General features: G+C 25.2%; 48 protein-coding genes, 4 tRNA genes and 2 pseudogenes (1 of these 54 cut by a window edge). 30 read left to right on the top strand and 24 right to left on the bottom strand.

All coding sequences use genetic code 11. The features are described from left to right. Positions 1–1,118 precede the first annotated feature (1,118 nt). From K0T98_RS02590 to secA, 14 genes and pseudogenes are all read left to right on the top strand, one after another. Positions 1,119–1,640 carry a phospholipase D family nuclease gene (locus tag K0T98_RS02590; RefSeq protein WP_225639296.1) on the top strand — a complete coding sequence of 174 codons (522 nt, stop codon included), beginning with the start codon at positions 1,119–1,121 and terminating at the stop codon, positions 1,638–1,640. 3,041 nt (positions 1,641–4,681) lie between these two features. Next, positions 4,682–5,623: a 16S rRNA (cytosine(1402)-N(4))-methyltransferase RsmH gene (rsmH, locus tag K0T98_RS02585; RefSeq protein WP_225639684.1), complete on the top strand. Its 942-nt coding sequence runs from the start codon at positions 4,682–4,684 to the stop codon at positions 5,621–5,623. After that, complete coding sequence (gene ftsL, locus K0T98_RS02580) at positions 5,620–5,937, top strand: cell division protein FtsL (RefSeq protein WP_225639295.1); 318 nt, start codon at positions 5,620–5,622, stop codon at positions 5,935–5,937. Before rsmH ends, ftsL begins: the two co-directional genes overlap by 4 nt. 65 nt (positions 5,938–6,002) lie before the next feature. Continuing rightward, positions 6,003–7,730, top strand: a complete 1,728-nt coding sequence (gene ftsI, locus K0T98_RS02575; protein ID WP_225639294.1) for a peptidoglycan glycosyltransferase FtsI — start codon at positions 6,003–6,005, stop codon at positions 7,728–7,730. A gap of 1,401 nt (positions 7,731–9,131) precedes the next feature. Further along, positions 9,132–10,481, top strand: coding sequence for a UDP-N-acetylmuramoyl-tripeptide--D-alanyl-D-alanine ligase (murF, locus tag K0T98_RS02570; RefSeq protein WP_225639293.1), 1,350 nt, complete (start codon positions 9,132–9,134; stop codon positions 10,479–10,481). 20 nt (positions 10,482–10,501) lie between these two features. Beyond that, the gene (gene mraY / locus K0T98_RS02565; RefSeq protein WP_225639292.1) at positions 10,502–11,587 is read left to right on the top strand and encodes a phospho-N-acetylmuramoyl-pentapeptide-transferase; all 1,086 of its coding nucleotides are present in this window, start codon (positions 10,502–10,504) and stop codon (positions 11,585–11,587) included. Between the two features lie 1,047 nt (positions 11,588–12,634). Then, a pseudogene (gene ftsW / locus K0T98_RS02560) lies at positions 12,635–13,768 on the top strand (cell division protein FtsW); the annotation flags it as partial. After that, positions 13,765–14,847, top strand: coding sequence for an undecaprenyldiphospho-muramoylpentapeptide beta-N-acetylglucosaminyltransferase (murG, locus tag K0T98_RS02555; RefSeq protein WP_225639290.1), 1,083 nt, complete (start codon positions 13,765–13,767; stop codon positions 14,845–14,847). The pseudogene ftsW and the gene murG, both read left to right, overlap by 4 nt. Positions 14,848–16,789: 1,942 nt before the next feature. Beyond that, entirely contained in the window at positions 16,790–16,921 is a 132-nt protein-coding gene (locus tag K0T98_RS03070; protein ID WP_256442444.1) for a hypothetical protein, read from the top strand. Positions 16,922–17,304: 383 nt separating this feature from the next. Then, positions 17,305–18,147 (top strand): FtsQ-type POTRA domain-containing protein, encoded by an 843-nt coding sequence (locus K0T98_RS02550; RefSeq protein ID WP_225639289.1) that lies wholly within the window; start codon positions 17,305–17,307, stop codon positions 18,145–18,147. A 2-nt stretch (positions 18,148–18,149) separates the two neighbouring features. Further along, positions 18,150–19,406 carry a cell division protein FtsA gene (gene ftsA, locus K0T98_RS02545; protein ID WP_225639288.1) on the top strand — a complete coding sequence of 419 codons (1,257 nt, stop codon included), beginning with the start codon at positions 18,150–18,152 and terminating at the stop codon, positions 19,404–19,406. 63 nt (positions 19,407–19,469) lie between these two features. Beyond that, complete coding sequence (ftsZ, locus tag K0T98_RS02540) at positions 19,470–20,630, top strand: cell division protein FtsZ (RefSeq protein ID WP_225639287.1); 1,161 nt, start codon at positions 19,470–19,472, stop codon at positions 20,628–20,630. Positions 20,631–20,741: 111 nt separating this feature from the next. Then, positions 20,742–21,677 carry a UDP-3-O-acyl-N-acetylglucosamine deacetylase gene (gene lpxC, locus K0T98_RS02535; RefSeq protein WP_225639286.1) on the top strand — a complete coding sequence of 312 codons (936 nt, stop codon included), beginning with the start codon at positions 20,742–20,744 and terminating at the stop codon, positions 21,675–21,677. A gap of 887 nt (positions 21,678–22,564) precedes the next feature. Beyond that, positions 22,565–25,276: a preprotein translocase subunit SecA gene (secA, locus tag K0T98_RS02530; protein WP_225639285.1), complete on the top strand. Its 2,712-nt coding sequence runs from the start codon at positions 22,565–22,567 to the stop codon at positions 25,274–25,276. Positions 25,277–27,328: 2,052 nt separating this feature from the next. Here secA and coaE read toward each other — a convergent pair. Further along, positions 27,329–27,940, bottom strand: coding sequence for a dephospho-CoA kinase (gene coaE / locus K0T98_RS02525; RefSeq protein WP_225639284.1), 612 nt, complete (start codon positions 27,938–27,940; stop codon positions 27,329–27,331). Between the two features lie 458 nt (positions 27,941–28,398). Between coaE and K0T98_RS02520 the strand changes: the two genes are divergently transcribed. Next, complete coding sequence (locus K0T98_RS02520) at positions 28,399–28,722, top strand: DUF496 family protein (RefSeq protein ID WP_225639283.1); 324 nt, start codon at positions 28,399–28,401, stop codon at positions 28,720–28,722. A 544-nt stretch (positions 28,723–29,266) separates the two neighbouring features. Here K0T98_RS02520 and K0T98_RS02515 read toward each other — a convergent pair. Continuing rightward, a tRNA-Asn gene (locus tag K0T98_RS02515) sits at positions 29,267–29,342 on the bottom strand. Between the two features lie 1,610 nt (positions 29,343–30,952). Here K0T98_RS02515 and mfd point away from each other — a divergent pair. Beyond that, complete coding sequence (mfd, locus tag K0T98_RS02510; RefSeq protein WP_225639282.1) at positions 30,953–34,405, top strand: transcription-repair coupling factor; 3,453 nt, start codon at positions 30,953–30,955, stop codon at positions 34,403–34,405. 1,719 nt (positions 34,406–36,124) lie between these two features. On the opposite strand, the gene K0T98_RS02505 is transcribed toward mfd, so the two are convergent. The 7 genes from K0T98_RS02505 to clpP form a co-directional block, all read right to left on the bottom strand. Beyond that, positions 36,125–36,211: transfer RNA gene (locus tag K0T98_RS02505), tRNA-Leu, on the bottom strand. 13 nt (positions 36,212–36,224) lie between these two features. Then, positions 36,225–36,295 (bottom strand) — tRNA-Cys (locus tag K0T98_RS02500). 50 nt (positions 36,296–36,345) lie between these two features. Then, a tRNA-Gly gene (locus tag K0T98_RS02495) sits at positions 36,346–36,421 on the bottom strand. A 958-nt stretch (positions 36,422–37,379) separates the two neighbouring features. Then, the gene (locus K0T98_RS02490) at positions 37,380–37,517 is read right to left on the bottom strand and encodes a hypothetical protein (RefSeq protein WP_225639281.1); all 138 of its coding nucleotides are present in this window, start codon (positions 37,515–37,517) and stop codon (positions 37,380–37,382) included. 3,095 nt (positions 37,518–40,612) lie between these two features. Beyond that, positions 40,613–42,019 carry an NADP-dependent phosphogluconate dehydrogenase gene (gene gndA, locus K0T98_RS02485; RefSeq protein WP_225639280.1) on the bottom strand — a complete coding sequence of 469 codons (1,407 nt, stop codon included), beginning with the start codon at positions 42,017–42,019 and terminating at the stop codon, positions 40,613–40,615. Between the two features lie 1,237 nt (positions 42,020–43,256). Next, positions 43,257–44,510: an ATP-dependent protease ATP-binding subunit ClpX gene (gene clpX / locus K0T98_RS02480; protein WP_225639279.1), complete on the bottom strand. Its 1,254-nt coding sequence runs from the start codon at positions 44,508–44,510 to the stop codon at positions 43,257–43,259. 292 nt (positions 44,511–44,802) lie between these two features. Beyond that, positions 44,803–45,423 (bottom strand): ATP-dependent Clp endopeptidase proteolytic subunit ClpP, encoded by a 621-nt coding sequence (gene clpP / locus K0T98_RS02475; RefSeq protein ID WP_225639278.1) that lies wholly within the window; start codon positions 45,421–45,423, stop codon positions 44,803–44,805. A 5,281-nt stretch (positions 45,424–50,704) separates the two neighbouring features. Here clpP and zapA point away from each other — a divergent pair. Then, complete coding sequence (gene zapA, locus K0T98_RS02470) at positions 50,705–51,013, top strand: cell division protein ZapA (RefSeq protein WP_225639277.1); 309 nt, start codon at positions 50,705–50,707, stop codon at positions 51,011–51,013. A 333-nt stretch (positions 51,014–51,346) separates the two neighbouring features. On the opposite strand, the gene trkA is transcribed toward zapA, so the two are convergent. Further along, complete coding sequence (gene trkA, locus K0T98_RS02465; protein ID WP_225639276.1) at positions 51,347–52,726, bottom strand: Trk system potassium transporter TrkA; 1,380 nt, start codon at positions 52,724–52,726, stop codon at positions 51,347–51,349. Between the two features lie 2,843 nt (positions 52,727–55,569). Between trkA and K0T98_RS02460 the strand changes: the two genes are divergently transcribed. Together K0T98_RS02460 and K0T98_RS02455 are read left to right on the top strand one after the other, a co-directional pair. Then, positions 55,570–57,318 (top strand): SmdA family multidrug ABC transporter permease/ATP-binding protein, encoded by a 1,749-nt coding sequence (locus tag K0T98_RS02460; RefSeq protein ID WP_225639275.1) that lies wholly within the window; start codon positions 55,570–55,572, stop codon positions 57,316–57,318. A 16-nt stretch (positions 57,319–57,334) separates the two neighbouring features. After that, positions 57,335–59,062 (top strand): SmdB family multidrug efflux ABC transporter permease/ATP-binding protein, encoded by a 1,728-nt coding sequence (locus K0T98_RS02455; protein ID WP_225639274.1) that lies wholly within the window; start codon positions 57,335–57,337, stop codon positions 59,060–59,062. Between the two features lie 112 nt (positions 59,063–59,174). Here the strand turns inward: K0T98_RS02455 and ppiD are convergent, their stop codons facing one another. After that, entirely contained in the window at positions 59,175–61,052 is a 1,878-nt protein-coding gene (gene ppiD / locus K0T98_RS02450) for a peptidylprolyl isomerase (RefSeq protein WP_225639273.1), read from the bottom strand. A gap of 388 nt (positions 61,053–61,440) precedes the next feature. On the opposite strand from ppiD, the gene lon reads away from it, so the two are divergent. From lon to ycaO, 3 genes and pseudogenes are all read left to right on the top strand, one after another. Next, positions 61,441–63,795, top strand: coding sequence for an endopeptidase La (gene lon / locus K0T98_RS02445; protein ID WP_225639272.1), 2,355 nt, complete (start codon positions 61,441–61,443; stop codon positions 63,793–63,795). Between the two features lie 191 nt (positions 63,796–63,986). Continuing rightward, the gene (locus K0T98_RS02440) at positions 63,987–64,301 is read left to right on the top strand and encodes an HU family DNA-binding protein (protein WP_225639683.1); all 315 of its coding nucleotides are present in this window, start codon (positions 63,987–63,989) and stop codon (positions 64,299–64,301) included. A 932-nt stretch (positions 64,302–65,233) separates the two neighbouring features. After that, a pseudogene (gene ycaO / locus K0T98_RS02435) lies at positions 65,234–66,992 on the top strand (30S ribosomal protein S12 methylthiotransferase accessory factor YcaO). A gap of 2,056 nt (positions 66,993–69,048) precedes the next feature. On the opposite strand, the gene murJ reads toward ycaO, so the two are convergent. Continuing rightward, positions 69,049–70,590, bottom strand: coding sequence for a murein biosynthesis integral membrane protein MurJ (murJ, locus tag K0T98_RS02430; RefSeq protein ID WP_225639271.1), 1,542 nt, complete (start codon positions 70,588–70,590; stop codon positions 69,049–69,051). A 1,983-nt stretch (positions 70,591–72,573) separates the two neighbouring features. Here murJ and bacA point away from each other — a divergent pair. After that, the gene (bacA, locus tag K0T98_RS02425) at positions 72,574–73,389 is read left to right on the top strand and encodes an undecaprenyl-diphosphate phosphatase (protein ID WP_225639270.1); all 816 of its coding nucleotides are present in this window, start codon (positions 72,574–72,576) and stop codon (positions 73,387–73,389) included. Between the two features lie 681 nt (positions 73,390–74,070). Here bacA and K0T98_RS02420 read toward each other — a convergent pair. Both K0T98_RS02420 and pmbA read right to left on the bottom strand, forming a co-directional pair. Further along, positions 74,071–75,312, bottom strand: coding sequence for a multifunctional CCA addition/repair protein (locus K0T98_RS02420; RefSeq protein WP_225639269.1), 1,242 nt, complete (start codon positions 75,310–75,312; stop codon positions 74,071–74,073). Between the two features lie 1,394 nt (positions 75,313–76,706). Continuing rightward, on the bottom strand, positions 76,707–78,047 hold the full coding sequence (gene pmbA, locus K0T98_RS02415; RefSeq protein ID WP_225639268.1) for a metalloprotease PmbA: 1,341 nt from the start codon (positions 78,045–78,047) through the stop codon (positions 76,707–76,709). Between the two features lie 4,230 nt (positions 78,048–82,277). Here pmbA and bamC point away from each other — a divergent pair. Then, a complete protein-coding gene (bamC, locus tag K0T98_RS02410; protein WP_225639267.1) occupies positions 82,278–82,922 on the top strand; it encodes an outer membrane protein assembly factor BamC in 645 nt (214 codons plus the stop codon). A 1,551-nt stretch (positions 82,923–84,473) separates the two neighbouring features. Here the strand turns inward: bamC and kefB are convergent. From kefB to pepA, 7 genes are all read right to left on the bottom strand, one after another. Further along, on the bottom strand, positions 84,474–86,255 hold the full coding sequence (gene kefB, locus K0T98_RS02405) for a glutathione-regulated potassium-efflux system protein KefB (protein ID WP_225639682.1): 1,782 nt from the start codon (positions 86,253–86,255) through the stop codon (positions 84,474–84,476). A 3,759-nt stretch (positions 86,256–90,014) separates the two neighbouring features. After that, the gene (gene aroE / locus K0T98_RS02400; protein WP_225639266.1) at positions 90,015–90,827 is read right to left on the bottom strand and encodes a shikimate dehydrogenase; all 813 of its coding nucleotides are present in this window, start codon (positions 90,825–90,827) and stop codon (positions 90,015–90,017) included. A 6-nt stretch (positions 90,828–90,833) separates the two neighbouring features. Beyond that, a complete protein-coding gene (locus K0T98_RS02395; protein ID WP_225639681.1) occupies positions 90,834–91,406 on the bottom strand; it encodes a Sua5/YciO/YrdC/YwlC family protein in 573 nt (190 codons plus the stop codon). 372 nt (positions 91,407–91,778) lie between these two features. Next, on the bottom strand, positions 91,779–92,252 hold the full coding sequence (locus tag K0T98_RS02390) for a DUF494 family protein (RefSeq protein ID WP_225639265.1): 474 nt from the start codon (positions 92,250–92,252) through the stop codon (positions 91,779–91,781). A 315-nt stretch (positions 92,253–92,567) separates the two neighbouring features. After that, positions 92,568–95,423: a valine--tRNA ligase gene (locus tag K0T98_RS02385; protein WP_225639264.1), complete on the bottom strand. Its 2,856-nt coding sequence runs from the start codon at positions 95,421–95,423 to the stop codon at positions 92,568–92,570. 20 nt (positions 95,424–95,443) lie between these two features. Next, on the bottom strand, positions 95,444–95,902 hold the full coding sequence (locus tag K0T98_RS02380; protein ID WP_225639263.1) for a DNA polymerase III subunit chi: 459 nt from the start codon (positions 95,900–95,902) through the stop codon (positions 95,444–95,446). Between the two features lie 113 nt (positions 95,903–96,015). Next, a complete protein-coding gene (gene pepA / locus K0T98_RS02375) occupies positions 96,016–97,524 on the bottom strand; it encodes a leucyl aminopeptidase (RefSeq protein ID WP_225639262.1) in 1,509 nt (502 codons plus the stop codon). Positions 97,525–98,362: 838 nt separating this feature from the next. Between pepA and lptF the strand changes: the two genes are divergently transcribed. From lptF to cynS, 3 genes are all read left to right on the top strand, one after another. Then, complete coding sequence (lptF, locus tag K0T98_RS02370; protein ID WP_225639261.1) at positions 98,363–99,463, top strand: LPS export ABC transporter permease LptF; 1,101 nt, start codon at positions 98,363–98,365, stop codon at positions 99,461–99,463. Next, entirely contained in the window at positions 99,463–100,533 is a 1,071-nt protein-coding gene (gene lptG / locus K0T98_RS02365) for an LPS export ABC transporter permease LptG (protein WP_225639260.1), read from the top strand. The genes lptF and lptG overlap by 1 nt, the downstream gene beginning before the upstream one ends. A gap of 325 nt (positions 100,534–100,858) precedes the next feature. Further along, on the top strand, positions 100,859–101,329 hold the full coding sequence (gene cynS, locus K0T98_RS02360; RefSeq protein WP_225639259.1) for a cyanase: 471 nt from the start codon (positions 100,859–100,861) through the stop codon (positions 101,327–101,329). 982 nt (positions 101,330–102,311) lie between these two features. Here cynS and matP read toward each other — a convergent pair. From matP to mpl, 3 genes are all read right to left on the bottom strand, one after another. Beyond that, positions 102,312–102,770: a macrodomain Ter protein MatP gene (matP, locus tag K0T98_RS02355; RefSeq protein WP_225639258.1), complete on the bottom strand. Its 459-nt coding sequence runs from the start codon at positions 102,768–102,770 to the stop codon at positions 102,312–102,314. A gap of 2,829 nt (positions 102,771–105,599) precedes the next feature. Beyond that, positions 105,600–106,343 (bottom strand): outer membrane protein assembly factor BamD, encoded by a 744-nt coding sequence (bamD, locus tag K0T98_RS02350; RefSeq protein ID WP_225639257.1) that lies wholly within the window; start codon positions 106,341–106,343, stop codon positions 105,600–105,602. 336 nt (positions 106,344–106,679) lie between these two features. After that, complete coding sequence (gene mpl, locus K0T98_RS02345) at positions 106,680–108,080, bottom strand: UDP-N-acetylmuramate:L-alanyl-gamma-D-glutamyl-meso-diaminopimelate ligase (RefSeq protein ID WP_225639256.1); 1,401 nt, start codon at positions 108,078–108,080, stop codon at positions 106,680–106,682. A gap of 237 nt (positions 108,081–108,317) precedes the next feature. On the opposite strand from mpl, the gene recC reads away from it, so the two are divergent. From recC to recB, 3 genes are all read left to right on the top strand, one after another. After that, on the top strand, positions 108,318–111,692 hold the full coding sequence (gene recC, locus K0T98_RS02340) for an exodeoxyribonuclease V subunit gamma (RefSeq protein ID WP_225639255.1): 3,375 nt from the start codon (positions 108,318–108,320) through the stop codon (positions 111,690–111,692). Positions 111,693–111,826: 134 nt separating this feature from the next. Continuing rightward, positions 111,827–114,727: a pitrilysin gene (ptrA, locus tag K0T98_RS02335; protein WP_225639680.1), complete on the top strand. Its 2,901-nt coding sequence runs from the start codon at positions 111,827–111,829 to the stop codon at positions 114,725–114,727. A gap of 4 nt (positions 114,728–114,731) precedes the next feature. Further along, a protein-coding gene (recB, locus tag K0T98_RS02330; protein ID WP_225639254.1) for an exodeoxyribonuclease V subunit beta crosses the window boundary here: on the top strand, positions 114,732–115,343 show its 5' portion. Its footprint extends 2,949 nt past the window's final position; the window shows 612 of its 3,561 coding nt (coding positions 1–612); its start codon is at positions 114,732–114,734; its stop codon lies beyond the right edge, outside the window.

Raw genomic sequence — 115,343 nt, 5'->3', positions numbered from 1 at the left:
GAAATCAATAGAAAAATATTATTACTTAACTTATAGTTATAATCAGTAGTTTAATATACATAAAAATAGTATAATAATAAATTTATCAACATAGTATACAAGTTTTACAATAATCACTATTATTTTAATCTTTTAAGATTATCTTAGGTTAATTTTATTAGTGAATTTCTTTAGTAAGATAGTAAAAATCTCCTAATATTAATTATACTTTAATATATTTAATAAATTATAATAGTTAATAACACATAAATACTTTATCTTAAAATGTATCACTTAAAGTACAAATAAAATATAAAATACTACTTAATATTAGATAAGTTATTCTTGAATGATATAAATCATTATAAACTATTTTATTTTATGTTCTATAAAAGCATTGGTTAATTTTATTGTAACATCTATTTAGTATTATTTAATATTAGTTAATTATTGACCCAACTATTTATTTTTACGTTTATATTAATTATAAATAAGTTAGTATTACTTAAATATATTTAGCATATCCATAAAATAAGGTAGACAGTAAAAGTGTTTTAATTTTATATTTGATATAATTTTGCTTGTATTTAATTTGGTAAATTTAAAGTATAATTACAGCGCTTTACTAAATTTTATATTTATATATTCTTGGTTATTAAAGGATTGAATTATTTTACTTATGTTTATGTATATGTGCTTTGATCAGTTATAATATTATTATATTTTATATTACACGTAATATTTGACATAATATTAAAAATACAAAATTATATTATAATTATGTAACTGTAAATTATTTTTTGAGAAAAAATTAAACTTTAGCAAAGTTAACTTTGTTATTATTTTAAGTGTGTATCTTCTTTAGTTATTATATTACGAATTAAAATTATTGTAATTTTTTAAAATATATACTCTGATAAAGATGCTGTTAAATATATTATATTTAATAAATATAATATATTCGATAAGTATTTTAGTCTAATTTATTAATAGAGATTATATTTTAATATATTCTATTAATTTATTATCTTTAATAAGATTAAAGGTTAGTAGCTTCTAACTACGATAGATATTAGGAATATCTTGCGGTTTTCGTAATAAAGAGAATACAATAGTTTTATATTAAGGAGGTAATAACAATGATTAAATTATTAAAATTAACAATTGCATTTTTTTTACTTTTAATTACTTTTAAAATACCTTATGCAATTACTAGTAGACAAGATGTGGAAGTAGGTTTTTCACCAGGGAAAACAGCAAAACAGATAGTTATTATGGCAATTGAAGAAGCGAAAAATTCAATTGATATTTCAGCTTACTCTTTTACTAGTAAGCCTATTGCATTAGCTTTGGTAGACGCTAAAGAACGAGGCGTTAATGTAAGAGTAGTTGCTGATAAAAAATTAAATGGAGGAAAGTATACTGCTATAACTTACTTAGCTCATCATCACGTACCAGTAAAACTCAATGATAAATATGCTATTATGCACAATAAATTTATTATTATTGATAATAATTCCGTTGAAACTGGATCTTTTAACTATACGCAAAATGCAGTATCCCGTAATGCAGAAAATGTTATTTATTTACGCAATAGACCAGATATTGCTAAAAAATATTTACAAGAATTTAATCGTTTATGGAGAGAATCTACTTATTAAATTTATATATGGTAATATAATTTTAGAATATATATATTCATTATAGATAATTAATGAACTACTATAGAATAGTATATAGAATTTTTCAGTAATACTTTTAAATAAAATAGTGGATTAATTACACGGTATTAATATAGTTGGATTATGTTGTATATTTTATTAAAGTAATGAGTTTTAAAATATTAATTGATCTTTAATATAAGAACTTATCTAAAGAAAAATATTATTTGTATATTTACATATATTTTTTACCATTTTTAATGGCTTAATTAATTATTCTTTTATATAATTAAAATAAATATTATATTATTAATATAATTATTAATATTTATTAAAAATAAATTGTTTTAAATAAGAGTATAATAGTTTAATAGAATTAATAAAAGTCATAGTATATATTATAACCTATTGAAATAGTGTATTTTAAAAAATATTTTTACTTATAGTTATTTTAAATTTTTATATTTAATAAATATGAGTTAATAATTCAGTTGATTGATAAGTTTACGTTATATTTAAAAAATAATAATTATGTAAGTAAGGTATTATACTAAATAATTATATTAATAAATTTTATTATATTATTTATTAAATATTTATATTGAAATTTTATCTTGAATATAATGTACGAAGAGATATTTAATAAATATTCAAATCAATAACATCAATGTATTTCATGGTACATATCAAGCATTGTACGATATTAAGTTAAAATATCCTACAAAAGAAACGTTATTTTTATTAAATACCAGTGTTACGGATTAAACCTTATTATTACTTGGTTTTAAACCTATTAGATACTTATGTTCTGTTAAAATATTAATTTTTGATAATAAATTTTAGATAAACTTAGTAATAAAGACGTTCAGAAAGTATAACTTAATGTTGGAATAGTATTTTCAATACTATGATATAATCACATCTAATTATAATTAAAAATATAATTAAAACACTATGCAAAATTTTAAGCTTAAGTAAAGTACCGGATGTAAGGTGCACTAAAAAATTATTGTAGCTTCTGTCTTTATTTAATTAATTATATTCTCTATTTATTTTCCACAGCATATGTTTTTATTGGTAAGATATAGTGTATAGCTATAGCGTGTACTTTAATGATGGATCTAAATATTTTACCTATTTAACTAAACTACTACAACATTAGATCTGGAAATTATAGTATAGATTATTAGCATTATAGGATTAGCATGTAAAACAGCCAGTAAATTGCTTATATGAAAAAAACTGATTAAGTATAGTTATATTAATAAAATAATTTTTTACCACTAAACTAAAGTTGTTGCTAATTATCTACTCTATAAATTTAGAATATTTTATTATAATAATTTTTTAAAAATTATATTTTTACATGGATGACTTGTTATAAATATTATTGTTATATCAAATACTTATATTTTATCTTTAGATTTATACATATATTAATAACCAAATATTAATATTTAGTATATAATTAAATAATAAGCTTTTTTATATATAATATAAGTAACTTATTATAAGATTTTATTTTAAAAATAAAATTTATTATTTATATAATCACTCAAGCATTAGTAGATATAAGTTTTATATTATTTATAAACATAACTTTTATGCAAAGTATTCTACTTATATTATTTAATACCTATATATTTAATATTGTAAAATATTTGTATCTTTATTATAATTACTATTATAAATATTTTATTTTATAAAAATTTGGTAAATTATCATACATGATACATGTGTACTTTACTAAGTAATATCTAAAACAGAAGTATATTTTAGGAATAGATGATAAAGTTATTATATAAAGTATATTAATAAAAAAAATGTTGAAATACTTATTTAATTTAACTTTATTCCAAATAAAATCATATAGATTTAATCATTAAAATTGGTATCTTTAACTAGATATACTTATTATTTAATATTTTTATTAAATAAAATTGACAAACATAAAAAAATTATATGTATAACTTTTATATATTAGGTAATATCAATACATTTTGTTTCTTTGATAAGAATAAATATATTATTGAAATATAGGTTATCTTATATATTTTATTTTATTAAATATATACAATTATCACACATCAATATGTTATATAAAAAAATTGCTATTTTTATATAAAAGATTAGGTATTAATAAAATATATTTTTATAGAAACTATAATTTCTATTATAGTCTTATAAAATAATAAAATCTTTAAGGATCTACGTTTGCCAATATTTTTTTAAAAATAGTTTAAAAGCAAATTATTTTTTCAAAATAACCCCTCTAATAACAAAGATATAATTTATTATTTTATATAAATTCTATAAATAAAATAATGTAAATATAATTCTATTATAACTAGAACTATTTTTTTTAAAAAATATCTATACTAGTAAAAGTGCAATATAGTAATATTAAGTTATATACTTGATCAGTATACATTAATAGTATAATCAGTACACCTATATTATTAGTCTAATAATACTTAATTATTAATACATTAAGCAATGGAATTTTTAATGCTATATTTATAAATTTTATTTTTAATAAAAACCTAGATACTTAAAGTATAAATCTTTTAATTTATTAGATAACTTAATTAGTATATTTTGTAGGTTACAATATAGGTTGTTTGTTATAAATTACTTATTAAATTATTAATTTCTTAATATTCTATATAATTTAATTTAATAGTTTATGGTATTAATTTATTAATGCCTTACTTTTAGAAAGTAATTACATACAAGATTAATAATATAGTTAATAACAAAAAAATCTCTGTAATTATATTCAGAAAATGTTTTTAAGTTCTTTAGATTAGTATACTATGCAAATAGTAGTACTGACATTTGATGCCTAATAATAAGTGCTATATATTAGGTTAATAATATTTTCACTTATAATTTGATACTGTTGGCTAGTAAATGCAATAAGTTTAGATTATAGATAGAAACTTATATAAACCAATTGTAATTAGTATATTAAATTGTTTATAATATCGCAATTTGATATATTTGTATTCTTAGCTGTTAAAGGATAATTATCCATAATAATATTAAATAAAAAATATCAACACAAGACAGTGTTGCTGGAGGAGGCTGTAAGCTGCCTTAATATACGCAGTAACGGTATTTATATTGATGGCACTTTTGGTAGTGGAGGTCACTCACGTCTAATTTTATCCCTTTTAGGGATAAAAGGGCGTTTATTAGCTTTTGATCGTGATCCACAGGCTGTAATAGCAGCAGCAGATATTACAGATCCACGTTTTTCTATTATTTATAGTAGATTCTCTAGTATTGCTAGTTATATACAAAGACTAGGTTTAGAAGGTCAAATAAATGGTATTTTACTTGACCTTGGTGTTTCTTCACTACAACTTAATAATGCTAATCGTGGTTTTTCTTTTATGCATGATGGTCCACTAGATATGCGTATGGACCAGACTAGAGGATTATTTGCTGCCAAATGGCTTATGACATCTGAAGAAAAGATTTCCTGGGTGCTGAAGACTTTCGGTGAAGAAAGATTTGCTAAACGTATTTCTCGTGCGATAGTTGAACGCAACCGTATTAAACCTATAACTAGCACGCATCAACTAGCAACAGTGGTAACTAATGCAATGCCATTTCGTGAAAAACATAAACATCCTGCAACACGTAGTTTTCAGGCTATACGAATTTATATTAATAGAGAACTAGAAGAGATAAAAAAGGTTTTACATAGTTCCTTGCAAATACTAGCCCCTGAAGGGCGTCTTGTAGTAATCAGTTTTCATTCCCTAGAAGATCGTATCGTAAAAGATTTTATTCGTCATCATAGCGTTGGCCATCAATTACCAGTTGGTATTCCTCTAACTGCATTGCAGTTACATAACTACAGTAGTTATAAATTAAAAGCGCTTGGAAAAATAAAAGCTAGTAGTCTAGAGATAAGTTTAAATCCACAGGCAAGAAGCTCATTGCTTCGTTTTGCCAAAAGAATAGCCGAATGATTAGTAATTATCGTTATACTTTAATTACTATTATCAGTAGAGATATAATCCGTCAAGGAAAGATAGTATATTTTTTATTTATCAGTGTATTAATTTCAGCTGTATTCGTTGTGATAATAACGCACAATACTCGTTTATTAATAATACAACGTGAGCAATTATTTATTGCACGTATTGCATTAGATGTTGAGTGGCGTAATCTCCTTCTGGAAGAAAATGTATTAGGGGATCATATTAGAATAGAACAAATTGCAATAAAGAAATTACATATGCAGTATATAGATCCATGTAAAGAGAATATTTTAATTAAATAATTAAATTATTTGATACAATTATATTTTCATTATAACATCTTCAATGTTAATAACATGTATGATTCATGCAAGCAATACAACCATTAAATTTAAAGCTTCATAAAAATCAAGCAAGTTTTATAAACTGGCGTTTTTTATTATTATCCGGATGTATGTTAATTGCGCTAATAGTATTACTAGGACGTATTTCTTATTTACAGTTAGTTAATCCCGATCTTTTAGTGCGTGAAGGTGATGCACGTTCATTACGAATTCAGCATATTGATAATGCACGTGGAATTATTAGTGATCGAGCAGGAAGACCACTAGCAGTTAGTGTCCCTGTAAATGCTATTTGGGCCGATCCTAAATTAGTAAATGAACATGGAGGTATTACTAGAGATATTCGTTGGATGGCATTAGCTAATGCTTTAGATATATCCTTAGATGAAATATCAGCACGTATTAGATGTAATACAAAAGGACGTTTCGTATATTTATCTCGCCAGGTTAATCCAGTAATAGCTGGATATATAAATAAATTAAAACTACCTGGTGTTTACCAAACTCAAGAATCCCGTCGTTACTATCCTGCTGGTCAAGTTACTGCTCATATTATAGGTATTACTAATATTGATAGTGAAGGAATTGAGGGGGTTGAGAAAAGCTTTAATCAATGGCTGACAGGACATCCTGGTACACGTATAGTACGTAAAGATCTTTTAGGACATGTTATTGAGGATATTTCATCTAAAAATAATCATACATCTCATAATCTTTTTCTTAGTATCGATAAACGCTTACAGGCACTAGTTTATTATAAGTTAAATAATGCTGTTACTTTTAACAAAGCAGAATCAGGTACTGCAGTTCTTATTGATGTTAATAGTGGAGAAGTTTTAGCAATGGCTAATAGCCCTTCGTACAATCCTAATAATATAGCAAATACACCTAAAAATACTATGCGTAATCGCGCTATTACAGATATATTTGAGCCTGGATCTACAGTGAAACCAATGGTAGTTATGACTGCTCTTCAGCACAAAATAATTAAAGAAAATAGCATTATAAATACGCTTCCTTACTATATTAATGGTCATCAAATTAAAGATGTTACCTGTTATAAAAAACTTTCTATAGAAGGTATTCTACAAAAATCTAGTAACGTTGGTGTATCAAAACTAGCATTAGCTATGACCCCTGCTGCACTCACAGAGACCTACTCTCATTTTGGGTTAGGTAAGGCAACAAATTTAGGATTAGTTGGGGAAAATAGTGGTATATATCCCCAAAAAAAACAATGGTCTGATATAGATAGAGCCACTTTTTCTTTTGGATATGGGCTTATGGTCACGCCTTTACAATTAGCACGTGTCTATGCAACTCTTGGTAGTTTTGGAATATATCGTCCATTATCTATTACTATGGTTAATTCCCCTATTAAGGGAGAACGTGTATTTCCTGAAGAAATTACAAGAACAGTAGTGCATATGATGGAAAGTGTTGCATTGCCTGGTGGTGGTGGTACTAAAGCTGCAATCAAAAGTTACCGTGTTGCCATTAAAACTGGTACTGTTAAGAAAGTAGGGCCACATGGTAAGTATATTGATAAATATATTGCTTATACTGCTGGTATCGCACCTGCAAGTAATCCTAGATTTGCTCTAGTGATAGTAATTAATAATCCGCAAGCAGGAAAATATTACGGTGGTACTGTATCTGCTCCAATATTTAGTGATATCATGACCAGTACACTACGTATTATGAATGTTCAGCCTGATGCATTACTTACAAGTGATAAAGTAAATAAATAAATAATAAAACATAATTTTATTTATAAAAATTAATTTTGAATATATCTAATTCCCTTATCATGTAAATATTTAAAACTGTTTTATAAAAAATAATATAAGAGAGTTATATTGTAGCAGCTAGCTAGATAGATTTTTTTAACGATACTAAGTGATAAGCTTTATAATTATAACTACCTACATGTAAAGAGATAGTAATAATATTTAGTCACAGTATATATCTGAAGATATATAAAGGAAAAGTAAATAATGTTATTAGTGGTTAAAATATCATTTTATAGTATATTAGTTTAATAAATAAAATATATGCCTAAGGCAAAAATAGAGATTATAATTATTCTCTAATAATAAATAATTCGCACTTGAATAAGTGTTATAAATAACGAATATTAAAAATATTCATTGCATAATTATTAATCTAGTAATCTTAATTTATTAGAATAAAACAGTACATTTTAGGAGAGGTAAAGGTAATGTACTGTAAAAGTCTATTCACATAAAAATATTACTCTCTCAGTATACTGTGCTTATTAATCTAAGTAGTTATTTTTTTAATATTAAACTCATCTCTATTATTTCAGATCAATAATGTGTTTACTATTTTTATATTTATAACATTAAAGAAAAAAAATATTTATCCTACTTATGTAGGCAGATAGTGTAAATTATCTTAGTTAAAAAATCAAATAGTTTTAACTATTTAATATCTCTTCCTAATCATTAGGAAAGAGTTTATATATTTGGTGAATAAAATTCAGTATAACTAGTTCTTCAAGTAAAGGATATCGAATTTTATTTATTAGTAATACTGATCTATAAGGTAGTTCACTAGGATATTTGACGTAAAATACATTCACTAATTCATATGATGAATATATTAATATTCAGTTACTTATTAATATACTTTGCAATATATTAATTTAATTATAATTGTTATTCTTTATTATAGAAATTTTATAAATTACAAAAAGTAATGTTTTAGTAAATAAAATTCGTATATTAAATGTATTCAAGAAAGTCTTTATAAGTTTTATGTTTGCACTATAAAGAAAATTATTTTGTTTTTTGTTGTTCATATTATACTAAATATAGATTTTTATTGATAAGAGTATTGTCGAGTAATATTCTAAGTGTATTGTATAGTAACAATTTAAAATCCTCGTAAAATAGTTAAGAATGCCATTATAGCTGTATATTATTAGTTATTTATTATAAATATTTTAATTATATTTAAGATCTTTTTAATCGTATTGGAGTTATGATTAATTCTTTTATAAAAATAATAGTATTTATATAGTCACCGTAATTAATAAAAGGATAGGAGATATTATGAATTTAATTAATAATTAATGTTCTATACTATTTATATCTTATAAAGATTGCAGTTTATTTGGAGTATAGTATATGATTTCTGTTTTCTTACAAGTTATATCACAGGTTGTAAATGGCCGATTAATAGGTATGGATATTCAAGTTTGTAACATTGCTATAGATACAAGAAAGATCACTAATCAATGCATGTTTATAGCTTTAAAAGGTAAAAAAATTGATGCCCATAACTTTGCTATAGATGCCTTAGAAAGTGGTGCAGTAGCATTACTTGTAAGTCAATATTTACCAATTAATATACCACAGGTTGTAGTGTCTGATACGCGTATTGCTCTAGGTTTATTAGGTGCATGGGTACGTCAGCAAATTTCAGCACGCATTATTGCTTTAACAGGATCTTCAGGTAAAACTTCTGTTAAAGAGATTAGCGCCACAATTCTGAAGAATTGTGGCAATGTTCTTTATACTGAAGGTAATTATAATAACGATATTGGCGTACCGTTAACTTTATCATTACTCCAACACAAGCATGAATTTGCTGTTATAGAGCTAGGAGCTAGCCATATAGGAGATATTGCTTATACATCTAATTTAGTAAAACCAGATAGTGTTTTAATTAATAATTTAGCAGCCGCTCATCTTGATGGATTGGGTTCTTTATTAGGAGTTTCTAGAGCTAAGGGTGAAATATTTAATAACTTATCATCAGATAGTACTATAATTATTAATGCTGATAGTAATGACTGGTTACATTGGTGTAAAAAAGTTACTTATCAACGAGTATGGCGATTTTCCTTGCAGGAAAATACATCTGCTGATTTCTTTGCTGATGATATACATATAACGCAACAGGGTACTCAATTTAAATTACATACCCCATTTGGCAATATAACAATAGTACTGTCATTACCAGGTTACCATAATATAGCTAATGTATTAGCGGCAGCAGCTCTTACTATGTCTGTGGGTGCTAAATTAGAGAACGTATATCAAGGATTATGCTTATTAAAAGCAATTCCGGGTCGTTTATTTCCAATTCTTTTAAATAAACATCAGCTTATCATAGATGATACATATAATGCAAATGTAGGTTCTATGATTGCCGCTATACAGGTTCTCAGTACTAAGCGTGGTTACCGAATAATGGTCGTTGGCGAAATGGAGGAGCTGGGTATTGCAGGAGCAGCATATCATTGTCAGGTAGGAATGTTTGCACGTAAAGCAGGAATTGATAAAGTGTTCAGTGTTGGGGGGTTAAGCTATCTTATTAGTAAGGAGAGTGGCTGTGGTGAACACTTTCAGAATAAAGCATCTCTTATTGAACGATTAAAAAAACTTTTACGTGAGTATATAGAAATTACTATTTTAGTAAAAGGTTCACGCAATACTGCTATGGAGCAAGTGGTAAGAGATTTATCTACATAAAAATACAGGGAAATATATCCATGTTAGTTAACATTATTACTGAATACCTAGTTAAATATTATCCTAGCTTTAATATTATTTTTTATATAACATTCCGTTCAGTTGCGAGTTTACTAACTGCGTTATTTCTCTCTTTGTCAATTGGTCCTTATATGATTACTTTTTTAAAAAAAATATCATTTGTTCAAGTAGTGAATCATAATGGTCCTGAATCTCATAATATAAAACAAGGTACGCCAACTATGGGGGGGTTGATGATGCTTATATCTATCATAATTTCAGTGTTGTTGTGGGCTTATTTATATAACCCGTATATCTGGTGTGTAATTTTTGTATTTCTTAGTTATGGTATTGTAGGTTTTATAGATGATTATAGGAAGGTTATACTTAAAAAGAATAATGGTTTAAGCGCACGCTGGAAGTATTTTTGGCAGTCAGTAATTGCGTTGATTATTTCTATTATCATGTATGTTATAGGTAAAGATACTTCAGCGACTGGACTTGTGATTTTATTTTTTAAAGAATGTATACCTAAATTGGGTTTATTATATATCATACTGAGTTATTTTGTTATAGTAGGTACTAGCAACGCAGTTAATCTAACGGATGGTCTAGACGGATTAGCTGTAATTCCTACGGTATGTATTGCTATTGGTATGGGGTTATTAGCCCTAGCTACTGGTAATATAACATTTGCTACATACCTTCATATTCCTTATTTACGTTATGCTAGTGAATTAATGATTGTTTGTACTTCAATAATTGGATCGGGACTTGGTTTTTTGTGGTTCAATACTTATCCAGCACAGTTATTTATGGGAGATGTAGGTTCTCTTGCTCTTGGTGGAGCTTTGGGTACTATTGCAGTATTATTACGTCAGGAATGCTTGCTTGTAATTATGGGGGGGGTATTAGTGATAGAAACATTATCTGTTATTTTACAGGTAATAAGTTTTAGATTGTGCGGGCAACGTATTTTTCTTATGGCACCAATACATCACCATTATGAATTAAAAGGATGGCCAGAACCCCGTGTAACTGTGCGCTTCTGGATTATCTCTTTTATACTATTATTAATAAGTTTAGTGATATTAAATATCAGTTAAATAATACAATATTCTAGTCAAAAAAATTATGATAATTTACTTAATCTTACTAGTATTTTTATTAATTTTATAGCGTTAGGTATCACTCGATAATCTATTAATCCATGATATATTAAGAGTATAAACAATTATTAGTGATTTAATTAAGGACTTATAACTTTAAATTTTTCAGTATTACTTTAGATAATTTTTCTATCACCTTAGTTTCTTATAAATATATAAATAGTAAATAATATAAAAATATCTTAATTTAAAGTATATATACTAATAATTACTTATTATTAAGTAATTAGCGTAAAGCAATACAATAATATTGTTTTATTATAATGGTAAATATACAATTTTATTATGTTTGTATCGTTTATAATACAGGTTTTTCTATTTTAATGTTACTATAGTAAAATTATTAATTTATACAATAAAATTATTAAATTTTATTTAAAAATAATAGTTAAATTTTATATTACTTTAACTTACATTGTTAAAAATACTAAATTTTATATAAATTATTATCTATTTAAATTGTATTAGTATTGTAGTTGAAAATCGATAGTTAATAGGATAAAAGATATTTTTATGCATAGATTTTAATATTAAGACAAACTCACTATAAAACATAGTTTTTATAGCGTATTAGATGTATTGTTAATAGGATATTATATCGATATTACATATACTTATAGCTTACAAGTATAAACTATTTTATATTTAGTTTATTATTTCTAATTTTATCTTAATTACTAAGAAGTTATGGTAAATTAGTTAATATATATATTTTTAGCTAAGATACTTACGTAGATAATTTTTTATACTCTTTTGAAAGAAAGATAAACATTTTTATAGTATTATTTTTAGAAGTAATCAAATAAGTTTAAGTTATAAAAATTAACTACATATATGATCTCTATAGAATATAAAATAATAAAAATTTTTTGAGATTATTCTAGTTAAGGTGTTAACAAGTTAGAGTTATTTAACTAAAGAGTTGTACTAATATTTATGAAATTTTTATATAGTAAATGGTTCATAAAAGTAAATCAAAATTATACAGGCATTATAATACTTTATGATCGCACGTTACTCTGGCTAATATTTGTATTATCTGCTATTGGTTTTATAATGGTAACATCAGCATCAATACCGATTGGGCAGAGTTTAGCAGAGGATCCACTCCTATTTGCAAAACGTCATGCATTCCATCTATTCTTATCTTTAATTTTAGCTACAGTAACTTTACGTATACCCATGGATTTTTGGCATAGATATAGCAATATATTGCTACTAATATCTATTGCAATGCTTTTTATGGTTTTAGTATTAGGAAGTTCGGTAAATGGTGCTTTACGTTGGATTGATTGCGGTTTAATATGTATTCAACCTGCTGAAATATCCAAATTATCTTTATTTTGTTATATATCTAGTTACCTAGCACGTAAGGTTAAAGAAGTGCGTTCTAATTTTTGGGGTTTCTGTAAACCTATGTGTGTTATGATTATATTATCTTTACTATTATTAGCTCAACCTGACTTGGGAACTGTAGTTGTTCTTTTTATAACCACTCTAGGATTACTATTTTTAGCTGGTGCACAAATATGGCAGTTTATAGCAATTATTAGTTCTGGTGTTTTTTCTGTAATTATGCTTATTATTACTGCACCTTATCGTATGCGCCGAATCGTATCTTTTTGGAATCCATGGGATGATCCATTTGGTAGCGGGTATCAGTTAACACAATCGCTGATGGCTTTTGGTCGTGGTCACTTTTGGGGTCAAGGTTTAGGTAATTCTATTCAGAAATTAGAATATCTTCCTGAAGCGCATACCGATTTTATTTTCTCTATTTTAGCCGAAGAACTTGGTTATATAGGTGTTGTAATAGTTTTGTTGATCATATTTTTCATAGCTTTTCGTGCTATGTCAATAGGATACCGTGCATTAGAAATAGGTCAATGGTTTTCTGGGTTTTTATCGTGTGCTATAGGTATTTGGTTTAGTTTACAAACAGTGATTAACGTTGGTGCTACTGTAGGTATGTTACCTACAAAAGGGTTAACTCTACCGCTTATTAGTTACGGTGGATCTAGTTTATTAATTATATCAACCTCTTTAGTATTATTATTGCGTATTGATTATGAAATTATTTGGAAAACTACTCAAGCAGTAGTGAAGGCTTCCCGATGAGTAGTGGTGATACTAATTTTCAAAAAAGTAAGCGATTAATGATTGTAGCCGGTGGCACAGGTGGACATATTTTTCCTGGCTTAACTGTAGCTCGTTATTTACAAGTTCAAGGATGGCATGTCCGCTGGTTAGGTGCCGACGATCGTATGGAATCTTATTTAGTTCCAAAATATAATATAGCAATAGATTTTATTCGAATTTTAGGTTTTTGTGGTAAAAGTGTAAAATATAAGTTAGCAGCTTTAATGTTTATTTTAAGAGCAGTGTTACAAGCTAAAACAATTATACAGATATATCAGCCTGATGTTGTTTTAGGAATGGGAGGATATGTTTCTGGTCCTGGTATTTTAGCAGCTTGGATATGTGGAATACCAGTTGTATTGCATGAACAAAATAGCACTGCCGGTTTAACTAACCGTTTATTAGCAAAGATTGCTACACGTACATTACAGGCTTTTTCAGGTGCATTATCTAATGATCCTGGTATCGGTAATCCAGTGCGTGCAGATGTAATATCTCTCCCTCATCCTCAGCAACGTTTAGCAGGTCGTATCGGTCCTATACGTATTCTAGTTCTAGGTGGTAGTCAGGGTGCAGATATTCTTAATTATATTATGCCTAAAGTAGCTAGAAATTTAGGTAATAAAGTTTCCTTATGGCATCAAGTAGGAAAAGGCTCTTTACCAGCAGTATTAGCTGATTACAATAAAGTAGGTCAAACACAGCATAGATTAATTGAGTTTATTGATGATATATCTTCTGCTTATTATTGGGCTGATGTTGTAGTATGTCGTTCAGGAGCACTTACAGTGAGCGAAATATCTGCTGCTGGTCTTCCGGCGTTATTTATACCTTTCATGCATAAAGATCGACAGCAGTATTGGAATGCACTGCCTCTAGAGAAGGCAGGTGCTGCAAAAATTATTGAACAACCACGACTTACGGTAGAGTTAATAACAGATACATTAGTATTATGGGATCGTCAAACTCTATTAGAAATGGCAAAGAAAGCTCGTTCTTTCGCTATAATAAATGCTACTGAATGTATAGCTTCCGTAATTTGTGAAGTAGTTAAATAATACAATACATATTGTAGAAGTGTATTGGATTATATAAATAAAAATAATAGAACAAAAGTAGTGTTGGGAATATAATTATTTAATAGTTACGTAAATCGTATACTATTGTAATTATTTTAGTATTAAAAAATTTATTTTATTAGATTGGAAATAGTGCAATGATATACTAATTAATTATTGACTAGATAGTATAAAATACTAAGTTATAATTTTAGTTTTTAACTTGCTTTTATACAGTATATAACCTAGGTATGTATCAGGATTAATGGGTATTACAGTATTATAAATACTAATAAATATATTATTCGTAGTAAAATTAAATAGCAATTTTTCTTATAATGTAGAAATATTATAGGGCTTTGGAGTGACTTATTTTCGTAAAAAGATGCGATTAAATATTTATATAGTTAATATATTTTACTATTAGATTTAAATCTAAAAATTTACAGATTAAAACAGTACGGATATTTTTATAATTCTAGTATTTATAATTAAGTAATTTTAAATTATATATTGATTAATATTAGGTATGATGTATGAATTAGGTACCTTCTTGTATTTAAATTTTAATCCATTATCTGTTTAATAAACAGATAAAATATAATGTATCTTTATTACAATTTTAGTTTATGTTATTTTTTATAATAAATATTTAATTGTATTATATACATTATTATAACGATAACTATAAAACATTAAAAATAAGTATGTATTAATTTTTATATAATATTATTTATACCATTTGTATGGTGATTTATTTAGATCATCTTATTGTACGTCAGTTACAATTATTTATAAAAAGTCATATTATCACTTATTTTTTAATAAAATATATAGATGATTGATTGTTAATGCGTATTATTAATATAATAATTAATATATGGTTATTTATTTTACGTCATAATAAATATAGATCATGTATGATATTAAAATATATTCTTATAAAGAATAATACTCTTAACACAGAGATAATTTATGATTTTAAGATATATAATATGATTATTATAGGATAAGAATAATGTACGTTTTTTGATGTTTTTGGAACTAGATATCTCCTTGATACATTTAGTAATGTGTACCTTAAATATTTTATATTGCAAATAAGGTAAAGAGATGGATTATTAATAACTGTATTCATAAGTATAACTAAAATTATATACGATTAATTAAGATTATATATGCTGTTTTGCCAAAATAAATAAATTATTACTCATATTATATAATAATAATTATATTATTTATTTTTTATTATATATATTGTCTATTTTATAGATTTACTCTGTTATCTAAATAGTAATCATTAGAGCAGAGAGTAATTTATTTATTTATGTACTATCAGTTATTAAGTTCAATTAAATTAAATATTAATACTTAATATTACATTTTAATAATTATACTAAATTAGTTTTTTAAAAAAATAAAATATATTTTTATTCAAAATATAGAATTATGTTGGTAAATTAACTTCTATTTTTTTTAACAGGTATTTTAGTTTTATTAACGTTAAAATAATAAGTATGGATAAAACAATGTATAGCGAAAAAGTTGCTATATTATTAGTAATAATTCAACAGAATATGAGGGAGTCTTTATATTCAGGTTAATCGATATTAAATAGTTTGATAGAAGCCAATATTAATACATATCTGGTTAATACTAAATACTACTCTATGACATAATTAAAGGATATAGATTATGATAAGATTTTTATTATCCTTCATGAAAGATACAACAAAGACGATATTCTACAAAAAATCTTGTTTTTTAAAATTACCTTACACCGGTAGTGATATTATATTCTCAACATGAGCTATGGATAAATTATATACCAAGCTTATTTGGCAGTCATTATATTTAACTGTATATCCTTTTATAACGATTAGCCGTGCATAATTTGATATAGTATTAAAGTAAGATAAATAAATTAATATATAAGCTAATTTTGCCACTAGTTATTATGCTAAATGGTCAAAGTTATGGTGTTAATATTAGTAAAATTACCTATTCGAAAATTTTTAATGATGCGTTGATAGAAGATTTCCGTTATGATAACACTATCTTAGTGGAAAAGTAGTTAATTATTATAAAGTATACTATTGTATTTTTGGGTGAAGACATTGTACCGTCTATTCATATAAAATTATTTATTGTATTTAATAATTACAAAGTGAAAATATTTATCTAATCATACAAAATATTTTTGTCCTAGCGGTTTAATAAACAAAGAACATGAATATAAACTAACTGAATTAACTAGTAAATCTTATAACTCATTAAACTATAATGGCTGAGATTAAGTTTATGTAATGATGAATACGTATAGTATATTTTATCTATTAGAGGTAAATATAATACCTCCTATTACTATTCATAAGCTTATTACCAATACCAGCTCTTATTATGATTGGATAAAGCTCTTTGAGTTAGTTATGTATATATTAAAGATGGCTAACTGATATGTCACAAACATTTTTTAATAGTAGCAGCAATGAATTTCATAGTATAGTAGATTTACGTCGTAATCATCATATCTGTTTGTTTAGTATTGTTTTTTTATTTATTGTACTTATTGTAATAACAATAAGTAGTTGGATGTTAGTTAGTTGGATAAAAGAATCTAGTCGTATGCTGATTTCTACTGTAATGATAACTGGAATATGTAATTTTACTCATTATGATGATATAAGACATGCAATTCTACTATTAGATTCTACAAGTAATTTTATAACACAAGATATTCATATGATACAGCAAGAAATTAAGCGTTTACCCTGGATTAAGCAGGTTAATGTACGCAAACAATGGCCTAATATACTTAAAATTCAACTGGTTGAGTATGTTCCTATTGCTTATTGGAATGATCTATTCTTGATTGATGCTAAAAGTAAGAAATTTCATATACCGGTAGGACGTATGATACAACAGAAAATACCCCTTTTATATGGTCCTAAAGGTACCGAGAATCAGGTAATAGCACAGTATTTTTTAATAAGTAAAGAACTAGATAAGCATCATTTAAAGTTAAAAATAGTATCAATGAATACTCGTAATGCATGGCAAGTATGTCTAGAGAATGATATTTTTCTAAAACTAGGGCGTACTAATCCAGTTGATCGTCTAGCTAGTTTTGAAAAAATTTACCCTATTTTACAACAGAAGGCAAAAGAGACGGATCAGCGTATCATGTATATCGATTTACGATACAATGCTGGCGCCGCTGTGGCAATGGTCCCAGCGTTGATTACCCAGCATACATCTCAAACACTACTCAGCAATAGAAGTAGACATAGGTTACAATAATAATGATCAAGTCGACGGATAGAAAACTGGTAGTAGGACTGGAGATTGGAACCGCAAAAGTAGTAGCTATGGTAGGGCAAGTTTTACCAGAAGGTGTAGTGAATATTATAGGTGTGGGTAGTTGTTTATCACGAGGAATGGATAAAGGCGGTGTTAACGATTTAGAATCCGTTGTAAGGTGTGTCCAATGTGCTATTGATCAAGCTGAATTAATGGCGGATTGTCAAATTTCTTCAGTTTATTTAGCGCTATCCGGTAAACATATTAGCTGCCAAAATGAAATTGGTATGGTTCCCATTTCTGAAGAAGAAGTAACCTTAGAAGATGTGGAAAATGTTGTCCATACTGCCAAATCTGTGCGCGTACGTGATGAGCATCGTGTTTTACATGTAATTCCGCAAGAATATGCAATTGATTACCAAGAAGGTATTAAAAATCCAGTTGGTTTATCTGGTGTGCGCATTCATGCCAAGGTTCATCTTATTACTTGCCATAATGATATGGCTAAGAATATTGTCAAAGCAGTTGAGCGCTGTAACCTTAAAGTTGATCAACTTATTTTCACCGGTTTAGCAGCTAGTTACGCTGTATTAACTGAAGATGAGCGTGAACTTGGTGTATGTGTCGTAGATATCGGTGGTGGAACAATGGATATAGCTGTTTATACTGGTGGAGCATTACGCCATACCAAGGTTATTCCTTATGCTGGTAACGTTGTTACTAGTGATATTGCTTATGCATTTGGTACCCCTCCAACTGATGCAGAATCAATCAAGGTTCGTTATGGATGCGCTATGGGTATATTAGTAGATAAAGACGAAAGCGTTGAGGTACCAAGTGTAGGTGGTCGCCCACCTCGTAGTTTACAGCGACAAACTTTAGCTGAAGTGATTGAGCCTCGTTATACTGAATTATTAAATTTAATTAATGATGAAATATTGCAGTTACAAGAACAATTGCGCCAACAGAGTATAAAACATCATTTAGCAGCGGGGATTGTTTTAACGGGGGGGGCTGCACAAATTGATGGTTTAGCAGTATGTGCGGAAAAAGTATTTCAAAATCAAGTTAGGATTGGAAGACCCATCAATATAACTGGATTAATAGATTACGCACAAGAACCTTATTATTCAACCGCTGTGGGTTTACTTCATTATGGAAAAGAATCACACCTTAGAGGTGGAGATGTAATAGAAAAAAAATCTTCAGTAGGTAATTTATTAAAAAAAATTAATGTTTGGCTGAGAAAAGAGTTTTAATTTTAAAATATTATTTAAATATACTAATAATCTCGTAGTAATAGGCACAAACGGAGAAAAGCTATGTTTGAACCAATAGAATTAACCAATGATGCCGTGATTAAAGTTATGGGTGTTGGCGGAGGTGGGGGAAATGCCGTAGAACATATGGTGCGCGAGCGTATTGAAGGTGTTGAATTTTTCGCTGTAAATACTGATGCACAAGCTTTGTGTAAAACTGCTGTTGGTCAAACTATTCAGATTGGTAGTGGAATTACTAAGGGTCTTGGGGCAGGTGCAAATCCAGAAGTAGGTCGTTACTCTGCAGAAGAAGATCGCGAAGTTCTTCATGCTACACTAGAGGGGGCTGATATGGTATTTATCGCAGCTGGTATGGGGGGTGGTACTGGTACTGGTGCTGCGCCAGTTGTTGCAGAAATTGCTAAAGATTTAGGTATTTTAACTGTTGCAGTTGTTACTAAACCTTTTAATTTTGAAGGTAAAAAACGCATGGTTTTTGCAGAACAAGGTATAGCTGAACTCTCTAAACACGTAGATTCACTTATTACTATTCCTAATGATAAGTTATTAAAAGTTCTAGGTCGTGGTATTTCTCTTTTAGATGCATTTGGTGCGGCTAATGATGTTTTGAAAAACGCAGTACAAGGTATTGCAGAATTAATTACGCGCCCTGGTCTTATGAATGTAGATTTTGCTGATGTACGTACTGTCATGTCTGAAATGGGATATGCTATGATGGGGTCAGGCATAGCTTGTGGTGAAGATCGTGCTGAAGAAGCAGCAGAAATGGCGATTTCATCCCCACTTTTGGAAGATATTGATTTATCTGGTACACGTGGTGTTTTAGTTAATATTACTGCTGGCTTTGATTTACGTTTAGATGAATTTGAAACTGTAGGTAATACAATTCGTGCATTTGCTTCTGACAATGCAACCGTAGTGATTGGTACCTCTCTTGATCCAGATATGAAAGATGAACTGCGTGTTACAGTAGTTGCTACTGGTATTGGTATGGATAAACGTCCTGATATGACTCTAGTTACTAGTAAACAAACTACACAATCTGTAATAGAGCAGCGTTATAAGCAGCATGGATTATCTCCATTACCTCAAGATGGTAAAAAACCTATAGTTACTAAAGTTATTAATGAGCATATTGCACAAGGTAATAAAGAACCTGATTATCTAGATATTCCTGCCTTTTTGCGCAAACAAGCTGATTAATTTACTGAGATATTTATCATACTCGTTTGTTATTCTACACCGCATAGTTCTCCTAGCATAGTAATTTTATGCTAGGATTCTTTAGATAGATACACTCTCCAGGATAAAACGATGATCAAGCAAAGGACATTAAAGCGTATTATTCAGGCAACTGGCGTTGGTCTTCATAACGGTAAAAAAGTTAACTTAACTATGCGCCCAGCTGCGGCTAATACTGGGGTTATTTATCGTCGTACTGATTTAAGTCCTCTACCAATAGATTTTTTAGCTAATGCTAAATCAGTTAGAAATACTATGTTATGTACTTGTTTAGTTAATGAGCAGGGTATATGTATTTCTACAGTAGAACACTTAAATGCCGCATTAGCTGGTTTAGGTATAGATAATTTAATTATTGAAGTTGATGCCCCAGAAATACCTATCATGGATGGTAGTGCTAGTCCTTTTGTATATCTTATATTAGAGGCTGGAATTAAAGAATTAAACTGTGCAAAAAAATTTCTTCGTCTTAAGCAGACTGTACGTTTTGCAGATGGTGATAAATGGGCTGAATTATCCCCATATAATGGTTTTAGCTTAGACTTTACTATAGATTTTAATCATCCAGTTATTGATATTAGTGCACAACGTTATCGCATAGATTGCTCGGCTGAATCTTTTGTACGCCAAATTAGCCGTGCGCGAACTTTTGGATTTATGCGTGATATAGAATATTTGAAATCTTGTGGGTTATGTTTAGGTGGTAGCTTGGATTGTGCTATAGTAGTTGATGATTATCGTGTATTAAACACAGATGGTTTGCGTTTCTCAGATGAATTTGTTCGCCATAAAATGTTAGATGCTATTGGTGACTTGTTTATGTGTGGACATAATATTATTGGTGCTTTTACTGCATACAAATCTGGTCATACATTAAATAATAAATTATTACAAGCAGTATTAGCTAAGAAGGATGCCTGGGAATATGTAACGTATACAAATAATACTGCAATACCAATAGTATTTACGTGTACCAATAGTATTTATCTTAAAGATCATTACTTCTAATTACAATTTATAGAAAAGAAATTCTATTTAGCTCATTAAAATAATAGCTAAGTTTTTAATTTTAATTTTTTTATTTACCTCCCTTTATCTCCTGCGTTTCTATTTTTATTTTAAACTAAACAAGATTTCAATAAAACTAAGTATAGTTTCTAATGAAAATAATTTATATCTTATGTAGATAAGATAGGTAAGCATACTAAGATATGTATCCCTTTATATATAAAAAATATGGCATTATAATATAATTTTTTATTTTAAATAATTAATAATAATTTATTAGATGTTTTTATTTATCGTGGTATACATATGACCCCAAATAGTAGTAATTTTATTAAGCCAGGATGTACTAATTGATGTATTATTAATTATACTAAACTAAAGTTATTACGCCCTATATATTATATTTATATTTTATATACTCTGTTTATATTTAAGGTTAATCTTAGTTAAGTATGATTTAAATAATAGGTATATCTTATATCCTTTAGGTTGTTTTTATTATTAGTACGCATTATATGAGATTAATATTTATTCTGAAGATATTGTATAAGAACAGTGTTTCTAAATAGATATATAAAATTTGTAAATAATATCTACTTTGATAAGTGTATAACAAAAAGATATTGTTATGCAATATTTAAAAATATTACTATTACTTTTAAATATTAGCTACACACTGATTATGTATAAGTTTTAATAACTTTTGAGCTACATGTAACTTTTTATATATAGTGTAGTAATTTATTCAGTTAATAAATAGATATATATAAATAGTCATACAGGATAAAAATCCCGTATATCTGAGCACTATTTACAATAAATACTTCCTTATTATTATAAATTTGGGGTGATTTTAAATTATTATCCCTTAAGAGATATAAAAAATTATGTTAATAAAATTATTGAATAAATTTTTTGGTAGTCGTAACGAGCGTAAGTTAAGAGAAATACGTAAAGTAGTAGCTTTAATTAATAAATTAGAGTCAAAGATAAAAAATCTTTCTAATAAAGAGTTACAATTAAAAACTCATGAATTTCGTGAAAGATTACAAAAAGGCATAACATTAGACAGTTTATTACCAGAAGCATTCGCTACTATACGTGAAGCTAGTAAACGTGTATTTGGTATGCGTCATTTTGATGTACAACTGTTAGGTGGTATAGTTTTAAATAATCGTTGTATTGCAGAAATGCGTACAGGTGAAGGAAAAACTCTTACTGCAACCTTACCAGCTTATTTAAACGCTCTTAGCGGAAAAGGTGTACATATTGTTACTGTAAATGATTATTTAGCACATCGTGATGCTGAAAATAATCGCCCACTTTTTGAATTTCTAGGTCTTTCTGTCGTAATAAATCTACCGGGTATGACTATATCAGAAAAACGTGCGGCGTACGCTGCGGATATAACTTATGGCACTAATAATGAATACGGTTTTGACTATCTACGTGATAATATGATATTTAGTTCAGAAGAACGTGTCCAAAGAACATTACACTATGCGTTAATAGATGAGGTTGATTCAATCCTAATAGATGAAGCGCGTACACCATTAATAATCTCTGGGCCTGCAGAAGACAGTGCAGATATATATATTCGTATTAACCAATTAATTCCTAAATTAATACGCCAGGAAAAAGAAGATTCTGAAATATTTAAAGGTAAAGGACACTTTTCTGTAGATGAAAAAAGCCGACAAGTTAATTTAACAGAACGTGGTTTAATCTTAATTGAAGAAATGTTAATTCAAAATAGTATGATTAAAGATGGAGAATCTTTATATTCTCCTGCTAATATTATGCTTATGCATTATATAACTGCTGGATTACGTGCACATGTATTATTTACCCGTGACGTTGATTATATTATTAAAGATGGAAGGGTGATTATCGTAGATGAACACACTGGTCGTATTATGCATAGCCGTCGTTGGTCTGATGGCTTACATCAGGCTATAGAAGCTAAAGAAGGTGTTAAAATTAAAAATGAAAATCAAACTTTAGCTTCTATTACTTTTCAGAATTATTTCCGTCTTTATGAAAAACTTGCTGGTATGACTGGTACTGCAGATACCGAAGCTTTTGAATTTAGCTCTATTTATAATTTAGATACAATTGTTATTCCTACTAATCGTCCAATGATACGTAATGATATGTCAGATGTAGTGTATATAACCGAAGCAGAAAAAATTAAAGCAATTATTAAAGACATTCATAAATATAATAAGCGCGGACAACCAGTTTTAGTTGGTACTATTTCTATTGAAAAATCAGAAGATCTGTCTCAAGAATTAATAAAATCAGATATAAAACATAATGTTTTAAATGCTAAATTTCATGCTAAAGAAGCTGAAATCATTGCTAATGCTGGTTTACCTGGTGCGGTTACTATTGCAACTAATATGGCTGGGAGAGGTACTGATATTATGTTAGGAGGTAGCTGGAAAAATGAAATTTCTAATTTACTTATACCAACAGAGAAAAGTATTAAAGAAATTAAAAATGCATGGAAAGTTCGTCATAATATAGTGCTTTCTTTAGGTGGATTGCATATTATTGGTACTGAGCGTCATGAGTCACGTCGTATCGATAATCAACTTCGTGGACGTGCTGGCCGTCAAGGTGATGCTGGTTCTTCTCGTTTCTATCTATCTATGGAAGATTCTTTAATACGTATTTTTTCTTCTGATCGTGTTATTAGTATTATACGTACACTTAGTATAAATCCTGGTGAATCTATTGAGCATCCTTGGGTAACTAAAGCTATTGCTAATGCACAACGTAAGGTAGAAAGTCGTAACTTTGACATACGTAAACAGCTGTTAGAATACGATGATATAGCGAATGAACAGAGGCTTGCTATTTATGCTCAGCGTAATGAATTATTAGATGCTGATGATTTAGGTAATATTATTACTAGTATTCGTGATGATGTGTTAAAAAATGTCATAAGTAATTATATTGTACCGCAGTCATTAAAAGAGACCTGGAAAATTATCAACCTCCAAGAACACCTAAAAAAAGATTTTGATTTAGATGTCCCAATTAAATATTGGTTAGAAAAAGAATGTAGCTTACATGAAAAGATATTACGCGCGCGTATATTACAGTATTCAGTTATGGTATATCATAGCAAAGAAAAGGTTTTGGGTTTAGAAATGATGCGGAAATTTGAAAAAGGTATAATGCTAAAAACTTTAGATTTACTTTGGAAAGAACATTTAACTGCAATGGATTACCTACGTCAGGGTATTCATTTGCGTGGTTATGCACAGAAAGATCCTAAACAAGAATATAGACGTGAAGCTTTTATTATGTTTGAAAATATGCTTGCATCACTAAAATATGAAGTAGTTAGTGTTCTTAGTAAATTGCAGGTTTATATGCCAGAAACAGTTAGAAATACAAGTCATACACTTAATAAACAAACAGAGGTTTTGGTTCCTATACAACAGAAAATTAAACCATCTACTTATAAAAAATCCGCAGTTAATACCCTATCACTAAACACTAACGAATACAAAGTAAGTCGCAATGATTTATGTCCATGTGGTTCTATGCAAAAATATAAACAATGCCATGGCCGTCTTCAAGAATGATATTTAAAGGGATGTTTTTCTAAAACAATCATAAAATATATATTAATAAAAATTATATTCTTAATTATCGATTGATTTAATATCAGCATTACTATTCAGTAAGATTTCTATAATTTTTAAATTTTTAATAATTAAGTTAAATTAATCTTAACTATTTATTTATATTTTTATACAATCTAATCCTTATTATATTATGGAGATAACGTATAAAAATATTGTTCTGTTAGATATGTAATTATTATAAATTAAATGGACTTTAATGATAATAAATAATATTTCATTATAAACTTTAATATTGTTTAATTTTTTTTAATTTTCTACTTTTAAAGTAATTCTATATTAATAAGAATTATTAGTCTATACAAAATATCTTTAATTGTTAAGTAATCACAAGTACTTATATAAGTAATTAATCTAACAAATAGTGTTTATAGAATAATATTCTATAGTTAGTTTTTTTAATATATGATATATAATAAAGATTTAATTATATACTCTAACTAGAGATAGATGAGTACAAAAATATAGATGCGTTAATATATTTTTTACTAAATATATTTAATAGTATGTTGTATTAGTATTAAAGTTTTTTAGATCTAGATTTATTTCTTAATTTGCTAAAAATAAAATTTCGTGCTTTTAATTTTTAATTTACCTCTTATCTAATAGAATTTAGATGCTAGTTAATTAATAGAATATTTCTATTAAAAGGCAGTCAAATATATTGATATCATAATTTAAATATAAATTAATTGATAATTTATTTTAGGTTTTTTTTGTATAAGATACAAGAAATAGAACATTACTTTTTGAAAGATACTAAATACTTATTTATTAAAATATTTAAAATAATAATAGAAACTTTACTGTAGGCATAGTATAGTGAAATTATAGAGTAGTTTTTAGTTTTTAGTTTTTAGTTTATATATCTATTTCTATATAAAAGAGTGTAGTTTAAGTGTTATATTATAAATTAATTTATTAAATAAATGCATATTTAGTAAATTTATACTATATATAAATCATAACTTTTATTTAGTTAAGTGATAAACATTATTTCTTATGAGTACAGGATCATAATTGATACTACTATATATTATATTATAATATATCATATTTAATAATCATCATCATTTTTAAGTTGTATTAATAATTTTACCTGTGATTATAATAATTTAAATTTTATTTTTAAATACTAGAATATTTAATTATATTAATACTTATGAATATATATTTATTACCTATATTTATACTCTTATATAATTTTAATGTACAAAAAATTTATATTGTTATTTAAAGTAACTTTTTAGTTATTATTTTATTAGTAGCATCTATGTTATTATTTTTATATATATTATAAATAAACTAAAAATTCTTGGTTATTTTTATATATAACATATAAAATGTATTAAACATAATTTTAGTGAAAATATCATTGATAATAATTATTGTGTATTTGATGAAAATCAAGTATGCATTTAAACATAATATAAAATACTCATTATCTTTGGTATAAAATAATATCTAATATAAGAAATTTTTAAAAAATAAAAAATACTATTAATAATATTCAAAGAAAGATATATAATTCAATAGTATTGATATAAATCAAGAATATTACCTTGTAAATAAAATAAAAAAATTTATCATACATCACTATAATATTATATATTATTATGTATTTTTTATAAATATTCTCGACTACATAAATTATTGATATAAATTGTAATATATGATTATCTAATTAAACTAGTACCTGATATAACAGGTTTATTATTTTAATAAAAAATTTACACACTTATTTCTATTATAAATTACAGTTCTACTAGAACTGTAATTCTGTATTATTTTTTCTTTATTTAAAATAGTTGTAAAATTTTTATTAATACAACAATTTAATTTATAAATAATATTTAAGTATATAGTATTTCTATATTTCTATATTTCTATATTATGCTGAAGCGTAACTCTTCTCTTTTGAATTAATTATAATATAATTAGTTTAAAACACATATAAAATTATATCGTATTATTGTTACTAACAAATACTGCTTATTTACTAATAAGATTAGCTGATATATTCAAATAACAAGTATGCAATGAGATAACATGCGATGAGATAATTTCAGTCTGACCATTATTTTCAATTATATCATCAGCATAAGATAGTCGCTGCACGCGTGTAGCCTGTGCTGCTAGTATACTTTCTGCTTCAGCTCTAGAAATACCGTCTCGCATTATTATACGCTGTAATTGTACTTCAGGATTAACATCAACAACCAATATACGTTGTGCTTGCTTAAATAATCTATTTTCAATTAATAAGGGAGATATCCAAAGAACATAGGGAGCAACAACCGTCGCCAATCTATATTGAGTTTCCTTATAGATTAAAGGATGTAGAAGGTTATTTAGCCATAACTTTTCATGATGATTACCAAAGATAATTCTTCTTAGTTCAGTCCGATTTAACACTCCATTGTTATTTAAAATTTTAGGGCCAAAGTGTTCTTTAATTTTTTTTAGAGCCGGGGTATTTATAGCTACAATTTCTCTAGCAATAATATCCGCATCTATTAAAGGTACTCCTAAAGGAATAAATTCTTTTGCAATAGTACTCTTACCACTGCAAATTCCTCCCGTTAATGCTACTATATAAGTCATAATGCCACTCATTATATACTGTCTTTTAAACTATAAACACTTTTTATAGATAAGTTTGAGTAATAAATTATATTATATTTATAATAAGTAGTAATAGGTATAATTAAAATTTTATATGAAACATTAGTTTCATTTAGAATATTTGATATACAAATGATATTATCATAAAGTGAATTAATAATTCTTATAATTTCATAATAAATAAAGTATATAAAATTAATTTATTTGTTATAATTATTTTGCATATATTTTAAAGAATATTTTCAGGTAAGGTATAAAAGTTTATCTCCTTTATATTCTTTTTTTTTAAAAAAAATATAAAATATTTAATAATATAATTAAATAATTTTTATAAATAGAACTTTAAATAAAATATTATTTTTTAAATATATTTGATATATTAAAAGTGAAGTAACTATATTTTTATATAACAGTTTTATTTACACAAAGGTATTAAAATGGAAAATATTAATAAGATGACATTTCAAAATGTTCTTGAATTTGTGCGTTTATTTCGCCGTAAAAATAAATTGCAACGTGAAATATTAGATAATGAGAATAAAATTCGTGATAACAAAAAAAGAGTACTTCTTCTAGATAATATAAGCGAATATATTAAGCCAGATATGCATTTTGAAGAGATTAAAGCAATAATCTCTGATATGCGAGTAAACTATGAAGATCGCGTTGATGACTATATCATTAAGAATGCTGATCTATATAAAGAACGTCGTGATCTTTCTAAGAAGCTACTTTTATTAGGCAAAAGAGACGTTAAGTAAATTTTTTAAAAGTTTATCACTTAAAATAATTTTATGTTTTAAAATTATTTTAATAAAACAGACTCTATCTATTAGATAGATATTATAAGTTTTTATTCAGCATAAAGAATATTATTTATCTCTTTTCAATTAGAATAAATTATAGTATCTTTGATCATTTTTAATCTTTAGTTAAGATTAAAAAATAAGTATGTACAATATCTTAAAAAGATTGTAAAAGATAATAAAATAACTTAAAGATATTATCTTATCTAAAATTTAGGACATATTATATATAATAACTTCTTATAAATATTTTAAAAGTATACAACGATTTTTACTCTATATTTAATATAAGGAGTATTAGTAGTGTTATAGTTTATAAAATTATTTTTCTAAATATTCCAGATATATTTTACTATTTATTTTAAATAAAAATTTTTAGAAAAGATATTTAATTATTTTTTATATGTGAGTTAATATAAATTATTATTAATTTAATATTATATGTTAATTCTATTACAAATATGATGTATTATTAATATTTTATATTGGGTTTTTAAAATGGCTCCTCCGACTGGATTCGAACCAGTGACATACGGATTAACAGTCCGCCGTTCTACCAACTGAACTACAGAGGAACGTTTATAAATAATATATATTTATACTAACTTAATTTATTATATACTTTAAAGTAAAAAATAATACCTTTATATAATGTAATAAGAAATAAAATTTCTTAAAATAATACACTTAATAAGTTTGCAGTGAATGTCAAAAAGTTTAATATTAATTATTAATATTTTTAGAATAAAGTATTATGGTTTTATTTCTACTAAAATTTAGTAATTTATTGTTTAATATAACAGAAACTTTTAGTGAATTCAATGCAATAATAATATTTATATGTCATGATGGTAGTGTAAGTGATTTAGAATAGAAAATCACCTACAATTATAATTTGTATGTATTTTCTACTCATACTAAATATCATTAGTACTATCATAATATCTATAGTGTATTTAAATTTTTATATAGAATGCTATTAATTTTTATTAATCTATATTCTAGATAAGAGTAATTATTTTATTTTTCTTGGCTTATTCAGTGTGTACATTATACCCATTAAATATACTCTCTCTTAAAGAAATCATACTTTATATCATGTATTAGATTAAACCACAAAGACTTATTTAAAAGAAATTAAACTTTCTTATATAATTACCTATAAAATATAGTAATGGTATATTATACTAATCAAAATATTTAGTCTTAATAAAAAATAATATTTATTAAAAATAGTAAAATACTAAAAATAGTATTTTATATAAGGATTATATTAGTAAAATTAATTTGCTAATTATTATTAATCACTTAAGGTTGCTTTTCATTATATATTTTTGTTTATTAGCATACCTAATACATTAATAATCATACTAATATAATAAAAACAAGATTAGTACTTTACTAAAAGTATATAATTTTATAGTCTTATAACACATTATTTTTATATTAAAATGCTTCTTATTTTAGAGAAAGGATATACATGCTTAATAAGCATTATAACAGACTTGCTTTAGTTATATAATATGTTGAATGAAATATATTAAAAAATTTTCTCAGTATAAATGATACTAATATAGAGATCATATCTCGTATATAATCATTCCCCATAATGATATCTATTATAATATGATTACACCAATTAATAGTCATAAAATATCAATTTATGCTGTTTTTTATAAAAGTTATTTCATCTAGATTTTAAGATATGATTAATTATAGATAATTAATAAATTAATCTAACATAATATATATAGTAAGTTTTTTGATACAGTTACATACTTATATCTTAAGTGTACTATTTAAATATTCATATATTTAATTATAATCAATAATAAAGAAAAAAGTTTTTATATAGATTAAAATCTAGTAATCATGCATGCATTATTTTTCTTTCTATAATCAATTAAATAAACAAGGATAGTTAATATATCATGAGAATATAACTACCATATTTAGATGATTTTATCATAGTATCAATAATTAATTTATTATTTGTTTTTAAATATATAAAATTTAGTAATTATAAATATAATGTATCATTAATCATTAATCATTATAAGAATTTTCTTACTATAATAATATTTTTGCTATTATTAAAAAATAATAAGGATACTAAGTATTACGTGCTTTATATCCCTGAGAATAAGGATATCTACTAAAGTACGAAAGATACTAACTAATGTTTATGCCTAAACAATATAAATTCAGTTTACCTCAGCGTTATATTGTACCAAAAAGATTTGGTGATGTACGTTTTTTAGGTCAGATGACAGAATCTGCTTATGCTTTAGAATGTGCGCATATTGCAGAAAAACATTCTGGTCTAGTAATTATTATCACTTCTAATATACAGTCAGCATTACGTATGCGACACGAAATCCAACATTTTACATTGCAAATGGTAATAACTTTATATGATTGGGAAACCCTTCCATATGATAATTTTTCACCAAATAAGAATATTATTTCTGCACGTATCTCTGTACTTTATAAACTTCCTACCATACAGCATGGTGTATTGATCTTACCAGTAAGCAGTTTAATGCAAAGAGTATGTCCTCGTGAATTTTTGCATGGATATACATTAATGATACAAAAAGGTGAAAGATTATGTCGTAAGACATTATTAAGCTATCTTGAACAAGCTGGTTATCGTATTGTAGACCAGGTTCTTGAGCACGGCGAGTTTTCATTACGCGGAGAATTACTGGAAATATATTTAATGGGCAATGATACACCTTATCGTATCAATTTTTTTGATGATAAAATTGATAGCATCCATATATTTGATATTAATTCACAGCGTATACTTAATGAAATTGAATATATTCATTTACTACCATCCCATGAATTTCCAACTGATAAAAATGCAATTAAGTTATTCCGTATTCAATGGCGAGAACATCTTGAAGTATGCCGTGATCCAGAACATATATATCAGCAGGTTAGTAAAGGTATATGGCCATCAGGTATTGAGTATTGGCAACCTTTATTTTTTCATCAAGAACTTCCACCACTATTAAGTTATTTCCCATTAAATACTTTACTAATAAATACTAGTGATCTTAAGAATGCAGCTGATAATTTTTGGTCAGATGTAAATCAGCGTTATGAGAATAGACGTACTAATCCAATGCGCCCGTTATTAACTCCAGATAAATTATGGTTACGCGTTGACGAATTATTTATTGGACTAAAAAAATGGCCTCGTATTCAACTACATACTAATATACTAAATAAAAAATATGCTAATACTAATCTCAACTATTATGACCTACCTGAGTTAAAGATTCAGGCGCAAAATAAAATACCGTTAGATAACTTATCACGATTTCTTAAAATAACTCAAGATACCATTATTTTTTTAGTGGAAAGCGAAGGACGTCGTGAAATTATGTTAGATTTATTATCTTGTATTAATATATCCCCTGAACTTATAATTCGTATTGAAGATGCCGAAATAGGTAAAATACATATAATGCAGGGTTCTTGTGAACATGGATTTATTAATACAACACTTAAATTGATATTAATTTGTGAAAATGATTTACTTGGTACAAAAATAAGTCGTATCCAACAAAATAATTATAATCAAGCTAAGATTAATCATTTAATCCAGCATTTTGCTGAACTCAGCATTGGCGACCCTGTAGTACATTTAGAACACGGGATAGGTCGTTACGGAGGAGTTATTATTTTAGAAATCGGTGGAATAAAAAACGAGTATTTTATTTTAAACTATGCAGATGATGCAAGACTTTATGTACCAGTGTCCTCCCTGAATTTACTTAATCGTTATTTAGGCGGTGCTAATGAGAGTATTCCTTTACACAAACTAGGAAGTGATGCGTGGGCTAGATTGAGGCAAAAAGCAGCTGAAAAAGCTAGTGATGTAGCTGCTCAGCTATTAGATATTCATTCTATGCGCTTAGCAAAGATCGGTTTTGCTTTTAAACAAAATGATGAATCTTATAAACTGTTTTGTCAGAGCTTTCCTTTTAAAACTACAATAGACCAAAATATAGCTATTAATGATGTCCTTAACGATATGTGTAAACCATTACCAATGGATCGTTTAGTATGTGGTGATGTAGGTTTTGGTAAAACTGAGGTTGCTATGAGAGCCGCATTTCTAGCTGTAAATAACAATAAGCAAGTAGCAGTATTAGTTCCTACTACTTTACTAGCTCAGCAACATTACGATAATTTCCGGAACCGTTTTGCTAACTGGCCTGTACGTATTGAGATGATTTCACGTTTTCGCAGTGCTAAAGAACAGAATTATATATTACAAGATACTGCTAATGGTAAAATAGATATTCTGATCGGTACACATAAGATACTTCAAAATGATATACATTGGAGGGATTTAGCTCTTCTTATAATTGATGAAGAACATCGCTTTGGAGTACGTCAAAAAGAAAAAATTAAAGCTATTCGTTCTGTTGTTGATCTTTTAACGTTAACTGCTACTCCTATACCACGAACACTAAATATGGCAATGGGGGGTATACGTGATTTGTCCATTATTGCTACTCCACCAGAACGTCGCCTTCCAGTAAAAACTTTTGTTAGAGATTACAATCATATTGTTATACGCGAAGCCATCCTCCGCGAAATTATGCGTGGTGGTCAAGTCTATTATTTATGTAATAATATTAAGAATATAGAAAAAGTTGCCCAACATTTATCTACACTTGTACCTGAAGCACGTATAAAAATTGGCCATGGACAAATGCAAGAACGTGCATTAGAGCTTGTTATGAATGATTTTTATCATCAGCGTTTTAACGTTTTAGTATGTACAACTATTATTGAAACTGGAATTGATATTCCAAGTGCTAATACTGTGGTTATTGAGCGTGCAGATCTTTTTGGTGTAGCACAGTTACATCAGTTACGTGGTAGAGTTGGTCGTTCATTTCATCAGGCATATGCCTATTTATTAATACCACCTTTAAAAGTTATTTCTAAAGATGCACAAAAACGTTTAGAAGCTATAAGTTCTTTAGAAGATTTAGGAGCAGGATTAACTTTAGCTACACATGATTTAGAAATTAGAGGCGCAGGTGAAATATTAGGTAGTAGTCAAAGTGGTCAGATAACTAGTGTAGGATTGTCTTTATATATGGAATTATTAGAAAGAGCAGTTGATGCACTAAAAGTAGGACGAGAGCCTGCATTGGAGGATATTACTAGGAATCAAGTAGATATAGAGCTTCGTATACCTACTTTATTACCGGATGATTATATTCCTAATGTAAATACCCGTTTGTCATTCTATAAGCGTATAGCTAGTGCTCAAAGCAATGATGATTTAGAAAATTTAAAGGTTGAACTGATTGATCGATTTGGTATTTTACCGCATTCTGCTTGTAATTTAATACAAATAGCTCAATTGCGTTTAGACTGTATGGTTATAGGTATTAATCGTATTAATAGCGACCAGAAAGGTGGTTTTTTAAAATTTAGTGATAAAAATAATATTGAACCAATTATATTAGTTAAGTTATTGCAAAACAAATCCCATATATTTAGTATAAAAAATAACAACCAGTTAGCTTTTGTTATTGATCTGAGTGAGTATAAGGTACGTATAAAATTTATTGCCGATTTGTTAGTTTTTTTAAAAACATAAAGATAGATAAGTAATTAATAATATTAATAGTAAAAAAATGCAAGAATTTATGATAGATGTTTATATATTAATTATTGATTTTTATTACATAAAAAACTTTTAAATCAATTCAGTTTAAATATATAACAAGTTATAGAGGTATTTTATTAAATATAGTACTTGAGAGATTAATTTCTATATAAAATTTTAATTTTTATATATTATTTTATTTTTATTATCATTCATTGTAATAATTAAATTTTATATATAGCTAATATTTTATCTTTATTTGGATGTATAAAATATTTTCTTACTACAATCCTTACTAATATTACTTAATATATATCTTAAGTAATATTAGTCGCTATAATGATCAATCTTTAATATAAGATTAGATAAAAATATTATTAATAGTCTTATTAAGATAAGATCTTAATAGATAATTATTTTAAATAAATATACTAAATTAAATATAAATTATTTAATTTTTATTAAAATTCTTAGTTATAAAAAATAAAATAAGAAGAATATCCATATTACCCCCATTTAATATTTTATATGTTATATGTAAAAAATGAGTAGAATTAATAATTACTATAATTTCAATTATAATAAAATATAGATACTCAAATAATTATTTGATTTGTAGAACACTTATATAAATAAATAGTTATTATAGTATGTATTTTTAATACATACTAAGCAATTATAGATAAGATCTATATCTAAACTTAGATTGTATATCTAAATAAATAGAATACTAATAATTCTATTATGTATATACTCAAGAGTATCATTAGAGAATTTTTATTCTTATTTATCATGAGTTCAAAATAGATTGACGCTTTCTTTTAGATGGTCTACATCTCTAAAAGAGAGATATAATAAAACATATATATATTTTTATAACTATAATTGTATAATTTAATAGATAGTTAAATGGATTACTTCTATATTAATTTATTAAATAATAATAAATTATAGAATATATTTCTTTCTCTTTTAGAGTCACCTTAATTTTATTAATAGTTTTTACTTTTATACCTTCTGAATTGCTCTAATAAAAGTATTAATATTTAGTAGAGACATGGTATATATTTTTTTAATAAAATACGATAAATATTATTATATGTTTAGTATATATTGTTATTTAGTAAAATCTTACTAAGATATTTACGACTAATAATTAATATTTCAAGGGTAGTAATATAGCAGTTGTTATTTATAATAAATAGGTAATTTACTATAAATTTATGTACATTTTATTTGTACAAATAAAATTAATTGATTTCTTTCTAATAAATTAACTAAACTAGTATAGTTAATTTAGACTATATAGAGGTTTATATTTTAAAATAAATATTTATGACTTATAATCAGTAATATTATTTAATACAATCAGTATTACTCGTAGTATGTTAGTAATAATTAATAAAATAATACTTATTCTATACCTAGCTAAAAAATATAAGCAATAATTTATACATTAAAAAATAATTTTTGATACTGTATTGCTAGAATTTTATTCTATAATTTTTATTATTATAAGGTCTAGTTAATCACTATACCATTAAATGATAACAGGAATATATATTAAATTTTTAATCTGATATATTTAATACATAAAAGTCATTAGTATAAAATTTATGTATTAAATATAACTTTTAATTTATAACATATAAAGTATCTTTTATAAAGTTTAATAGTATATACCTAATTTAGGTTTTTTGATTATCTATATGGTACCCGGGGCGGGACTTGAACCCGCACAGCAATAAAGCTAAGGGATTTTAAGTCCCTTGTGTCTACCTATTCCACCACCCAGGTTAAATATATTTATAGGCGCGTTCCGGAGTCGAACCGGACTAAACGGATTTGCAATCCGCTACATAACCGCTTTGTTAACGCGCCAAAATATTTTTATCTAAAATATATATAAAGTTTAATTAGAGTTTCTAATATGGAGCGGGAAACGAGACTCGAACTCGCGACCCCGACCTTGGCAAGGTCGTACTCTACCAACTGAGCTATTCCCGCTGAGCTAAATACAAAAGTTAATTGATATTTTTATTATACCTAATGTTTATCTTTAAATACTTTATTTGTAAGTGTAATATAGTAGTATATTTACATTTTTTAGAAAATGCGTCAAGATGATTTTTATATAAAAAGATAATATCTTTATATTAAGATATGACTTTATTAAATTTTTAGTAAAACATTACGTTCAAAATTAAAATGTTTAAACATTAATTAGAATATTAAAATTGTTAAGATACAAAAAAGCCATGACTCTTGTTTTTATAATATAACTATTAGAATACGACAGAACAGCTATCAACAATAACATTTATACTAACTTTTAATTTTTCCTTAGCCATGAGACAGATATATTACTGTATTTATTAATTTTATTATCTATTTTAATTCTAACTATAGTAATATATATAAATAAGCACCAGGTTTATAAAACGATACTTTTATTTGTAATAGGATCAAGAAAAGCACTAAAATAAGTCATTTTTATCTGCAAAATATAAATTCAATGAATAGAAGATAAAAGGTTATTATAAATAATAAGATTTAAGTTATGTGAAATAAAATAAATACAGTAGGTATATTAAGTAGTATATATTTAAAATGGAATAATATTTCCATAAATAACTATATATTTTATATATTAATATAATACCATTAGTTTTAAATATATTACAAATATTTTCTACTAAAAATTATACAATACTGGATATTTTATAATTTTTGTTACACTAATATTTATTAACAATTATATATCCCTTTATACTATTTAATGATTACTGCGTAATGTCTTGTAGATCTACTTCCTATGTGAATTTTAGTTTATTATTATTGTGATAATTTTTGTAAGTTTTTTACGTTACTTGGTAAATAGCGTAGTTATAAATATTATTTAATATATTATGTAAGATACAATATAGGAGAACAAAGGAAGTAGGAAAACTTATCTTTTTAGGATTTAATAAAATTTCCCTAACCCTGCTTTACGAATTGTATTTGTTGTAATATCTAAAAAATTAGTTGATATTTGTTCTATAACATATCTGTTGTAGAAATTTTTTTCTTCTGCTAATAGTCCCTTATTACGATTGCTCAAATTATAACAGGTATTTTATTTTTATATTTTTTTTACTATCGACGAAGAAGAATATTTGATATATAACTATATAGTTATATCTGTATTTAATGTCGTTAATATTATTAAGTAAGTTATCTACTAATTTATCCATTTTAATTAACAACTATAAATAATATTATTATTTATTTACTCATTATACAACCTGTATCTCCATATTTTATATGGAATATATGAATAACATATCTAATAATATCTTTAATTTTTGCTACCATTTATTCATCATTGATGTGTGAGATACATTATTTAATGGAGATGTTTTTGTATATTATTGTTATATAATTTTAAGTAAAAGATGTAATTCTACGTAGATATATTTAAATACTAATCCTATGACTAGCTAATTTAAAAATAGAATTAAATATTATATCTTTCTCTTTTAACTTAAAATCAAGCAATATTTTATCATGTAGTTGGAAACTATGAATATTTTCTAAATATCATTTCTTAATAAGAATATATAATACTTTATTAAGTATAGTACCTCTATGTGCTTAAGGAAAATTACTATTACTCTCAATAATATTTCCCTGTCGAAATAATAGTACACATGTATACAGATGAATTTAGAATAAAATACAATATTAAGAATATCTATATTTTTATTATTTCTAGTAATGACCTGTTTTTGTGGTAACTATATGTACTTCTTATATCTAATTTTTAATATGTGCTACCAATTCAAAATTTAGTGTTTTACTTACTTCTTTCATTCATATATTTAGTAAATTTAATATTTGTTTATACTTGCTAGTAAGAAATAAACAAATATAATTTACTTGTTGTGTATATTTTCATTAGCAGTAACAATCTTGGTATTGTATATAAGGACTTGATCAATTGTGACAAATACTATTGTTAAATTGTCAAATAAAAAGTTGTTATATTTTCTATTGTTTATCGCGTAGTATACAAGTCAGTAAATAATCTAAAATACTCCCAATGTCTTATATTGAGCACTGTGATAAATAAATAAACTATAATAATATATACTGATATAAATAAAAGATATATTTTATCATCACGTAATAAAGATTACAGCTTAGCAATATTTTATTATTACTTATATATTATAGTTGTCTATATTGTGACTAAAATAACTAGATAGAAGTTTTTAAGATCTTTAACTTTATCAATATAAATCATTGCACCATTTGAATTATATATGTAATATATAATTAGAATCATTAGTTATTGTTTTTTTTAAAATCCTATATGTTGAAAATTTTTAATTACTTTAATATATCTCTATTAAATAATACGATTATAAATCGTTAATTAATAATTTTTATTCATATAATGTCATGTATAATATTTAGTTTGCTTTTATATAAGTCTAACTATTATTTCTTAGTATGATTTTAATAAATAAGTCTATAAATATTATTCCCTGTATAATTTGATATATAAAAAATAATTTTACTAATAGATATATCTCTTAAAATTTTGTGATAGTTACTTTGAATACTATACTCATTAAGTAAATATTAAATTTAACTTATAAAATAATATAATTAATAAATTTAAATATAAAATATTATAATTTTTAATATTTATACATTGTGATGACATTTTTAATTTCAAATATATTATATCCTTTTTATATTTTTTTTATCGTCATTGTTTTTATAATATATGATAACTATAATTAAAAATGATAGACCTACAATGTTATGAAAAATCTTTTATAGAGTTTTATGTATAATTTTAAATATAAGAATTGCAAGATTAAAATATCGACACATTATTTTATGAATATTGCTAATTTTATATGTTATATAAATAACTTTTAATTCCTTTCATATTTTTAGTAATATATTTAATAATTGTTATTATAAGTTATTAATAATAAATAAAAGAATACAAATAAAAAAACATCTTAATATAAATACATTATAATATTTTTATAATTTTACAGAATAATATAGATTTTACATATCTTTTATAATTATATTGAATTAACCTAAAAATATAAATTGTATATAACATATACTATATATTATAAAAACTAAAATTAATCATTTAGATTAATATTATAATATAGAAAATATCTAAATGATAAAAATCATAAATAAATTAATAATTCACTAAAATTAAAGAAAATATGTATATTTTACCTAATGTGTTTAGGTAAAACGCATTATTATAAATCTTAGTAAATAAAATAATTATGCTAACGACTTAGGTATATTGTTTTTTATAAAATATTAAATTTTAATTTAAAAGGTATTATAAGAGCAAATTAGTCTTTATGTTAATGTAATTTATCTTATATTTTAACTTGCAAATCTTGTTTAAATCATTATTTATTACCGAAATTATTTTACTTTAATTATTTAAAGTTTTTATCTATAAAATCTATTTTTCATATTATCAGATTGACTAATTCTTTAACGTATGATCTGTATAAGTATAAATATAGATAATATTATAAATATTAGATTATACTAAAATTTTTTAGATAATTTTGGATATATTCTAATCTAGAATATTTATAAATAATATATTTAAACGATATACAAGGATAAGTGATTGTATACGTATTATATTTTTATTAGTTATAGTTTATTTTATTTATCTATAATATTAAACAATATATAATAATTATTAAATTTATATTGTGTTTTACTAATTTTTTTTATTTTCATATTTATATAATACTTAAATTTAAGTATAAATAATTTAATTAATAACCTCAGTTAATTCACTACTTCTACTTACATTTATAATATATTTAAGTATTACAGTTATACTTATATATTTCAGTATGTAATATTCTATTTTAGAAATCTAAGATATAGCTAAAAATATACTTTTATCATAGTATATGATAAAAGTATAAAATCTTAATATTAAGTGTATTAATTAAAATAAATATAGCAAAAGATTCTTAACAATTTGATATTTTTAATAAAAACAACAGTTAGTAGTATCCTACTAACGATGTAATATTTTAAATATAACTGATATCTATATTTTATACAAAATTTAAGTAGAAGTCCAGGAAAGTCCGGACTTCTTAGGTTCACTTAAACTACACTTTTATATAATAATACTTAAAACCATTTAGTATGGAATACACCTTTTCTATCAATACGCTTATAAGTATGTGCACCAAAATAGTCTCGTTGTGCCTGAATTAAATTAGAAGGTAGTAAGGCTGAGCGATAGCTATCATAATAAGAAAGTGCCGCAGAAAGGGTTGGAATTGGAATACCGTTTTGTACTGCATAAGATACTACATCACGCAAATCTTGCTGGTATTTATTAGATATTTGTTTACAATACGGAGCTAGTAATATATTAGTAATTATAGCATCGTATGTATACGTAACAATAATTTTCTGTAGTAATTGAGCGCGTATAATGCAACCTGCACGAAAAATCTGTGCTATTTCATTGTAGTGTAGATTCCAATTATACCGCTTCGATGCAGCTCTTAATTGAGAGAATCCTTGAGCATAAGCAATTATTTTTCCTAGATACAGTGCTCGCCTGACTTTTTCAATAAATATAGTTTTATTACCATTAAAAACCTGAACTTTCGGACCAAAGAGTATTTGAGAAAATTTCATGCGTTGTTCTTTTAATGAAGAGATATAACGAGCGAAGACAGATGATGTTATCATAGATAAGGGTTCTCCTAGTTCTAAAGCGCTTTGGCTAGTCCATTGACCAGTACCTTTATTGGCAGCTTCATCTAGAATTACATCAATTAAATACTTTCCTTCTTCATCTTTTTTTATAAAAATATCTTTAGTAATATCTATTAAATAGCTATTTAACTCACCTTTATTCCATTCAGTAAAAATAGTTGATAGATCTTTGTTAGATAAATTAAGACCATACTTTAGTAAGGAATAAGCTTCAGCAATTAGCTGCATATCACTATATTCTATACCGTTATGAACCATTTTTACATAATGACCAGAGCCATCAGGACCAATATAGTTTACGCAGACTTCACCATCTTCAGTTACAGCAGCAATCTTTTTAAAAATTGGAGATATTAGATCATATACATATTTTTTTCCTCCAGGCATAATAGATGGTCCCCTTAAGGCACCCTCTTCACCTCCAGATATGCCTGTACCAATTAAATGAAAACCTTCATATGATAATTCATGATGACGACGTATAGTATCTTTAAAAAAAGTATTACCACCATCTATAAGGATGTCTCCTTTTGTAAGATAAGGTTTTAGAGATTGTATAATTTGGTCGGTAACTATACCAGCTTGAACCATAAGGAGGATGCAACGAGGTTTTTCAAGTGACTTAACAAAGTCCTGTAAAGTATAAAAAGGTACTAATTTTTTACTCGGATGATCATAAATTACTGTGTCGGTTCTATTCTTAGAACGGTTAAAGATTGATACGCTATAACCATGGCTTTCGAGATTAAGTGCTAGGTTACGTCCCATAACTGCCATACCGATAACACCAATTTGTTGTTTAGACATTTAAACCTCTTATAATAGGAGATTATACCTACAGATAATTTATCTTATAGCATATATCTTGCGGATATTTCACTTAACTTATTTCTATATTAGAATAGCAGTTGATGTAATCAATTTTTGATACTTATCAGTTTTATATATAAAAACTATACTGTAAATTTAAAATATTAAAATATTTGATCTAATAACTACCGATATATTATATATAGGCAGATCTTTAATCGATTTTATTAAAATTATAAAACAATATAAAATTTGTTATTATAATTGAGCACAGTAGGATTATTTTATTATATAGTAGATTGATTATCTTATAATAACTTATATAAAATTGCTAATGTTATTATGGTTAGTATTTTATTGAATCAATAATATATTTATTAGCATATTCTTATTTGTGATTGTGGTCATAACATAATGTATAATTATTTTAATAATCCTATTTTTATTAGAATTTTAATTTATTAATACAAAAAGCATTACACTTACTTTAAGTGGTAGACTTAAAGTAATTACCTAGTAATTTTTTTAATGGAGAAGTGATTATTTAAGTAAATCAAGTGAAGTAAAAATCTTCTTTCTTAGTTGTATTATTTTAGTATAGAGACTACTGTTTTTATATATTTAATACATACTTATTTGTAGTTATAGATAGTTCATATATCAAAGATAAAGTAGTCAATAACTTTATTAATTTATAAAATTTTGATATAAGCAATATAGTAACATGTGTATTAATTTTTAATTAAAATATTTATTACAGTCCTTGTGAAATTAACAATAAAAAATTGTTTTACTGTTTATTATTTTTAGCAACTTTGACAGCGTCAAAGTATTATATTTTGTATTAAGTACGTATACTGAATGTTTATATCATCATACTATTATAGTCATTTAATTGATATAAAAAATTCTTGCTTAATTTTATTGTTATAAAAATAATTATTTCCATTTGTTTTAATAAAGTCTTACTAAATATAAGAAATCTACCATAATTTTTATTAGATTAGCAATGTATTAAATTTTAATTATTTAGAATAATTTAATTCAAGTTGTTATATTATAATATTATTAGTAATAAACTAAAATAGTTATTTAGTAGAATGTTGAATAAGATAAAATGTCTTGTATCTATATTGATTAAATAATTAATCAAATTATTTCTATTATTTATATGATCTTATTAAGTTATCTTAAATATCTTATTTGTTTTTATTTATTTATTAATAACTTATGTTTACGGGTTATTCGATAGTAATATAGGTTCTTCTTGACCTTCAATAACATTTTTATCAATAACAACTTTTTTAGCGTTTGTTATTGAAGGTAAGTTATACATTGTTTCTAGTAATGCTGCTTCAATAATAGAACGTAAGCCACGAGCACCTGTTTTTCGTGCCATGGCTTTTTTAGCTATTGCAATAAGGGCTTCATCGAGGAATTCTAAATTTACACCTTCCATTTTAAATAATACTTGATACTGCTTAGTTAATGCATTTTTTGGTTGTTTAAGAATTTTAATTAAAGTATTTTCATTAAGCTCATTAAGTGTAGCTACAACTGGTAATCGACCAATAAATTCAGGAATTAAACCAAATTTAATTAAATCTTCTGGCTCTGTTTGAGTTAACAGATTACTTTCAGTAGTTTGTTCGTATACTTCTTTCTTAACTGTTGCACCAAAACCTATACTAGTGCCAGTATAGACACGTTTACTAATAACTTTATCTAAACCAGCAAAAGCACCTCCACATATAAAAAGAATTTTAGAGGTATCTACCTGTAAAAATTCTTGTTGTGGATGCTTACGACCTCCTTGTGGTGGAACTGCAGCAATAGTACCCTCAATTAACTTTAATAAAGCTTGCTGTACCCCTTCTCCTGATACATCACGGGTGATTGAAGGATTATCAGACTTACGAGAAATCTTATCAATTTCATCAATATATACTATACCACGTTGTGCTTCTTGTACTTCGTAATCACATTTTTGTAGTAGTTTTTGGATAATATTTTCAACATCTTCACCCACATAACCTGCTTCAGTAAGCGTAGTTGCATCCGCCATAGTAAATGGTACATCAAGAAAACGAGCTAATGTTTCAGCTAATAAGGTTTTACCGCTACCAGTTGGCCCAATTAGTAAAATATTACTTTTTCCTAACTCGACATCATTATTTATATCTTCATTGCGTAAACGTTTGTAATGGTTATATACGGCTACAGCTAAAACTTTTTTTGTCTGTTCTTGTCCTATAACATAATCATCTAAATGTTTACAAATTTGGTGTGGTGTTGGTAGAATATTAGGTTTATTATGTTGCATGACTTCTTTAATTTCTTCGTGAATAATCTTATTACACAGATCAACACATTCGCTGCAGATATATACTGATGGCCCGGATATTAACTTATGAACCTCATGTTGGCTTTTGCCGCAAAAAGAACAGCACATTAATGTATCTGGACCGTCTTTGTGTTTATCTATCATCAGTCAACCTCTTTCATTAATTCATTTACTCTGTAAATATTAATTATTTATGAAGAATACATATCAATGGCAATAAACTAATTTGCGCAAAGGGGGGTAAATCAACATAATCTTATAGGATTTATTAATAAAATATAAAGCAATCATACAATGCTTTATATTGAATATAATAGTAAGTTATAGTCAATTGTGATCTGATTTTAATTATTATATTATACACGATATACAATAAATCATACATAGGTAGAACTAGGACTAAATAGAGTTTATACTATATTTGAATTTAATCATGTTAATTACGGTGAGACATTACCGAATCAATTAAACCATATTCTACAGCTTCATTAGCCGATAAGAAGCGATCACGCTCAGTATCGCACTCTATTTCCTCTAGTGTTTTACCTGTGTGTTGCGCCATCAGTTCGTTCATACGCTGCTTAACTTTTAGTATTTCTTTGGCGTGAATTTCTATATCCGTTGCCTGACCATGGAAACCACCTAGAGGTTGATGAATCATTACTCGTGAATTCGGTAAGCAGAAACGTTTACCTTTAGCCCCTGCGCTCAATAAAAATGCGCCCATGGAACATGCATGTCCTACACAAACAGTATTTACATCAAGTTTAATAAACTGCATGGTATCATAGATAGACATACCTGCAGTGATTACACCACCAGGTGAGTTAATATATAGATGAATATCTTTTTCTGGGTTTTCAGCTTCAAGAAATAACAACTGAGCTACTATAAGATTAGCCATATGATCTTCAATATTACCAGTAAGAAAAATAATTCTCTCTTTTAACAAACGAGAAAAAATGTCATATGAACGTTCGCCACGAGGAGTCTGATCAATAACCATCGGTACTAAAGTCATATGCGGTACCAAATAATGCTCATTACTGTATAACATTAACCTCTCCTACAGAAATTACTGGGGGTATTATTCACTCTATTTTATTGGAGATTGACTTCATTAAATATGAATAATTATATGTTTTAAATATTAGTAAAATATTTATATAAAAATAAATGATCTATAAAGAAGTATAAATAAAACAAATATAGTTATATTGAATATAATATATTAGTTATTTTTTTTTAAGTGATATCAAAGTCTTATAGATAATTTTACTAGCATTTTAATATAATTTAGCTTTATAGTAAATAAGACTAATATAATATTCAGTATAAGATTTTATTTTTTATAGCAACTTCACTGAATTATAGTAAAGTAAAATTTAAAGTTTTGAAATGTATCTTTTAATTACATATCTGTATTTTGCTTATTCCAGTAGATTTATTGTTTTAAAAGTGATTAAGCAATACTTATTATTATAAGTATCTAGTTATCTTGATTTTTAAGTTAATATTTATAATAAAACATAACAGCAGGAATCATTTCCTTGATATTTTAAGTATTTTTATACTTACTTACTAAGTAACTAGATTCATTATCAAATAACCTATTATTACTTAAAAGAATAAATATTATTGTATGTTATATAGTCTATTAATATAATTAAAGAATTAATTGAAAATACTAGGTGCATCTTATAATTATTGGGTTACAATAATTGTTATTTAATAATTTATGTAGCTATCAGATCATAAATAAATACATATTAAACTTTATTAAAAGTAATTTTCTAAAAAAGCATGACAGATATTAAATTTTTATAATTTAAAAAACTACATAATCTAATTAAGTTTTTTTATACTTGATCAAGAGAATATCTTGAATGTTATTAGAGTAATAATAGTTAATATTAATAACTATCCTGCAAATATTTTTTAATGGTAATCATAATCGCATGATAAATATTATTTTTATAATGTTAGTAAAAATAAGTATATTTACTTAACCATGATCGTGATCATATATCATCTATACTAATTATATCCCTTTAATATTTTATTTATGATTTTAAAAATATATACTTAATTTATCTTATAAAAAATTATTGGGATTATAGGTTTTGATAATGATATTTAATTGTTTATACCCTTGATTATATAAATTATTATTTAATTACGCAGTTTTTTTAATGATTAATCATAGGTGATAATACTCATATTTTAGGATTTAACAACATATGGTCAGAGCTAATAATATTGTCTTATCATATTTAATACTCTTAGTTAATAAAAGAGGTAATCACGCGTATAGCAAATAACATCATTCTGATCTCTAATATAGAGAGATAGTAGTTTATAGGTAGTATTTTATAAAAAAATATAAAGTTTTTTCCTAAATTATTGGAATTTATTATAAATAACTATCATTCAACTATAATAATATTAAAATTATTATTTTAAGAGAATTTGTTATTATTATGAACTAATTATAACACCAGAAATAATAATATAAAAATATGGATTATTTTCTTTCTATTGTAATACACTTTGATATATTAAACTAGTTTAGAATATAACTCTAGTTCTTTACTCACAGCATGATATCCTATATATAATTGTATTTATATAAAGCATAATGTATATGGGGAATAATGTGTACTAGTTTTATGATAGTTACTAACTAATAACTTATATATTTTATAGTTTCTGTATGAATGATATATTATTAATTATTAATTTAGCTATTAATATATAACAAACATAATAAGCATATTTTTATGTATTGTTTTATATAATGCTTTTATGAATTTTGTAATCGCAGAGATTTTTATAATATTTTATATGACAAAAATCAACGTTGCAATTTGCGTAGTGAAAGATGATCTCTCGCGTAAAATGTTAGTATTATTATTTTGGTAAAATACCAATAATATCTTATCTATATATAAATTTTATAATTTTATTTAGTAGAGTGCTATACTACATTATATGTGATTATACTAGCATATTAAATAAGTTTAAATATATTAAAATATATCTTCACCTAATTAATTATATTAAAAAGTATTTGATATTTTGTATCTTCAGTATAATAAAATTGATATTTTTTATTTATTTGTTTAAATTATTTTTTGATCTGTATTAAAAAATATTTGATTCTTGTTATAAGACAACATTTCTTAATTGTTGTTATATATACTTGCTATTTTAGTAATACTTAGATAGAATGTATAGTTATTCTTTAATCTAAAAAGATAATCTCTAGTATTTCTGTGATAATTATTTAAAGATTGAAGTATAAACTATAAATATTACTCTTGCCTTGATATTATCATATATGATAATTTTTAAATTTTTTATCTTTTTACTATTTGGATTATTTTTCTTATGTTATTTTAGTTAAAATATAGAAAGAATAACTTACTGCTTTAGTAGTTACATGAAATGAATTTTGTAGTGATACATTATTCTGTCTTATAAGATTAGTAAAACTACATATATTTTAAGAACATTTAAAATCTAAATTAATTTTTTATCTTTTTTGAGTTGTATATATAAGAATATTATATCTTTAATATTTCTATTTAGTATAACGCTTATCAGCGGTATACTATTTTATAGTGGTATATAAATATCAAGGAATATCATTCAATTAATGATTGATATCTTATAATATAAAGAATTTTTTATTTTAAAGATCTAAATTAAAAAAATTTTATCCTAAAATGTAAAACAAATAATAGGTAAAGTTTAGATATCTCATTTATATAATGTAAAATATCTATTTAAAATAGTATATGATATGTAATCATTCTATTAGTTGTATTAATAAGTACTTTTACTGAAATAATTAGTGATTAGAGTTTATTACTTTGCTGTTTTATTTTTATTACTAATTTATTTATTTAGTATCACTGCTATTGATATAATTTACTATAACTTCAAGATATTATAGTCTATGTTTTGATTGGATTGTATTATGTAAATAATGTTTATTATTACATATGAAATTGTTTTTATTTACTACCACTCTATTATGTATTTTCTAGAAATATTATAGGTTATACAAATATAGAATGTAATTAGTACTGTATTTATTAAAGTTTTGATATAATTTTATGTAATATTATATACCTAACGTAGAATACTTAAGATAAACTAAAAGTTATCAAATCATGAGTGATGTAATAGTTATGGTATGTATTATATGAATATCTTATAATATATATATTAATCAAATAATAATAAATATAAATAATTTATCTTATCGAGTGGTTAAAGTTGTTTAAATTTTATTTTTACATAATCTTATATAATTATATTAATATATAGATATTGTTAACAAATATTACTAATATTTGTTGGGATATTAAAAATTATTGCGTTATTTTAAAATAATCAATAATATTTAGTTAGAAAAATAAATACTGTAGTAACAATGAACCTATAGTCTCATATAGGGTATATTAAAACTAATATTTATAATAAATTTACGCACTTTATTGATTCTAATAATTATATTATTAAATAATATTTTATATATTTTGATTGTCTTATTGACATATGATTTAATCATAATAGATAAAATGAAATAACACGTTATACTTTTAGTAAAATATAATTTATATATTTTATTGATATTATAAAATAATCATATGATTAAAAATCATTAGGTATAATAAATAACTTTTAACAGTAAATAGATCTATTACAACTTTTATTATATACATATTAATAGAAAAATTATAAAAATAACTATGGTTTACATTATCTTCTATCCTAAATATAATACTCTATATCAATGTTATTAGAATACTTCCAGTAGGATAGAAATTTTGTTTTAGAAATAAAGTTTAAATAATATTAATTATATATAAATTATTTCTCTTTGGTATTAATGTATGACAGGGATAATTATAAATTATATATTTAGTAATATGTATCTTTTAGATTATCTAATCTTTTAGATTATGACAATTATCTAATAATATCTAGTTAAAATAAAATCAAAAAAATAGTTCTGTTATAATTTATTTCTTTAAATATTAGAATTTTGACTGGTATATTTTTATGTATTAAATTTTAATTTATAGACTAAAATCTTTATATATAAATTGATGAAAATAGTCTTATTTCATATAACTAAAATAATGAATTATTGGTATATTAAGTAATAAAAATGTTTCTTTACTTAGTTTGTATAGTACTACCTGTTTTTTATAAACTTTTCTAAATATGAGATTGTTTTAAATGTATTATCTATAACTGATGTAAGTTAGCAATAGGAATTACTATATTCTTATACATACTATGAAATAGTAATATATAGTAATTAATACTATTGAATACATTTATGAAATGAAATTAAAATAAGTATTTAATTAATATCTTAAATCATTAAGGATAAATTAAGGTTATTTATAAATATAATAAAATAGAAAGTAAAGTTTAAAATAATATATTTTAGGTTAGTAAGGTACAGTATATGATCGATTAAATTATAATGGGAAATATTTAATTATACTAATAAAATTAATCTTATTATATTATTGAATTATATCAAAAGTATCTCACTAGTTGTTTTAAATTATTTAATAAGATTATATTTGTTTTTTTAATTACTGATTCATGATAAGTATAATTACATTAAATATTTTAAGATATTTTACTATTGCTATTTATTTTATAGGGTTTTTATTAAAATTTATTTACTGCATATTATAATTTTATTAGTATTAGAGTAAATTTTTAATTAAGTGAACTATTAATTTTTATATGTATTAAAATTTTAAATATTTACCATAATTTTCAGTAAGTTACTTACAATACTATAATTATTTTTTCTTATAAGAAAAAATAAATGCTGTTATTACTTGAATAGATATTATTATATTTAATATATTGTATTTTTAGCGCAGACAGTAATTAGATAATTAGGTATATCTTGCATATTAATTTTACTACTATTATATAGGTATTAATGATTTTACCTTAAAAAAGCATGTATTACTTTATCAATAATTTAATGTCTTATATTTATTGTAATATTTTTTAAGATAAAAGATATAATATCTTTAAATAATACTTTTACTTCATAAGTCTTAGCTATAAACTTACTGGTTAATTAAATTTATTTAATAATGTATTCATTATTAATGTTATAATAATGTTGTAATTATTCAATTAACATTTTATACTGATAAAAGATATTTTACTATAATTGAATAATTATGAGTTGTAATTTATTGTAAATGTTTAGATAAAAGTTTATATAGTTAGTGCTATATTAGTTATTATGTTATTTTAAAATTAAAGTCATCCTAGACAGGAACAATATGTCTGCAAAACCAGTAGATATTCAAATTTTTGGCCGTTCGTTAAAAGTCAATTGTCCGCTAGAACAACAAGAGGAACTTTATCGAGCTGCAGAAGATCTTAATAATAGATTGCAAGATCTAAAAGTCCGTACTAAAGTAACAAATACAGAACAATTAGCTTTTATTGCAGCATTAAATGTATGTCATGAATTAGCTCAAGAACGTTTAAGAATTAAAGATTATCATTTTAGTATTGAGCAAAAAATTTGTATTTTATATAAAATAATAGAACAGGCCCTATTAAAACAAGATACTGCAGAAGAATAAATATACAATTATTCTTTTACAGAATATTATATTTCAATAAAAAGATTAATTTAATTATTAATAAAATCAGGTAATACTTATCCTATCTAATGAATAAATATTATAAAATAATAAATCATATTAATTTTGATAATAGAGATAAAGTAATTATTTAACTATATTTTTTGAGTATGATATTTTTATAATGATATTTATTAAATATAGGGTAATCTTTATAATTAGATATCTTCTTTATGAAGAATTGTTAATCAACATATATACATGATAAGGAAATTATTTTTCTTTAAAAATTTATTCATATTTTCTTATTATATAATAACTTAATTTTATAATTTATATTAAACAAGTAGTGGATTGAAATAGACGCTCCACTTCCGTAATAAATTTCTTATCTATAAGGAATAAAATAACATGATCCCCTTGTTTAATTTTAGACTGGCTATTGGTAATAATAACTTGATCACCACGAACAATAGCGCTAATAGTTGTACCGGGTGGTAATTTTATTTCTTTTATTCTACGACCAATTACTTTTGAATTTTGTATATTGCCATCAGCTATAGTCTCAATAGCTTCAGTCATACCGCGGCGTAAAGATGATACTTTAATAACATGTGCTTTTCTTATATGCCCAAGTAGTGCAGATATCGTTACTTGTTGAGGTGAAATAGCAATATCTATAACGCTACCATCCTGTACTAAATCTACATACGCGTTTCTTTGAATGAGCACCATAGCCTTCTTTGCACCCAAGCGTTTGGCTAACATTGCTGACATAATGTTGGTTTCGTCATTATTAGTTAAAGCAATAAATAAGTCTACTTGATCAATATGCTCTTCAGTAAGTAATTCTTGATCAGAAGCATCACCATAAAATACAACAGTATTGTGTAACATTTCAGCTAGTTCATTAGCACGTTGTTGATTTTTTTCAATAAGTTTAATACTATATTCTTGTTCTAAGCGGCATGCTAGACCAGCACCCACGTTACCTCCTCCAACAATCATAATGCGTTTATATATTTTTTCTAAGTGCTGTAACTCACTAATGATCTCGCGAATATGTCGTGATTCAGCTACAAAAAATACCTCGTCACCAGCCTCAATAATTGTAGAAGAGCGTGGACTGATTGGGCGATCATGACGAAAAACAGCGGCTATACGTGTATTAATATGGGGTATATGATTTTTAAGAGCAGTTAACGCGTTACCAACTAGTGGGCCACCATAATATGCTTTTACTACCGCAAGACTTACTTTTCCTTTTGCAAAACTTACAACTTGCAGTGTACCAGGATATTCTATTAGTTGATATATATAGTTTGTAACTAGCTGTTCTGGAGAAATTATATGATCTATAGGTAAGGCAGCTGCATTAAAAAGAAATTTATTTTCACGTATATACTCAATTGAACGGATGCGTGCTATCCTATTTGGTGTATTAAATAACGAATAAGATACCTGACAAGCTACCATATTAGTTTCATCTGAACTAGTTACTGCTATAAGCATATCTGCATTATCAGCACCAGCCTCACTTAAAATTCTAGGATAAGAACTATAGCCCTGCACTACCCTTAGATCAAATTTATCTTGTAGTTGGCGTAGACGATTACTATTAGTATCAACAATTGTTATATCGTTATTTTCGCTAACTAGGGTTTCTGCTAGATTGCTACCTACTTGTCCAGCGCCAAGAATAATAATCTTCATGATATTCTCTGAATTTGCCAGTGATAATCTTGTGCAAATCTAATAAATAGATATAAAATGGAATAGAGACTAATTAACTGATTATAAATATAATTATATATTTATAATTTTTTATATAATTATATAGTTTAATAGATATATTATTTCTAATCATTATTTTAATATATTTTTCTATATTAAATATTCTGACTTTATATAATATATGCAAAAACAATAAATAATTTTTTATATTTTATCTCTACCTTTTAGATATTTATTTGCTTTTTTATTATTTTTATTAGTATTGTAGTATTATACTATAGATAAGTTTCTAATTTTATTTTGTATAATTTTTTATAAAAAAATTTATATAATAGAATATTTTTCTGTAGTAATCGCTTAAAATTTTTCATTAAGCTATTAAGCTATTAAGCTATTAAGCTATGAAGCTTATTAAGAATTTTACTAACAATTCACTATTTAATTGTGGTATTATTAAATGATTAAAAGTTAGATGTAAAATTTATTTTGAGGTAATATATAATTAGATGTGATTGATATAATCAAATATAAAATAAAATTATATTACTTAATTTTTCCTGATACTTTTAGAGTATATTTTCAGTTTTATTACTATAAAAGTGTTTTCTTATATTATATTTATGTTTTAATATTATATTAATCAAAGAGTAAGCAAGTAAGGACATAATAAATACAGAAAAATATTATACCAATTTAGATATATTTTATATTCTTTTGCATTATAAGCTATTAGTAATTAAATATGCTATTAATATTATTATATTTAATATTAATATAGTAAATTGTATATTACAAATATTTATTATATTTTCTTTGTATATTATGCTACCTTTTAATTAAAAACAACGGATCAGTATCTTTATACAATTAAAATTATCAGATAATATTTTAAGTTAAATATTAAATTTTTTTAATTTATTTATATATTACTTTTTTGATAAAAAATATTATCGCTCTAATAAATATATTATTGTAATATTTATGAATAAAACAATAATTGTCCCATTTAATTTTGTATAAAGATCTAAGCAATATTGTAATAATTTTAACTTAAAATAAATTTATTATGCATCTTTTATAAAAATCTACTTATATGCTTGTTTTAATCTAGAGTTATTAGCTACTTTCTAAGAAAAGTAATAAATATACTTTATATTTTTTATATATATTTAGGGAAAGATAAATAATGGGTACATATTATAGTTATATATTAAATATTTTAATATTTAATTAAGGATGGATTAGTTAGTGTTATAATATAGGGTATACACCTCTATTAGCATAGAGTTTTATGTTAAATTATCCAGGATGTTACTATTCTTTATTGTACTACTTTTAATAATTATAATTCCTTTCGTAATTGTAATAATTAGTATAATTATATAGCAAATATATAATTTTTAAATATTTTATATAAGTTTAGTTTATTTTTTAATTAATTATTTATAAGGTTAAACAATAAATTATTATTGCTATAACTTAAGAAGTTTTGATTTATTATTAAAAACTTTTAATTACAATTATCATGCTAATTATTTTAATTTATTTTGTATTATATCTACAACTTAAATATTTATTAAATAAATTAAATTTTAGAGGAATTAATATCTAAAATTCTTAGAGATATATTTAAATATTATTATTTATGAATAATAAAAATATATTTTTAAAGAGAAGTATTATTAAAGATCATATATAATATATACAATATTTTAGTTGCTGAGCTTATAGAGAACTAATTTTATATTAATATATAAATTGGTAGTATATCTCAATATTATAGTTTTTAAGTTTATATAAAATATATTTCTTACTATTTCTTTTAATACTTGTAATATAGATAATTGTTATTATCTTTCTTCTTGAAAGATATAAGAATTATTTTATGATATAAAATATAGTATACAATTTACTTAAATTAAAATTATACATTAGATCAGTAGTTAACAATACATATGAGGATAAAAATTTATATTTAGAGTATTAATTAATTTAATTATTAGTAATACTATTTTAAAGTTTTAAGATATATAGTTAAATTACATTATATAAAATAGAAAAAACATAAAGAATTATTTAATACTGCATTACGTAGTTTTATAATAAAATATATTAGAATTAAAGTTCGCTATATTGACTATTAAAAATATCTCTGATATTGAAATATTGAGTTGTATTAAAGCAATAGAAAATTTAAGTAGTAATTTTACTAGTAATTTGATATCTTTGTTGCTTCATTTTATTTTTTGTATTGTATATCCTTATAATTACCTAACAATGATGAGTGATTCATAATAATTTAGGTAAATTCTTAGATTACTCACCACAACTTAGTAAGTAAATACAATTTTATAGTAATTATAAAATTTATTTAATTAGTATTATAATCATAGATTAATGATTTTAGATAAATAATCTTACTACATTATCTAATGTAGGTATTTATTTTTTATATTTTATGAGTTTAAGTTAACTAATACACAAATATATAAAAATTGTAGTAGAAATTAAAATGGTTAATATTTTGCTAGAAATACCCTAAAGTATTATGATACTTATCATATCACCATATTATATCAATAACTATTATTGTTTGACCTTATTTATAAAATAAATAAATTACGACATATAGATTATATTACTAGTCTATCTTGGTAATAAGATTATTCAGTATATTTATCAAGACAACTACTTATCTAATCAGGTGGTAGTAAAACACCTGATTTATTTGTGATATTACATATTTTATTAGTATGACTGTTATAGTTCTTCAAGAACTATTGTATAAATAATAATATGTATAAGGTTATGGAATAAAAAACTTGAGATTATTGAATCAATTAAGATGGTATTTTCTTCGTGAATGGCAGAGATATTTAGGGTCTGTAATTTTATTAATAATAATTTCCATTCTTCAAGTTATACCGCCTCATATTGTAGGTATTGTAATTGATGGGGTATTGAATCAATGTATGCCTAAGAAGGTTATTATATTCTGGATTTCTATTTTATTAGCAATTGCGGTTATAGTATATTTACTTCGTTATGTTGGGCGTATTCTTTTATTTAGTGCTTCTTATCTACTTGCTGTTGATTTACGTAAAAAATACTATACTCAGCTGAGTTATCAGTCTCAGGATTTTTATCAGCGTCATCATACAGGAGATTTGATTGCTAGAGCTACTAATGACGTTGATTATGTAGTATTTGCAGCAGGAGAGGGGATATTAACTCTTATAGATTCGCTAGTGATTGGATTGTCAGTATTCTTAATTATGAGCACACAGATTAGTTGGGGTCTTACTATTTTATCTCTGCTACCAATGCCAATTATGGAAATTCTCATTAAGCATCAGGGAAACCAATTATATACAAGATTTAAGTCCTCTCAGGATGCTTTCTCTATATTATATTCTCAAACTCAAGAAATCTTAACTAGTATTTGCATGATTAAATCTTTTGGTCTTGAAAACCATCAATCTAACAGATTTAAAAAATTTGCGGTAAAAGCAAGTATGCGTAATATGCATGTAGCAAAAATTGATGCATGTTTTAATCCAATTATTTATATAACTATTAGTTGTTCACATTTATTAGCAATTGGCGGGGGCAGTATAATGCTAATGCATGATCAATTAACTTTAGGTCAATTAACTAGTTTTATAATGTATTTAGGATTAATGATTTGGCCAATGTTAGCACTAGCCTGGATGTTTAATATTCTTGAGCGTGGTAGTGCCTCTTACAGTCGTATTAGTAGTATTCTTTCAGAACAGTCAGCTATTATAGACGGAGTAAAAACATTACCAGAAGGACGAGGTAAACTAAGTATGCATGTAAAGCTTTTTTCTTATAGGAAAGATAGTTGCCCAGTTCTTTATAATGTTGATTTTAACTTGTCTCCAGGACAAATACTAGGAATATGCGGTCCTACAGGATCAGGTAAAAGCACCCTTCTCTCCCTAATTCAGCGTCAGTTTGATCCCAGTAAAGGAGAAATTTATTTTCATGGAATTTCTTTACGTAAATTACGTTTAGAAGAATGGCGCTCTAGACTAGCGGTAGTCAGCCAAATGCCATTTCTTTTTTCTGATTCTATTTCGATGAACATTGCGCTAGGTAAACCAGAAGCAACTCAGGGTGATATTATACGTGTAGCTAAGATAGCTAATATACATGAAGATATATTATCCCTACCAAAAGGATATCAAACTGAAGTAGGTGAGCGTGGTATAATGCTTTCTGGCGGGCAAAAGCAACGTATTGCTATCGCCCGCGCGTTGTTATTGAACTCTGAAATTCTACTTTTAGATGATTCATTATCTGCAGTAGATTATCAGACAGAGTATAATATTTTGCATAATTTGCGTGAATGGGGTTATGACAAAACGCTTATTATAAGCGCACACCGTCTTTCTGCTCTTACAAAAGCAAATGAAATTATTGTTTTAAAAGAGGGAGTAGTAATTCAACGTAATCAACATAGTAAACTTAGTAAACAAGATGGATGGTATAAAGATATGTATCATTTCCAGCAAATAGAAGCTAGGCTTAATGAACCGTGTTCTTAATACAAGAAGTTAGATAATGTACACAAAAAAATATTTACATCCTACTTTAAAACGTTTATTTAAATATAGTATCCCTTATAAAAAAACATTATCTATAGCTGTCTTAATGCTTTGGATAGCAATATCCGCAGAAGTATTCTGTCCTATTATTATTAGTTATTTTATTGATTATGTTATTTTTCAGGATGAACAAAAATTAACATTAATAGTTTTATTAGCTTTTTTATATTTATTTCTTGGTTTTATTGCAGCTAGTTTACAGTATAATCAATCACTGTTATTTAATAAAGCCGCCATTGGAATGGTACAAAAGTTAAGAATAGATTTAATAGATGCTGCTTTATGTCAACCTATTTCAATATTTAATAATCAATCAGTTGGGCAACTTATTTCTCGAATAACTAATGATACTGAAGTTATTAAAGATCTATATGTTACTGTAATAGCCACTACACTAAAAAGTACAACGCTAATTTTAATAATTCTTGTGGCTATGTTTATGTTAAATTGGCATATAACTTTAATGTCTATTTGTATATTTCCGGCAGTAATTATAGTGATTATAGTTTACAGACATTATAGTCTACCTTTTGTGCGCCGTACACGAAGTTATATTGCAGATATTAATAATGGTTTTCATGAAATTATTAATGGTATGGAAGTGATTCAACAATTTTGCCAGCAGAATCGTTTTAGTCAAAAAATTAAGTATGTCAACCTTTTACATTATCACGCCCGTATGCAAATTCTGCGTTTAGAAGGATTTTTATTGAGACCATTATTAAATCTTTTTTCTGCCATGATTTTGTGTGGTTTATTAATTATGTTTAGTTTTAATCCTATAGATTATGTTAGCGTAGGTGTCCTGTACGCGTTTATTAATTATTTAAGTCGCTTAAATGAGCCTTTAATTGAACTTACTAGTCAGCAGTCCATTATACAGCAAGCAGTTGTAGCTGGAGAGCGTATTTTTGAATTTATGGATAATGTGCAACAGCACTATGGGGATGATATAACACCATTACAAAGCGGTTGTATAGATATAAAAAATATGACTTTTGCATACCAAGACGGAGTACCTGTATTACAGGATATTAACTTGCATATTGCTTCGTGTGGATTTGTTGCTCTAGTAGGTCATACTGGTAGTGGTAAAACTACATTAGCTAATTTACTTATGGGATACTATCCTGTCAATAGTGGTGAGGTATATATTGATAAACGCCTTATTTCAACTCTAAGTCATAAAGTATTATGTGAGGGTATAGCTATAGTACAACAGGAACCTAATATACTAACTGAATCAGTAATGTATAATATTACTTTAGGTAGAAATATTAATACAGGTCAAATTTGGAAAGCCCTAGAAGATACTCAGTTAGCAGCTCTAATTAGAAGTTGGCCACAAGGTATAAAAACGCATCTAGGAGAGAGGGGTGTTAAGCTGTCTGTGGGTCAAAAGCAATTACTAGCAATGGCACGGGTATTAGTAAAAGTGCCAAAGATTTTAATCTTAGATGAAGCGACGGCTTATATAGATTCTGGTACCGAACAGGCAATTCAAAAAGCACTATATATGATTGGTAACCAAACAACATTAATTATTATTGCGCACCGACTTTCAACTATTATAGATGCAGATTCTATTTTAGTATTAAATCATGGTCAAGTGGTAGAGCAAGGTTCACATAAAGAACTATTAACTAAAAAGGGATTTTATTATCAAATGCATAAACTACAATGAATTCAAAAAATATTAGATGTAATCCTTTTGCTTAAAAATAATATATTTTGTATATATAGTAAAATTTACTGTATTAATAGTCCATATATAGCTAATATGTATTTTTCTTTTATTAACATATAGCGGGATTTAACTTAATTACAGCATTAGCACGTAGATTATTTATTAAAGAGTCAAATATAATACTACTTTTATTTTTTAGTATCTGATAAGAAAGGTCTTTTATTTGTTTATCTACTAAATGTTGATCCTGAACTTTATCTAGCTGCATCAGTACTATGTTATCTTTTATATCTTTCATTAATCCATAAACAGGTTTATTTTTTTGTGGATGAGGTAAAGAAAATATAGCATCAGTTAACTGATGATCTTTAGAATTTCGAGTAACAGTCTGCATTTCACTAAACTTAATACCTTTTTCTTTTTCTATTACTTTATAGTCTTTACCGGTTTGTAAGATAGTGAGTATTTTATTACCCTCGTTATATGCTTTTTGTATAGCTTTTTGATGTTTTATTATTTTAATAATTTGATCTTTTACTTTAGTTATTTCTTTTATAGTTTTTGGTTTATAACCAGAAATACAAATAATAAATGCACGATCATCTTCAACGTTTATAATATCAAAATTGCTAATATGTGAGTTATTTTTAAACAATATAGTATCCTTGAATATCGCTTTTTTAACTGGTGTGAAGTTAAGAGCATCCGGAATGTGATTGTGTATAAACCAATTAGTCTCTACAGCTTTTACGCCAATTGATGACGCAGCTACTGCAAGAGAATTACCATGCATTCTAGCCGATTCTTGTACTTTTTGCTGCAAAGCAGAAAAAGCATCTCTTATTTTTTGTTTTTTAATTTTAATCTTAATTTCAGTATATACTTTAGTTAAAGGTTTTGTCTGTGCTGGTTTGATATTATTTAAAAGAAAAATAAAATAGTGGTTTTTTGATTTTATAATTTTAGATATTTGACCTTTTTTCATTAATTTTGCTGTTATAATTTCATCTGGTGTTTCGCTTATTTCTAGCCAACCTAGATTACCGTTATTCTTTCTCGAAATAATTTCAATTGATTTTTCTGCTGCTATTTTAGCAAAATTTGCGCCATTATTTAATTCATTTATTATATTTCTTGCATCTTCTACAGTTTTTACCTCAATAAGGCTATATTTTTTACGCTCTGGTTGGATGTAGTTAGATTGATGATGTCGATAGTAAGATTTAATTTCATCGTCAGAAACTGTGACTTTATCTTGAACCATTGTAATATCAATTTTTATATAGCTAACTTTCACTGCTTCAGGTGTAATAAAGTTATATTTATTTTGTTCGTAATAATTTTGAACATCTTCATTAGTAACTTTTTGTTCTTTTTCGAATAAATTACTATTAATTTTTGCTACATGTATATCGCGTTTTTGCATGATTATAGCAGCGATATCTTTAATTTCTGTTGGTAATGTAAAATCTGTGTCAGTATAGGATTTAATTAATGTTTGTCGAACTAATTGTTGGCGAATAAGATGTGCATATTTATCTGGAGTTAATCCCATACTATCAATTATTCTTAAATATTTTGTATTATTAAAGTTATTATTTTTCTGAAACATAGGTATAGCCCATATAAATTTTTGTACTTGTTTATCGTTAATTATAAAACCTATTTTTTTGGCATATTGATCAAGTAATACATTATCAATTAATTGATTAAGAATTTGATTACGTAAATTTTTAATATAATCTTCATCCCTTACTAACATGACAAACTTATCTCCTAGTTGTTTTTTTAAATTATCAGAGACATTTTTAACGGCTTGTTCAAGTTGTATAGGGCTAATTTCTTGACCATTAATTATAGCTACATACTCCTTTGAGTATCTAATAAAATAACTTCCTATCCCTGTAAAAATAAATGAGATAATGATGAGGACAAGGAGTATTCTAATCATAACTTGATTAGATACCGTGCGTAAATTTTTTATCATAATATATAGGATACCTTACTATCTTTAATAGTATTATATAAAATTCTAACTAAGATGATATCATTTGTTGCAAATATTTATGAATATAATACTATATTGGTTATAAAGTTAAAACTATTTGAGTTATTAATGTTACTAATATAGTAATTAACTATTCCATAAAATTAGATGTACCTATATTAAACTGAGGTATTAAATATTTTTTTTAAATTTCTAAAGATACTTAAAAGTATATTTTAATATTAAAATATTTTCTATGCTATATCTATATTTTGCGTTGAATATATTATAAACACCCCCCATGTTATCAGATATAAAATGCAGTTTAAAATATAAAACGGTTATAAACTATCATAACTTAGCGGAAGCTAAAATAAGAGAGAGCTCTATGAATCTTGAGCATTCCGAACAAATAGAAATTCCTGTATTACCCTTGCGAGATGTAGTAGTTTATCCGCATATGGTAATTCCATTATTTGTAGGACGGGAAAAATCTATCAAGTGTCTTGAAGCAGCAATGGATCATGATAAGAAGATCTTGCTGATTGCACAAAAGGAAGCTTCAATGGATCAAATAGGGATAAATGATCTTTTCTCTGTAGGTACCGTTGCTTCTATCTTACAGATGTTAAAATTACCTGATGGTACCGTAAAAGTTCTTGTGGAAGGACTTCAACGCGCTCAGATCATTACTCTATTAGATAGGGGGGAGTATTTTTCTGCACAAGCTAAATATTTCACAATTACAGAAATAGATGAACATGAGCAAGAAGCATTGGTGCGTACCGTTATTAATCAGTTTGAAAGTTATATTAAACTAAATAAAAAAATACCACCAGAAGTATTAACATCGCTTAATAGTATTGTAGATGCAGCTAAGTTGGCAGATACTATTGCAGCTCATATGCCTTTAAAATTAAAAGATAAACAAGTTGTTCTTGAAATATCAGATATTACCAAGCGTTTAGACTACCTAATGACATTAATGGAATCTGAAATAGATTTATTGCAAATTGAAAGACGTATTCGTAATCGTGTTAAAAAACAGATGGAAAAAAGTCAACGAGAATATTATCTTAATGAACAAATGAAGGCTATACAGAAAGAGCTGGAGGAAATGGATGATACTCCAGATGAATTTGAAGCTCTTAAGCGTAAAATAAAAGTAGCTAGAATGCCAAAAGATGCTCGTGAAAAAACTGAAGCAGAGCTAAAAAAATTAAAAATGATGTCTCCTATGTCTGCTGAGGCAACCGTAGTACGTAGTTATATCGACTGGATGATTCAGGTTCCTTGGAATGCGCGCAATAAAGTTAAAAAAGATTTAAACAAGGCTCAGGAAATTTTAGATATAGATCATTATGGTTTAGAACGCGTTAAGGATCGTATTCTTGAATATCTAGCTGTACAAAGTCGTGTCAGTAAAATAAAAGGTCCAATATTATGTCTTGTAGGACCTCCTGGTGTAGGTAAAACTTCTCTGGGTCAGTCAATAGCTCGTGCAACTGGTCGTCAATATGTCCGAATGGCTTTAGGAGGTGTACGTGATGAAGCAGAGATACGTGGTCATCGTAGGACTTATATTGGTTCAATGCCGGGTAAACTTATTCAGAAAATGGCAAAAGTAGGGGTAAAAAACCCACTGTTTTTGCTGGATGAGATTGAAAAGATATCATCTGATATGCGTGGAGATCCTGCTGCAGCGTTACTTGAAGTTTTAGATCCTGAACAAAATATTGCATTTAATGATCATTATTTAGAAGTTGATTATGACTTATCTGATGTAATGTTTGTTGCAACTTCTAATTCTATGAATATTCCAGCGCCATTGCTTAATCGTATGGAAGTCATTCGTCTATCCGGTTATACAGAAGATGAGAAACTTAATATTGCTAAGCAGCATTTATTACCTAAACAGTTAGAACGTAACGCTCTAAAAGCTGGTGAGTTAACAATTGATGACAGCGCCATTAATGGTATAATTCGTTATTATACTCGTGAAGCAGGAGTACGTAGTCTTGAGCGTGAAATTTCTAAACTATGCCGTAAAGCAGTAAAAAATTTACTCATGGATAAATCTATTAAATATATAAAAATTAATGGTAATAATTTAAAAAATTTCTTAGGAGTACAGCGTTATGATTATGGACATGCCGATAGTGAAAATAGAGTAGGTCAAGTAACCGGACTGGCTTGGACTGAAGTAGGAGGAGATTTACTTACTATTGAAACGGCTTGTGTGCCTGGAAAAGGTAAACTGACCTATACTGGTTCTCTAGGGGAAGTTATGCAAGAGTCTATTCAAGCAGCACTTACCGTAGTACGTGCTCGTGCAGAAAGATTGGGTATTAATCCTGATTTTTACGAGAAATGTGATATACATGTTCATGTACCTGAAGGTGCTACCCCTAAAGATGGTCCAAGTGCTGGTATTGCTATGTGTACTGCCTTAGTTTCTTGTTTGACTGGTAACCCAGTTCGCGCTGATGTTGCTATGACTGGTGAGATTACATTGCGTGGTTTAGTGCTACCAATTGGTGGTTTAAAGGAAAAACTATTAGCCGCGCATCGCGGTGGTATTAAAATAGTGCTAATTCCAGATGAAAACAGGCGTGATTTAGAAGAAATTCAAGTAAACGTATTAGCTGATCTGGATATTTATCCAGTAAAAAGAATTGATGAAGTGTTATCTTTATCTTTACAGAATTCACCTTTTGGTATGGCGGTATTAACTACTAAATAGTCATATTTTATAAAAATTATTAACATAATTAGACTGGATATTCTATACAGTTTTTTAGAACTTTTCTCCAACTAATTTAGAGAATTATTGTTAATTTTTCAATAATAGTATAATAGTGTTAATCATTAATTAATGTTATTAGCATAGCTAATGCTCAGCTATACTCATGTGAAGGAGTATTTGATTACGTTATAACTTTAAAAGAGGTTAAAAGAGTGAATAAATCACAATTAGTAAATAAGATTTCCGAAGGAGCGGGTATTTCTAAAGCGGCTGCTGGTCGTGTATTGGATACTATAATTAAGTCTGTTAGTAATTCTTTACAGAGTGGGGATTCTGTTTCTTTAGTAGGTTTTGGTACTTTTGAAGTGCGTAAACGTTCTGCACGTACTGGTCGTAATCCTCAAACCGGTAAGAAAATTATCATTCCTGCTGCTAATTTTCCTGGATTTCGTGCTGGAAAGGCTCTTAAAGAAGCAGTTAATTTACCGTATATAAAAGATTAGTTTAATAGTAACATTTAATTACTATACTTAGTATAGTAATTAAATGTTACTATTAAGAAAATATTATTAGATTCTATCTATAGATATATAAAATATTCTATTTTATTATTATTAATTTAAGATATATTTTGCCTCTATATTTATTTATTTATAAATAGAAAGATAGTAAGATTAAATTAGGTAATAAAATTCTTAATCATATTTTTAAAATAAAAATACTATTATTAATATTGGATTACTTTAATCGTTATGTTTTTTGGCATAATATAGAAGTATTTACTAACTATTGTATTTTAAAGTATATTAAAAAGCTTAATATAAAATTTTATGATATCATACTTATTTAATAATAGATATTACATAATAATGTATTAGTTATTTTGCTTTTTTAGTAACTCAGTTATTAGATATATTTTATATTATATCTAATAATACGAACTATTATTAATTCTTTATCTTTATGTTAATTTATAAATATTGATGTTAATATTGTCTCCTCATTTTCATTACTATATTAATTAATAATAGTTAATAATATATAGATTATAAAATCTATCTTTATCAATTTAAAAAAGTTATTTTTTAGATCTTCTTAGTTATATATAGTATATTTATATAAATAAACTTACTCAATCATATATATTATTTTTAAGTGTGTATATATTAATAATTTTAATTATAATATTATAGTAGTAAGTATAAATTAATAGTTGAGAGAAATTATTTTATAAAATAAATTACTTAATAATTTTATTTTTGTGTTATTAGAAAATTTATATTATAAAAATATAATAGTGTTTTTATTATTTATATACAAAAAATTGGATAAAAATTGACATTTTTAATATATAAATTATTACACATCAATATGTCAATGACCTAAGAATAGCATAAAATTTTTTATTATTTTTGTAACTAAATAAATGATTTTAATGACACATACTTATACTTTTAGTAAAGACGCTTCTTTAGAATACTCTATAGCATATTATCAATACCAATTAACTCGGCCTAGGTTATAATATTGAAGAAATTTCTTGGTTACATCCTGTTCCTTATGTATGGTCTGTTAATATCCGTGATAGAGATTGTGTAACTTTGTTCTGCCAATGGCAAAGGATCTTAGTCAAAAATCTGCATTATCTTCTGCTTTGGGTGAGTTTTTGAAAGATTATCTACTAATTATTTTTTGCGGATTTTGATCCTGGTTGTAAAATATCTAAAAGTAAATTCGTCCATTCTCCTTATGAAAAATGGTTTAATATTACTAATAATAATATTCTGCCGGAAGGCATGCTAGACACATATCTTCATAATGTTTATAATCCTCAAGGATATTTAAGGTCACAGTCTTTAATAGATCTTCAATTTGGTAATATTAAACGCGGTATTTGTACATTACTATTTACACGTCAGTCTGATAAACAAGTTATTTATACTCCTATAAACATTATTGATAATATATATGCATCTAATGGTATGTCTGCAGGTAATACACGCAATGAAGCACTTGTTCAGGATATATAAGAAATTTTTGAACGTTATGTTAAAAATATTATATTATCAAAATATATTTATTTACTAGAAATACCGAATAAAGTTGTACAACGCTATCCAACAATAGTTAAATCTATATTAGCATTAAAACATGGAGGTCTTTCAGTATCAGTTTACGATGCTTCACTAGAGGGAAAGTATCCCGTAACTTGTACTATCTTATTTAATCCAGTAAATAGTCATTGCTATGCTGCTTTTAGAGCACACCCTAATTTTGGCGTAGCATTAGAACGTACTATTACTGAGATGTTTCAGGGTCGTAGTTTGCAATCCATGGATGTATTTTTTGAACCAACATTTAATAAAGAAGAAGTTAGTAATCATGATAACTTAGAAACACATTTTATTGATTCAAGTGTCTTAATTTCTTGGAATATGTTGAAGAAAAATTTAGACTATAAATTTGTTGAGTGGTCCTTTAAAGGTACTACTAAAGAAGAATGTAGTATGTTACTAAACATACTTACAAAGCAAAATAAAGAAGTTTATAGAGCAGATTATAATGCACTCAATATTTATATTCGTCGTATAATTGCGCCAAAAATGTCTGAGATTTATCCTGTAGAAGATTTATTATTAGCAATAATAATATGGGTGCACATCTACGTACACAGATATTTCAGCTACTAGCATCAAATTTAAGTCAAAAAGAGTACTTAAAAATCATTAGACAGCTTGATTATGAATGTTTAGACGACTGTACTCACATTATAGAACTATTAAATATTACAACAGGTCAAAATAATATTTGGTATACTCTTCGCATCGGTGAATTAAAGGCGATGCTAGCTTTAGCCGGTGGAGATCTTAATCAAGCGTTAATTTGGACTGAATAGACACAGGAATTTAATTCTTCTGTATTTAGCCTAGAGCGAAAGAACTTTTATAGTTGTTTAAAAACTTTATTACTTCTTAGTAGAGAAGAAGATCGAGATCCAGAAGATTACTATCCTGTATTCCGTCGCATATATGGTGCTGATATATTAAAAAAATTTAGCTATTTTTTTTGGTAAAGAACGTTTTTATGGTCTCACATTAATAGATGATAATTTTAAATCGTTACCTAAACATCAGTCGTTATTATATGCTTATCAAAAAATACAATTTGCTAAATGTCTAAAACAGACTATATAATATATTTTATCATGTATAAACAATATTTTCTTTAATGTTAATAAAAAGTCATTATAGTTCTAATGATAGAAATAATTTTCTAAAAAAATTTACTTTATATAATTATATTTATATAAGAATCAACATATTAAATTGTACTAATATTCTTATTTTATTTTTATTGTATCTGAGTATTTTAATATCTAAATTATATTAAAATATATATATATTATTGATATTCACTTTTAGTGAAATTTTTAATTTTTCTTAGATTATTAGTGAATAAACTCACTTTATTTATGTTATATATATTAAGTATATCTACATAAAAGATAAATATGATATTTATCAACAAAAAAAACTTAATATATGATTTAATTCCACAGGATCTAAGTCTTAATTATGTAATAACATGAGCGTATTTTTTATAAGTAAATAAATATTTCTGTTTTTTAATAAAAGGATTATGAAATGTCAAAGTTTTTACAATATATTTAAGCTCTTCTTTATAATTAAAAATTAAAATAGTAATACAGATTCTATAGGATATCACCAATTAAATATTTAAAATATATCAATACATAATAACAATCGAAAGAATTTCTAATATATTACTATGAATAAGATAAGATAATGATTGCTACTGATCATTTACTCAAAAGTATCAGTAATTTAACTACAATAACTTGTTTAAGATAAATATTAAACTATATAATAAAATATTTATCTTCGTTTATAATATGTCTGTTGATATAAGAGGAGTTAAAGATAAAAATCGATATAATCGGATAAAATCTTGATGTTTTTATATTGCTATATTTTATAATAATTACTAGTAATAAATTTTTTGTTAAAATTACTATATCATGAAATACTTAATAAGTATTTTTAAAATATATAAAAAAAAATTATTTAAATATCGTATTTAATTAATTATATTTCTGTAAATTAAATAAAAACTTATTTTTCTCTTTATTATCATTAACGTTGATTTATATTTTTAGTCTTATCTATATTTAGAATATTGGCACTGTAAAATTTTTTTCTTTCCTAGCTAAATCTAGTGATTATTTTAAACATATTTAAAATTTTATCTTGCTTAGATATCATTTACTCTAATTACAAAAAATATTTTTAATTATTAAAACTAATTCATAGTATTATAGATACTATATTTTACTTGTAATATTCTGTTTGCGATAAATATAGATATTTTTATCTAAGATGTCTCAGTGATTTGTTTATCGTCATTTTATTAATCAATATTTTAATAAAGATTTATTAAAAATATATAATCACATTAGTGATTTTGACTAATTATATTAAAATTATAGTATATTAAGTGCTATCTCTTCCTGAAGGTTATATTGCTAAAGTTACCCGATCTTTTTATAACTAGGGCATAAGTAGTATTTTGACTTAGGTTAATCATTCTATATTAGTGTTGTAAGTTACTTATATTGTTATATAATATAACATAATTAATATTTATTTACTGATAGTTTTTTATAATAAAGAGATATTATTTATAACTTTATAGTATTTTATACTAATATTTTCTTATATATTTAGCAGTTAAGCAATAAAGTAAAAATACATTATATCATATTAGTTATCTATTAAATTCAATATAATAAATAAAAAGATATTATTATTACCAGATATTAAGTAAATTAGATAATAATAAAATATTATATTTAATACACAGTTATTTATTATGTATAATTTAGTTTTATTATTTTTATTATTTATTATAAATAAATTATTAATAAGGTATTACCAATTTAAGTAAATTAGTTAAACATGTTTAACATCAAATATAAAAATTAATTATGTCATATTAGTTATTTATTTTATGTTTAGCATTACCTTTAAGTTTTAGATAATTAAAAATAAAAGATCAAATTAATATATATAATTATATAGATCACTAGATGATTAAAATTACCCTGTAAGCTAAAATACTATTTTATATTTTGTCAATTTATTTTTATTTTAAGGTTATATAATATATAATGCTTTTATTGATATAATTATTACTAGAATTTATTTACTTGATTAAAACTATTAATCATAGTTATATATCGAAAAATTTATGTGTAAAACTATTTATTCGGAATCCTAAAAAAGCTAAAGTTCCTAAATAAGAACTGGCTCCTGCTAGTATTATACCTATTAAGCGTAGTACGCGTATTAGTATCACTCCTGAATCCCATTCAGGCATCAACCACATTAATCCAGTAATAGCTACTGTCATAATCATGACAGCAACTACTATTTTAATTATAAATATCGACCAACCTGGTTGCGGAATGTACATTTTTTGTTTACGTAGTTGCCAGTATAACAAAATTGCGTTAAAGTATGCTGCTAATCCTATAGAAAGTGCAAGACCAGCATGTTTAAAAGGACATATAAATACTAGATTCATGAACTGAGTAAGGATTAGTGTTAATATTGCAATTTTAACAGGAGTTTTAATATTCTGATAAGAATAAAAAGCTGGTGCTAATACTTTTACTAAAATTAATCCCATCAAACCAATAGCATAAGCAATTAATGCGTTCTGAGTCATTTTGGTATCAAAAGATGTAAATTGTCTATATTGAAATAATACCGTAATTAAAGGTTTTGATAATAACCCCAGCGCAATAGAGCTGGGTAATGCTAGTATAAAACATAAACGTAGTCCCCAATCTATTAAATAAGAAGATTCTTTAAAATAACCTACAGAGATAGTTTTTGATAATGATGATAATAAAATAGTCCCCAAAGATACCCCTAATACACCAGATGGAAACTCCATTAAACGATCTGCGTAATATATCCATGAAACTGATCCAGACACTAAAAATGAAGCAAAAATAGTATTAATCATTAAAGATATTTGACTGATAGATACTCCAATAATTGCTGGTCCCATTACCCTTATTACCCGACATACTCCAGCATTGCTTATGTTAAAACGAGGTAAAACGAGCATATCTATCTTTTTTAAAGATGGTAGCTGATACACTAATTGTAGTACCCCTCCTAAGGTAACTGCCCAGGCAAGAGCAATAATGGGTGGATTGAAATAAGATGTAAAAAATAATGTAAAAAAAATTATACTAATATTCAAAAAAGCAGGTGTTAAGGATGGTACTGAGAAGTAATTCCAAGTAGTAAGAATAGCACTAACTAAAGCAGATAAAGAAATTAGTAAAATATAAGGAAATGTTATTCGTAACATAGAACAAGTAAGCTTAAATTTATCTGTGTAATTTAAAAAACCAGGAGCTGTTATATAAACCACCCATGGAGAGGTTAATATTCCTAATATAATAATAATTGTTAATATTAGTATTAACATACCGCTTACATAAGAAATAAAATTATGTATATCTTTTTTACTATGTTGTTTTTTATATTCTGCTAAAATAGGCACAAAAGCTTGAGAAAATGCTCCTTCAGCAAAAATACGTCTAAGTAAATTAGGTAGTTTAAAGGCTACAAAAAAGGCATCAGTTGTCATTCCAGCACCAAAATAGCGTGCTATAAGCATATCTCTTATAAATCCTAATATACGAGAGAATATAGTCATTATACTTATTGTCGCAAGTGCTTTAAATAAATTCATACTGTATTTTCAAAAGTTAAGTATTCTACTAAATAATAGTAAAAATAGTAGAGTAATGATAGTACTTATATATTTTTAGTAAATTATAGGATAGACATATTAAAAATTAATATGGAGATATAATAAAGTAATTAGCCTTACGTACAGATAATTAATATATAATCATAATTATAGATACTATATTATATAGTATCTTTAATTAAATTTAATTAAATTGTATGCAAAATATCATTTTACTATGCCTACTGATATATGTGCAATTAGTATGCAGTAGTAATCATTATTGTAGAATATTATATTTTTTGACTTTAATCATTAATAATATTTAATAGATCTATAACCTTAGTATTGATATTTACTAATTAATATAAATAAATATATAAACTAATATTTTACAATAAAAGTAAGTATTTTTACTTTATATGCAATATATAATGCATTGAATCTTTCTTGTTCTTAACGAAGATCTATTTAGATACACAAACAATCTAAGTAATATATATTATTTTAAAATTTATTATATTTTATTTTAGTAAGTTATCTATAATCTAAAATATATGTGCATTTGTACTGATTGTATTTAAAAATATAGAAATATTATTAATATAATATTATGCTATAAAACATAATCAAAAAGCATATTATAACATTTTATTATATATTACTATAAGTAATTATAAAAATTATTAGAATAAGTTTGTATTATATATTCTTATATTTTATAAATATATTGATTAATTTAAAAATCATGCATAATAAATAAATTTAGTTATAATCTCAATTTATTTATTATAACCTAAATTATTATAATATCTCTTTATAGTACACTAAATTTTTAGTGCTTTTATTTAAAAACAATTTTTAATTAAATATATCTTTCTAAGATTTATGCTTTTTGAAAAAATTTATATATATTTTTTTATATATAAAATATATATAGTATTTTAAACTATATAAATATATATTCGTTTATAAACTGCTTATTAAGAAATTCTAGTTACAAAAATATGCAATTTAAAAAGAGTTATAATGTGTTTTAAACATGTCAGAGTAAATAATCAATATTTACTTATTTCTTCAAAAGAAATAATTTAATTTTTTAAATTAATTATCAAAAATTAATTAATAATTTTATTAATAAAGATTGAAAGTATTATATTATAAGTAAAATATTAGAGTTAATGTTATATATATATCTTCAAACTATTCATGTTTTTAAATTTCTTTATACACTAACTTAGTGTATTTAAGAACTTTATTATTTTTTACTATAATTTTGTAATATAGATGATATAATTTAAAAAATATTTTATTATAAATTATTATATTAATTATAGTAGTATATAAGTGCTATGTCATTTAGTAGATCAATTATCAATGGTTGTTTTGTAATTATTTTATAGTGTATTATGATATAAAGAGTATAAACTTTTTAAAAACTTATTTAAGTATTTATATAGATTATTTATTATAGTTATATAAAATTTCTAATAAATTTTCATACATATTTTAAAGTATTGGTTATTTAAAATTTTATAAAATTATTAAAAATTATTTTTTCAAGTATTTTTTTAAAAAAAGATACTGCAGTATAAAATATGTATTCTTGTATATTTTAATGAAATTTATTTCATAATACTATATAAGATTAAAATATTTTATAAAAATAAAGATTAAATAATTAACTGAAATTATCATTTCAAAATTAAATATATAAAAAATTTAATAGTTAATTATATTTTTAATTATAAATTTGGTGAAATCCTATATATTCAATAAGTTTTTAGTTATTGTAGGTATTAAAATTTAATAATATATAGGTTATTGTATCATTTCTAAGACAAATTTTATTTATTTATTTTTAATAATTTATATATTTTAGTATCGTTAATTCCCCTAACTAGTCCTTGTTATAGTTATACTTAATAAAAGACAATACCTCTTTATATATTTTGTTTAATATTGTTATCAAGGTATTACCTTATGGATTCGTGTTTATTAATAAATGCATTTATTCTTGGTCTTGTAGAAGGTATGACCGAATTTCTTCCAGTGTCTTCAACAGGACATATGATTATTGTTGGACATTTGTTGGGTTTTGAAGGCGATAATGTTCGGACCTTTGATATTATCATTCAGTTAGGATCAATTTTAGCTGTTGTAGTTCTTTTCTGGCGTCGTTTATGTAGCTTAATTGGTATTCATTTTGGTTACACTTCATTTCATGATAGAAACTCTCAGGGTTATTTAACATTGATACATATCATTTTAGCAATCATGCCTACTGTATTAATAGGATTAGTATTTCAAGATAAGATAAAGACGCTTTTTGTGCCATATACTGTAGTGTTTACGTTAATTTTAGGGGGATTAATGTTACTTGTAACAGAATGGTTTAGTCTAAAACATCCTTGCTCAGTAGGTATAGATGATATTACCTATAAACAGGCCTTTATAGTTGGTTGCTTTCAATGTCTAGCACTTTGTCCAGGATTTTCTCGCTCAGGTGCTACTATATCTGGATGTATATTAATTGGTATTAGCCGTTTTTCAGCTGTAGAGTTCTCTTTTATTTTATCTGTACCTATAATTATAGGTGCAGCAGTATTAGAGTTATACAATAGATTACCTTTCTTATCTATGGTTGATTTACCGATATTTATGGTTGGTTTTATAACAGCATTCATAGTAGCACTCATTTCTATTAATACTTTTCTTAGAATTATTAGAAAGATTTGTTTTATACCATTTGTAATTTATCGTTTTATTGTTGCAGCAGTAGTATATACTATGTGTTAATAAAGTATACAAATTAATACAAGGTTTATTATATAGAAATTTATGTAAAAATTATTACAATGAAGTTTTTTTCCCGCTAAATTTATTGAAAGTAAAACAATAAGTATATGTTATATACAAAAATATAATAATAGTTTAAGTATATAATATACTATAACAAAAAGATTTTATATATAAAAATATATTTACATATTATACTTAATATTAGGAATGATTAAAGATTAAGAATTAAAAAGTTTTAAGTTATGCTTTTATGGTGAATAATACTAATTTTATTTATTTAATTTTTATAAAACAATATTCCTTTTGATAGTTAACTAAAGCATATAATCTTGAATATACATCAATCAAGAAAACTATTTTAATAAATAGAAAATTTTTAAAATAATTCTAGGCTCTAAACTAAATTAATTTAATTAATCAATTAAATTAATAAAAATACATTTTAGATGACTAGTAAGTTATAGAAATTATAAGTAGATGTAATTATTTCAAGTTATAAAGGTATATTACCAAGGATACGTTAATATAATCTTTATGAGTTATAATAGAAGTATTGCTTTAGCAATATACACTATATGTTAATATAACATATATCTATTTTATTATTTATTTCATCCTTACTTAGTATTTATTAAATAGTAGTATTAAATTAAATTTAATATTCTTCAATAGATATTATTAATATATATTTTTACTAGAAATGTCGTGTTTCCATTGACTTAGTGCACTTAAATGGCGTCTTCTTAGTTCTTTGCTTATTTGTTGTCCTTTAAATCCCTCATCGATGACTGCGCGTACTGATATATTTTGAATAATTTTATAAGCTGATCTTAGATAAGACCCTTGTGAATATATTTTATCTTTAGTATTGGTATATCCGAAAATACAAGCTTTGTGAATCATAATTATTTGTTCTAAGCGTTTTGGTTTACGCCAAACATCAATAGAATTAAATAATATAAGGAGCATCTCAGGTTCTAATATCTCTATATTATTGAGCAGATTATTATATTTAGATACTATTTTTGCTAATTCTCGAATAGAGTTAGGTATTCGTATGCGATGGCAAAGCATTTCAATTAAGCTTACCTCACTATATTTATTTTTATGGTGTGGTAAACAGTATTGATAGTGAGGCAAACTGTTACTTAAATTACATGTTAATGTTGCAAAACGAACATCAATTTCTTCGGTTATTTTAGCTACTATTTCTAATGAAATTAATGCATGAATACCCATGTCAATTGTTGGATACAACTTTTTACACATAGATATACCAAATAAATTATCTATTTCTGGGAGTAAAATAGCAAGTGCGCCACAGTCACGTAGTAATTGAAAATAAATCTGAGGATTTTGTGTTTTTAATGCTTTTTTTGTCTCACACCATATACGCTCTGGTGTAAGATGATTAATCTCATTATCAGTTATCATTTGCTTCATTAATTCCATAGTTTCTGGTGCAATATGGAATCCTAAATGAGCAAATCTTGCAGCAAAACGAGCAGCACGTAAAACACGTAAAGGGTCTTCACGGAAGGCTTCTGATACATGACGTAAAACTTTATTATTGAGGTCTTGTAGACCTCCATAAGGATCAATAAGGGTTCCATTAGGGCTTTCTGCCATAGCGTTAATAGTAAGATCACGACGTATTAAATCTTGTTCTATAGTCACATCAGGTGAGAAGTAAGTAATAAAACCGGTGTATCCATGGCCTAATTTATGTTCAGTACGAGCTAATGCATATTCTTCGTGAGATTCATTATGTAAAAAAACTGGAAAATCTTTACCAACTTGCTGAAATCCTTTAGTAATGAGTTCCTCTGGAGTTGCACCTTCAATAACCCAGTCGCGATCATAAATAGGTAAATTTAATTTTTTATCACGTATAGCTCCGCCTACTAGAAAAACTTTCAAACTCACTCCATTATTAATTAATTTTTAAAATTATTTTAGCATTCATTTTCTTCCCTTAATAATATAAGAATTATTAAATATTTTATTAGGATGATAAAATTTATTATGTTTATTAGTTTTATATTAAGTTTTATAAAATTATATTTTTTAATAAAAATAAAAACTACAATATTTTTTATTTATAAAAATAAGAAGTTTAGATAATTAATAATCTATATAGTCACAACTATCTATGTAGATATTAAATTGAATTTTAGATAACATCTTATAATCTTTATCTATAGTTTATAAAAAGCACTATACTTATATAAGTTTTATTATCAAAAAAATTTTCTAATATTAGAATATATATTTATATTTTATTAAAATTACAATGTAGTTTAAATATTAAAATATTTACTTCTAGTATAGAAGTACTAGGTAATTTCTAAGAACTTAGAAGAGATATATCTAGTTATACTTATTAGATTATTTAGCAATTAATATATTTTATAATAAAAATATTATTACTCTATGTTTCTATAATTTATAATAATTATTATATATAGCGTTTTAACATGGTTTAATTTAGTAAAAGATACCAAAGATGCTTAATAGCCTTCACTTATCTTAGATAGTTATTATATTTCTAAAAAATTAGTAATTTACTAGTTTATTTTAGTATTAATAATTAATAATAATATATATTAATTTACTATTATATTATAAAGTTAAAAATAGTATTATAATTTGATTGTATAAAAAACAATTTTTACATATTATTATCTGTATTAAGTAAGTAATATATATCTAATATGTTACTATATAAAAATATATTTTAAAATAATGTTATCAAGTAATTTTTTTATTATTGTATAAAAATTCTAGTACGTTCTAGTACTAATAGTATATTTTATACTATATGTTTTAATATAAAATATTTTTTAAAAATTTTAAATTTTAATATTATAAAAGACTCAAGTTATTGTATTTTATTAAGTTGATTTATATTGAATAAGCTCATTATCTTAATTTTTAATTTAATTAAGGTATATATCCGGATATGCTACTTCTAGTGGCACAATTACTTTCAAAGATTATTCTATTTTTTATTGTAAACATCTATAAAATTCATTTTTTAGCGAATATATAAATGAAATATATTTAAAAAATCTTCTTCTAAAAAAGAAGAAGATTTTTTATCGAATTTATATATCGTTAGTATTACTAGTTTCTTAAAAATTTTATTATATACATTGAGTTTTTATTTTAAAGCATTTAAAATTATAAGATATTTTTTTAAAACATATAATTGATGTTAATAATTATTTAATTAAGTGTAAATTTTTCATATAAAAATTATTTCACTATAAATACCCCACGTCCAATCAAATTGTATTTTCTATGTTTATTATCTATTTCCCAGCAATCTTCATTTTTTCTATTAGAATAGATCCACATTGGATATTACTACGTAGTTCAGTGTCATCGCTAATAGCGACTTGATTTAACCACATATCTTGTAAGTTACCTGCAATAGTTACCTGGCTTACTGGATATTGAATTTTACCATTACTAACCCAAAAACCTGTAGCTCCATGTGAATAGTCACCAGTTACGTTATTTACACCTTGTCCCATTAGTTCAGTAACTAAAAAACCAGTATCCATTTTTGTTAAAATATCTTTAAAAGATAAACTTTGCCCTACTATATGCCAATTATAAATACCACCAGCATGACCAGTATTTTTCATGCCTAGCTTGCGCGCTGAATAGCTATTCATGAGCCAAGTTTGTAGTATGCCATTTTTTACGATATTGCGTGTTACTGTTTGTACTCCTTCACTATCAAAAGGAGCTGAGGCTATACCTTTAAGTATATGTGGTTGTTCTTCAATTGTTAACCATTCAGGAAATATTTTTTTACCTAATTTATTCAATAAAAAAGTAGACTTACGATATACAGAGCTACCGCTGATAGCCATTATTAAATGCCCTATAAGGCTTATTGCAACTTCTGCTGCAAATATTACTGGTGATTCCATAGTAGACAATCGATTTGGTGATAAACGTGATATAACACGACGTGCGCTCTCTTCACCTACCCATTCTGGGCTTTTGAGTTCCTTTATTTCACGTGATACGGTATAAGCATAGTCACGCTCCATATTACCCTCATGCTCAGCAATCACACAACTAGATAGTGAGTAGCGGCTAGAGTTATAACTTTGCAGCATACCATAGCTATTACCAAAAACTTTAATATCATAGTGACTATTAAAGTTTCCTCCTTCGGACTTAGTAATGCGCTTGTCAAAATTAAATGCATTTTGCTCAGCACGTGCAGCTAATTCAATGCCATTTTCTATGTCCAATTCGGATGGATGAAAAAGATCTAGATCTATTGTATCTAGTGCTAAAAGTTCTTTATCAGCTACTCCTGAGTATGGATCTGGCGAAGTATAACGTGCAATATCTATAGCAGCATTTACAGTATTAGATATTGCTTTTAGGCTAAGATCTGTTGACGAAGCAGTACCTTTTCTTTTTTGATAAAATACAGTAATAACTAAAGCACCATCATTGTTAAATTCAATATTTTCAACTTTACCAAAACGAGTACTAATACTAGTACCAATTGTTTTAGTAATACTTACTTCTACTTCATCTGTGCCTGTTTTAGCTAGCTCTAATGCTTGTGCAACAGAGTTTTCTAGAATATTCCGTTGTTCTGCAATTTGAGTAATTATTTTCATAAAATTTGCCACCATGATAGAAGTGGATTAAATTAATAACATACTAATTATAGTAGTTTATCATACTATATTTTTTTAAAGAAATATTTTAAAAACTAAGTTAACTACTATTATATAATAATATTGATATAAATATAGTATAATATAAAATATTTTAAATTTTTACTCTTATAGAGGTTTTTAATAAAAAAATTATGTTTATTTTAAAACTAAAAGATTAAAACTTATTTTATTTCTATTTTTTGCAGAAAGATAACTGTGGTATAGTATACTACTATATAAATTACAAGATTTTTACTGTATTAATTTTTAATTATATTTAAGATTATTAAATATATATTTTTGTAATCCTAATAAAAGTAATTTAAGAATAAAATACTCTTATGGTTCGTATTATTAATATATAACACTAATAATTTATTATGATACATTGAATATATTGGAAATATACTTTTAATAAAGTTTTCTTATCATAACTAATAAATAATTTATAAAAAAATAAAAAGATGATAATGATAGTATATTTTTACAATTGAAGCATGTATAAAAGATTATGTTTGAATAAAACTATCTTTGGTTAAATTGTTATTTATTTTATAAGAATATGATATGTATACTAGTTTAATTTACTGAATAATTTAAGAAGAATTTAAGTAAATTAAATATTATTAACGGTTATGTTACTAACTAATATTGCTATTTAATGCTTTTGATATTTATAGACTATATATTATAACAAATATTAAATGTTTACTATATCTTAACACCTAAAGATGTATAAATTAACATAGTTTATTTCACTTATTATTTAGTTAATATTTAAATATATAACATCAAAAATATCACTATAATAGATTAAGATCTTATCACTAATTTTAGTAGATATAAGTTTTATTTAGTAAATATTAAATTAATTAATTAAATGAATTATTTATAATTTACTTAAATATTTTAAGTAATACTAATATATATTATACATAAACTTAGAAAAAGTTAGTATTCACTAATAAGTGAATATGCCTAATTATTCAGATGATAGGCTTAAAATCCTGTAATATAGATTATGATAGATAACATAAAATAATGTAAACTTTATTAAAGAGAAAATATTTCAATATTTATATTATTTATTTAAAAAAAATAACTTTTATTGTAGTTATTTTTTTTAAATAAATCACAAAATAGTGATTATATTCTGTAGTATTATAAAAATATTAAATATATCATTAAATAATATTTATATTCTTATATAGTGTTATTATTGTAGACATGTAATAAGTATTACATGTATGTATTTAGATACATATCAAAATATTCTTTATATTATTTAAGTTGATTGACTTAATAAAATTTTAATTATTTTAATAATTAATAATACTATGGAATATAAGAATTGTTAATGATTAGGAATTAAAAAATATTTTTTTAATTAGTACTATCACGCTACTATATAAAAGTTCTTATATTTGTGTGTGTAATGATTTTATATGCTTTTGTAGATATATACTGCTATATTATAGCAAATAGGTTATATGTTGAATAACTCATAATGGCTATTTACATGGAATCACTATCCTATATACTGATATTAAGTACTATTCTTTTATTGTAGTGGGTAGGTAGTATTAAATGTTTTATTATGTGAGATAGAGTGTATCAATTTAATACTTTACCAATCTTAAATATTAAGCTATATTTTATTTTTTATAAGAAATCATTTTCATTACATTTAATTAAATTTTCTTAAAATAATATTCATTATTATCGTTTAATTTAAATATAAGTGGTTATATAATGAAAAATAGTTTGTTAATTTTTTAAAATTAATAAATAAATAGCCCTTAAAATATTCCTAAATAATATTTATATAATATATATAAGCATGAATATTAATTGTTATATTTATAATATTATTAATTTTTCTAGTTTATAAAATAACTTACTCAATCAATAATATATTTTGTTATATGCTTATTATTTATACTAGATTTTCTATAACCACTTTGTAGTAATATTACAGTAATAATGTTAATATTATTAGCTAGAACATTTATGAATTTTGTATAGACTTCTTTAGGTCCAACTTATAGTTCTATGTAATTATATAAATATAATAATATTCTTTATGTAGGATATCATATATAAGTAATTTTATTAATTTTTATATAATTAATAAAATAATATATATATTATAACTATACTTTTGTAAAAGCATTATTATGTTGTTGATAATTTTTATTGATAATATCAAATATATGTAATATTGCATATTAGCAGTAATACACTTTTATACTTCCTAATATATTATTTTTATATAAAAATAAATTTTATTATATTAAAGATAAGTAGTTAAGTTATATTTAAAGATATTTCATAATGAGTACATGTATTTCTAAGGATAAGAAAATACAATGTTTATTATGTTATAATGAAGAAATATATATTTTTATAAGAATAGATACATTCAGGTTATTAATTAGATAATTTTATAATTTAAATATAATTGTTAGCAGTTATTAAAATTATAAATTTAGTATATTACACTATCTTAATCTAAGATGCTATCTTAATAGATTAGGAAAATAATTTTTTTGTTTTTATATAAGATTTATTTGTAGTAGATTAATGAAGGATAAGAAATTAGTTAGATTTAATTAATATTTACAATATAATAATTGATTTACATTAAATACTAATACTAATACTAATACTAATAGATTAACTAGTATTTTTAATGATATTATTTTATGATATATTTATGTTGGCATTTAGATTGCTTTTATATTTTTATATTTTTATATGCTTAGTAAGCAACTATTTGCTGTGCTATGGTATAGTATTAATTTTAATGGGATATTACATAGAAAGAATTTTTATATTTTAAACACACACAAATACATAAGATGTAACTACTATCAGTAGGAGGTTATTAGATATTTTTATTATACATAATTATCTTTATGTAATTTAAATACTATTACTTACTGGATCAAGTTGTTAAAAACTAGTATGACTATACTTTATATTTTAATATAAATATTCATTTTATAGCTATAAAGATGTGTAATATTTATTATAAAAATTTAAATTATTTTTAATAATAAAGTATTAATTCTTAATTAAATAAGATTTTTAATACTTTAAAATAAAAATTATATTTTTATATTAATTCTAAATAATTATTTTAGATTTATTGAATTAGTATTAGAAATATATCATATCGATAGATAATTTATTTTTATTTTATAAGTTATCTATTATAAAAGATTTTATTTTTATAAAAATTTCTTTTAATATTATTATTAAAGTAATACTTTAGTAAGTATTTATTTATATATAATCTATGTAAGATACTGTATCTAAACTATAAAAGTTATTTCATAAATACTACTCTAAACGCATTATATTAACTGTAAGTAACTTATTAGTTATAATTTTAACATATACAATAAATATGAAATATTTTTTAACTTTATAATGTAGATATACAATTTGTTACATGACATGAAGATAAAAATATTAATAATATTTTATAAAATTAAGGGTACAATAAAGCTCCTAATTTTAACATGACTATTCTTTATGTATATAAGTTGATATTAATACAAAAATATTACGTTAGCTAAATTATAGATAATTTAAAATATATTTATTATAATAAAATATTATGTAAATCAATAATTCTATACGTATATTTAAAGACTAATTTCAGAGAAATTATATTTAAATATATCTTTTAGATATTTTACTAAATGTATTACCAGTCTATTAGACTTATAAATATAATTGTTCATAAATATCTGATTAAGATATAATTTTTGTTATATAATTCTAAATATTAGCTATATTAATACTTTATTATAATAAGTAAGATATTGTATTAATAATTTTATATTTTGTTTTTTTATGGTTAAATATAACTATTGTATTAATATTAAGCAGATATTACAAGACTAAATATCAATAATTTATTAAGTTGGTTAAAAAGATATTTTACAAAATTATAATTTTAATAAATATTTAAGAGTTGTTATATGAATTATGTAATTATTTATAAGTAAATTATATAACCTTGTATATAAGTTTTTATATACTATAAAAATTAGTTTTATATGAAACAATTTACATAACTAAATATTTATTTACTACATTAATGTCGATATGGATGACATCTTCATATTATTTATTAATAATAAGTATTTTTTTCTTGCTTTTATTTAGAGATATTACATGTCTTATTTAGCACAAAATTTAATATCGTCAAGTATATTAGAATTTTTTGTAATAACACTATTATCTGCATGTTCGATAAATCAGAATTATAAGTATCAAGTAAACGGATCAGATAAGTATCTTCATGCAGTAATGCATCCACAATTAAAAGCTCCATCTGGAATAATTATGCCGTTACGAAATGATACTTATGATATTTACTTACCTTTAATTAATGGTAAAGTAGGTAAGAAATTAGATATTAGACCACCAACACAGATTTTTGCTTTATTAAAAAATTCACATGGTCAATTTATTAATAATACAGCTATGATATTTTTTCAGAGTAACTTAAGTGTAAATACTTTATGGTATCAGGTTATACAAATAATTAAAAAGTTAGACTATTCAATTTCTAGTTATAATTATACATTATGTAAACTAACAACTGATTGGATTAATTTTTATCGTGATGATGAAAATTTACAATATCAAGGTAGATATCAGATTTCTGTACAATCAGAAAAAAATAATCAAAAAATAATTATTGTGAAATCTTTAAGTTTAAAGATGGGTACTACCCCTATAAATGAGCAGTTACAAATTCAGCGTTATGCAGCTTATATATTAAATAATCTAGTGGACGTTTTAAGTAGATACTAATAACTTATTAAGAAATATTAGTTTAAGTTTTTTATATAGATATATACAAACGAATAATATATTTATATAAGAAAAATTTACTTTTAAATTTTATTATTAAATATAATTAGCCAATCTTTTATTATTTAATAAATGAATTAAATAGATAGTACATAAAATTTATTAAGCTTACTGAGTAAGGAATAAGAGGTTTATATAAAATGCTTATTGTATTATTAAGTTATATAATTAAACTTATATAATTTTTTACAGTTTTTATATATTAAATTTGTTTTAGTACATTAGATGTATTATATCATGTAAGTAATGCAATAAAAGAAGTTGTTGATGACATAATCATCATATAAATATATAAATAGTTAATGCTTTTTTAATGTAAAATATTACATAAAAAACCTTATAATTTAAATATACTTTATTTTTTAACACTATAATTAAAACATTATTTTATTTATTTATTTATTTATTTATGATAAGTATATTATTTTTTATATTTCTCTTGTATTAAGATTAATATATTCCGATATTGCATACAAGCAATAAGTATAAATCATTACATATGTTAAGACATTAGTTATATTAGTTTTTTATTAAATACTAAATTATATTTTAATAAAACCACCTTTATTTTACATACAACAGAATTATACTTGCTATTAAATTAATATTTAATGTAAGGTTTTATTACTACTATATTATAAAATGATTTTTTAATTATCATATAATTAATGCAATCTTACATAAGTAATTATATTATGATAGTTCATCATTTTATATCTTTATATTTTTATATTTTAATTGATCTCAATTAGTAATTTATTGCATGTTATACTAGCAATAGTTTTGTTTTTAACATAAATGTCACTAACTATAATAATAGTTATCTCCAATTAATTATAAGAGTTTAATATAATTTTATATGTTTTATTATCTATTTCTAAGTAATTTTACTCGCTATATGTTAAGGATTACTACAGATTTTATTGTTACTATAATGTTTGTAGTTATTAATATTATATTCTATTTAAAATATAAAAGAATATTCTTATAAAGAAAGAAATATTATGGAGATATTTTTATTATGTAATATTTGTAGTATAATTATATAATAATTTATTATATTTAAATAGACAAATTTTTATATAATATATATGATTACTTAATCAAATTGATTTGTAGTTAACTAAGTTTCTTGTAATAAATGAACATAACAAGATATTCTAAAGTCACTAATATGACATTATTAAATAATATTTTTTTAAATTAAGAATTTCACTAGTCTAATATAAAAAATATATTGCTATTATTTTTAAATAAATATTATTATATTAATAATTTATATATAAAACATTAATTTGTTAAATGTTTTTATTTTTATTTAATTTTTTAGATCTTAAAGCTTCTCTTATAGAGTTCTATAATAAATAGAATGTACTATATCTTTTTATAATAAAAATTATATAATTAATTTTAATCTTGATTTTTATTTTTGTTTTATATCTTAACTATAAGAGTGACATTAAAGTCTTTCTTCGTACTATTTGTATATACCTACCATTTTTTATAATGTATTTCTTGTTGAAAAATATCTTCTAGTGCTTTTCGTGCTTCTTTCATGCGCGAAATCTGTGTAATATCACCATTATGACTAGGCATTATTTCTCGTAGCATACGTATATCCATACATCGAAATTGTTGTTCAGCCTTATATGCTTGATGTGAATGCATACCTAGCGTTATTAACGCTTTGCGACCTAACTCTAGCGCACTAGAGAATGTTTCGCGACTGAATTGATTCACACCGGCTATAAGTAATTCGTGGGCTTCAACTCTACTTCGTGCTCGTGCTAATATTTTTAAGTGCGGAAAATGCTGTTGACATAGATATACTATCGCCAAAGTATCTTCAGGTTTATTGCAAGTAATAACTATAACTGTAGCTTTTTGGGCATTAGCAGTACGTAGTAATTCTAATTCTGTAGCATCCCCATAATAAACTTTATAACCGTAATGACGAATCATACTAACTGTGCTTACATCACGTTCTAAAATTGCAATACGTATTTTATTAATTACTAATAATCGTCCTATAACTTGACCAAAACGCCCAAATCCTACTATAATGACGTTAGCGTATTTTTGCTCTATATGATGAGTATTTTTATTTTTCTTGGATTGGTTGTAAAGTTTTTCTAATATGTGATCGATAATCTGCATTATTATAGGTGTTGTTATCATAGATAAAGTAACAATTACTAGTAATAATGCCATTAAATCTTCTTGAAGTATTTTTTGGATATTAGCAGCAGAGAAAAGTATAAATGCAAATTCACCGCCTTGGCTTAGTACTGTTGCAAAATGCATACGTACAGAGCTATGAATACCAACAATATATGCTAGTATTAATAATACACCGCCTTTTACTGTCACTAAAATAACCAATCCTATTAATACTTCCGGTAAGTGAATATATAAAACACTAACATTTAATGCCATACCTACAGATATAAAAAATAGCCCAAGTAGTAAACCCTTAAAAGGTTCAATAGCAATTTCTAATTCTTTCTGAAATTCACTTTCAGCTAATAAAACACCGGCTATAAAAGTTCCCATAGCCATTGAAATACCTAGCATATCCATAAATATAGCAGATCCTAACACAACTAATAACGCTGCAGCTGTAAATATTTCGCGTACACCAGTTGCAGTAATATAATGAAAAATAGGACGTAGTAAATAACGTCCGCCAATTAGCATACCTAAAAGTACTCCTACTTTGATAGTAATTACATGCCAGTCAATATCTTTAATATTAGAACGTGCTAGTAAAGGAATTAATGCTAGTGCAGGAATAACAGATATATCTTGGAATAATAGTACTGAAAAACCCAGCTTACCGCTTTCACTGCGATCCATTCCTTTTTCTCTCATTATTTGTAAAGCCATAGATGTTGATGACATTGCTAATCCAATACCTACTATCATAGCTACTTGCCACGAAAAATTCATCAATAATAATAATCCACCAATAATGATAGCAGTCAGTAAGACTTGTCCCGCACCAATGCCAAAAATAGAGCTCCTTAGTTCCCATAGTCTGTGTGGATTAAGTTCTAAACCAATAAGAAATAATAAAAATACCACTCCTAGTTCTGAAAAATGTAAAATCTCTTCTACATCTCGAATTAATCCTAATCCCCAAGGTCCTATAGCAATCCCTGAAATTAAAAAACTTAATACCGTACCAATACCAATTCTTCGAGCTATTGGTACTATAGCTACTGCTGTAAATAAAAATAGTATTATAGTTGGTAAAAGTGATATTTCTTCAATCATAAATTAACTACCTACAGTCAAAGGTGATTACAAAGATTGTCTATAGTTTTTTAAATAATGTCTAAGATATTAGGTTTATTTTTAAGCTTAATATAAAGCTATTATTTTAATGTTATTAAATACATACAAGAATACATATTAGTATCTCTTAACAAGAGATAAAAGAATCTAATTTATTCTATTTAATAAATTATTACAGGTTTATTGATAGTGATTACAATATGACTTATAATTCTTTAATATTTTAATGTAAATATGGTAAAGAAAAAAATATTATCGTTAAGATATTTTATGTTTTTCTCTATCTTGAGAAAAGTAGTTGTAGCTTATTTTATAGAAAATAGTTAAAATAATATAATGTATTACTATAAGTAATTCCTATAAAAATAGGATAGTGTAAATATAAATAATGTAAGATAATAGTATGTAAGATCCCTACTAGATGCAGTAAAACTATATTTATAGAATTCAGTGTTATATTTTGATTTAAATAAAACAGTACTATTATTTTATTACTATAAGATTTAAGTGTTATACAAGGTATTCACTTATAATTATTTATATATATTCATATGAATAATGATATAAAATTAATGGTATATATTTAATATTAATTATTGTTTGTATTTCAAAAAAAATAATAATTTAATACTTTTTAAGTATAAAGTAAATTTACTATATATGTGATGATTACTAGAGATTATATCTATTAGATATAAATTATATTAATAATATTATTTCCTATTTTAAATATCATATAGAAGATTTTAGTTGCCATAAAATAACTATAAATAATTAATATTTTCTATTATAATTAAAAGTTAAATAAAATTTTCTAATATATATAAAGCTTAAATTACTCAATAAAGATGTTAGAGATTGATGTTAATTAACTAGAAAATATTTTTTTATATTAAATACTATTAGTATTATTTAGATAATACCCTAAATTTTATGTAATGTAAATTAGATAGTTTATAAGTAAATATCAGAGATATTAGTAATTATGCTTTTATATAGTTAACTAAAATCATTATATAGGTAATTTATTCTTATTTTTCTCTTTTATATTTAAATAACTATAAATTAATTTATATTTTAATTTAATTATCTTAAATAACTAATAAAAATTAATTTTATGAAGTTGTATTATAAAATATCTAACTTTTATATATTTATCTTTAGCTTATATTATTATTCATATTAACTGGATAATGAATTAAATAAAAATATAACGATCCAACCTAAATGTCTACTTAAAGATATATTTATATTTTTATATTATCAGTAAGAATTTATATAATAAATAAATTATAACTATTTATAGTATACTACTGTAACTTACAGACAGTATGACTATACTGTAAGATTAAATTTTCGTAAATAACTATAATGACCCTTTAAAGATCATCATAATTAAAAATAATTTAATAAAAAAGTTATAAAATATTAAGAATAATTATGGTACTTATTAAGTACAAACATAAAAAATCTAAAATATTTTTAGATATCAAAAAAATACTCGTTTTATTACAGTAACTACAATAAATAAACTATATTTATTATAGTTACTGTAATTGTATTCTAAATGATATTTATTTATCTACTAAATATAAATATTTATAATACTATAAAGTATTAGTCGATTATTACCTATCCTTCTTAATAGAAAAACAGATAATAATATTAATCGCAAAAATAATTTATAAAAATTTAAGATATTTTAAGTAAGAATTTTAAAATTACATTAATTTTATATTTAGCCATATCAAATATTTAGGTTATTAAAAGTAATTTATACTAATTATTATCACATTAATACAATATAGTAAATATAAGATAATTTAATATTATTGCTTTTATTACTAGTATCTATTGTAAGTTTATTAGATATACTGATATCATCAATAATGATAGAGAATATTTAATTTATTACTATATTTTTATGTAAAAATAATTAATATTAATTAATAAAATTACTCATTTATATGTAATTTTTATTTAAATATTTTAAATAAACCCTTATAAGTGTTTTAATCTACTTTAATTATACTTATTATTACCTTGAATAATTTTATTTATTATAATTTTTTACCTAAATGTATATAAGTTATTATAATTCAGTAGAAATATTTCTTCTATATAGTAAATAATTAAAAATAAAGAATGAGATTAAATTTTAGTGTAAATATTAAGATTGAGATAGGATTAAGATTGATAGATTATATTATATAATGTTTCCCAGAGTTTTTCTAAAATATATGGATTTTGTTATCTAATATAACTATTAAGCTAAGTTGATTAATATTTACTTATAAAGATAAAAGAATACACATACAAAGTATTAATACTTAAAATAGTGTGCTCATTTGTAGAATACTTTATAGTACAAATACTAGATGATGTATGACTTTTAGTAAGTCACAAGTAATAAAAAATATCTAGTATATTGAAGGATATGCAAAATATCTACGGTATTAGATTATAATCTATAAAGTTAATCAGTATTATATACAAAGATATATTTTATATATAATGATAGGATCATCATAATACAACTAGTATATTTATGAATATTATTTAATAAAAATATGATATTTAAAATAAAAAAATATAAACAGGCTGATAGATAAAAAAATTATAATAATTCTTCCATATGTAATTCAACTATATCTAAATTTTAATAAATTTAAAAAATAAAATTATTCGGGTTAACAGAGAATTATAAATTTATTTGATTGGGGTACTATTATTGTTTCTTTGATTACCCTTTCACTAGAAGTATATAGAAGTTGTAGTTTCTAAAAATAGTTAAGTATCTCAGTAAATTGTATTTATAATTTATACAAAATTACATAGAATAATATTCTTATTCTCTATTTAATACTAAGAATCACCTCTATAATTAAAAAAAATTTTAAAAATAAGTAAAAATAAAAATATACCTTATCAAGGTATAGGTTATAATAGTATATTACATAGCTGTATGCTAAAAATTAGAGTAGTTAATCATACACTAATTATTAACCCTAAAAATGAATGATAATAACTGAATTTTATTAATTCATGTGGTAAAAATATTATTTAGTTTATTAATAACTTTAATAATTATAATTATTTTTTCTTAAATAGAATTATTACATATGTAAATTATATTCATTAACTATTATAATAATCAATATAATAATATATGTTTTAACATATTTTCATATTAATAAAGTTAATTTTAGCAAAAATGCTTTAATAAAAAAATATTAGCTAATTTGAATAGTAGAATTTTTCTGTACAATATTTTAAGGTTAATTAGTTTTTATTTTCTTACTTTCTTTATTATAGTTTAATAATTTTTAAAATAAATTTATTCAAAATCTTTATATTGATTAATATATAAAAATATATAATTTTAAATAAATTATTACTGGTTAATTTATTATATGATTAAATAATATATAAAAATAAGAACTTCAGTAAGAATAAAAATTATTATGAATATTAATATAATATGTATTTTAAATAAAATTATAGTGCTCTCTCTTTTATATAGAGATTACTATTCATATAGTATCGTATGTTAGTTATTAATTAAATAATTTTAATTATTATAAGGAAGTTATTATTACATATTTTCTTTGAAAGAATCAGTTTAAGATACAATTATAAAAATATTATTATTTTAATAATAATATTCTTATATTAAAGATAAGTTTGTTTTAAAAGTCTTATTTACTTAATACATTAGTAGGTTCTATATTTTTATTATTCGTCATGCATTATCTTAATTATTGATGATATATTAGGCATTACCCCATGCCATAACAAAAAAGAATAAGCTGCTTGCGCTACTAACATACCAAAACCATCAGCAATATGTCTTGCTCCTTGAGCTTGAGCCCAAGATAAGAAGGGTGTAAGTGTTTTCTGATAAAAAAGATCATAGCAAGCGGTATTATTATCAATAATTTTAGGAGAAATATTAGGGATCTCTCCATTAATACCAGAAGATGTAGCATTAATAATTATATCAAATTTTTTGTCTGATAGCAGACTGAAATGAGTAGAAGAAATTTTTCCTAAATAACTGAACATGCTGACTAATTCTTGTGCACGATTATAAGTCCTATTAGCTATAGTTAAACTACACCCTAATGATAATATAGGTTGAATAATACCACGAGCAGCACCACCAGCTCCTAGTAAAAGTATCTTTGATTCAGGAACTATAGCTATACCAATACGCTTAATATCATTTATTAAACCAATACCATCAGTATTATCACCGAGTAATTTACCATTATCTAATAATTTTAGCGTATTAACAGCTTTAGCTAATAAAGCTCTTTCAGTTAATTGATCTGCAATGTTATAAGCCTGTTCTTTAAAAGGAGTAGTAATATTTGCCCCCATTGCCCCATTAATAAAAAAAGATTTAATATTTTTTTGGAAGTAATTAACGGGTGTCAGATTAGCTTCATAATGAAGAGGAATTCCTGTCTGTTGACTAAATAACTGATGTATGCGCGGAGATTTACTATGTTTAATAGGATTACCAAACACTGCAAAATATTTCATTTTATATTATCCCTGCCTAAATAATTTACCAGTAAGTGCATCACGTATTTCAGATGGATTCAAACTGGTGCCAACTAACTCATGAATTATAGGAACATTTTTACCAAACTGTAAATAAACTTCATACGATGTACGGCAAGGTTTTAAACCGCTAATATTAGCGCTTGTAGACACTATTGGTTTACCAAAATGTGAACATAGCGTATGAACTAATGGGTGCTGGCTAACTCGCACTGCAATAGTAGAAAATTGCCCTGTAAGCCATTGAGGGGTAATTATTTTAGCCGGCATAATCCAAGTTACTGGGTTATGCCGGGAAGAGAGTATATCTTTAGCTGTTTTACCTAATAATTTTTCATCATCAATATATGGTAGAAGTTGTTTATAGTTTGCAGCAATCAGGATTAATCCTTTTTTCCATGATCTTTTCTTGAGATCTAAGAGTTTATTTACGGCTATTTCACTGTCAGGATTGCAACCTAAACCAAAAATAGCTTCAGTAGGATAAGCCACAACTTGTTCATTATGTAGCTCGTAAAGCAGTTTTAAAAGAGATGAGCGTTGTTTTTTATTTTTTATCGTTTTATTCTCTTATTGTATCTACTATATAAATGGTAAAATAAAATTTATTAATGATTTTTAGGTTGTTTTTAAGCTAATCAAAGTTTTTAGTACACAAAATATATTCTTTATCAAAATTTTTTATATCTTATATTATTATTAATAATATATCTCAAATGTTAATATCTGTTATATACATTAGATTAATTATTTCTATAAAGAAATATATAAAGATTTAAATATAATTTAATAACATATTAATCCGTATATTATTCTCAATGAATATCTAATATACACTATATGTTAAATTTATACTATTTAGTACTCACTATTATAAATGATTTATTCCCGCACTTTTACTTATATCTCTTAGATTACTTAAATTATATCTTAATGTAAATAACCATCATGAAATTTGAATAATAACTCTTCCATTTGTTTATAAGCATACTCATGTCCAGGTACATTAAAAAGCACCATAAGTACCACCCACTCTAAATAATCAATATCTAAATGATCTGTATCTAATGCCATCACACGATCAATTACCATTTCTCTAGTTTCAGGAGTTAATACCTGTATTTGCTCAAGAAAAAGTATAAAACCTCGGCATGTACTATCAAGACGTATCATTTCATCAGTGGTATAAATACGCATTAGATATGGATTTGCAAATGATGTGTATGACATTGCGTTAGTTTCTTGCATGATAGCAAGTTTTTCTAACCAACCAAAAGCACTGTATATATCTTCGCGTTCAAAGCCTGCACGTGTTAAATCATCGGTTAATTTATCTTGGTCGACCTGTATGCCCAATGCAGTGTGTATGTAGGTTTCAAACAGGTACATTAATACATCGAACATGGCCATCCCTCTTCACAAGTTGGATATAGCCGCCGGATATAATGATAATCCAATATGCTTCTTTTAGGATAAAAGAATATCACAACAACTTCTACGTTAATTAATATCTAGCAAAGTTATTATTTCATATGATCTTTTTAAAGTAAATATTTTTAGTTTAATTTCTATAATTTAGATAAATATTTTATTACTGCTATTATAATATATAATTAATACTATAATAGCAGTAATAGAATATTTTTTCTAAATAATATTAGAGTTATATAAGAAAATAGCTATAATATGAAGTATCTTAGTTATATATTCAATATTTTTTTATATTGCAGTAATAATATCTTTCTGTTCTATCAGTTTTATCCTTGTTTCAGTATAATAATTCAACTTCTCTAGTTCTTTGGTAATAATATTCTGAGGCATACGATTAATCAGAGCTTTTTGATATAACCTTGTTTTTACCCGGTTAATCTCGTTTTCTACTTTAGCTATTTCTTTTCTTAGACGATTCAACTCAGCATATTTATCAAATAAGTCAGACATTGGAAAAAGTAATTCCGCACCTTCAACTAATTTAGTTATTGATAATGGTCCTTTTTCTTTATTAGAAAGTATAGTAATGCTTTTTAAGTTAGCTAATGTTTTAATAAAATCAATATTTTCTTGTACCTGTTTTTGAACTGTATCTCTACATACACGTAGCAAAAGGTCTAGTAACTTATTTGGAGTAATATTAAGTTCAGAACGAGTATTACGTACAGCTATAGCTATTTGTTTTATCCACTCTAGATCAATTAAGGATTTTTCGTCAATTTGAGCAGAATTATATTCGGGGAATTTTTGCAACATAATTGTATCAGCATTAATACCTTTTAGGTTTTTAATGATCTGCCATATAGTTTCTGTAATATATGGAATGATAGGATGAGCAATACGAAGTAAAACTTCTAGTGTAGTTATTAATGTATAACGAGTACCACGCATTTCAGCTTCAGAACTATTTTTCATAATTGGCTTAGTAAATTCTAAATACCAATTACAGAACTGATTCCAAGTAAACTCATATAAAATATTAGCAGCTAAATCAAAACGGTAATTATCTAGCGCTGTTCGGTATACCTGTATTGTCTGATTAAGTTTAGATAAAATCCAGCGATCAGCTAAAGACATTACCATTGATCTATTGTTTAAACCACAGTCTTTATCTTTTGTATTCATAATTATAAAGCGACTAGCGTTCCATAATTTATTACAGAAATTACGATAACCTTTTAAGCGCTTCATATCCCAGTTGATGTCACGACTAGTAGAGGATAGTGCTGCTAAAGTAAAGCGCAGAGCGTCAGTACCGTGTGCCTTAATTCCTTCAGGAAATTGTTTTTTAGTACATTGAATAATTTTGTCTGCTATTTGGGGCTGCATCATATTATTCGTACGCTTCTCTATTAACTTTTGTAAAGATATACCATCGATCATATCTAACGGGTCTAATATATTTCCTTTGGACTTTGACATTTTCCTACCTTCATCGTCACGTATTAGACCAGTTAAATACACAGTTTTAAACGGAATTTGCGGTTTTCCATATTTATCTTTTACTAAGTACATTGTTAACATTATCATACGTGCAATCCAGAAGAATATTATATCAAATCCACTTATCAATACATTGGTTGGGTGAAAGATTTTTAGATCTTCTGTTTTTGCAGGCCATCCTAATGTGGAAAAACTCCATAAACTAGAGGAAAACCACGTATCTAAAACATTATCGTCTTGTTTTAACTCTATATTAGTACCCAGATTATTCTTATAACGTGCTTCTTCTTCATTACGTCCTAAGAATATATTGCCTTCTTTATTATACCAAACTGGAATTCGATGCCCCCACCATAGTTGACGAGAAATACACCAATCTTGAATATCACCCATCCAAGAGTAGTACATATTTTCATATTGTTGAGGTACAAACTTTATTTTACGCTGTTTAACTGCTTCTATCGCTCTTTGTGCTAGTGGTGCAGCCCGAACGAACCACTGATAAGTTAACATTGGTTCAATCACTACCCCGCTACGGTCTCCGTAAGGTACGGTAAAATAGTGAGTTTTTATTTTTATAAGTAGACCACAATCTTTACAAGATTTTATTACAGCACGGCGAAATACAAACCGCTCCATACCATGAAACTGTTCAGGAATATCTTTATTATAAATATTAGTTTCTTTACCATAAGTATCCAATATTTCTGCTTCATTGCGAATATTACCATTTAAAGTTAGTATATTAATCATTGGTAATAAATGACGGCGAGCTACTTTGTAGTCGTTAAAATCGTGTGCTGGTGTAATCTTAACGCATCCTGTACCTTTATTTATTTCGGCATATTCATCAATTATAATAGGAATTCGTCGCCCAATTAATGGTATTAATACAAATTTACCACGTAAGTTTTTATAACGTATATCTGTTGGATTCACAGCTACTCCAGTATCACCGAACATAGTTTCAGGGCGAGTAGTGGCAATAACTATATAATCTTTTCCATCTGTGGTTTTCTCTCCGTCAGCTAAAAGATAACGGATATACCACATATAACCTTTTATCTCGCGATGCTGAACTTCCAAATCTGAAATTGCAGTACATAATTTTGGATCCCAATTAACTAAACGTTTACCTCGGTAAATTAAATTTTCTTCATAAAGACGCATGAAGACCTCTGTTACTGAGTTAGAAAAACCATCATCCATAGTAAAACGTTCTCTATCCCAATCTACGGAATTTCCTAGACGACGCATTTGACATGTAATATTGCTTCCAGATATTTTTTTCCATTGCCAAATTTTATCTATAAAAGAATTACGTCCATAGTCATGTCGTGTTTTTCCTTCTTCAGCAGCTATTTTGCGTTCAACAATCATTTGGGTAGCAATACCAGCGTGGTCAGTACCTACCTGCCACAGAGTATTTTTACCTTGCATACGTTGATAGCGAATTAGTATATCCATTATAGTCTGCTGAAAAGCATGCCCCATATGTAAACTTCCGGTAACATTTGGTGGGGGGATTATAATACAAAAGCTTTCTTTACTAGTATCTCCATGTGGTTTAAAATATCCTTTTTTCTCCCACCTTTGGTATAAAGTTTGCTCAATATTTTGCGGGTTGTATATTTTTTCCATAGTTAATCTGTCTTTTGATTTTAAACAACATATTTATTGGATAATTCAAGCGTAATAACTTGAAAACCTATTTTGCGATAGATTTTATAGCGTTCTCTTGCTAACTGTTTTAAATTATTTTCATAAGGAACAAAGTCTATTACTTCATTGAAATTAGTAATAAAATCTACACACTCATGCTGTAAGCAGATCATTAGTTCTTTTGGTATATTATTATTGTTTCCTGGCCACGATAATACTATTGGAGCTCCGTAATATGGACCCTCACCAATAAGATTATGTGGTAAAAATTGATATGGCTTACGATCCCATAGTGCGTTATCTAGTTTTACTGCTTGATCTTTGTTTTTACAGGCAATAAAAATGCTTTTTCCTAAACGCCATTGTTCAGCCGCAAGATCACAAGATAACTCTTCCATAATATCGAGAGCACCATTAATTTGATTAGATTCTAGAATATGAAAGGTTGCCTGTTTCATGATATGATTTATCCATCAACTCTCATACTGCACTTGTAATTTATTAAAATGAATGCAACATGGGGATCTTTCGTACAAAAAAGTATTGTAAAGTATACTAAATTAAATATTTTTTAATGATCGCTCTTTATACCTGCACGGTTAAGTAAAAACTGAGATAACATAGCAACTGGACGGCCTGTTGCTCCTTTAGATTCACCAGTACTCCAGGCAGTCCCTGCTATATCCAGATGTGCCCAGACATATTTTTGAGTAAATTTAGAGAGAAAGCATGCAGCAGTAATAGCTCCTCCGGGTTTCTTACTAATATTTGCTATATCAGCAAAGTTAGAATCTAACTGATCCTGAAATTCAACTGTCATTGGTAATATCCAGGCACGGTCATTTGATTGTTCTGATGCATAAATCAGTTCTGAAGCTAGTAAATTGTTATTTGACATCAATCCAGTAAAATGATGACCGAGAGCGACTACACAAGCTCCAGTTAATGTTGCAATATCAATCACTAATTCTGGTTCGAAGCGTTCAACGTAGGTTAAAACATCACAAATAACTAATCTACCTTCAGCATCAGTATTAAGCACTTCAACAGTTTGGCCATTCATTGTAGTTAATATATCCCCCGGACGATAAGAGTTTTCATTAATCATATTTTCACAGCCAGCTAATATACCAATAATATTTAGTGGAAGTTTTAATTTAGCGGCAATAAGCATAACACCGTAAACTGAAGCAGCACCACACATGTCATATTTCATTTCATCCATATTTTCAGGAGTTTTAATCGAAATACCTCCGGAATCAAAGGTTAACCCCTTTCCTATTAATACTATTGGTTTAGCGGTGCCCCCTTCCCCTTTATAATGAATAACTGACATCAGTGATTCATTTTGTGAACCATTTCCTACAGCCAGATAAGCACTCATGCCAAGTTCTTTCATTTCTTTTTCGCCGATTAAAAAAGTGCTAATCTTAGGTTTGAAGCTATCGGCTAATTGTTTAGCGTGTAATGATAGATATTTTGCATTACAAATATTTGGTGGCATATTACTAAGATCTTTAGTAGCTGTTATACCAGAAGAAATAGCTAAACCATGTTTAATAGCTAATGCAGCATCATTTAATTCGTGATTAGTTAAAACATTGAATACTATTTCATGTAGTACACATATTAATTTAGATTTTTTACTCTTTAATTGCTCAAAAGCATAAAGCGTCTCTTTTATTGTTTCTACTGCAATTCTCACTTTCCAGTAAGTATTGCGTTTTTTTAAATGTAGTTCAGTAAGAAAGTAAAATGTTTTCGTTGAACCTATATATTTTAGTGTATTAATAGTTTTTTTAATTATTTGTTTATATAGACGCTCGTCTAATTCTGCTTCTTTTCCACAGCCAATTAGCAATACCTGTTCTGGTATAACGTTAGGTATCTTATATAGTAATAAGGTTTGACCTACATTCCCTTCTAGTGCGCCACGTAGTAATATAGAGCTAATATATCCATTACTAATTTTATCTAACTTTTTTGCTATGGGAGATAGTTTTCTTGATGCGAATATACCTATTATCATGCAATCTCTTGACTGATATTCCAGACTATTTATTTCTGCACTAAACTTCATGTGCTCTCCTATTGTAAAATAGTGTCTTTAGGACAAAGCCAATATAATACCTTACAATATATCAACTATACTGATAACTATTATTTCTAGCTAAAGTAATATATATAAATTTACATAATACAATATGTTATATACTTACTAGTATTACTTGTATTTTTTAAATGCATGTCATATTAAAGCGGTATTCAAACTTATTTAAACAATTCATATACATATTGTTTTATTAGGTTTTTCTTAAACTATTTAATATAGCATGTTTTTGATATTAGGACTATAAGAATGCACTACTGATTAAATTGTGATATACAATGATGTAAACTATGCTGTTATAATAGCTTGTTATAAAGTATTAGTAGAATTTTTCTTTTAAAGTATTTATAAAATAAGGTTAATAATTTAAAGTACTATCTAGCGTTTAAGATTGGGTATATATAAATAAAATACATAATATTAAATAAAGATGAATAATGTAATTGATTATTATTTAGGATTTTACAGTACAATATCTGCGTATTATTTTACATTTCTATTCTTAGTTTTTTCTATCTTTAATCAAAAAATAAAAAATTAAAAAATATAGATAATAATTAATATGGTATAGAATATTTTTCTTTCTTATAAATAATAACTTTAGGAAAAATAGTCATTGTCTTTAATTATATTAATCTTATAAACATTATTTGCTTTAGATGCGTGTTTTATATATGAATATAGTAATGCATATAAAAAATTTTATATCATTTTAGTTATATTGCTTTCATTAATTATATAACCATTATCTATTATAATAGATATTATCTAAATTTCTATTATAAAACAAGTTTGATAGGCATAAAATGTGATTATTACTAGATATCTAGTACGTGAAATATTGAAGAGTCAGGTTTCTATTTTATTAATTCTATTACTGATATTTTTTTGTCAAAAGATAATAAGAATACTCGGGGCGGTAGTTGATGGAGAAATTCCTATAAATTTAGTATTATCCATGCTCATATTGGGGGTACCTGAATTAGCTCAGCTTATTTTACCTTTAAGCCTTTTTCTTGGGTTACTAATGACATTAGGTAAACTATATCATGAAAGTGAAATTGTAGTAATGTATGCTTGCGGTTTAGGAAAAGGTGTTATAATTAAAACCGCAATGTTGCTTGCCTTAATAACTGGAATATTTGCATCAATTAATGCATTTTGGATTAGCCCATTGTCATCATCTTATTTATATATTGTTATGGCTGAAGCCAAAGCTAATCCTGGTTTAGCATCTATGGTTGAGGGACAATTCCAATCATCAAAAAATGGTAACTATGTACTTTTTATAGGAGATGTTAAGGGTAAAAAATTTAAAAATATATTTTTAGTTCAGTTTCATTCTAAAAACATACAATGTTCATCTATTATAGTGGCGGATACTGGACATATAGAAAGAAGCTTGGATGGTTTTCAACAAGTATTACTAGATACCGGTACTAGATATGAAGTAACGATGTTATTACAAGATTTTCGTATTACTCATTTTATGAACTATAAGGCAATTATTGGACATCAAGATGTATCATTAAACTTAAATAACGCTGAACAAGCTACAATGAGAGCACTATGGCACTCTAAAGAAAATAACTTTCGTGCCGAACTACACTGGCGTATTACTTTAGTGTTCTCTGTTTTTGTTATGGCATTAATCATAATTACATTAAGTGGAGTAAACCCCCGAGAAGGACTTGGTATTACTCCACTACCTGCAATTTTACTTTATCTTATTTTCTTTCTATTACAAAGCTCGCAGCGTTCTAACGCTTCTAAAGGTAAGATTGATCCATTTATTGGGGTATGGGTTATAAATATGTTATACCTATTACTAGCAATTATACTAAATATTTGGGATACTTTGCTTATACGTAAGTTACGTGCAAGAATTACTGGGAAAAGAGTAATCTGATGCTAAGAGTATTGGATCGTTATATTGGTCGTAACATTTTTAATACCATAATGATAACTCTTTTTATGATCGTTTCATTATCAAGCATTATAAAGTTTATTGATCAACTGCGTAAGGTTGGACAAGGTCACTATTCTGCATTGGATGCTGGTTTTTATACTTTATTAAGTGTACCAAAAGATATTGAAGTTTTTTTTCCAATGTCTGCTTTACTTGGGACCTTATTAAGTTTAGGTATTTTAGCGCGATATAGTGAGTTAGTAGTTATGCAATCTTCAGGTTATACCCGCTTACAAATTTCTTTTTCAGTTATGAAAACTACAATACCTTTAGTGATATTAACTATGATTATTGGAGAATGGGTTGCTCCTGCGGGTGAACAGGCTGCACGTAACTATCGCGCTCAGTGTATATACGGGGGTTCCTTACTTTCTACTCAAAACGGGCTATGGGTTAAAGACGGTAATGACTTTATTTTTATACAGCATATTACAGGTGAGAACTGTATTCAGGGTATTAGTATTTATAGTTTTAATGATCAACATTATTTAAAAAAAATAGTACATGCCAACTCAGCAATGTTTGAAGGACATTATTGGAAGCTATCACAAGTTAATGAGTTTAATTTTACTAATATTACAAAAATCACTAATTTAAAAAATATCAGTGGTATCTGGCAAACTAATTTAATTCCTGATAAACTGTGTGTAGTTGCAATGAATCCCGATTCTCTCTCTATTAGCGGTCTTTATAACTATGTCAAGTATCTTAAAAAAAGTAGACAAGAATTTGCACGTTATCAGTTAAAGATGTGGAATAAAATATTTACTCCGTTATCTGTTGCCATTATGATGCTTATAGTTCTCTCCTGTATTTTTGGTCCTTTGCATAATGCTTTGATAAGTGTAATAGTATTAACCGGTACTAGTTTTGGTTTTTTGTTTTATATATTAGATAATATTTTAGGATCATTATGTTTAGTGTATGGTATTTCACCAGTGATTGGTGCATTGTTACCAAGTTTATTATTTTTTTTAATCAGTATTTATATGTTATTTAGGAAATGTTAAAATCATGTTATAAAAATTATAAATTATTAATGAAATATTTTACGATATAGTGTAAGATAAAACATAATCTTTATAATTATATAAGTATACATTAACTTTTTTGCTACAAATAATTTTAGATCTAAAAATATTACAGATAAGATATTTAATTATATTTGATTAAGTAAATATCATTTATTATCTAATGTTTCTTATTTAATTAATGCTTATTATTGATGGATTTAAATTAAATCAGAATTAGAATAAAAAATGAGATAAGTTAATGTATTTATGTATTTTTTTAAAATTATTATAACAACTTAAAATTATTTTTTATCAGAAAATTATGATACATGCACTAGTTACTCAAGATTCTCGCATAGCATTAACTGAAAGTATTATTAAAGCAAAAATAATTAAAAAACTATCATGGCAAGATATTGCTGATGGTACTAATATGCATGTGATGTTTGTCACTGCAGCTTTGCTAGGACAGCATTCTTTACCAGAATTAACTTCAAAAAATATTATACAAAAATTAGATTTACCATTAGCAGCGGCATCTTTACTTCAGGCTGTTCCTATTCGTGGTTCTATACCACAAGGTATTCCAACTGACCCTACTATCTATCGATTTTACGAAATATTACAAGTTTACGGTACTGCGCTAAAAGCGTTAATACATGAGCAGTTTGGTGATGGTATTATGAGTGCAATTAACTTTAAAATAGATATTAAAAAAATAGAAGATCAGGATGGTGGTGCTCGTGCTGTTATTATCTTTGATGGCAAATTTTTACCAATAAAACCATTCTAATCTTAGAGTAATATAAAATAATCTCTAAACTTAAATAGTTTAATAGATTATTATAAATATTTTATTTTATTTAAAATAATAACAGAAAAGATTAATATTAATGAGTTATTACTATCATTAGTAGATATAATTATTTTAAATGTAGTTATATTCTAATATATAGATTTTGTTGTAATATTAGATATTTTATTAATTTCTTATATTTTATCTTTAATTATATAGTATCTAGCTCTTATTGATTATAATAAAATATTTTAAATGTATATATAGTTATATTGTTTTTTAATTTTAGACCAAACTTAATACACCGAATAATATAATATTATTTATTATTAATATTAATTTTTTAAATCTAAGATAACAAAAATATAAATAGCTTAATTATAAAGAATATATACTTCTATTTACGTAGAATATAAAAATCTTTATTTAGATTAATAATTTCCATACTCATTATGAGAATTATTAATCTATAATATCGATAGATTATTAATTATTAGAGTTATAATAATACATTATATAAAATTATATTATTAATTACTCAAATTAATATAGCAATATTAATATATATTCTATAATAATACTTTATTAATATAATAAAATTAATACTTGTTAATAACAAGTATTATAGTATATATACTATGATTATATCTATTTTTATAAATAAATATTTATATAAAAATCACCTTTCAGGTATATTAAGATACTTATTGTCTTACTTAATATTATTTTTTAGAGTATTATAAATATTATTTTTTATAATTTAAAAGAGGTAGTGAATATTAGGTATTGTATTATTGTTAAATTGATCATTTTATTAATCTTTTTGGTATACTTTTAGTAAAAGTAATTTACTTAGTAAGTTTATACATAATATCATAGCAAAATTATTTCGTATTTCAAAGAATCAGTAAAAAGATACCAGAGAATATTTATAAATAAAAACCTGGATTAAATAAAATTTCATCTTTTGTATATTATTTTAATCATTTGTACTATTCAGAAATGATTGTAAATCTTTTTTCAATAATGATATCTCGTCAGCATATTGATCTTTTCTTTTAGAGTCTTCTATTAATTTTACAATAGCACCTGAAAGCGTAGTACTAAATTTATTAGATAGTAGAGATAGTTGGTACCAAACTGTATATTCTAAATCAATTGATTTTTTACGTTGATGTATATGCTCAGCATTAAAGTAACGTTTACGACGCGCGCGAATGGTTTGTTGTATTTTTTTTTTCAGATCAAAGTTCATATGGTTTCTGATCCATTCTTGAGTATATTCAGGTGTATCCTTATATTTTAGTAATATATTAATAGACTCCTGGATCATATTTGTTTCCAGATAACGAGTAATAGACTCGCCTTCATAGTGCTTCTTTACCAAGTATTTCCACTTCCATTGACTTTCCATATACTCAATTTGTTGGTATTTCATTTATATTATCTACAGTATAATATGGTAATTTTATATTTAAATACAACTCATTTAAAATTACATCTTACTTCTCTAGTATTATTACTAAATATTTATCAATTAGATTCATTTAATATATTAAACAGCAAAACTGCATATTCAAAATATATAAGTAAGGAGTATTTTATTTTGATCCACAGTATGTATCTTGTATAATTTGAATATACTAAAATTAGTTAGTTTACTTGATAATCCATTATAAATAATCCATCAATTGTTTATTTTTTGCTATTAATAATGCTTTTTAATAAACTATTTATTTTCTAAGTTAATACCATTTAATATTAAATTATACATTTTAAATGAAATATGTTTTTAAATCAAATCATATTATTAAATACAACTATTGCATTAAATCATGTATAATCCAGCATACTCATGCTAACAAACTGAAATTAATAATTAGCGTGATCAACTCAGAATATAAATACGCTATTTTTTATTTAGGATTATTATAGTTATTACAATACTACAAGCAAGTAGCATAAGAATTAGTTAATTAATTAAGATACTTTGGTATAATAATGGATTTTATAATAAATATAAAAAACTTATATTAGCATAAATAAAAAAGTATATTTTAGGGAAAAATTTTATGCAGAGATATTTGATTAATATATAAAATATATATTTATATTAAATAAATATTACTTCTGTTTAAGATTGTATCTTAATCCTCAATAGAGCACAAGACAAGGAATAAAAAGTAAAAACATATAAAGTATTTCCTTTATATATAATAATATTTTATTTAATAATATTAAAGTAAATGAGAATATAATTCTCAGGATATTTTATTTAAAATGTATCCTTTATATGTATAAATATTATAAAACATCATTAATCTGGTAAGTATAGTTAAACTTATTATTTTAATACTAAATTGTAGATATATTTGTTTATTACTTAATAAGTATCTTTTATATATTTATTGTAATATATAAAACAACAAAGCTTATAGAAACGTTAGTTATGTTATATACTAATATCTTATATCAATTAGAGAATATTTTGAAATGACATTTTTAAAATTTATAAAATACTTATTCAAACCTAACATATGATATCTTAATATACCTATATTAATTTTTTTTCTTACTTATACCTTAAATAGACATCTTCATTATAATTAGTAATTTAATTTTGATGTAATACATTTTATTAGGTAAAAATTTATATTTAAATCTTTGAATAGATATTTAAAGATAAAATCCTAGTATTGTCTCATCTAGTAGAAAGTAATAGAATTATTATTCGTATAAATAACTAAAACTTGGATAATATTTTATATATCAATAATATATTTTAATAGTAATTACTTATTAAAGTAATCACTAAGTATTAAGTATATCTTTAAAATATAATTTATAGATTAAAATAGAACATTTTAATCTATAAATTATAATATATTAAGGAGTTAGTATCTTAGGATATTTAATTATATATTTCAAGTTTAGTATTAGTAATAATATAAAGTAATCAAGCTGTGATAAAATGTATTTTTATAGTTTATAGAATTATATTAAATAGTTTTTTATGTATAAAAGTGTATGTAATGTTTTATTCATAATAATTAGAGGTAAAAACTAAGTGCTTATATTATTTAACTAATATTAATATCGCAAGATAACTTATTAGATTAATAAAGATAATAAAGATTTATGATCTTAATCGTAGATATTAAAATTTAGGAAATATTATAGAATTAATTATAGTATTATAAGGAATTAAAGTATATCAATAAACTAGTATATAAGTACTTTAGAGTATTAAGCTAACACATACACATAGTCTCTATATTGTCATTTTATTTATATTATTACTTATAATTTGTTATATTTTAAACATAAATAGAAATATTTTTGTTAAAACTCAATAAATACTATTTATTTTAACCTTAAATTGATAGAAATATCTTATGTTTTTATTTGTAAAATACTATTTAAATATATTGTCACTATAACAATATATTATTGGTATTACACAGGAAATATTAATCTTTATTAAATTTAATAAAGATTAAATTCATAGTTAAGGTGAAGTCAATATATATGAAATATATCAGAATATTTATTGATATTTATAAATTGACTAATATGCATATTAATTACTATCTACAGTTTAATACTATTACTAAATATATTAGAAATATAACTATAATGAATATATAAAAATTATAATATATACTCATATTATGTCTTTAGATCTATATTTGATATGAAATATAATTTCATATAGAAAAAATTTTAGTGTATATCACATAAAAAAAGTAAATAAAAAATAACTTAATATTTAAAGTACTTTACTTGTTGTAATATCTCACCTAAAAGTAAAAATGCAATTAAAAAAATAATTTTTAATGAAAATGTATAACACTGTTTAAAGGGTTGATTATATATTTTCTGTATAATTTTAAGAGTTTTCAGGGGTTATATTTATAACAAATATAAAAATATAATAGAATATTTTTATATTAGCATACTAATTATTAATAATAACTGTAAAACTAATAGAGTAATTTTTTTTATTAATTATAAATTAACTAATTTTATACACTAAAAATATTTAGTTAAAGAAAAATAACGTTGTAAGTAAACAATGGTTTTATATTTATATAAGTTAACACAGAATACCTGTATATATTAATATATCAACAATAAAATATTTGATTGATTAAAAATTTTTATAAAATTAATTTATTAGATAACTTTTTATTACACTGTAATTAATAGATATTAAAATAAGTAACTATTTACTTTAAAAAATTTAATAAATAATTGATATTAAATATCATTTTGTATTTATATTATTCTCAGTAATAATTTTAGCTACTTTATTAGCTTGAGAATTTAGATTAATTTTTATATATGCATATTGCATTAAAGGTAATGCATTACGTACTGCTTGGGTATTTGGATAGTTACGTAACATCATCTCTACACGGTTAATAGTAGCAATATAGGCTCTGCGTTTAATGTAATATCGTGCAACTGATAGATCATATTTAGCTAAACGTTCCATTAAGTATATTAGTCTGCGAATAGCATCTGAAGCATACTCACTATGCTTATAGCACTTAATAAGCTTACTAAAATCTTGGAACGATTGCTCAGCATATTCTGGATTGCAATCAGAACGATCAATACCAAAAAATTCTTGTAGTGTATTTTCATCCATGGCCATATCAATAAGGCCACGCATATAAAAAATATAATCAATATTAGGATGTGATGGATTTAAACGTATAAAACGATCTACATATGTTTGAGCTATAAGAAAATTAGATGATTTATAATAAGCATAGATTAAATCTAACTGAACTTGTTGGGAGTAAGGTCCAAAAGGATAAGCATTATCTAACAATTCTAGTTGCTGAATAGCAGTTTTAAAGTTACCTTTCTGTAAATTAGTCTGTGCTGTAGTATAAGTTATAAAAAAAATATGATTACTAGTTAGTTTTTGTTTGCTATAAGAACAGCCTATCAATACTATGCTTAATGTTACAATAGTTATTAAGCATTTTATAAATATCATAATATTTAATAATCCTTTTATTATTAAAGGAGATACTTTATAGATTTTATCATGAAAATCTTTAAAAAAATTCAAAAGTAATACTTAATAACATTATAAACTAATTTAAAAGCGTATATTATATATTAAATTAATACTAAAAAATAATAAATTGCAGTAATGTACTAAATAAAATTTTTAACTAATTTTTATAGTTACTAACTATTTAGAGTTAGATATTACAACAGTAATTATCGTTAATTTTATTTAGTACAGAAACTTTAGGGTAGTATCCTTAATTATAATAAAAATTTTCATTATATTATTTATTAAATCTTTTAATTTTTAAATTAAAATCTATTTATTAATTATTTTATTCTTGTACTTTATTTTCTTTTGACGAGAGGATAATGCCATCAAAAGTTTATTATGAATTCCTTCAAATGGACCGTTGCTCATAATAAGAATATAATCACCTGGATGAGCTTTTTTTGTAATCATATCAACTAAAACATTAATATTTGAACTACAGTATGTAGGTTGAGCACATAATTTTGCTACTTCTATTACTAACCAAGGTATATTTTGAGGCTGGAATAAAAAAATTTCATTAGCACATCTAAGTGCCGGAGCTAGATCTTTTTTATATATACCCATTTTCATAGTATTAGATCTAGGCTCAAGTACAGCAAGAATGCGTGCTTTACTACCTACTTTGCTACGAAGAGCATTAAGAGTAGCTATTATAGCTGTTGGATGGTGAGCAAAATCATCATAAACTTGCACTCCAAAAGCTTCACCACGCAATTCTAAACGATGACGAGCATTGATAAAATTTACTAATGCATCGCAAGCTTTAGTTGGTAATACTCCAATATATCGGGTTGCAGCAATAGCCATAAGACCATTGTTTATGTTATAATCACCTATTAAATTCCATTTTATTTCTCCTATTATAGAACCGTTAAATAACACCTTAAAATGGCTAGTATTATTATTAATTTTATGATATCTCCAGGATCCTTTTTCTTTATTTATATACTCTTGTTTACTCCAACAACCCATTGCCATTACTTGTTGGAGGTTAATATCGTTAGCAGGTAGGATTATTAGGCCTTGTCTAGGTACTAGACGTACTAAATGATGAAATTGTTTTTGTATTGCTTTGAGGTCATCAAAGATATCTGCATGATCAAACTCAAGGTTATTAAGAATTAATATACGTGGACAATAGTGTAAAAATTTAGATCTTTTATCAAAGAAAGCACAGTCATATTCATCTGCCTCTATCACAAAAAATGGACTGCTACCCATACGTGCTGAAATATTAAAATTACCAGGAATACCGCCTATCAAGAATCCTGGTTGATAACCACACGCTTCTAATATCCATGTTATCATGCTTGCGGTTGTTGTCTTACCATGCGTGCCAGCTATCGCAATTACCCAACGATGACTAAGTACTGTATCATGAAGCCACTGTGGACCAGAAATATATGGAATACCCCTTTCTAAAATTATTTCTATGCACGGATTACCTCGTGTTATTACATTACCTACTATCACTAAATCGGGTATTGGTTTTATATGTGAAGGATCATACCCCTCCATCAGAGTAATCCCTTCTTTTTTTAGTAAAGTACTCATACAAGGATAAGTATTAACATCAGAACCAGTCACTTGATGACCTAGAGTACGAGCTAGTAAAGCAAGCCCCCCCATGAATGTACCGCAGATTCCGAGGATATGAATATGCATGTTTTTTCCATTTAATTAATAAGATTATTTTATAAAAATTATAATTATTTGAGTACTGATTTAGAGTAGGATGATTTGGTATTTTTTATAAATTTATCATATTTTATTCACAATATTAATGTATTAATAAATAAACTTATTTATATCTTTATTTATATCTAATCAGTATAAATTATATATGATTTACATATACTAAGTTATATAAAAAATAGTCTTAATTTTATTACTGGAGCATGAATGTTTACTGTTTATCACTCAAATAAATTATATTTACTAAAACAGATTATTGCGGATCTTATGATACAAGAACCACTACAAAATTTTTTTGAACAGGAAATTATTTTAGTACAAAGATTCAGTATAGCACAATGGTTGGAAATAGAGTTAGCAAAACAGCTAGGTATTGCAGCTAATATTAAATTTTTTTTATACAATACTTTTATCTGGAATTTATGTACAAAAAATATAATAGGTGTTACTAAGGAAAACTATTTTAGTACAGAGGTTATGGCTTGGAAAATTATGTCTATATTATCACAAATGCGTGGTCATAAGGAATTTAGGTTTATAGATAATTATTTATCTAATGATCAGGATCCCCGTAAATGCTTTCAATTAGCATCCTGTATTGCTGATCTTTATACTCAGTATTTAGTTTATCGTCCTTTATGGATATATGCATGGGAAAGAGGTGAGCAAGTTAAGGGTTTGAATGAATACCAACAGTGGCAGGCTTTTTTATGGATGATGTTAAAAAAATATACCGTAGATATTAAACAGTCTAAATGGCACTATGCTAATTTATATAAACAGTGTATCTCTATATTAGAGAATGCAGTACCTAGTTATAAGGGATTACCAAAACGTATCTTTATTTGTGGTAGCCCATCTTTTCCGCCAATTTATTTAGATATTTTAAAGGCATTAGGACGTCATATTGACGTGCACATGATGTTAATCAATCCTTGCCGATATTACTGGGGTAATAAAGAGGATTATATATATATAGATAAGCTTCAAAATCATAAATTTTATCGCTATATTGAATCTAATAATAAGATTGGTATATTTAATAACCCTAAAAGAGGAGTAAAACTTTTTAATTATAATAGTAAGCGAAAATTAAATAATACTTTACTAGAATCTTGGGGAAAGTTAGGTAGTAATTATATGTATCTTTTAGCTCAATATAATTTAAAGGAAGTACATACTTTTGTTGATTTATATAAAGATACATTACTAACTAGGATTCAAAAAGATATTTTAGAGTTAGAGGATTATAGTAATATTATAAATAGTATAGAAGATATTAAAAATAGAAGCAATAAAAGACTACTTAATCTAGGTGATCGTAGTATTAGTGTTAATCTTTGTCACAATCTACAACGTGAGGTTGAAGTTTTATATGACAGATTATTAAATATATTCTCCAAAGAGAGAGCTATAATGTTACGTGATGTTATAGTAATGGCTGTAAATATAGAAAACTACAAACCATATATTAAAGCTGTATTTGGTAATGCCCCGCCTGATCGTTATTTACCTTTTTTTATTTCTGATAATAATATAAGACATACTCATCAAATGAGGCAAACATTTTTAATGTTACTAAATCTTCCTGAAAGTCGTATGACATCTGAAGATATTTTAACTTTACTTGAATTACCTGATTTAGCTTTACATTTTGGTATTAGCGAAGAAGAGTTATGTATTTTACGTCATTGGATTAATGAATCAGGAGTTCGTTGGGGGTTAAATAATGATAATGTGCGTGAACTAAATTTACCAATTACAAATCAACATACTTGGCAGTTTGGTTTAACCCGTATGCTTCTTGGTTATTCCATGGATAGTAATCTTGGTGATTTCAATGGTGTATTGCCTTATGATGAATCCAGTGGTTGTGATGCAAAATTAATTGGTCAATTAGCTGATTTTATAATGAAGCTTAATACTTGGCGTATACGCTTGAGTAATGAATATAGAATTTCAGAATGGCAACCATTATATCGTGAAATACTCAATGATTTTTTCGTACAAAACAGTGAAAACCAGGATGTTCAAAACTTTATAGAGCAACAATGGCTTAAGATGATTAATGAAGTCATAAATGCAGAATATTCTCATAAAATACCAATATCTCTTATACGTGAAAAATTTATTTTATACTTAGATAATAAGTATATTAATAATGATTTTTTAGCAGGATCTATTAATTTTTGTAATATGATGTCTATGAGTTCTATTCCATTTAAAGTAGTATGCTTATTAGGTATGAATGATGATATTTACCCATACACTACTACTGCTTTAAGTTTTGATTTAATGATAAGTAATATACAGATAGGTGATCACGATTGTTTAAAGGATAACCGATACTTATTTCTTGAAGCTTTAGTTTCAGCACAAGAATATTTTTATATTAGTTATATTAGTTACTCTTTAACTGACAACAAGAAGCGTTATCCGTCGGTTATGTTAAGTGAGCTTGTTGAATATATTTCTCATAGTCACTATATGTCTGGAGATGAATCAGTAGATATAATATCTAGTGCGAAAAAGGTGAAAGAATATTTACAGATTCAACATCCTCGTGTACCTTTTGCACATGAAAACTATATTATCGGTAGTGAAATTCAGAGCTATAATAGTGAGTGGTTACCTGCTGCTCTAGGTATTGGTAAGGCACGTAAAGATTTCTCGTCACAGCTAATTATGGAAGATTTTTCTGTTATTACTTTAGATGAAATTATTAGTTTTTATCGCAATCCGGTTCGTGCCTTCTTCCAGATGCGCCTTGGCGTAAACTTTAAACTAGGAGTTACTAAGAAATTTAACGAAGAACCTTTTACATTAAATGATCTTAATCGTTATCATCTTAATAATCAGTTATTAAATTATTTAATTATAGGTAATGAAATTGAAATTCTATTCCGGCGTTTTTGTTCAGCAGGTATTTTACCATATGGTTCTTTTGGACAAGTATATTGGAATAAAGAACAAAAAAGAATGAAAAAAATTGCTGTTAAGGTTAAACAACATATTCAGCCTCAGAATGTTATTGAAATTGATGAGATAATAGGAGGTATAAGGATAACTGGTTGTTTAAAACAAGTACAAAATAACGGTTTATTACGTTGGAGTCCTAGTATACTTGGGGTAGTAGACGGTATATCGTTATGGATTGAACATTTATTTTATTGTTGGAGTGGTGGTAAAGGTAATAGCCGGTATTTCGGGAATAAAAATTCGGAATGGCATTTTGCGAATCTACTCCCTAAAAATGCTGAAAAAATATTATTAATATTACTTGAAAGTTATCGCCAAGGACGAAGCTATCCTCTTTTATTACTACCTAAAACTAGTTGGGCATGGCTGAATGCATGCTTTGATAAATGTTCAGGTTTAGTTAATTGGAATGATCAAATTCAAGCTAAGGCAAAAGTGAAATATCTTTTAGCATGGCACGGTGATCATTGGCAAATAGGTGAACGATATAATCCATATATTCAGCGTGTAATACCTAATTTAGATCATAAAAAAATATACGAAATCAAAAAATGTGCTGAACTGTATTATTTACCGTTAATACAGAATAATTTAGCTAAATAATATTTTATCTTCAGTAAGACTAAATTTGCGCAAAAAATACTTTTATTTTAAAGAGAAAATAATATGATTATTTTAACTAGATTCTCAATAACATTATTTTTTAGATTTCAAGGTGAATGATTATGAGATTATTGATGCGCAGACAATTTATGTTACTAACGTTAATTATATTATTACTAATAATTATATTTTTTTTATCGTTAAATATGGGTTTAACTAAGAATACATATTCTGGCTGGAGAGTACTAAATGAAAAAGTTTCTAAGAGTAATAGAGATCCTCGTTTATATAAAGCAATAAAACTTGATAATGGAATGAAAGTAATCTTAGTTTCAGACAAATGTGCACCTAAATCCCTTGCAGCATTAGCTTTGCCCGTAGGATCGTTAGAAGATCCTGACTCACAGCTTGGTTTGGCTCACTACCTAGAACATCTTGTACTTATGGGTTCAAAAAGATACCCCCAGACTTATAATCTTGCAGAATTTCTTAAAAAACATGGTGGTCGTTATAACGCTAGTACTGCATCTTATCGCACGGCATTTTATCTCGAGGTGGAAAATGATGCTTTATCGCCAGCTGTTGACCGATTAGCAGATGCAATTACTGCACCTTTACTAAATCCGATAAATTCAGACCGTGAACGCAACGCTATCAATTCAGAGTTAACAATGGCGCGTTCACGAGATAGTATGCGTATAGCTCAGGTATCTGCGGAGACTCTAAATCCTATTCATCCTAGCTCTCGATTTGCAGGTGGTAATATGGAAACGCTAAGTGATAAGCCAAATAGTAATTTACATCAAGAGCGGTTATTATTTTATCATCGTTATTATTCAGCTAATTTAATGGTAGGAGTTATTTACAGCAACCAACCATTATCTATTCTTATAAAGTTAGCTGTTACGTCCTTTGGACGTATTACAAATCGTCATGCAAGTGTACGACCTATTACAGTTCCTGTTGTTACTGCAGAGCATCAGGGAATTATTATACATTACGTACCAGTACAACCGTATAAAATGTTAAAAATAGAGTATCGCATTGAAAACAATAGCGCTAAGTTCCGTAGTAAAACTGATTATTATATTTCTTATATGATTGGTAGTCATAGTAAGAATACATTATGTGATTGGCTTCAAAAACAGGGTTTAGCAGAATCTATTAGTGCAGGTTACGATCCGATAGTCGATCGTAATGGTGGTATATTTTCTATTAATATATTACTGACTGATAAAGGTTTATCCCAGCGTGATAATGTTATTGCTGCTGTGTATAGTTATTTGAAACTAATACGTGAACACGGTGTCAAACGAAGCTATTTCAATGAAATGGCTCATGTTCTAGCAATAGATTTTCGTTATCCATCTATTACTCATGATCTTGATTATGTAGAGCATTTAGTAGATAATATGCTACGTGTTCCAATTAAAAATATACTAGATTCATCTTATTTAGCTGATCAATATGATGCAAAAGCGATCAATAAACGTCTGTATAGTATGATACCTAATAATGCCCGCATATGGTTTATTAGCCCTAATGAACCCCATAATAAAACTGCTTATTTTTTGAATGCTCAATATCAAGTTGATCGTATCACTATAAAACAGTTAATTAGTTGGGGTAATTTAGAAAAACATATTTTATTATCATTACCAGAATTAAACCCTTATATACCAGATAATTTTTCTCTTATTAAATCAGTTATGCCAAAAATTACAAAGCCAAAGATGGTATTAAATAAGGATACTATGCGTGTCCTATATATGCAGAGTAGATATTTTGATAATGAGCCAAAAGCAAATATTACTCTTGCTCTGCGTAATATGGTGTATTCTAACTCTATAGAAGCGCATATTATATTTGTGCTTATGAATTATATGGCTAGCATTGCACTAGATCAACTAACATATCAGGCATCAATTGGTGGTATAAATTTCTCAACAAACTATAACCACGGTTTGACTATAAATGTAAGTGGTTTTACTCAATATCTACCAAAATTATTAAGTAAGTTAATTAAATGTTATATTAATTTTGATCTTACTACAGAGCATCTAGAACAAGCTAAATCATGGTATAGAGGACAGTTAGACGCATATAAAAAAGTTAAAGCGTTTGAACAAGCAATACAGCCTATTCAGGCAATATCTATTGTGCCTTATGTCGAACATAGTAAACGACGTGCATTTTTAGAGAAAGTTACGTTAAGTGATATTAAAAAATATCGCAATCAACTGATTACAGAATCTAAAATTGAGGTACTAGTACTTGGGAATATTACTATTAGTCAAGTCAAAGATATAACGTATAATCTTTGTAAATATATTAAGTGTCATGGTAAATCGTGGTGGCATGGTAAGGATATTATGCTTCATAATAAGCAACTTGCTAATATTCAGCGTAAGGGTAGTAGTACGGATTCTGCTTTAGGAGCGGTGTATGTTCCAATAGGTTATAATGAAATTCAGGGAATGGCACATAGTAATGTATTAAATCAGATTATTCAACCGTGGTTTTATGAGCAATTACGCACTAAGGAACAACTTGGTTATGCTGTTTTTTCTTATCCAGCGTTAATTGGTCATCAATGGGGAATAGGATTTTTATTGCAAAGTAATAATTATACTCCAGATTATATTTATAATCGTTATATTACGTTTTATTATCAGTCATATAAACATCTTCAATCGTTAAAAGAAAATGATTTTAATCAGTACAAACTTGCACTAGTAAATCAACTAAAACAATGTCCGCAGACTCTTAGCGAAGAAGTAGGACGTTTTTTAAATGATTTTAATCACGGAAATTTTGAATTTAATACACGCGAGAAATTAATTGATCACATTTATAGTCTTAAACTTCAGAATATTATAGACTTTTATTATCGTGCTGTTATACAGCATAAGGGAATGGCATTGCTATCACAAGTTCTTGGAATTCATGCGCAAGGATATTATGCAGTACCAAATGGTTGGATGACCTATAATAGTATTTCAGAATTACAGAGAATATGCTTATTAAGGTTATAATATAATGACGAAAATAAGTGCATTAGATATTTTTAACCTACCTATAACAGGAGGAACATATTTAATTGAAGCTTCTGCTGGTACTGGTAAAACTTCTACTATCATATTGTTATATTTGCGTTTATTACTAGGTATTGGTAGACAAAACAATGACTGCATACCTTTTTCTATTGAAAAAATTCTTGTCGTTACTTTTACTGAAGCTGCAATTAAAGAACTGCGTGGAAGGATTTTTAGCTATATTTGTGAATTACGTTTAGCATGTATGTATGGTAAAAATAATAACCCATTATTTTCTGAGTTATTTAATTTAATCGATGACAAAAAAAATGCTATTTGTCAATTATTAATTGCTGAGCGTAAAATAGATGAAGCAGCTATTTATACTATTCATGGCTTTTGTCAGCATATATTAAAGAGTAATGCGTTTGAATCAGGTGCTTTATTTAATCAAATTTTATTACAGGATGAATTACCGCTGTATCAGCAAGCTTGTACTGATTTTTGGCGACGCTCTTGCTATCCATTGCCATTGATTATAGCTGCAGCAATTACCGAAGAATGGCACGGTCCTGAACAATTATTAATTGATTTGCAACCATATTTACAAGGTAAA

This window comes from Candidatus Profftia sp. (ex Adelges kitamiensis) (assembly GCF_020342455.1).
Taxonomy (GTDB): Bacteria; Pseudomonadota; Gammaproteobacteria; order Enterobacterales; family Enterobacteriaceae; genus Profftia.
Note: the sequence above shows the minus strand (reverse complement) of the source record. Positions and strands in the feature narration are given on the sequence as shown.

Excerpts from the sequence above, each read along its gene's own strand:
- bamC (WP_225639267.1), top strand. The coding sequence starts at position 82,278 with ATGTCTTATTTAGCACAAAATTTAATATCGTCAAGTATATTAGAATTT.
- gndA (WP_225639280.1), bottom strand. The coding sequence starts at position 42,019 with ATGTCTAAACAACAAATTGGTGTTATCGGTATGGCAGTTATGGGACGT.
- recC (WP_225639255.1), top strand. The coding sequence starts at position 108,318 with ATGTTTACTGTTTATCACTCAAATAAATTATATTTACTAAAACAGATT.
- K0T98_RS02380 (WP_225639263.1), bottom strand. The coding sequence starts at position 95,902 with ATGAAACAGGCAACCTTTCATATTCTAGAATCTAATCAAATTAATGGT.
- mraY (WP_225639292.1), top strand. The coding sequence starts at position 10,502 with ATGTTAGTTAACATTATTACTGAATACCTAGTTAAATATTATCCTAGC.
- bacA (WP_225639270.1), top strand. The coding sequence starts at position 72,574 with ATGGATTCGTGTTTATTAATAAATGCATTTATTCTTGGTCTTGTAGAA.
- ppiD (WP_225639273.1), bottom strand. The coding sequence starts at position 61,052 with ATGATAAAAAATTTACGCACGGTATCTAATCAAGTTATGATTAGAATA.
- K0T98_RS02385 (WP_225639264.1), bottom strand. The coding sequence starts at position 95,423 with ATGGAAAAAATATACAACCCGCAAAATATTGAGCAAACTTTATACCAA.
- clpP (WP_225639278.1), bottom strand. The coding sequence starts at position 45,423 with ATGTTATACAGTAATGAGCATTATTTGGTACCGCATATGACTTTAGTA.
- secA (WP_225639285.1), top strand. The coding sequence starts at position 22,565 with ATGTTAATAAAATTATTGAATAAATTTTTTGGTAGTCGTAACGAGCGT.
- clpX (WP_225639279.1), bottom strand. The coding sequence starts at position 44,510 with ATGATAGATAAACACAAAGACGGTCCAGATACATTAATGTGCTGTTCT.
- matP (WP_225639258.1), bottom strand. The coding sequence starts at position 102,770 with ATGAAATACCAACAAATTGAGTATATGGAAAGTCAATGGAAGTGGAAA.
- ftsI (WP_225639294.1), top strand. The coding sequence starts at position 6,003 with ATGCAAGCAATACAACCATTAAATTTAAAGCTTCATAAAAATCAAGCA.
- zapA (WP_225639277.1), top strand. The coding sequence starts at position 50,705 with ATGTCTGCAAAACCAGTAGATATTCAAATTTTTGGCCGTTCGTTAAAA.
- ftsZ (WP_225639287.1), top strand. The coding sequence starts at position 19,470 with ATGTTTGAACCAATAGAATTAACCAATGATGCCGTGATTAAAGTTATG.
- mfd (WP_225639282.1), top strand. The coding sequence starts at position 30,953 with ATGCCTAAACAATATAAATTCAGTTTACCTCAGCGTTATATTGTACCA.
- K0T98_RS02520 (WP_225639283.1), top strand. The coding sequence starts at position 28,399 with ATGGAAAATATTAATAAGATGACATTTCAAAATGTTCTTGAATTTGTG.
- ftsA (WP_225639288.1), top strand. The coding sequence starts at position 18,150 with ATGATCAAGTCGACGGATAGAAAACTGGTAGTAGGACTGGAGATTGGA.
- pmbA (WP_225639268.1), bottom strand. The coding sequence starts at position 78,047 with ATGAAAATAATTACTCAAATTGCAGAACAACGGAATATTCTAGAAAAC.
- coaE (WP_225639284.1), bottom strand. The coding sequence starts at position 27,940 with ATGACTTATATAGTAGCATTAACGGGAGGAATTTGCAGTGGTAAGAGT.
- murF (WP_225639293.1), top strand. The coding sequence starts at position 9,132 with ATGATTTCTGTTTTCTTACAAGTTATATCACAGGTTGTAAATGGCCGA.
- cynS (WP_225639259.1), top strand. The coding sequence starts at position 100,859 with ATGATACATGCACTAGTTACTCAAGATTCTCGCATAGCATTAACTGAA.
- lpxC (WP_225639286.1), top strand. The coding sequence starts at position 20,742 with ATGATCAAGCAAAGGACATTAAAGCGTATTATTCAGGCAACTGGCGTT.
- mpl (WP_225639256.1), bottom strand. The coding sequence starts at position 108,080 with ATGCATATTCATATCCTCGGAATCTGCGGTACATTCATGGGGGGGCTT.
- ftsL (WP_225639295.1), top strand. The coding sequence starts at position 5,620 with ATGATTAGTAATTATCGTTATACTTTAATTACTATTATCAGTAGAGAT.
- lon (WP_225639272.1), top strand. The coding sequence starts at position 61,441 with ATGAATCTTGAGCATTCCGAACAAATAGAAATTCCTGTATTACCCTTG.
- bamD (WP_225639257.1), bottom strand. The coding sequence starts at position 106,343 with ATGATATTTATAAAATGCTTAATAACTATTGTAACATTAAGCATAGTA.
- K0T98_RS02390 (WP_225639265.1), bottom strand. The coding sequence starts at position 92,252 with ATGTTCGATGTATTAATGTACCTGTTTGAAACCTACATACACACTGCA.
- aroE (WP_225639266.1), bottom strand. The coding sequence starts at position 90,827 with ATGAAATATTTTGCAGTGTTTGGTAATCCTATTAAACATAGTAAATCT.
- murJ (WP_225639271.1), bottom strand. The coding sequence starts at position 70,590 with ATGAATTTATTTAAAGCACTTGCGACAATAAGTATAATGACTATATTC.
- K0T98_RS02590 (WP_225639296.1), top strand. The coding sequence starts at position 1,119 with ATGATTAAATTATTAAAATTAACAATTGCATTTTTTTTACTTTTAATT.
- ptrA (WP_225639680.1), top strand. The coding sequence starts at position 111,827 with ATGCGCAGACAATTTATGTTACTAACGTTAATTATATTATTACTAATA.
- trkA (WP_225639276.1), bottom strand. The coding sequence starts at position 52,726 with ATGAAGATTATTATTCTTGGCGCTGGACAAGTAGGTAGCAATCTAGCA.
- K0T98_RS02455 (WP_225639274.1), top strand. The coding sequence starts at position 57,335 with ATGTACACAAAAAAATATTTACATCCTACTTTAAAACGTTTATTTAAA.
- pepA (WP_225639262.1), bottom strand. The coding sequence starts at position 97,524 with ATGAAGTTTAGTGCAGAAATAAATAGTCTGGAATATCAGTCAAGAGAT.
- murG (WP_225639290.1), top strand. The coding sequence starts at position 13,765 with ATGAGTAGTGGTGATACTAATTTTCAAAAAAGTAAGCGATTAATGATT.
- lptG (WP_225639260.1), top strand. The coding sequence starts at position 99,463 with ATGCTAAGAGTATTGGATCGTTATATTGGTCGTAACATTTTTAATACC.
- K0T98_RS02550 (WP_225639289.1), top strand. The coding sequence starts at position 17,305 with ATGTCACAAACATTTTTTAATAGTAGCAGCAATGAATTTCATAGTATA.